The sequence below is a fragment of the Lancefieldella sp. genome (assembly GCF_057237245.1).
This window is the reverse complement of record NZ_DBHHJM010000006.1, coordinates 1-95795: the sequence shown is the minus strand read 5'-3', so window position 1 is coordinate 95795 and position 95795 is coordinate 1. Positions and strand designations below refer to the sequence as shown.

The following is a 95795-nucleotide window of genomic DNA, read 5'->3' as shown; positions in this document are numbered from 1 at the left end:
GCGTGGTGCGCGGCGCGGGGAATAACTATACGCACTTACGACTCGTTTGTGAAGATGATTTTGTATCTTCTTAATTCCTCCATAATTTCTACACAATTCGTAGTCTTTAGTGAACTAATGCGTATATTGGGCACTAAATTCCCTTTGTCGTCTCGTAGTATCACTTTATTTTTCAACTATATATAGTGTTGTCATTTTTACGATGTCTTTATTATCTTTTTACGTTGTCTTGACGCGCGTTATTACGTTGTCTTGCCGCACTTTTACGCGTCTTAATGAGGCTAAATTTCGTCTTTTACAATCTGACAAGCTGCATCAAGAAGTTGATCGCGAAGTGTCTCGTTAGCGGCCTCAGAATACACGCGTACCAGCGCATCCATACGAGAAGGACGAATGAGCACCCAAGAATCGTCTTTAAACTGAAGCTTAAGGCCATCGGCATGGCTTACCGAAACAGGAACTTTACCTGCAACGTTTTCTGGATTGAGACCTGGAAGGATGTTTCTGAACGCCTGAGTAGCTGCAGCATCAAGTCGCACTCCTCGCCTGCTATAACACATGCGACCCAGTTCAGCCTCGTCCTCAGAGACAAGCTGTGCAAGCGATTTATGGGTATACGCTAGCATTTCGACAACAAGCAGGGCCACAAGCAGGCCGTCTCGCTCCAACAGGTGACTTGGAATGCAAATACCGCCGTACTCCTCTGCGGCGAGAAGGACGTCTCCTTGCTCAATCTCTGAATAAAGTCGAGCAAATCCAACAGGCACGCTTGCAGACTCTAGTCCAAGATGAGCTGCCTGCCTGGATACCGTTGCAGAACAGGTCAGTGTAGAAACAACGCGGCCGGTTTGCTTTCTATTTTGTACAAGATGGCGTGTGATAAGCGGAATAAGCTCGTGTGGGCTAAGGAGTCGGCCGGTTTCATCTACGGCAGCAGCGCGGTCTCCGTCACAATCAAGCAAAAGGCCCAGCTGTGCATGGCGGCTTACCACCATCGAAGAGCACTCATCAGCCCAAGGGTCCGCTGGTTGTGGGTGAATGCCACCAAAATCCCTGACAGGACCTTGGTGCATCTGGTGTACAACACATCCAGCTGCGGAAAGTACGTCAGCAAGCAGGTCTGTTGCTGCACCATACATAGGGTCAACTACCACGCTCGGGCGTAGCTCTTTAATAACAGACACATTAATCTGATTAAGCAGCGCACTTTTATAAGGCGTCACAATATCTATTGTGGTAAAAGTTCCACGCTGATCTGTTGGCTCAAGCGGCGTTGCGGATTCCACGCGCTGGAGAAAATCGCGAGAAACAGGGCCTCCATTAGCAGCGCGAATAATCATGCCGCAATATTCGCAGGAAAGCTCAGTTGCAGAAATAATGAGGCCACCAGCTACATCTTTGTGATGTGCACAGGCCCAGCAAACAGATGGAGTTGGGCAAAAAGTCTCGGACACACGCACGTCTAAACCAAAGGAAGCCAATGTTGCAGCGGCTTCAAGAGCAGACGAATCTGCTTCAAAGCGTGTGTCAAAGCCGACAAACACAATACCGCCAGGCAGCTCCTCTGACCAGACGGTACCAAGGGCCTCTGCAAGTCTAACTACATTATCCCTGGTAAAGCCTTTATCATAGCGGGCTTGCCAGCCATCGCTGCCAAAACGGAGTATGTCGGGTCTTTTATCCAATGCGGTTGGCATAGCTGCCGAGCGCCTCTTTAAATGCTGCTGCAGAGCTCTGATCAGAGAGTGCCATACGAGCATTAGTTGCTGCCCAAGCTGCAGGAGTACCGGTATCGCAGCCCTCTTCCGCGTCGATTACCAGCGCATACATCTCTTCCTCAGCAAGCAGGCGCTCCATTGCATCTGTCAGCTGAATCTCGTTGCCGGCGCCAGGACCCTGAGTTGCCAAGAGCTCCATAATCTTTGGAGAAAGCAGGTAACGACCAACAATAAACAGGTGAGAAGGTGCGTCCTCTGGACGGGGCTTCTCGACAAGGCCTGTTACCTTCCAAATAGCACCCTCACCCTCAGAGTTGCCTGAAGGAGAAGAGATGCACTCGCCTGCGATAATACCGTAGCGATTCACCTGATCTGCAGGAACTGGAGCAACTGCAATGACGGATGCGCCGTTGTGCTGCTTGGAAATCTCTGCCATGCGGATGCACATCTGACGATCTGGAACAAAGTAATCGCCGAGAAGTACAAAGAATGGCTGGTCGCCTACGCCGTCTGCAGCGCAAAGTACGGCATGACCAAGGCCACGAGGATTGTCCTGATAGGTAAAGGAAACAGGAAGTGCAGAAGCTGCATGGACCTTCTCGGCAAGGTCTTGCTTTCCACGAGAAGAAAGGTCCGCCTCAAACTTCTGGTCTTCAGCAAAGTAGGTTTCAATCTGTGGCTTCTCGCGAGAATTGATGATGATTACCTCATCAACCTCTTCTGGCTCAAGAGCCTCTTCTACTACGTACTGGATGACGGGCTTATCCAAAACAGGCAACAGCTCTTTAGGGGTTACCTTTGTTGCAGGTAGAAAACGCGTACCTAGACCTGCTGCTGGGATAATTGCCTTCATGTGTTTACCTTTCACCTATGAGCCCTGTTGACTCTGCACACCTAACGTGCGCTTGTAAGAATGACGGTTTTGCCGCCGATAAACTCAAATGACAGGCGCTTTTATACGTACCTAGCTTGCATAAGCGCCAGGTTACGTTACTTGCTTGGAATCTCAATTCCACGCTTCTCAAGGAATTCAATGAGCTTAGCCAGCGTGTCTACAGAAAGTGAGTGCTCCATAAGGCAAGCCTCTGCATCTGCAGTCTCTGTGTCTACACCCAAGTCCTCCTCAAGGAAGGTGCGAAGCGCACGGTGAGCACGCCATGTGGTACGGGCGTTTGCCTCGCCTTCTTTGGTCAGCGTGACACGACCATAACGGCTCTGCTCAACCATGTCCTGCTCTTTAAGCTGAGATAGAGCCTTGTTGACGCTTGCCTTGGAAACATCAAGGCTCTCGGCAATATCAACGGAGCGGACGCTCTTATCGTCATCTGGCTGCTCAAGTGCAATGCGATAAATTGCCTCGAGATAGTCCTCGCCGGCTTTTGTCAGTGTGTGCTCGTTTTGTACGTTATCGTTGGCCATAACTCTCCTCCGACGACTGCTTGACAGTCTTTTTCATGCAAAATCAGTTGCGCTACGCAACGAAAATATTTCTAACACTTGAATGATACCCAAAAACGGCGCTTAGTTTTACTGGCGAGAAGAGCTGTTTGAAGATTCTGAGGACTCTTCTGAGCTTTTCTCGGCAGCCTCAGCATTTGCCTCGGCATCTGTTTGTCCGTTTAAACTAGACGGATCGTCTCCTGCATCAATTACTTTCATCATCTTTGCAAGCGCATCTTCATCTGCGATGACATACGACTGACCGTCAATTTCTGTTCCCTCGGATGGTACGTATGCCGTATAAATATCCTTGTCAGTGTTCATGCCAATCATCTGAGTGCCCAAAGAAATAATGTCTGAGACAGATAGATCGGTAATAACCATGCTTGCCGTTGAATTGACAGTATTTGCAATGGCTACAGGGTCTCCTGTGTTCAGAATCTGAGCAATCATAGCCTTGATGAAGGTTCTCTGATGGCGCATGCGGGTGTAATCGCTGTCTGCAAAAGCGTAGCGAACACGAGTAAAGAAGAGTGCCTGAGCGCCGTTCAGTTTCTGCACACCAGGGTACAGTTCAACAACGTCGCTGAAGTTCTCTGTATCGCGCATGTACTGCTCAACGTTTACGGTTACGCCACCAAGAGCATCGGTAATGCCTGCGAGACCATCAAAGTTGACCTCTGCATAGTGAGCAATATGTACGCCGCACAGTTCATTTACAGCTTGTACCATGCCATTTGCACCGTCATAGTAGTGGACGGCGTTAATCTTCATGTAAGAACCCTTCCACAAAACACGGGTATCTCGTGGAATAGAAAGCATGGTCACACGCTTATGAATAGGGTCAACGCGCGCCAAAATAATGGAATCCGCACGATATTCAGTCTCGCCAGGTCGGCCGTCGGTTCCTAGAAGCAGCATATAATAGGGGTCGCTTGGTGCAGAAGGCTCCTGAAGCGTCTGACGAAGCTCAGCAGTAATGACCTGCGAGTTATTGAGCTGCGCTTGAACGCTTGCATACCAGATACCTGCGCCCACCACAGCGGCAACAAAAACAGCAGCAAAGACGCCCAGAAGCGACCTGACTACCATCTGCTTTCTGAAGACACGCTTACGACGCTTGTGGTAGCCCTCTGCCTGCGTGCGGCTAAAAGGAGAGTTGCTAACTGCAGCGTTCTGCGACGTATTGGTTGCAGCGCTTGGCGCAGTGCCTTGAGTGCTTCCCGTAGCAGTATTTTGTGCAGCGTCAACCGAAGCGTCCTGTGAGGCCCCGTTGTCGAGCAGTTTTGCATGCTTTGGTTTAGTTGACACAAACTATCCTTCGATAAAGTCGTCGTCTGGAATGGTAGTGCGCTGAGCATCTGCTCCCAGCGTGACGAGTTTCTCGACAAATCCCTCGTAACCGCGGTCAATGTGATGGATGGCAGAAACGATTGTTTCTCCCTCGGCCACAAGACCAGCCATAACAAGCGCGGCGCCACCACGAAGATCTGGTGACTTGACCTGCGCGCCTTCAAAGCCGGAGACGCCGCGAACAATAGCGTGATGGCCCTCGATGGTGATGTCTGCTCCCATGCGAGAAAGCTCGGATGCCAACATAAAGCGGTTCTCAAAGACGTTTTCCGTGATGATGCAGGTGCCCTTAGCCAGAGCAAGCAGCGTCATGGTCTGTGCTTGCATGTCTGTTGGAAAACCGGGGAATGGCAGCGTCTGGATATCGATAGCTTTAAGATCTTGCTGGCGAGAAGCCCTTGCCCACCTATCTCCAGTCTCGATGGTAATGCCCATCTGCTCGTACTTTTTAAGTACCAGACCAAGGTGATTTGGCTCAAAACCGTGAACAGTAATAGGCTCACCAGTAAGCGCGCCAATTGCCAGGAACGTACCAGCTTCAATGCGGTCGCCCACAACCGCATGCTCAACAGGATGCAGCTCTGTGACGCCGTGAATCTCAATAACAGGAGATCCAGCACCCTGAATGTTGGCGCCCATTTTGTTGAGCATGTTAGCCAGGTCAACAATTTCTGGCTCACGAGCTGCGTTATCAATGACTGTTACACCCTTGGCAAAAACTGATGCCATCATCAGGTTCTCTGTTGCACCAACGGAAGCAAAGGCCAGAGAAACGGTCTCGCCGGTTATGCCGTGAGGAGCGCTTGCGTGAATATTGCCGTGCTCAACCTTAAATTCAACACCCAAAGCCTCGAGGCCCAGGATGTGCATGTCAATTTTGCGAGCACCGATATTACAACCGCCTGGCATCGCCACAACAGCCTTGCCAAAACGAGAAATAAGGGGACCCAAAACAGCAGTTGATGCACGCATCTGTGCAACAAGACTGTAAGGAGTCTCCCAGCTTGTAATATCTGTGGTATCAATTTTGAGCTCGTGAAGACCAACGACTTCAATGCGAGCGCCTAACGTCTTGAGCACCTTGCCCATGACGTGAACGTCTGCAATATTAGGAACGTTAGTGAGTGTAGTAACACCAGGAGCCATGATGGTTGCAGCCATCAATTTAAGGGCAGAGTTTTTTGCACCCTCTACAGTGACCTCTCCTGTGACAGAACGGCCACCTACTACTTTTATGACGTCCATAAACCTCCGAAAACGACAGTGAGAGAATTTTACTCCTCAACCACTTGCTTCAGAAGTAGATTACACCAGTCTATCTTTTTTTCGTAGTAGGCACGACGATTATCGTCTTCTGGAAGAGAAAGCATCTGGTCAATGACGTCATCTCTTGTCTCGCGCACAACATCTGCATCAATGTCATCAACGCGACGAGCATGATCTGCCAAGATAATGACTCCTGTTGGATCGATTTCTGCGTATCCACCAGAAATCACTATCTTGGTCATAGATTCTTCATTCTCTGGATGAGGCATGTGCAGTCTTACAACACCATCGCCAAGCGCAATGATTTCTGGTGCGTGGCCTGGCCACACACCATACTCTCCATCTGCTGAAGCAAGAATCAGACTTTCAACGGTTCCTTCGTAAAGGAGCTTATCTGGTCTGACAAACTGACAAGTCAACTCAGCCATGAGAAATCCTAGTTCTGTGAGCTATCCGAAGCGGACATCTTTGCAGCGCGCTCGCGAACATCTTCGATGGTGCCTGCAAAACGGAATGCCTGCTCAGGAAGGTCATCGCACTTACCGTCAATAATCTCTGCAAACGAGCGGACAGTCTCCTCAACGGTGCAGTACACACCAGGGTTACCAGTGAACTTCTCGGCAACGTGGAATGACTGAGAGAGGAACTGCTGAATCTTACGGGCGCGAGCAACGGTGCGCTGCTGCTCCTCAGAAAGCTCGTCCATACCCAGAATTGCAATGATGTCCTGAAGGTCGGAGTACTCCTGCAGGGTCTCCTGAACTGCCATAGCAACGCGGTAGTGCTCTGAACCAACAATGGATGGATCAAGAGCAGAACTGGAGCTGGCCAGAGGGTCAACTGCTGGGTAAATACCAAGCTCGGTAATAGCACGAGAAAGAACGGTAGTTGCATCCAAGTGCGTAAAGGTTGTAGCAGGAGCAGGGTCAGTAAGGTCGTCTGCAGGGACGTAAACTGCCTGTACGGAAGTAATAGAACCTTCCTTGGTGGAAGTAATACGCTCCTGAAGCTCGCCCATCTCTGTAGCCAGGGTTGGCTGGTAACCAACTGCGGAAGGCATACGACCAAGAAGTGCGGAAACCTCAGAACCTGCCTGAGAGAAGCGGAAGATGTTGTCGATGAACAACAGAACATCCTGGCCCTGATCACGGAAGTACTCTGCAGTAGTAAGGCCTGCAAGAGCAACACGCATACGAGCTCCTGGTGGCTCGTTCATCTGACCGTAGACTAGGCAGGTCTTGTTAATAACGCCGGACTCAGTCATCTCGAGGAAGAGGTCGGTACCCTCACGAGTACGCTCTCCAACGCCGGTGAATACGGAAGTACCACCATGCTGCTGAGCCAGGTTGTTAATAAGCTCCTGAATCAGAACGGTCTTACCAACGCCAGCGCCACCAAAGAGGCCAGTCTTTCCGCCTCGAACATAAGGCTCGAGAAGATCGATTGCCTTGATGCCCGTCTCGAAAATCTCTGTCTCAGTAGTGAGCTCTTCGAAGAGAGGTGCTGGGTGGTGAATTGGATAAAACTCAACGTCTTCAGGAATATCTCCACCGTCGACTGGCTGACCCATGACGTTCCAGACGCGGCCCAGCGTAGACTCGCCTACTGGCATCATCATTGGCTTGCCGGTGTCCTTAACGCGAAGGTTACGCTGAAGACCATCGGTTGACGACATAGCGACGGTACGAACAACACCACCGGGAAGCTGAGACTCAACCTCAAGAACGGTGCTGACGTGACCAACAGGCGTGTCATCCTCTACCGTCAGTGCGGTATAGATGCTTGGAACAGGTCCGTCGAACTTAACGTCGACAACTGGTCCAACTACGCGAACGATTACGCCATCGTCAACGTGCTGATTGCGCTTGTTGAGAATAGCTTCCTCAAAGGAAGAAGTCTCTACTTGCATATCTGACATTACATATCCTCCAATGCTGCAGCACCACCGATAATCTCATTGAGCTCAGTGGTAATTGCGCCCTGGCGTTCGCGATTGTACGTACGGCTAAGAGCGCCTAAGACGTTCTCAGCATTATCAGTTGCAGACTGCATTGCACGACGGCGTGCACCATGCTCGGCTGCAGCAGAATCAAGAAGTGCGTGGAAGATGACCGTCTTGATATAAGCGGGCATCAACGAATCAAGTACCTGAGAAGCAGATGGCGAGAATTGATATTCACTCTTGTTATACGTCTTCACCTGTGAGAGGGCTTCTTCGGTACGTGGTTTATTAGGAATCGTGAGTTTATCGCGCGAAATAGGAAGAAGTTGCTCTGTAACCTGCTCTTGGTCAACACGGTTCTTTGCATGCCAGTACTTGATTACGACACGATCAATCTTACCCTTGATATAGCCATCCATGATATAGGAGGCAATACGATCAGCCTGGTCTGCTGTAGGCTCAGAGGAAATGCCTACATAGGACATGGTGGGCTTGATATTTCTATACGTAAAGTACTCAGTTGGCTTGCGTCCGCAAGTAATTATCTCGGACGACACACCCTTAGCCTTAAGACGTGCCATCTCATGCTCAACCTCGCGTTGAGGCAGGATGTTAAATCCGCCTGCAAGGCCACGGTCAGATGCGATGACTAAGAACAGCACGTTCTTCTCGACTTTATGTGTAGCAAGAAGAGGCTGTTTCTTAGGATTAAAGCCAGCGCCTGCTACATTTGCAAGCATAAGGGTAATAGCTTCCTTATATGGCGAAGCAGCCTCGGCCCTATCAAGTGCCTTGCGGACACGCGCTGTCGAAATCATCGACATCGTGCGCGTAATCTGCATGGTGCTCCTGATGGAGCTCATACGCCTCGATATTTCGTGAAGGTTCGCCATTGATAATTACTCCTGCAATGAACCCTGGGTTACTGCGTCAAAAGAGCCTGGTGTGTCTGAATTAGCTTCTGCCTCATCCACAACCTTGTTTGGATGCTCTTCCAAGAACTTAGCCTTGAAGTGCTTAATGTGATCACTCAAGCGCTCTGCCTGCTCATCAGAAATCTTTCCGTTGCGCAGAGAGTTGCGGAGCTGTGGGTGATACTCACTCATGTACTGAGCAAGGCCATCACGGAAGAGAGCAACGTTCTCAAGATCAACGTCATCAATGAAGTTCTCTTTTGCAGCGTAAATTGCGCAAATCTGGTCTACTACGTCCAGAGCTGAATAACGTGGCTGCTTGAGAAGCTCCATCATATGAGCACCGTGGTTGAGCTGGTACTGCGTAGTTGCATCCAAGTCGGATCCGAACTGCGAGAATGCCTGCTTCTCACGATAACTTGCAAGGTCCAGACGAAGTGTACCTGCAACCTGCTTCATTGCCTTGACCTGAGCGTCGCCACCAACGCGGGATACAGAAATACCTACGTCGACTGCTGGGCGCTGGCCCTGGAAGAAGAGATTAGACTGCAGATAAATCTGGCCGTCTGTAATGGAAATGACGTTTGTAGGAATGTATGCAGAAACGTCGCCTTCCTGCGTCTCAATAATTGGAAGTGCGGTAAGAGAACCTGCTCCGTTTTCATCGGAGAGCTTACATGCACGCTCCAGCAAGCGTGAGTGCAGGTAGAAAATATCACCAGGATATGCCTCACGTCCTGGTGGACGATGAAGCGTCAGTGACATCTGACGGTATGCAACTGCCTGCTTAGAGAGGTCATCGTAAACAACAAGAACGTGTCCGCCTGGATGGTCTTTGTCAGCAGGCTTGCCGTCCTTATCGTTATACATAAAGAACTCACCAATAGCAGCGCCTGCCATAGGGGCAATGTACTGCATTGGAGCAGAATCGGCTGCGGTAGCTGCAACAATGACGGTCTTGTCAAGAACACCATGGCGGGAAAGAGACTCGCGGATGTTTGCAACTGTAGACGCCTTCTGACCGATGGCGACATAGATACAAACCATATCGGTGTTCTTCTGGTTTACGATTGCGTCAATTGCGATAGCGGTCTTACCGGTCTTACGGTCACCAATGATCAACTCACGCTGACCACGGCCGACAGGAACCATAGCGTCAATTGCCAGAAGTCCAGTCTGAACTGGCTCGCAAACAGGCTGACGCTGCATGATGCCAGGAGCCTTGAACTCAATAGGGCGACGATGTGTAGCGTGGATAGCGCCAAGTCCATCAATAGGCTGGCCCAGTGGGTTAACAACACGACCAAGCATGTCAAAACCAGCTGGAATATCCATGACGCGGCCGGTTGTACGGCACTCGTCGCCTTCCTTAATCTCAGAAACTTCGCCGAACAAAACAGCGCCGACTGAAGTTTCATCAAGGTTCTGAGCAAGACCGAATACGCTGTGGCCCGTAACGGAGCTAGTGAACTCCAGCAACTCGCCTGCCATAGCGCTGCGTAGACCAGCAACACGAGCAATACCGTCTGCTACCTCAATAACAGCAGATACCTCTTGCTGGGATACAGTTGAATTGACCTTAGAAAGGCGCTCTCTAAGCTGTGCCATGACGGCATCTGAGCTCAGCGTTCCTTCCTGTATAGTGGTCTTATCAGTCATTACAATTCACTTTCAACGTGATCTGAAGAGAGCCTACTCTTAATGTGAGTGAGCTGTGTCTTTACCGATGCATCATAACGATGATCACGTGCCTCAACTACAATGCCGCCCAAAATCTTGGGATTAACACGCTCAATAAGATACACCTGAGTATTGAAGTTCTTCTCGAGCTTCTCGGTGACCTTTGCACGTAACTCATCATCAAGAGGCATTGTAGTAGTTACCGTTACTGTAAGTGTCTTGTCTTCTTCTTCAAGAAGCTCCTGGAACGTAGCGGCAACATCATTGATAAGGTTGACATCCTCACTCGCCTGCATAGCACCAAGAGTCTCAAGAACTTCTGGAGAGAACTTCTTTGCGTGCTGCACCTGTACAAGGTCTGCAGTTGCACGACCCTCTGCGCGGCCAGCCTCCAGGAGTGCCCTGGTATAGCCCTCTACTTTTCTGTCTTGATCGTCTTTATTAGTGCTCATCTGGAGTACCTACTTCCGCAAGGTACTTTTCGGCAAGAGCACGCTGCTGCTCTACTGAAAGCTCGTTGCCAATAATCTTTCCGGCAATATCGACGGCAAGATCAACAACGGAATCAGAAAGCTCAGCCATGGCGTGACGACGCTCAGACTCTACAACGCCCTTACCCTTAGTAATAATCTCGACAGCTTCTGCCTTTGCCTGCTCGATAATACGAGCACGCTCTTCTTCGCCCTCACGCTTAGCAGCAGAAACAATCTCGTCTGCTTGCTGCTTAGCTGCGTCGATACCAGCTGCTGCGATTTCACGATCCTTGTTGGCTTCCTCGCGAGCCTTTGCTGCAGCGTCCAGATCGCCTTGGATCTTCTCTTGACGCTTGTCAAGCATACGTAGAACGGAAGGCCATACAAACTTTGCTACAACAGCAAAGATGATCAGAAACGCAATCAGAGCAGGAACAAACTCAGCGGGCTTTGGAAGAAGAATATCGGCACCACTTGCACCCTCTTCAGCAAGTGCGACTGAGGGAGCCATTGCCACAAGTAGAGCAGCAGTTGCGCCTACTGTGCTGGCTTTTTTAACTCCCTTACAAATCGTATTCATGCATTCCTCCAACGTAGCGTTTTCGCTGTTACAAACAGTAATTTACTTAACCATCAAGGTAACAACGAAGCCAATCAGGGTAAGTGCCTCGATGAATGCGCAGCCAAGAATAAAGACTGTGAAGAGACGACCCTGAACCTCTGGCTGACGAGCCATGTTGTTAGCGGCACTCGTTGCTACGACGCTAATACAAATTGCTGCTCCCATAACGCAAAGAGCATATCCGAAAATACCCACGATTCCTCCTTTTTCGCTCGCCCCTCTCAAGGCGACCAATATACATACCTATCATCAACTGAGCGTGGGCTCAGATGACTTCATCTTTTGTGCCGTTTGGCACCACAGTGTGGCAATGCCACCAACTAAGCGTTTTGCTTAGTGTTCAGACTCTACCAGCTGGATGTAGACAGTAGAGAGTAGGGTAAAAACGTATGCCTGAATGAAGGCAACAATAGTTTCTACTAAATAAATGATAATCAACAGCAAAACCCAGAAAATCGAAAATCCTGCCTGAGCAGCTGTTGATGCAGAGAAGTTCTCAATTGCTGGCATAAAGTACATAGATGCAAGAATTGCAAACGTACCCATGACGATGTGACCTGCATACATGTTGCAGAACAGACGGACAGCCAGAGTAACCAGACGAAGGAATGTTGAGAAGACCTCAATAACCCAGATAACTGCTGCAATAACTGGATTAACGCCCTTTGGTGCAAGGCTCAAGATATAGCCGATAACACCCATCTTCTTTGCGCCTACATACATAAAGTATCCAAGGGAGCAAAGACCAAGAGCAGCAGTTACACCAATAGTACCGGTACCTGGGTGTGCGCCAGGAATAAGACCAATGATGTTATTAATCAAGATGAACATAAACATGGTGATCAAGAAGGGGAAGTGTGTGCGCCACGTTTCTCCAAGAGAAGCCTTGCAGACGTCATCTCTAATGTACTCAATCAGATACTCAACGCCGTTAACAAAGCGTCCCTTAGGGACAATGCTCTCTGCCTGCTTCTTCTTAAACCTGAAGCAGACAATCAGAAAAATCACAGCAGCGATTAAGAAATAGAAAATGTAGTTCGTGAAACCAAAGGTGGTGTTACCAACCAATGCATGTGGCAAAAAACTTTCGAGCAGCTCGGCCATCTCTGCTGGCAACTGCGCAAGAACATCCACTCTGTCTCAACCTCCCCATACAATCTGCAACCATTTCAGATTGCCCGTCACTGCTCAGCATACTTGAAACGCAATGTAAGATGCCAAGAATATGCCACTTGGAGTATATTATCTACCACTCGGCGTGCATATTTGCGACGAACGGCGATACTAGCACTAAATGAATGCATAGTCACGATTACAAAATCAAATAATTGACTTATGCTCAAACTCTCACATTACTGACACATTTCGTGTTAGCTGCCGTTATTGTTTCATTCAACTATAACACTAATAAGCTGCTGTTACGTTGCTATTTTCTTGAGAAACACAGTTATGTCCAGGTAAAAATAGTCGTATCAATATCCCCTGGTATTCGCAAAGTTTTTGATATATGCCAACCGTTATTTCTTCTCGTAAAGTGATGATTTGAAAAAATGATCCAGTACACACGTTATGTGAGCGCTGGATCAAGTACTAACGTACGTATTCGCAACTATATTAAATTGCGAGAAGGGCGATGAGCTCCTTACTTGGTACCGTAAATGCGGTCACCTGCGTCGCCGAGACCTGGAAGGATGTAGGCATTTGGGCTCAGCTGACGATCAACGGTGCAGGTGTAGAGGCGTACCTCTGGGTCAAAGTCCAGAGTTGCCTTGACGCCCTCAGGGCAAGAAACAATAGTCAGGCAACGAATGTCCTTGACACCTGCTTCACGCAGGAACTGAATAGCAGCAGTTAGAGAGCCGCCGGTTGCCAGCATTGGATCAACAACCAGGCAGGTGCGGTTCTCGATGTCTGCAGGGAACTTGCAGTAATACTGGTGAGGAAGATGGGTCTCTGGATCGCGATACATACCAACATGACCGACGCGAGCAGATGGAACCAGCTCAAGAATGCCGTCAACCATACCAAGGCCAGCGCGAAGAATTGGAATAATAGCAACCTTCTTACCAGCAATGCGCTTAGCAGTCATGGTCTCAAGAGGAGTCTCTACCTCGACGTCCTCAAGTGGGAAGTCGCGCATGGCCTCATAGCTCTCAAGAATTGCAAGCTCGTTGACAAGCTCACGGAACTGCTTAGTGGTGGTTGTCTTGTCACGAAGAATGTGAAGCTTGTGCTGAACTAGTGGGTGGTCAACAACCGTAAGTCTGGACTCATCGTAATCTGCCATAATGCTCCCTCCAAGAGCTTGACCTGCGCTTTATTTGAATGTCTGCAACTATATCCTAGACGTACATTCCGTGCAGGTTTGTGTATGTATTGCTTAGACAGCACCGTTTATGTGCTGTTTACTTACTCAGCGTCAACACCCTTAAAGTTAGGGTCATCCTCACGCATGATCTTCTCGACACGTCCAGTGTGGCGGCCACCTGCAAACTCGGTGCTCAGGAAGGTGTCCACAATAGCCTCGTTGACAGCAAGATCGGTGAATCGACCAGAAAGGCCAATGACGTTTGCGTTATTGTGCTCACGAGCAAGCTCTGCAAACTGAACAGTCTGAACAGGAGTAGCGCGAATACCAGGGACTTTATCAGCAGTCATAGCAATGCCAATGCCGGTGCCACAAATCAGAACACCGCGATCTGCCTTGCCTGCTGCGACTGCGCGAGCAACCTTATCTGCAAAATCAGGATAATCAACACGATCGTCGTTTGCAGGACCAAAGTCCAAAACCTCGTGACCAAGCGACTTAATGTGCTCAATGATAGGATCTTTCTGGATAAAGCCAGCGTGATCGGAACCAACTGCAATACGCATACGCATCCTCCTCAGAAAATTCACTCCTATAGAGAGTACCGCATGCAGGCAAAAGCTGCAGCCAAAACACATAAAAGGGATAGGATTTTTTATCTATTTTGCAAATCCCGCAGTGGCGAGAATATCCTCGGTTGTAATAGCGCCTTCGCGCAAAATGCGCGGCTCATCACCTGTGCAGTCGACAATGGTAGACGCAATAGCAAGAGGTGCTGGACCTCCATCAAGCGTCAGATCCGCTTGCTCAACAAGGCCTGCCTCAAGACCACATCCATCAACTGCAGAAGGAGCTCCGTGCGTATTTGCGCTGGTAGTTGCCAGAGGAGATCCAAGCTGCTTAGCAATCTGGCACACGAGCGGCGAGTTGGGCATGCGAAGCGCAATGGTCCTGTTATCTGGTAAGACATATTCATCGGGAACGTTCTCTGATGCGGTAACCACCAGCGTAAGAGCTCCTGGCCAATAGGCTTCTACCAGCTTATTTGCCCAGTCATGTGTGATGTGCGCATACTTCTGCAAGTCAGATTTACTGCCCACAAGCCAGGGAAGCGTCTGCGTTGAAGGACGCTGCTTAATCTCAAAGATGCGCTTATGACCTGGGTTTTGAGGAGTAGCAGCGGCACCAATGCCATAGACAGAATCGGTTGGCATGATAAGCACGCCACCACGACGAGCCACCTCAACTGCTAAAGAAACTACAGATGCATCCGGATTCATCTGATCAACTTTGATGTACTCACCCATAAAACCCTCGACTCATTGTTGTGTGCTGCACGGTGTTGTGTACTGTGCGGCGTTGTGTGCTGCGCGGTGATATGCGTTACACAGATCTTCTCGCCAGGCGTTTGAAGTGCTACTTTGCTAGATGCGCCACAAGAATGCGCGGCCTGTGCGTCAGATCTTCTTTGACCTCAACGGACTCCCACACTCCCTGCTGCTCAGCAAGGTGTGCTGCCTTATCCAGGTGCCCCTCGTAGAGCTCAACACAAAGCATTCCTCCAGGTAGAAGCATACGAGGAGCCGCCTCAAGCAACCTCCTGTAGACGTCCAAACCGTCCTCTCCCCCGTCAAGCGCCAGCTCAGGCTCAAAGCCCTTGACCTCGGCAGGAACTTCCTGCTCAAGCACGCTTGTAGGAATGTAAGGCGGATTAGACACCAATACCGAGAAGGACTGTGCAAGCTCTGTGGGCACACCTTCTACCAAGTCGCACTCAATGAGCTCCACACGCTCCTGGAGGTCCAAGGCGTCTCTGTTGCGAGTTGCCAGTGCAATTGCCTTAGGAGAAAGATCTGTGGCGTAGACGCGTGCCTGTGGACGCTCAGTGGCAATGGAGAGCGCTATGCAGCCCGTTCCAACGCCAACCTCAAGTACGCGTACTTCTCCGTTAGCGTTTGGAGTTGCTGCATCAACGCCTTCGAGCGCAACGTCTACCAGCACTTCTGTCTCTGGTCGTGGAATAAGTACGCCCGGTTCGCACGTAAGTACCAGGTGCCTGAAGGGCATCTCGCCCGTCACGTACTGAAGCGGCTCGCCCTCTGCACGGCGCTTAATTGCCTCGCGCATGCGAGTGCGCTCATCCGCAGAAAGTGGCTTGTCAAAGTTGGTGTAGAGCTGAACGCGAGAAAGACCCGTCACTGCGGACAGGAGCCATTCTGCAGAAAGACGTGGATGCTCGTCACCCTTCTTTTCCAGGTGTTGAGTAGTCCACGTCAAAATTTTTTGGATTGTCCAAACTTCATCTGTCATTAAGTTTGCACCTTAAACAGCCTGAGCGAGTTTCTCGGCACGCTCTGCTGCAGCAAGAGCCTCAATAACGGATGGCAGCGTATCGCCAAGAAGAACGCCGTTGTAGGTACCGTTAAAGCCAACGCGGTGGTCGGTTACGCGGTCCTGTGGCTGGTTATAGGTACGGATCTTCTCGGAACGTGCGCCATGACCAATCTGGGAAAGACGCTCTGCGCCCTGCTCAGCTTGCTGACGTTCAAGCTCCATCTCATAAAGACGGGCACGAAGCATCTGCATACAAACCTCGCGGTTCTGAATCTGAGAGCGCTGGTCCTGAGACTGAACAACGGTATTTGTTGGCAGGTGAGTAATACGAACTGCGGAATAGGTGGTGTTAACGCACTGACCACCAGGGCCGGATGCGCAGTACGTATCAATGCGCAGGTCTTCCTGGTTGATCTGAATATCAATCTCGTCAGCCTCTGGGAGAACTGCAACGGTTGCGGTAGAGGTCTGAATGCGGCCCTGAGACTCAGTCTTAGGAACGCGCTGAACACGGTGAACACCGGATTCATACTTCATAACTGAATAGACCTTATCGCCTGTGACCTTGAACTCAATGGTCTTGAAGCCGCCTGCCTCAGAAGGAGAGCTGGACAGAATCTCTGTCTTCCAACCACGAGCCTCAGCAAAGCGCTCATACATTTTGAAGAGGTCGCCTGCAAAGATTGCTGCCTCGTCGCCGCCAACACCAGCGCGAATCTCGACGATAGTGTCCTTCTCGTCATTTGGATCGCCTGGAATCAGCATGACCTTGATCTCATCCTCAAGCTGAGGGAGCATCTCTTCATTAGCAGCAATATCTTCCTGCAGCATCTCTTTTTCTTCTGGATCAGAAGTAGCGTTGAGAAGCTCTTTTGCAGCCTCGATGTCATCAAGGGCAGTGATGTACTTGTTAGCGTGAGCAACAAGATCTGCCTGATTAGAGTGCTCTTTTGCCACACGAGCATACTCTTTTGGATCAGAGACAACAGCTGGGTCTGCAAGCTTTTGCTCAAGTTCAGCATAGGCCTTGACGATTTTTTCTAGCTTGTCACGCATTCTTGCTCCTAAGATAAGTGCCTCGTGCGCGCTTGGCTCATTGACATGCGGCCAAACTGTTGCAAAGCTGCTTGCGAGGTGAGAATTCAACTAAAGAAGTGTACCACCACTAGGCGGTTTTTAAACCGATACCTCCCTATCTGCACAGGATGAGGGTACACAAGTTACATAATTGTGAGAAAATTACAGCAGGTTCATACGGTAATGAGGCGCTATGACTTCTAAGAACAAAACTTCACAACCAGATAACACGCCTGCTGCAAAGGACACCTCTTCTGATCAGAAGACCCTTGATGCCCAGGCTGCTGAGGCAGTTGACACTGCTGGCGAGAAGACCGACGAGCTTGAAGAGGTCACCGACCCTATTGCTGCCGATATGGCCGCTGCTGATGAAGACTACATCATGGAAATTGTCAGCCCCATCTTCCCTGGTCTAGACGAAGACGGCGAAGAGGACGAGGATGACTCAGCTTCAGATGAAGACTCTTCTGAAAACGATGCAGACAGCACAACTGACCTGGAGAAAATCGTAAACGATGCAGCTCTAACGCAAGATCTTTCTGCGGTAGAAGCTCGCCTCAAAGAGCTTGAAGAGAGCGCCCACGAACACTCAGAGGCCAAAACCGCCGAAGTTCCTTCCAAAAGCGCTACTAGCGCGAGTGATGCAGCGTCCGACGATGATGCAACCTCTATAAAAGATGTTGCTGATACGTTCTCAAGCTATCTTCGCAGTAGGCGTCGTGCGCTTTTTAGGTTTGTACGCCGCTACAGCTTGCTTTCTGGCATTCTTGCACTCTTAAGTCTTGCCCTTTTATCTGCGGTTATCGTCTTCTTTATTCGCGTGAGCAACGTTCCTTCAACAGATACTGTTATCGCTGACGCTCGCACACGAGCCGAAGCCCCAGCTTGGACTCCGGGCGAGTATGACGCTGATGAGTCCTTACTCCTTACGGGCATTGAAGTTGTTTCTCGCACCAGAAGTACCACGGCAATCTCCAGCGATGCTGCTCAGTTTGGCGCCACAGGCTACGCCAACTCTGTCGTACGCCTTACCTACACGGGTAACGCAATTGCTGCCACAAAGATTTCCAAGTTAGGATACGCAAATACCCAGGGTTGGAACGCTATTGGTGACGAAGAGACCCAATCTGTCTCCTACCAGGCAACTTCAGGTGTTTCCACAACAAAAGTCCTTGATGCCATCGGCGATGTACTAGCCAAGCTTGATGAAAAAAATCCAAACGAAGCTATTTCTTATAGCTCGCAGTTCTCTGGTGCAACGTTTACTGTTCTTGATGCAGGCTTTGATCGTGAACAGCAGACTTGCTGGGTAAGAATGTCAGGTGTTTCACCAACCTTCTATGGCTCGCTCACCTGCGATATTACGGCTTCATTTACGTTTGATGCCTCTACGGGCACCTGGTCGCTAGACACAGTCAGTCCCTCGGCAGGACTTAAGTACGACTACAACGGACTGGTGGGAACGTGGAAGGGCACCTTTGTTAGCTGTGAAGCCAGTAGCGGCAGTCCTTGTTACGCTGGCAGAACTAATCCTTTAACGCTGACCGTAACGTCTGCAGGTTTTTCTCGTGATCAGCTCGTGCTTACGGCAACCGCAGGGGGTGTTGTGCACAACCATGGAGCACTCAACACCTCGTATCGTTGGTATCCCGGTGATGCTGAGTTCAAAAACGCTTCTGTCTCTCTTGCAACTTCAGGAACAATCGGAGAACAAATCCAGGTTTCTGGAACGGTCGATGTAACCAATGCAAACCTGGATGCCCATTCTGCTTCTAATGCAGCTCTCACTACACCTCAGAAGCCACAATTGAAGGTCACTTTTGATACTGCCAATAGGAGCGTTGTGGCTCAGCTTGTTTCCACTTACACAGAAAATGGTCAGACAGTTACCTTTACTGATACGTATCAGCTCTCCAAAGAGTAAAAATAATCCCGTCAGGCCGAGTCTTTCCTGACGGGATTTCTATCATCAAATTACGAGAAGTACAAAGGCTTGTTACTGCACCTTATCTTCTTCCTTATCTGTGGCTTCTTCGTCGTTCTTCTCGCCCTTATGCATGCGTCCACGAACAATTCCCACAATTGTAGGGATGATCGAGACCGCAACAATTCCCACAATCAGCAGCTCAAAATGCTCCTGAACTACAGGAATGCCGCCAAAGAAATAGCCGAGAAGTACAAACATCGTGGACCAGGTTAGACCACCCAAGATGTTATAGATACCAAAGTTGCGCCAGTGCATACCGCCCATACCAGCAATAAAAGGAACGAACGTGCGGATAAAGGGGAAGAAGCGACCTAAGAAAATTGCAAGATGACCGTGTTTATTCAGAAACTTCTGAGTCTTCTCAAGATGCTCTGGAGTAAGTGCCTTGACCTTTCCAGAAGCAATAATTTTTTGACCAAAGAAATGACCAATCATAAAGTTCATCTGATCGCCAAGAATTGCAGCAGCCCACGTAATAACAAGCAGTACAACAATATTAAAGCCGCCGTTATGGGCAAAAAATCCTGCTGCAAAAAGCAGAGAATCACCTGGTAAAAATGGGAAAAAGACTACGCCGGTCTCAATAAAAACAATCAGAAAAACAAAGCCGTACGCAGCAAGAGGGCCTGTGGCAATCATTGAAGCAATAAATGCGCGAGGATCTCTAAGCAGCTCAATGATGTAGTTTACAAAACCCATCGAAATCCAATCGTCGTGACAAATGTCGCGGCAAGCATAGTCAACGCCTAAGAAAAGCGCATTGAGTGGGAACGGATGCCCGCGAGTGACCCCTTATGGCTGCTGTCTCCCGACCCTGACCAGGTTCGAGGTGTCACGTCATCCGCACCCGCTCAATGCGCTGTAGATACTCTACCCTATTAGAGAAATCTTTGCACAGATCGTATCGCTTCTATACATTTTTTGATGAATTTTTTTCAATTGCTTTGATGATCTTCTCGACGTTCTTTTTTCCTCTTGAGATACCTACATGCAAAATTCCAGCTATAGGAACAGATATGACGAGAAGAACTATGCCGCCCACGAGCACAGCCGTTGCCATAGAACTTGTAGAGAGACTCCCGTACACGCTGAGATATATAAGCCATGCTCCAATTGCGATGCCAGAATAAGCGGCTCTTCTATAAACGCTTAGTGTTCCAAGGGCTTTTGTCTGCAAACGAGCCTCGACAACCAAAGGGTTATCCTCGTGTGAATGAGAAGCTGCTCCTACATAGTTTTTCTTGCTCATAAAAACTCTCAATCAAAAGTGGCATCGCCGTATGACGATGCCACTTTATTACGTTTGTCTTTTCTGCGCCAGACAGGATTTTGCGCAAAAAATTAGTAAGACAGACCTGGGTTGAAGACGCCAATAACAACGCCAACAAGTGCTACAACAACAAGAATCAGCATAACAACAGTTGGGCTGAGCTTCTTCTTAGTCATCAACCACCAGCAAAGGTATACAAACAGAAGGTTCAATACCTTAGGGAAGATGCCATTAAGTGTTGTCTGAATGTCAACACCAGCAATATTCAGAGAAGTTGTGACGTTAATCCATGTAGCAGCAACAGAGCCAATGACCATAGTGCCAATCATAACAATGGAGCTACGGAGAGCCTCGGACTCAGGACCAACAAGTGCCTCAACAGCAGAAGAGCCCAGGCTATAGCCCTGATCGTAAGCAAACTTCATGCCGAAGTACATAATGAGGTTCCAGACCACAACATAGAACAGTGGGCCAAGAACGGAGCCGCCCTTAGAAAGGCCAAGTGCAATTCCAAGAAGAATTGGAATAAAAGTACCAACGATAATGGAGTCACCAAGACCAGCAAGAGGGCCCATAAGACCAGCGCGAAGACCATTGATGGTCTCGTCGTCGATTGCCTCGCCATTTGCGCGAGCCTCTTCAAGAGAAGCGGTCAAGCCAACAACCATAGAACCAATCTGTGGCTCGGTATTAAAGAAGGTTGTATAGGTAGAAAGTGCCTCAACCTTTTGGTCATCAGTATCGTAAAGCTCGTCAACGATTGGAAGCATGGATGCAAGGTAACCAAATGTCTGCATGTGCTCCTGAGAGAAGCAGGTAAGATTGCCGTAAATCCAGCTCAAGAAAGACTTATTACGTGCTTTCTGAGAAATGGTTTTCTTTTCAGCCATGATTAAATATCCTCCTCTTCTTCATCGTCTGCGCTTACATTGCCTGATGCTGCAGCAGCCAAACGAACATTCTTTGCCTGCTGAAGCTGATAGTTAAGAACAGCAAAGAAGACTGCTACGACTGCAGAGACAATGAGGTTCAGGCCAAGTGCGCCAGCAAGGATAAAGCCAAAGGCAAAAGTTACCCAATCAAGAGGCTTGGTAATAACCTGCTTGCACAAAATTGCAACACCAACGGTAGGAAGAAGGGTACCAACGGTGAAGAGGGTCATCATTGGGATACCGTTCATAGGAAGGTATTCCTTCATGATGCCAACCATGCTCTCGCCAGCCATGCAAATGAAGAATGTTGGAATGAACGAGAAAAGAATGTGAGAAACCCAAGGGAATACAAAGTCAACCATTGGAATGGTCTTCTTAATACGACCCCACTCTTTGCTCTCCATTGCACGCCAGCCAATACCCTGCCATACAAGGTTCATGGTAGCGGTGCCGTAGAACAAGACGGTACCAAGAGTACCAACAGCTGCGCCAATAGCAGCTGCCTGAGATGCAGCCTCAACAGAGCTTGGATCAAGACCATAAGCCTTGATTGCAAGAATTGCTAGAGGAATACCAATGTAGGAAACTGCACGAACGTCAGCGGAAACAGTTCCGCCAGGTGTTACGAGTGCAATGTAGACCAACTGGATTGCTGCACCAACAATAATGCCAGTCTGGACGTCGCCAAGAATGACACCAACGACAAGACCTGCAACAAGTGGACGACCGAGGGTATAGTTACCTACGGTAGTACCAGCCATGCCAGGTAGTGACGCAAGGCATGCAAACAAACCCAAAAGGGCAGCTTGAAACGCATTAATTGCCATAAAAATCGCCTTCCGAATACTACTTTACGTCAAACTTCTCGCGGAATTTAGGCCACTCACCAATTGCCTTTTCTTTAAGAAGAGCAAATTGAACGGTATAACCAGCTTTGGTTATATCCTCAAATGCCTGTCCCTCTTCTTGAGTAAAGGACTGGTTGTTGCCCAGCTTTACCGCACCAGGACGGTCATTACCAGGACCGATAATGACCGTGTTAATTCCTGGCTTAAAACCAAAGTCAACAAGAATTTTCTTCATGTCGACTGGGTTTTTAGTAATAAGAAAATAACGAGAATCGCTGTCTAGAACCTTCTGAGCGCTCTCTTTGAAGTGATCAAATGTCCAAACAAATACTTTCTTGTCAGGTGCTGCTGACTTGTAAGCAGACTTAAGGACAGGATTTGATGCAGCCGCATCATTAACTGCAATGATTCCGTCACAAGGAACCTCAAGGGCCCAACGAGTGACTGTCTGACCATGAATCATGCGGTCATCAACACGAACAAATGAAATCATGTTTTCTCCTAACATATTTCTTACGCAAGCAGCTACGCGTACTTGCAGTAATTACTAAAGGTCTTCCTCGTCATCGTCTTCAAGAGCTAAGACGATCTGATTAACGCCATTTTTTCCTTCGTTCAGGATTGATGACACAAGAGCCTCACCACTTAGGCCATCATCGATAGCCATCAAAGCACCAATTACCATGGGAAGATTGGCACCACTAAAAGCCACGGTATGGGAAAGCAGGCCTTTTTTGGCGAGAAGATCAAGTGCATTAGTAAGTGGAGAACCACCGATAATGTCACCAAGAACAACAACCTCGTCGTCAGCAGTAAGTGGCTCAAGAATTTTTGACAAATTCTCTCTATATTCAGCTGCTCCCACGCCATCTTCCATGCTGTAGCTCAAGATGTTTTCTCTGGGTCCCATCAGCATGTCCATTACGCTATGCAGACCTGGTGCAAACGTTCCATGACTTACGAGCAAAAGGTACTTCATTACTGCTCCATTCCAGACATCACCACTGTGGCTGTACTTCGCCTGTATTAACAGCCGTACTACGCCAATACAAAATTTCCAGCCTGTTATGTAAATTGCTATGCATCAAAACTTACATTCCAAGCCAAGTGTCACTTGCCTAGCCGTTATAACACAAAGGTATACATGCGCTATTGGCATTCGCAAATTTTTAATATTCTTGATGTATTATTTTTTTAAATTTTATTTAAAAAATTCAATTGATTCAGTTTCTTTTAGATGAACAGGCGTTCTAACAGGATAAATAAATATGCAGAAATTTTTTGCATATATGAACATAAAAGTAGCAATATTGCATATATTAGATAAAGAAATGTCCGCTCAGCACTCCTCGAAATACATTTCTAAAAGTAAGAAAGAAGGCCATACAAGATGACCTTCTTAACATGAAATAAAAAAATAATTTTATGTTATGTAACGTGTTATGTTCTGTTTCTGCGATAGAAATCAACAAGAGACTGAGTGGAAGCGTCTTGTTTTGCTAGTTCTTCGTCGTTATGAATTGCAGGGAAAATCTGCTTTGCAAGCTGTTTACCAAGCTCTACGCCCCACTGATCAAAGGAATCAATGCCCCACACAACACCTTCAACAAAGGTAATGTGCTCGTAGAGTGCAATAAGCGTACCAATAGCACGAGGATTAAGCTCTTTACCAAAGATAGAAGTAGTTGGCCTATTTCCTTCAAAGACGCGTGCAGAAACCATCCACTCTGGTGTTCCCTCAGCACGGACCTCATCAGCAGTCTTACCAAAAGCAAGCGCTTTAGTCTGCGCAAAGAAATTGGAGAGGAAGAGTTCATGGACGTCTAGGTCTGCATCTTTGGTGGCAAAGGCAGTATTTACAAACGCAATAAAGTCAGCAGGAATAATCTGGGTTCCCTGATGGATAAGCTGGTAGAACGCATGTTGACCATTAGTTCCAGCCTCTCCCCAGAAGATTTCGCCTGTCTTTGAAGTAACCGCCGTACCATCCCAACGAGTAGACTTACCGTTGGATTCCATGGTGAGCTGCTGGAGATATGCAGGGAATCTATGCAGGTGCTGACTATATGGAAGAACGGCGTGAGATGCTGCGCCAAAGAAATTAACGTACCAAACGTTTAAGAGACCCATGAGAGCAACAACATTTTGCCTCAATGGAGTGTTCTTGAAGTATTCATCAACTGTATTAAAGCCACTGAGGAATTCTGCAAAGCGCTGTGGACCAAAAACGATAGCCAGCACCAGACCAACTGCAGAATCAACCGAATAACGGCCGCCAACCCAGTTCCAGAAACCAAAGGCATTCTTTGGGTCAATGCCAAAGTCTTCTACCAGATCAAGTGCAGTGGAGACAGCAACAAAATGCTTGCGAATAGCCTCTGCATTCTGAGAATCAGAGCCATCAATAACGCCCTGCTCAGCAAGCTTTTCCAAAAGCCATGTGCGAGCACAACGGGCATTGGTAAGAGTCTCAAGCGTAGTAAAGGTCTTGGAAACAATAACGAAGAGTGTTGTTTCTGGATCAAGATCCTCGGTTTTCTCGCCAAGGTCAACAGGGTCAATGTTGGAGACAAAGCGAGCAGTAATACCGGCGTCTGCAAAAGGCTTTAGGGCCTCGTAAACCATAACAGGACCAAGGTCAGAACCACCAATACCAATACTTACAACAGTCTTGATAGGCTTGCCAGAAACACCCTTCCACTCTCCCGAGCGAACTCGGTCACAGAAGGCATACATCTTGTTCAAAGTCTGGTGAACATCGGCGACAACATCTTGTCCGTCAACAATAAGCGTGCCGGCCTCAGTTGCGGGACGACGAAGTGCCGTGTGGAGAACTGCTCGGTCTTCAGTAGTGTTGATATGCATGCCGGCATACATAGCGTCTCTACGCTCTTCAAGCTTGACCTCTTTAGCAAGGTCACACAGAAGATCAAGCGTCTCTTGCGTGGCAAGGTTTTTAGAAAGATCGATATGGAACTGGTCTAGCTCGAACGTAAGATTCTTGGCGCGCTGTGGGTCCTCTGCAAACCATTTCTTCAGCGTAGCCTTAGTATCTTTTAAGCTGGTGTAATGCTCTGTAAGTGCCTGCCAAGCTCTAGTCTGTGTTGCGTCAGTAGGCAAAATGCTTGGTGCTGTAGGTGATGCCATACCAGTCTCCTTCTTTTGACTACCTCAAGGATAATCTGAGCAACGCTCATGAAACGCCACAATGTCGTTTTTCGTAAAAAATACGACAAATCATTACTAATAGGGTTCTCCCAAAGGTGGAACCTGTTTAATTGCAGCCCAGCGCATCTGCTTCTGATGAGGGTCATCAAGCGCACCGGCAAAGTTATCAAGATTAACCACGCGCATTCCACATACATGAACAAGAACACGGGGCGAGAAGGTCTTCTCGGCATCAGTTTTAAGCTGGTCAAGCTCTTCTGCGTATGCTTCACGCACTGATGCAACTGCTGCATCATTTGCCATGAGCACCGCGTCAGGACTAAAAGCACTTATCGCCTGCCTAACGAGCTCTGGATTTATGGGATCGCCTGTTTTTGTTGTGGTAAGTAAGATAGCCCATGCCTCAGGTGCATAGCCTAAATGCTCTAAAGAAGCTTTAAGTGCAGAAAGCTCTTCTTCTCCAAAGTCTTCTTGCCCTTTTACTAACAAAACCGATGCAAAAGCATTGCCTGCCATACACACCCCCTGAGCAGCAAAATCTCCAAACTCGTGCGTTGTTTTTGCCATGTAGGCTTCTTTTCGCATAGATCTTTCGCTTGGCATGCGCACCTCTTTCTTATATGCCAACTATGCACGTAATTCACAATTTGAGCAAGTCTATAAAGTTATGTGTATACACTTTTCTAATTTGGGGATAAGTTTGCTAAGTGCTTGAAATTAAATGGCCTAAAGGCCGTGTGTAACTGGAGGTTCGTTATGGCACAGCAGCTTACTACTGCAGAGTTCGATTCTGTTCTTGCAAACGCAGACAAGCCTGTTCTTGTTGATTTCTGGGCATCTTGGTGCGGTCCTTGCCGTGCTCTTGGTCCAGTTGTTGAGGAAGTTGGCAATGAGATGGCAGACAAGCTTGACGTTTACAAGGTAAACGTTGATGACGAGGCAGATCTTGCAACTCGTTTCCGCATTGTCTCTATCCCAACCCTCATCCTCTTCAAGAACGGTGAGCCTGTTCACACCATGGTTGGCAACCTTCCTAAGGCTGACCTCGTTTCTGAGCTCAACGCTAACCTGTAAGTTCTTGTGTGCCACGCGGCTGCGCTGGCTTATCATTGAACTAAGCGGCGGTACGTCTATCGGCGTGCCGCCTTTTTATTACAAGGAGAACTAATGGCCGATAAAAGCCTTGATGCCCAACAGACAGGACTTTTAAAAGGAGTTCGTAAGCGCCTCTTTCTACAGCGTCTACGTTCTAGCCTTTCTACCATCATTCTGCTTGTCTCTTCAGCAATTTTTATTTTTCTGCTGATTGACGTTTCTGAAGGTGACGTCATCGGCATTGATCACTTTGCCTACAGGCTCTTTGTTGTCCACCTGAGAACTCCCCTTCTCACTGAGATAATGGAAGGGTTCTCTGGACTTGCAAGTCCTGTCACCGTTATTGTCATGCTTATTGTGGTTGCCGCGTTTGCGCCAGGACCAAGTGTTGGCAGGCTCGCCTCTATTAACCTTGGCGGTGTTGTTGTTGTAGACCTTATCTTTAAGGCAATTGTCCAACGTCCACGCCCAGATGGCTTTAGACTGGTTGTTGAAACTGGCTACAGCTTCCCGTCGGGCCACTCGATGTTCTCGATGGCTTTTTATGGCCTACTCATTTGGCTTGTCTGGCATTACGAGAAAGACAAGCTACAGCGTTGGATTTGGTGTGGCCTGTTCTCAGGTGTCATCATTATGATTGGCGTCAGTAGAATTTATCTGGGTGTGCACTACGCTACCGACGTCATTGGTGGTTTCTCGCTTGCCCTTGTATGGCTAGTGCTTTTTACCAAGCTGATGATTCCATCGCTTATTTACAAGAAGAAAGTACCTCAAGCGAAGACAGACTAATAATCTCTGCGCTGACCACCTGGGCCGATTCTTCATCAACAATAATGCGTCCCATAGTTGCGCCCTCGCGACCGCGAGGATACGTAGGACTTCCTGGATTCATTACAAGCGTGTTGGTCCACTCGTCGCGCTGTACAAAAGGCTTATGCGTGTGACCACAGATAGCAATGTTGCATTTAACCAGGTCAAGCCTCTCGCGATAATGGCATACCTGCCACTTTAAACCGGCCGCAAAGAAAATAATCTTTTTCTTTACCATGGGGCCATAGTTGTAGCAAAAGTCATTATTGCCCAGGCAGAGCTTTACCGGAGCAATCTTCTGGAGTGTCTGATAATCAGCGTTTGAAGTGATATCTCCCGCATGCACAATGTAGTTGGCGCCCTGCAGAGCTTCAAGCAACTCAGATGACAAATACCCATGCGTATCTGAAATTACATCAAACCTTACCAGTGCCATACCAAACTCCTACGTGCGCTTTTAAGCCTCTGGCGAGAAACCCTTTGAGCTTCTACAGTCCCAGTGCTCGCTTGAGTGCAACCACACGACGGCGAGAAACCGAAATGTGACGCTCCTCAAATCCCTGAATAGTCAACTGTAGGATACCAGCAGAGATAACCTCAACATCGTCAACATACTCAAGATTCACGATAAAGCTACGATGAATGCGGAAGAATCCGTGCGGAGCAAGGCGCTCTTCAAGTTTTTGCAGAGAAATAGTAGACAAGAAGCGATCGTCTTCTGTGTAGATGCAAGAATAATCGTCTTTTGCCTCAATGAAGCGAATCTGATCAATAGGAACAAGAACTTTGCTGCCGCTCTTAATGACAGGAATACGCTCAATAGTTGCCATAGGAGACTGAGGACGCAGACGCTCTTCAACCTTATCAAGGGCCTGCTCAAGGCGCTCGGTCTCAACGGGCTTCATCAGGTAATCAACGGCATTAACGCCAAAGGCGTCTAGTGCGTACTCGCTATATGCAGTGACAAACACAATCTGAGGAGGGTTCTTCAACTTGTGAAGAGCCTCTGCAAGCTGCATTCCATTTGTCTTAGGCATAGAGATATCCAGGAACAAGACCTCAACGCGAGACTCCATGAGTTTCTCGACAGCATCCCTTGCACTTGTGGCCTCAATAATTTCCTCGAGACGTCCGGTCTCCTCAAGCAAGAACTTGAGTTCAGAACGGGCTGGAGCCTCGTCATCAACAATCATGGCACGCATGTCATTCATCTCCCAACGGCCTAACGCAGCGTTAAGCAAAAACCGATACTACTATGCTGTTGCCTGCAGTGCCGCACCTGCAAGCTTGAGTGTCACGCACGTACCCTGCCCTGGTTTAGACATGATTTCCATGCCAGAGCCAACGGCGTAGAAGCGCTCAACTCGCTCAGCTACGTTCTTAATGGCAATACCCGTGCCCCTATTTCTCCCCGAAGAATCCTGCGGGGTAGGACCTTGACCATTAAGTAAGCGAGAAACAGTCTCTTCATCCATTCCAAGACCATCATCAGCAACAGATATAAGAATATCATCATCATCGCGTGTGACGTGGATGTCAATATGGAGGGCGCCTTCATCTTTCATAGCGTGCCTCACGGCATTCTCGACAATAGGCTGAATCAAAAAAGACGGTACCTGAATATCTTCGCATCCCTCATCGACATGCTCAGACTCTTGAATACGTTCTTCTCCAAAACGAGCCTTCTCAATTGTCAAATACCTGCGCGTTTGTGTCAATTCCTGAGAAAGCGGAATAAGCGCACCTTGAGAGCTCTCAAGCGTACGGCGATAAAACACAGAGAACTCGCGAAGCAGGTCTCGCGCCTTATTGGGGTTTGTACGCGTAAGAGATGCAATGGTGTTGAGCGTGTTGAACAAGAAATGTGGATTAATCTGTGCCTGCAAGGCTTTGACCTCGGCCCGAGCAGTTAACTCTGCCTGGCGATCAAGCTCATACGAGGAAAGCTGCGTGGAGAGAAGCTCGCCCAGTCCCTCAGCAATTGCCAACTGCGTACGATCAATTTCAATGCCACGACGATAGTAGAGCTTGATAGTGCCAACTGTGCGATCCTGAACAATCAACGGAACAATGATGCCAAAGGAACTGCCACCATTGCCAAAGCCGCCACGCCTTTGTAGTACCTGCTGACGACTATCTACCGAGACAAACGTCTCCATGCGGCCACTTTCCAGAACCTCAGTTGCAGGGCCAACCACTTTTGAACCAGGCATATGCGAGGTTGCAATGTCTCCCTCAAAGCCCAGCACGTACTCTGTATCCGTGATGGAAATAGCAGCTGCAGAAGTTTCTGGAAGCAATAGTGTGCAGATAGTTGGCGCTGTTTCTTGCGACAAGCCTCCGCGTAAGGTCTTGAGCGTCTTAGAGGCAACCTCAAGGGTGCGCTCTGTTGCTTGAGACCTGGCGTGCTCATTACCAGGCTGGGTAGTGCCACCAAGAACAATGACCGTGGCAAGTCCTCCGCCTGCAACAAGAGCGGCAAATAGGTTGTCTGCCATGACGCTCCAGGAAAGCAAGCCCAGCAATACACAGGCAAGAATAATCAGGACTATCTTGGTTGATCTATGTATGTACTGAGCAAGTCTTTGCATGGTTGTCTAGTTCTCGACTGATTCTGCAGCAGAATCCTCAGAAGCCAGCTGCTGCGGCAAAGGAGAATGCTTAAGCGCACGAGCCAAAGGAGCTCCTAGTACATAGAGAACAACAGCCTCTCCGAGTCCTGTGGTGATAAAACCAAACAAGAACATAAGAGGATACGATCCATCAAGTTCAATGGTGGTAAATGGAATTGTGTAGAATCCCAATCCCTGAAGCAAAATAGGAAGATATGCAGACACAATAACTGCATTTGCAAGCACTGGTCCCAGGAGTGCAAGTGGTACATTTTTCCTGTTCTTCCAGGTAAACCATGCACCAAGAGCAGTTGCCAAGGAGCCGAAGACTACGTCTAACAATCCCAGGGCGCCTGTGCCAGAAATAACCATATTTGCAAGGTTAGCAATAACGCAACCAAGCGTTAGTCCTGGGATTGCGTCAGCGGTAAAGAGTGCAATAACCACAACCGCCTCAGAGATGCGGAACTGCACAGGACCCCAAGCAAGACCGCCCAAGAAAAGAAGAGCTGCAAGCGTAAGTGCTGCATAAAGGGCAGCAATAATACCAATACGTGCAAGGCGCTGAGCGCGCTGTTTTGTTGCATAAGCTGAAGAAACCTGTGGCAAAACAATCCCCTTGTTAACTCTAAAAATTTAGTTCATGATACGACGAAACGCATATATGAGCAAATGAGCAGCGCAGACATACATTTAGTAATGCAGGTGCATTCCTGGATAGACCATCTCACGAGCATGCTTTTGATATGCGGCAATAGCCTCTTCCTCAAAGGCAAGAGGAGTGTTTTCCTCGCCCGCCATATCCAAAATCCAACGCGTGAGATAAGGATTCAAAGGAAGCAGAGGACCAATCAGCCAGGTGGCAATAGCATTCTTACGACGGAAGCCTTCTAGTTTGCTTTCCTTATTGATGCCAAAACCTACCTTATTTTTAAGGAAGTAGCAGTTAGAGTTATCTCCCTCGGTGAGTGTGAACTGCATCTTAAAGCCAACGACAACAAAAGGCTCTTTGCCATTGCCAGGATCAAACTCACCCACCTGAACATCATGGAAGCGCTGGGGCATATAGCGAGTAGTCGTAAACTTGAAGAGGCCCAGAGCCTCAATTTCAGAGCCGTCAGGATTAACGATTTTCTCGCCAAAAAGCTCTGAAGCGTTGCCCGCAAACAGCATAGGAACGCCCTGATCAGCCAGCTCTGCAAGCCTGTCCTTGTAAGGCATAAGGCGAGAAATAATAAGCTCTTGCTGGGCTTCTGTCATGCCACCCATGATGATTGCTGATGGCGTGTTTTCAACAAAGTAAGGCGTTGCGGCGTGAGAGGTGTACACAAAGTTCTCTTTTGGAAGGCAGGCCTCCAGGTAGAGAGCATTTCCGTTGTCTCCACCCTGGTTACCGTACTCTGGGTAAAGAATCTCAATCTTAGTTGCTGGATTACTCATGGGAGGCCTCCATCTGTTTCAAGCGCTCAATGATACGGTTTCTGCTGATATCAGCAATGCCACCGTTATAGAGGCCGTGTGCATAGAAAACGTGCTGGCAAGCGTTAAGGTCAACCAAGTCAGCGGTCTCTTCAGGAGAGCTTGCCACAAAGGTTTTAGCTGGATCAATACCCGCAAGTCTGAGCCTAAGCTGCAGGTCAAGTGAAGTGTCGCCATAAATAATGACCTGTTTAACGCTTGGATCTTGTAAGAACTCAAAGTCTGTCTGGTAGTACCAGCCAATATACTCTGTCTGGTCTTTTGCTTTTGCCATGTACGCATCAGCAATCATGATGATAATTGCCTTATCACCTGGCTGTTTGCGAAGGATATCGATGGTGACTGAGGTTGCCGTGTCATTCTCACCCTTAGAAGCCATGCTAATAAGACGACGACCGTTGTAGTCAATCTCGTTATACCTGGAGGAAGCAATGTTGACGCGTTGCAAAGATGCAGCGATAGTTGCAGGCGCAAGACCCATCTCACGCGCGGTTACAATGGCCACAAACAGGTTATAGAGGTTGACGATAGAGTAGCTGTTGAGCTTGTACTCATATGTTGGTGCACCCTCGTGGCAGTGCTCCTTGACCACAAACTTGCCAGTCTCTGGCTCTACTGAAATGACCTCATAATCAGGAGTTGGGTTGGTATAGCCGCACTCCTCACAGGTTGCGTGGCCAAGATGCCTAAGGTGTGCATAATCCCACTTGAGCTTGCCACCGCATTTGGGGCAGGCGGTAAGATCTGAAACAATGCCCACTGGCTCTGCGGTGTCTTCTGCCAGCCTTGCGATGGAGTAATACGTACGATGAGTGCACTGAGGAGCAAGTCTGCAGCTAATCATGTCATCTGCGTTCAAAATCAGATGAGTTGAAGCAGGAATGCCCTTATCCATAACGTCAAACACGTAGTCTGGTGTTGCGCTACGAGAAAATGTATCGCGGAACAAATTGGTAACAGACAAAATATCAGGCTGCAGGTAAGGGAAAATGCGAGGTCCAGAGAGCTCGTCAAACTCCATAACTGCAAGCTTAGTCTTTGACGTACCCTTCCACGTGGCGTTCTTTGCAAACGAGCTTGCAAAGCCACTGGAAATATTGCCGCCAACGCGGTTGGTAACGGTCTGGTAGCCATTATCGGCGAGAAGATCGTTGAGCAGGTTGTTGGTGGTTGTCTTGCCGTTTGTGCCGGTAATAAAGACAATCTGCTCTGGCTTAGCAATGTCTCCCAAAAATGCAGGATCAATGCCTTCAGCGATAAAGCCTGGCAGTGTTCCGCCTTCATGGTTAGTCAATTTAAGTGCTGCAAGTGTTGCTTTAGCAGCGAGAAAAGCTACAGGAAATAGTCTGCTCTTTTTTTGTGCCACAGTAACTCCCATCGTGAGCAAAGTCTCTCTAGTTTATCACCTCGCGAGAAGGGCTTGAAGAACACAGGGCTTCTCGCCAAAAATGTCGCATAAAAAAGCCGAGCCAGGATGTCCTGGCTCGGCTGAAGCTACGTGAAAGTAAGTTACCTTACTCCTCAGGCTGCTCCTTCTTCTCTGCAGCGTAAAGCTCGGAGAGGCGGACAAGGTGATCGTAGCGAGCCATTGCGGCTTCCTCGTTCTCCTTGAAGAGCTTCTCTGCGTGCTCTGGGAACTCGCGGGTGAGTCGGCTGTAACGAGCCTCGTTCATCAGGAACTCCTGGTAGCCACCCTTAGGTGCCTTGGAGTCAAGCGTGAACTTCTTACCTGCTGGTGCAGATGGGTTGAAGCGATAGAGGTTCCAGTAGCCAGTCTCGACTGCCTTCTTCATCTCCTCCTGTGCGTGAGCCATGCCGCCCTTGATGGAGTGCATCTCACATGGGGAGTAACCGATGATGAGGGATGGTCCTGGATAAGCCTCTGCCTCAGCAATTGCCTTGAGAGTCTGCTGGAGGTTTGCGCCCATGGAAACCTGAGCAACATAGACGTAACCATAGGTCATTGCAATCTCAGCAAGGTTCTTCTGCTTGATGTCCTTACCAGCTGCTGCGAACTGTGCAACCTGGCCAAGACGGGAAGCCTTAGAAGACTGACCACCAGTGTTGGAGTAAACCTCAGTATCGAAGACAAAGACGTTGATATCCTCGCCAGAAGCAAGAACGTGGTCAAGGCCACCGAAGCCGATGTCGTATGCCCAACCGTCGCCACCGAAGATCCAGAAGGACTTCTTGGTGAGGAAGCTCTTGTTAGCAAGGATTTCCTTAGCTGCTGGAAGATCAGACTTAGCAAGCTCAACTACGAAAGTCTTAGAAGCTTCCTTGGAGAGAGCTGCGTCGTTAACGGACTCAATCCATGCCTTAGCAGCATCCTTGAGGTCCTGAGATGCACCGTCCTCATCGACAAGCTGCTGAGCAAGCTCCAGGAGACGCTTCTGCTGTGCCTGGTGACCAAGCATCAGACCCATACCATGCTCTGCATTGTCCTCAAAGAGGGAGTTGTTCCATGCTGGGCCGTGACCATTTGCATCGGTAGTAAATGGTGAGCAGGAAGCTGGGTTACCCCAAATTGAGGAGCAACCAGTTGCGTTGGAGATAAACATACGATCGCCAAAGAGCTGAGTGACCAGGCGGCCGTAGCTGGTCTCAGCGCAGCCTGCGCAGGAACCGGAGAACTCAAGAAGAGGCTTCTTGAACTGAGATGCCTTGACGTTGTTAGCGACAAGCTCGGTCTTCTCGGAGACGTGATTGACTGCGTAGTCAAAGATCTCCTGCTTGGACTCCTGCTCCTCGATTGGCTTCATGGTCAGAGCATCTGCAGGGCAGATGTAGACGCAGTTGGAGCAACCGGTGCAGTCGAGCTGAGAAACTGCAATCTCAAACTTGTAGCCCTTAGCCTTAGGACCAACGGCATCCTTGAACTGAGACTGTGCTGGTGCAGCAGCAACCTCTTCGTCGGTGAGGACGAATGGACGAATGACTGCGTGTGGGCAGACATAAGCGCACTGGTTACACTGGATGCACTTCTCGACGTTCCACTCAGGAACAACAACAGCAATGCCGCGCTTCTCGTAAGCAGCAGCACCAAGCTCAAACTGTCCATCAACGTGGTTCTTAAATGCAGAAACAGGAAGTGCGTCACCCTCCATACGAGAGACTGGAGTCATGATGTCGCGGACCTGCTTGAGCAGAGCCTCACGGCCCTCAAGAGTGATTGTGCTTGGAGCATCCTCTGCGGTAGCCCAATCAGCAGGAATCTCAATCTTAGTAAATGCAGTAGCGCCAGCGTCGATTGCCTTGTGGTTCATATCGACAATGTTCTGGCCCTTCTTCAGGTAAGAGTGAGTTGCAGCATCCTTCATGTACTGAAGTGCGTCTGCCTCTGGGAGAACCTTTGCAAGAGCAAAGAATGCGGACTGAAGAATGGTGTTGGTGCGCTTGCCCATACCAATTTCCTTGGCAAGGTCAATTGCATTGATCAGATAAACGTTGATGTTGTTCTTAGCAATGTAGCGCTTTGCCTCTGCTGGCAGGTGGTGTGCAAACTCCTCTGCATCCCACTGGCAGTTAACCAGGAAGGTACCGCCAGGCTTAACGTCGCGGACCATCTTGTAGCCCTTGATGATGTATGCAGGAACGTGGCATGCAACAAAGTCTGCCTTGGTGACATAGTAAGGAGAACGGATCTTGTGATCACCGAAGCGCAGGTGGCTGATGGTGATACCGCCGGTCTTCTTGGAGTCATACTGGAAGTATGCCTGAACATATTTATCGGTGTGGTCACCAATAATCTTAATGGAGTTCTTGTTAGCACCAACGGTACCGTCGCCGCCAATACCCCAGAACTTGCACTCAATGGTGCCCTCAGCTGCAGTGTTAGGAGCCTCAGGATCCTCTGGGAGAGACAGATTAGTAACGTCATCGACAATACCAACGGTGAACTCACGCTGAGGAGCATCCTTCTTGAGCTCCTCAAAGATTGCGAATGCAGATGATGGTGGGGTGTCCTTAGAACCAAGGCCGTAACGACCACCAACAACCTTAATGCCTGTACGACCAGCCTCATAGAGGGAAGAAACAACGTCTTCGTAGAGAGGCTCACCAACGGAACCTGGCTCCTTGGTGCGGTCGAGAACAGCAATCTTCTTGACGGACTCAGGAAGAACGTCAACAAAGTGCTTTACAGAGAATGGACGATAGAGGCGGACCTTAACCAGACCGACCTTCTCGCCATGAGCGTTCAGATAATCGATAACCTCTTCGAGGGTATCGCAGAAGGAACCCATGCAGATAACAACGCGGTCAGCGTCTTCTGCGCCGTAGTAATTGAACAGACCGTAGTCGGTACCAAGCTTAGCGTTAATCTGGTTCATGTAGTCTTCAACAACTGCAGGCAGCTGGTTGTAAACCTCGTTGCATGCCTCGCGGTGCTGGAAGAAGATATCGCCGTTCTCGTGGGAACCACGGCTTGATGGATGCTCTGGGTTCAGTGCGTGATCGCGGAATGCCTGGACAGCGTCCATATCACACATCTCAGCCAGGTCAGCATAATCCCAAACAGCAACCTTCTGAATCTCGTGAGAAGTACGGAAGCCGTCAAAGAAGTTAACAAATGGAACCTTGCCCTTGATTGCTGCAAGGTGAGCAACAGGAGCCAGATCCATAACCTCCTGGACGTTGCCTTCTGCGAGAAGTGCAAAGCCAGTCTGGCGAGCGGACATAACGTCAGAGTGATCGCCAAAGATATTCAGTGCATGGGTTGCAACGGTACGTGCGCTGACGTGGAAAACACCAGGGAGCTGCTCGCCGGCAATCTTGTACATGTTTGGAAGCATGAGCAAGAGGCCCTGAGAAGCGGTGTAAGTAGTGGTCAGAGCACCTGAACCAAGAGAACCGTGAACAGCACCAGCTGCGCCAGCCTCGGACTGCATCTCGACAACCCTAACGGTTGTACCAAAGATGTTCTTTACACCCTGGGCGGACCACTGGTCAACATAGTCTGCCATTGGACTTGATGGGGTAATTGGGTAAATACCAGCTACCTCGGTAAACGCATACGACACGTAAGCCGCGGCGTTGTTACCGTCCATGGACTTAAACTTTCTTGCCATTTCCTCTCCTTGCCTAATCTGTGATTTCTCACAGTATGCGTCTGTGCGATCCAAAATAAAGCTGTAGACCCTGGGTGACTATGGAAACATGTTTCATAGTTCGGCCGGCAGCGGTCGCATAATGCTTTTATTATTGCGCAAAAAAACAATGAAACAAATCAGAAATACAAGCTGACAAATACCTATTTTCAGGTAGGAATTTCTACCTGCGGAATTACAAAATAAACATAACACTAAAGTGCAAGTTTTTTGTAAATCGACAAAATATTCAAGTACACAAGCAGCCATCTGTCTGAAAAACAGACAGATTTTTACGTAGGCGCTCAACGTGCGACAACTTTATCGTGCGTTGCGTACCCTTTGCTGGACGAGCCTTAAATATCGTACTTATCTGATTACTTAGCAGCTTTGATTTCACAAAGTTTCTTGTAACCAAATAAGAAACGCTCTCCTATCTCGCCTTGAGCGTCAGAAGCACATACGATTCCATGTTCATCTGAAGTAAGGAAAGCTTCATCAAATTCGGCGGTTCCATCAAATACCTGGGCAATAACGTCAGGATTAAACTCTGTTGGCTCATGAAGAGTCTGTGCCAGGTCTAACACTAAACTTGTGACTCCCGATCGAACGCTTTCTTCCGAGACACCCGCAATAAGCTTTCCGTCTTTTACCAGCCAAAGCACCTCTGGTGCACAATGAGTTTGCTGCTCTTCTCGCTGTGAAATTCTTGCACGTCCCGCAAGAGACAGAACAGAATGCTCTTCCAAAGACTGGTAAGGTCCGACAGTCATAGCGGCCTGTCCATTGCTCTCAAGCAAAATCATAAGAACGCCATCTGGAAACTCTTGTGACCCTTCTTTAAGCGTTCCCTCAATATGCTGCTTAGCCCAAGCAATCAAGTGCGGAGAAACCTCTTTTTGCGCAACAACTCGCTTGCTCAGCGCACGTAAGTGCCTGTTATCAAGAGGGAGGACACCTCCAGATAATCTCCAACGACAAACAAGTTCTAGATTATCAAGCTCAAACTTCTGAGCTGCTTCTAACTCTTCCTGGTCCACAGTGTCCTCCCCCAACTTTTTTTAAAATGAACTGCTAATCCCGAATTAGCAGATTAGTGCCTAAAGTGACGCTTGCCTGTAAACACCATTGCAATGCCGTATTCATCACAAGCAGCAATAGACTCATCATCTCTGACTGATCCGCCTGGCTGAATAATGGCTGTTACGCCATGGGCCGCCAAGGTGTCAACGTTATCTCGGAATGGGAAGAAAGCATCAGATGCTGCCACAAGATTCTTTGAATCAATTCCCATGCGCTCACAAGCTGCCTCTGCACGCTCACACGCGAGAAGAGCAGCGTCAACACGGTTTGGCTGACCTGGTCCCATGCCAATTCCAGCCTGATCTTTTGCAACCAAAATTGCATTTGACTTAACGGTCTTGCAAACTTTCCAAGCAAATACCAAATCATTCAGCTCTTCTGGAGTTGGCTGGCGCTTAGTAACAACCTCAAAGCTATCTGCAGCCTCGTCTGCGTGGTCAAGGTCTTGTACTAAAAGACCTCCGTCAACAGTTCTCATCTCAAGCTCGCGGCTTCTATCGATTCCGCCCGTAGCCAATACGCGAAGATTTGTTCTCTTTGACAGGCGTTCAAGAGCCTCTTCTGTAAAGCTTGGTGCAATAAGAACCTCAACAAACTGCTTATTGATGTCTGCAAAGTGCTCAACAAACTCCAGAGGAACCTCTCTATTAACTGCAATAATTCCACCAAACGCAGAGACTGGATCGCAAGCAAATGCTCGATCGTATGCCTCAACAACATTTTCTGCCGTAGCGGATCCACAAGGATTCTGGTGCTTCAAAATGATGACTGATGGGTCATCAAACTCACGAACAGCAGCCCAGGCTGCATCAGTATCAAGCAAATTGTTGTAAGACAAGGGCTTACCCTGAAGTTGCTGAGCGTTTGCCAGAGAGTGTGCGGGAGCTCCAGGCATCTTATAAAACGCTGCGGACTGCTGAGGATTTTCTCCGTAACGAAGATCTTGTTCTTTTGTTGCCTTTACCAGCAAAGTCTCTGGGAATTTACTTTGCTCTGATTCAACAACACCAGAAAGGTATGCGGCAATAGCACCATCGTATGCAGCCGTTGTCTTAAATACCTTCAAAGCCAGCTGCTGGCGAGAAGCCCTTGTTGTTGCACCGTCATGGACACGCATCTCATCAAGAACACGACCATAATCTGCCGGATCAACAACAACCGTAACAAAATCATTATTCTTTGCAGCAGAGCGGAGCATTGAAGGCCCACCGATATCGATATGCTCAATTGCATTTTTAAGAGTTACTGATGGATCAGCTACAGTCTTCTCAAACTCATAGAGATTAACGCAGACCAGGTCAATCATGCCAATACCATTATTCTCTGCGTCTGCAACATGACCGGGATTATCTCTACGGCACAAAAGACCACCATGAACACGAGGATGCAGCGTCTTAACGCGGCCGTCCATCATCTCTGGAAATCCGGTATAAGACTCAATAGGAACTACAGGCACACCAGCCTCTTCGAGGATTTTTGCGGTTCCGCCTGTTGAAATTACCTCAACGCCAAACTCTTTAGTAAGCGTTTGTGCAAATTCAACAATACCTGTTTTGTCTGTTACCGAAATTAGCGCACGTTTGATAGGGGCTTCAGCCATTGCCGCTCCTTTGTGTTCGACACTTGCTATCAGAAACACTTACAGCCTATCAGCTGCGAAACACTACGTACTAGATGTAAACAAACTTGAAACTATTCTATAATCTTCCGCTGTAAAACACCTGAAAGGAACTATTTCATATGTCTGCCGATACTCCAATCATAGTCCCCTTCGAAGATACTGACTTATCAGAACTTATATCAATCGTTGAACGTGTCTGGTACTTGGATGGCGATGAATCAAAAGATGAAAGTCGCTCACTTGCAACTATTGATATCGCCTATTTTCTTGGCGTTTCTACTCATCGCTTTGTAGCAAAGCAAGATGGTCAAATACTTGGTCTTATTTTCTGCTCAAACGGAGAAACTCCAGCAGATTTTGAAAAATGGCAGAAGTTAGAAAACGAAACAACAGCAAAAGCTAAGAAACTATTGAGTGAAGCTCGCTTTAAGGACTACGAGATCTTTGGTGATGTCGAATCTCATCTTGTTCATGATTATTGGAACACAAACACTAACGATGCCAAATGGGAAATTACTCTGTTCTGCGTTAACCCCGCTATAAAGAGCCAAGGTATTGGAGGCATGCTCTTCTCCTACGTTCTGGACTTTATGAAAGAGCAAGGAGCTAAGCATTACTTCCTTGCAACAGATGATGACTGCGACATTAGCTTCTATCAACACAAGGGTCTTGTCTGTAAAGATGAAGCTCCGGTTAAAGCGAACGGACAAGACTTTGGATTTGCCTATATCTATGCAGGAGATCTCTAAGAATGAGTTCTTGCGTTGGAAGATTTGCGCCCACACCTTCTGGAAGGATGCACCTAGGCAACGTTTTCTCAGCGCTTATGGCTTGGGCCAGCGTTCGCTCCCAAAATGGCAGCTTTATTCTTCGCATCGAAGACCTGGATATTCGTGCTCATAATCCTCAATACACCTCCCTCCTCCTTGATGATTTACAGTGGTTGGGACTAACTTGGGACAAAGGTCCGTATTACCAAAGCAAGCGTGCGGAGCTCTATCAGGACGCTCTATTGAAATTGAAACAACAGAAACTTTTGTATCCTTGCTTTTGTTCCCGAGCAGACTTACACGCTGCACAAGCCCCTCATGCCAGCGATGGTGCATATGTCTATGCGGGAACCTGCCGCGACCTGAGCAAATCCGAGCGTGAAGAGCTTTCTAAACATAAAATCCCAGCAACTCGCATACGAGTTCCTAATAAGACCTACGCGTTTGAAGACAAGGTCTATGGTCAAACATCACAAAACCTTGCTGAATCATGTGGAGACTTTATTGTCCAGCGTGCGGACGAAGTCTTTGCATATCAGCTTGCTGTAGTAGTTGACGATGCTGACATGGGCATAACTGAAGTAGTTAGAGGATCAGACCTTCTCTCGTCTACTCCTCGACAGCTTTATTTACAAGACGTGCTTGGTCTTTCTCATCCCATCTATGCTCACCTCCCGCTACTTGTTGCGCCAGATGGCAGGAGACTTTCTAAACGCAATCACGATCTAGACCTTGGTGTTCTGAGAGACCAAGGAAAAACACCAGAAGAAATTCTTGGCTTTCTAGCGTATTGCATAGGTCTTGCAGAAAAAGAAGAGCCTCTTTCTGCAGTACAAGTTGCCAATCGCTTTTCATGGGATGTACTTCGCGCTCACCGAAAAAACGTGGTTGTTGAGCATTTTTCACATGTTTTGTAAAATGTCTTATTGTGAGTGACGCCAGTTCGGGGTATCATTCTCAAGCACCCATTTTGGAGAGCTGACCGAGAGGCCGAAGGTGCTCGCCTGCTAAGCGAGTATGGGCCCCAAGCCCATCTGGGGTTCGAATCCCCAGCTCTCCGCCAGAATTTTCTGCTCGTTGCATCTCTGCAACGAGCTTTTTTCTTACCAAGAAGAACTTTTTCTAAGATTAGTCTTGCATTTTCAACTGGAAAATGGCATTCTATCTACTTGCACGCGGCGTTACCTCAGCTGGATAGAGGACCTGACTACGAATCAGGGCGTCATAGGTTCGAATCCTATACGCCGCACCACTTGAACTTAGGAGCTCCTTCGGGAGCTCTTTTTTATTATCTACCTGGTCTTAAAGCTACTTCACCGGAAGAATTTGCATACAAATACTGATAAGAAATTCCGGCTTCATCAAGCTCATCCATAACCTCAGCCATGCATGTTTCCGCCATGATGACCTCCAGATACTCTTGTGGACTTAAATCTTTTAAACCCACTCTACCTTGGTCTGAAATCCACTTTCTTAAAGTTGCAAGTTGCTCTGATGCAATATGGATCTCTGAATAAAACTCCTTGTGGCCGAATCCAATTTTTGCCGCACTACCCTGAACGAACTGCCTTAATACAATTTCTTTCTGTACCTCTACCAGACCTTTCATAGCCACCTCTTTCTTCCTTTACTGATCTCAGTATAGCAAATTTATAGAACATATGTTCTATAAATCAGTAAAAGAAATGGTCTTCACAATTCACTAGAAGACCATTTCAGAGATTGAATCAATTTTGATTAAAAAGAGAAACTATTCTGGTCGAATAACCTCGATGCCACCCATATAAGGACGGAGCGCCTCGGGTACGGTAACGGAGCCATCTGCGTTCTGATAATTCTCCATAATTGCAGCCATGGTACGGCCAACTGCCAGACCGGAGCCGTTAAGCGTGTGAACTAGACGGGTGCCCTTGAACTCTGCTGGATCCTTATAGCGGATATTTGCACGACGAGCCTGGAAATCCCAGCAGTTAGAGCAAGAAGAAATCTCCTTGTATGCGTTATAGCTTGGGAGCCAAACTTCGATGTCATAGCACTTGCATGCAGAGAAGCCAATGTCACCAGTGCAGAGAGTAACCACGTGATAAGGAAGACCCAGAAGCTGGAGGATCTTCTCGGCTTCCTGAACCATGGACTCAAGCTGATTCATGGAGTCTTCAGGCTTTGCAAACTTGACCATCTCTACCTTGTCAAACTGGTGAACACGGATGATGCCACGGGTGTCTCGACCAGCTGAACCTGCCTCCTCGCGGAAGCATGGGGTGAATGCGGTATAGAGCAGAGGGAGCTGAGATGCGTCCAGAATCTCGTCACGATGGATGTTTGTGAGCTGGACCTCAGCAGTTGGAATGAGGTAGAGGTCAGGCTGTACGTGATAGAGATCCTCTTCAAACTTAGGGAGCTGACCAGTGCCAAACAGAGAGTCCTGATTTGTGATAACTGGTGGCCACCACTCTTTGAAGCCTGCCTGGTTATGTGTATCAATCATGAAGTTGATAAGTGCACGCTCCATGCGAGCGCCCATGCCGCCAAGAAGATAGAAGCGAGTTCCTGCAAGCTTTACGCCACGGTCAAAATCAATCATGCCCAGCTCGGGTCCAAGATCCCAGTGCGCCTTTGGCTCAAAATCAAACTGAGTTGGCTCTCCCCACTTGCGAACCTCAGGGTTATCGGAGTCATCCTTGCCATAAGGAACGGATGCGTCAGGAATGTTTGGAATAGCTGCAACAAGGGCAGTGAGCTCTTCCTCAACCTCTCCGCGGCGCTGATCAAGCTCTGCGATGCGATCTTTGTTAGCTGCTACCTGCTCTTTAGCTGCCTCAGCCTCTTCCTTCTTGCCCTCACGCATAAGAAGGCCAATCTGCTTAGAAACAGCGTTACGCTCTGCCTGAAGAGACTCAACCTCGGCAATTACGCTTCTGCGCTCCTCGTCAAGCTCAAAGAATTTCTCGCGATCCCAATGGGCGTTTTGCCTGGACTCGCAAGACTTATCTACGAGGTCAGGATTCTCGCGCACAAATTTGATATCAAGCATGCAGCTTCTCCTTGAATCAACACTTTTTAGCAGTGCATTTTTTCTTATAGCTTACCAAGTATATACTTGTATTCAGATTCTTAACCCTTCACATGTTCTGGAGCTAGATTATGGACGCAATTAACTCATTTGTCGGCTGGCTTTTTGGCGATAAGACCGGTGTGTTGTTCCTCGTACTTGGTGGAATTCTGCTCTTTTTGGTCATTTCCTTTGTGCTGGAGCGCAAAACTAAAAAGATGTATTTCAACCATAAAAAGACTGAAGACGACTGGGATCTCTTTGGCGACGACCAAGAGGGTTGGTCTGATTTTGAATCAGATAACAAATAGGTAACAAAAAAGCCCCGTGAAGGGGCTTTTTTAAATGTAAATGGTGCGGGCGAAGGGACTTGAACCCCCATGAACTTGCGTTCATACGGACCTGAACCGTACGCGTCTGCCAATTCCGCCACACCCGCGTGCTAGGGAATAATACTACAACATTTTGTTTTCTTCTAATGGAAAAACAATAGATATATAAGAAAATTCTTTTCAGCGGTAGAATATAGACAGTCACGGCCGACAAACACATTTTAAACACAGGAGGTTGCCGTGAGTGACTCGCGGTCACAGACCACGCAGACTGCATATCTACATTCACCTTCTGCTCAGCATGCATCACCTGCGGCTGAGCCAGAAATTTTGCTGGACCGATATCGCGTTCTTGCTCGCAGGGGTAACGGAGGCTTTGGCACCGTTTGTACCTGCTGGGATACTCGTTTGCAGAGACGCGTAGCCATTAAGCGTATGCCACTGTTGGGAGCTTCCGAAACTACCGGAGTGTTTGCTTCAACTGTTGACGAGGCTCTTTCTGAGGCAAGAACTGCCTGCTTATTGGCTCATCCCAACATTGTGACTGTTCATGACTTTGAGATTGAAGGCGATTACGCTTACCTGGTCATGGAGTTTGTTGATGGGCTTAATTTATCGGAGCTCTTGGCTCGTGTTGAAGGCGGTTACCTCACCTATGCCGAAGCTGCTCACATGGTGTCTTCACTTGCAAAAGCGCTTCAATATGCCCATGAAAACGGCGTACTCCATCTGGATATCAAGCCAACAAATATCATGATTGACCGCCAGGGTACGGTAAAACTTGCCGACTTTGGTATGGCAACACTTGCTTCAGCTGCTGGTTATGGCGGCGCTCGCGGAGGTACGGTAGGCTACATGCCTCCTGAACAGGTTGAAGGCATGCTTGTTGATGAGCGCGCTGATATTTTCTCGCTTGCTGTTGTTTTGAGGCAGGCGCTAACGGGCGTCAATGTATTTGCGGGCAGAACGGCTAAAGAGTCTCTTGATCACATCTACAAGGGTCCAAAAATTCCTCTACTCAAACAAGATCCCGAGGTTCCCTTTGCTGTAGATACCGCCTTGACTCAGGCGCTTTCCCCTGAGCCGTCGATGAGACAAGGAAGCGTCTTGGAGTTTGCGCAAGAAATTGTGACTCCTCTTGGCAGCGAAAAGCAGGGCGAGAAAAGCCTCAAATCCCTGGTGGAACAGTCAGAAGAAGAGGAAACCGAGACCTGGGACGTCAAGCATCTTCCGCTCTCAATCCGCTTCCCCTGGCTGCCCTCGGCTGCCGTGCGTGGCGTATCAGCCCTGGTCGCCGGTATTCTTCTCGCCCAGTTGTTCCAGCTTATTGCTCCAGAATCGCTCACGTTTATTGTGGTGGGCTCTCTTGTAGGAGCTGCGGCAGCTGCTCTTTGGACTCCGTTGGGCTCTGCGCTTGTCATTGCATGCGCGGTATATGCTCTGGCAAGCATTAGCCCTACCAGCACTTCATTCCCGTTTGCAACGCTTGTAACCTTGGTAAGCGTTATCTGGTGGGCGTTTGCGGGAAGGGTCTCAAAATTCAGCAGCATCAACTGCTTATTAGGAGCTTTATTACCTACTCCTGTTTCAGCACCAGCACTTGTCTCCGCTACTATGCGTCCACTACCTGCAGTTTTAACAGGAGCCTTTAGCTATCTTTTTGGAACTTTATTTGCTAGAGGCATATCTTTAGGCTTTGCGGCAACTCCTCTTGCGTATGACTACACCTCACTGGCCTCAGGGCTTCCTTTTTGGATTCGCTTTGGGGCATGCGCCCTATCTGCTCTTTTAGGCTCGCTTATAAGCCAGAAAAGACGCCGTGGGTGGATGGTTTTTGGACAAATTATTTGTGCCGCATTGCTTTCAAGTGGCTTTATATGGGCAGCTTGGATGGAGAATCCCAATTTTTGGGTAGTTGAAAGTATAGTTTCGGTACTAATTACGGTATTCTTATGTGTACTTGTATGTATTGCAATTGTCCTGATAGGTCCACTTGACGCGGATCAGGAAGGCGAGGAATTAGATGAGCTTTCTTAGTGACTTTGAAAACCGTATTGGTTCGGTCTTTGGTGCCGCACCTCAGGGATACGCAGAGCCTTTCTCTTTTAAGAAGCTTGCCAAACGCGCAGCTAAAGAGATGGAACGTGAGACGTATGAGATTGATGGCGTAGACACTGCGCCTGCCCTGTATACCGTTTTAGTTGCTCCTCAAGACGATTCACTGATGCGTCCTCTTTATGCTGATCTAACTGCAGAGGTTTCTGACTTCGTGGCTGCTCAGGCTCAGCAAAAAGATTATGTATTTGTTGGTCAGCCGCTTGTTCGTTTTATGGTTGACCCTTCTCTGAAGCCTGGAAAATTTGCTGTCTTTGCAGAAAACGTTGACGGCAATACGCTTGACCAGCTACGCAATGAAGAGCGTGCTTTCTTGGGTGGAAACTCCAGTGTTGGAGGAGCTGCAGCTCAAATGCCTCAGCAGCACAATTCCCACGCTGCTGTTCAGCCAGAACCACAGCCAGAGCCAGATCCTCTGTCTGTAGTTCGCCCCGTTTCTGCAGATAATGCAACGCCAGAGGTTTTGGGAGATCTTGCTGGTACAGACGCCGGTCTTGCAGTAATGCCACCAGACTTTGTTGAGGCTCAAGGCGCAATTCCTGTTGTTTCCGCAGCTGAGTCCACTCCTATGCCTGTTCTTCCTAGCTCAAACGGGCTTCCAGACCTGCCTGTAAACGGAGCAATCCCAACAGCAGCTCCTGTTCCTATGACTCAGCGTCGTATCACGCCTTCCCTTGATGCCCAATTAAACGGCGCGGGTGGTCGTTCTTCTCGCAATCTGCAAGGCACGCCACGCGCAAACATGGACGCTACCTGCATTTTAATTGATCGCCAGAGCGGTCGTTCGTATCGCGTTGAGGCTCCTCGTGCCATTATTGGTCGCGAGCGCTCTCAGGCAGACGTTGTTTTGCGCGATCCTAACGTTTCAAGACGTCACGCCGAGATGACCTATGATGGTCACGATTGGCATATTGCTGATTTGCACTCCACTAACGGAACGCTTGTCAACGATATCGACGTAGATGAGGTAATTCTGCGCGACGGAGACCTCATTACCATTGGTCTTATGGACCTTCAGTTCCGGGAGAACTAATGATTGATCTAATTCTCTTTGCAGGACGCGTTCTGCTTGTTGTCCTGCTGTACATCTTCCTGTTCTCAGTCATGCGCACGGGCATTGGTCTTGTCCGCGGTCAGCGCAAAGACGGAGCTATTTGGTCCGTTGATGTCGAGAAGGGCGTCAAGTCCTTACGTGGTCTGCACGTAGATATCTTGGGACCCGTTGTTATTGGACGTTCTCCTTCGTCTGACATTGTGATTGACGAACCTTACGTTTCCGCTTCACACGCCCGCTTTACCATCCAGGGACCCGCTCTGGTGCTTGAAGACCTTGGTTCCACAAACGGAACTATGGTTAATGGTCACATCATCGAACAGCCTGTTACGCTTCGCGACACAGACGAAGTCCAGGTCGGCGATGTGATTATGCGTGTTGGACGTCGATAAGAGGCTCATGGTTTCTTCTGATACAACACATATTTCTGATACACCTGCACAAGAGCCCGTCAGCGCTCCTGGTCGTTGCGAGCTGCCACTTGATGGTCGAGGCGACGCAGAAGCAGTTTCAGGTTCTAACACCTTTATTTCTTGGGGCGCCCGCTCTGACGTGGGATTAGTTCGCGAGCACAACGAAGACTCGTTCCTTTTGCGCACTCCCCTTTTTGCCATCTGTGATGGTATGGGAGGTCACGCCGCCGGTGAGGTAGCAAGCTCCATTGCTGTTAAGGTTATTGCCGAACAGGCACCAAGTACCGCTGACGATGTCCGTCTTGGCGCTGCAATTGAGGCCGCTAACCAGGAAGTTATTGATGCTCCTGCAAAGGGTATTGGCAAACCTGGCATGGGCTCCACTGCCTCTGCCGTCCTCATTGAGGGCAATCAGATGGCCGTTGCTCATGTTGGTGACTCTCGTATTTACCTGCTCCATCATGGCACGCTGGTCCGCATTACTCATGACCACAGCTACGTTGAGGAACTCATTGATTCTGGTCAGATTACCGCTGATGAGGCTCGCACGCACCCTTCTCGCTCGGTAGTTACACGAGCTCTTGGCTCTGATCCAGACATGTATGCAGATCATTTCTCGCTTGAAGTATCTGATGGCGACCGCATCATCTTATGCTCCGATGGCCTTTCTGGCATGGTGCCCGACGATGAAATTGAAGCCATTGCTGTCTCTAACGTCACGCCACAAAAGGCTGCCGATAACCTTGTTTCCGCAGCTCTTACCTATGGCGGCTCAGACAACATTACCGTTATTGTCATTGACGTCTTAGACGACGGCATAGCCGATCAAACCAGACGTCACCTTACCCGTGGCGTCATTGCAACGTTTATCTCGTTTCTTGCACTCTTTGCTGCCACTGTTGCCGTGTTCTTCCTGTTTGTAAGTAGCGAGTGGTACTTAGGTATTAACGGAACTACCGTTGGCGTTTATCGAGGTATTCCTACAACAATCGCCGGCATAAACATGTCTTCGCTTGTTGAGACTACGTCTATTGAAATAAAAGATTTGCCTGACGCAGTTCAAGACTCACTAGCCGAAGGAATTCGCGTTAAGAACGAGGATGAAGCACATAGCACCGTCGAGAATTACCGCAAACAAATTGACGACGCCAACACTAAAGCGGTCAAAAAGAAAGAAGACGCTCAGTCTGGCGGAACACCCACAACAGAAACAACAACGTCAACAACAAGTTCGGGAGGTGAGTAGGAATGGAAAAAGCAGGTGGACTAAGGCGTAATACAGAACTCTTCTTACTGTTTGCAGGAGCAATTCCCGTATTTCTCCTGTACGCCATGTACATGATTACTGCTCGCTCAACACTCAGCCTCGAGACTATGGCCGTTCCTATTGGTCTCTTTGCAGCATTTACTGTGGCTCACATTGCTATTAGGTTCCTTGCTCCCGCAGCAGACCCCGCCATTCTCCCCATTGTGTTTGTACTTTCGGGAATTGGCATCACCATGGTCACCAGACTTGCGCCAAATCTTGCAGTTAATCAAACCATTTGGCTCTTCATCTCTGTTGTTGTCATGATTGTGGTGCTGGCGGTTATTAGAAACCTTGACGCGTTAGCACGCTACAAATACTCCATTGGTATTCTCGGCGTCATACTACTTCTTCTACCAATTGTTATTGGCCAGGACCGCTACGGCGCAAAACTCTGGATTTCTTTTGGCGCATTCACCTTCCAGCCTGGCGAGCTTGCAAAGATTGCCATTACGCTCTTCCTGGCGTTTTATCTTGCACTGAATCGAGAAGCCCTATCAGTCTCCATGCGCTCTTTTGGACCTTTCCGCATTCCTCGCTTCAAAATGCTGCTGCCCTTGTTTGTCATGTGGGGCATCAGCCTGATCGTTGTTATTTTTGAACGCGACCTTGGTAGCGCTCTGCTCTTCTTCGTGTTCTTTGTTATCATGCTCTATGTAGCAACAGGTCGCGCAAGCTACGTTTTTGTCAGTATTGCGCTCTTGGCTATTGGCGGCGTGGTGCTGTACCACTTCTTTGGTCACGTTCAGACTCGTGTCAACATTTGGCTTGATCCGTTCAAAGATCCCGCTGGAGACGGCTACCAAATTGTCCAGTCCCTCTATTCCATCGCAGATGGAGGTCTTGCTGGCACCGGAATTGATAAGGGAATGCCTACGCTGATCCCTATTGTTGAGTCTGACTTTATTTTCTCGGCCATTGCAGAAGAGATGGGACTCTTTGGCGGAGCGGCAATCATTACCCTGTTCCTGCTGCTTACCGTGCGCGGCCTCGCAACAGCCGCTCGCGCAAAGTCCGATTCATCTGCTTTTGCAGCTGCTGGTCTTACCAGTGTTTTGGCGTTCCAGACCTTCCTTATTGTTGCAGGCGTTACTAAGCTCATGCCTCTTACCGGCGTTACCCTACCCTTTATGAGTCAGGGCGGCAGCTCTCTTCTTTCCAGCTTTATCATTGTTGCCCTGCTGCTCAGAGCAGGTGACGAGGGAACTGGTCGCGAGACAGAACTTGAGCCAAGTAAAAAAGTGCTCGATTCACAAAGACTTGAAATTTCTTCCGGCGGAGCTCACGCCTCATCTGTTCTGCATGGCAGCCACATCCGTGGAGGCTTTGGTCTGCAGTCTGAGGAGTCTGGTGTTCTGGGACGTGTTGCTCTCGGAAAACGTCTAACCAATTTGGTTACCGTATTTACCCTCTTCTTCACCGTTCTTCTCGGCAATTTGACCTTCTTGATGGTGATTGACGCTCCTAGACTTCAGGCGCTTCCTACCAACAACCACACCATTGCTAGGAGTGCATACGTTCAGCGCGGCGCCATCATGACTTCTGACGGCGTCACCCTGGCAGAGAGCGTCAAGCAAGACGACGGTACCTACGTGCGCAACTACCCACACGACGGCATGGCTTCTCACACCGTTGGCTACATCTCTACCCAGTACGGAACTGCAGGTATTGAGTCCTCCATGAACGAGACGCTCACCGGCCACGCAGATCATTCTGACTGGAGAAGTGCTCTGTACTCGATGGCTGGCGTCAATACCGCTGGTTCAAGCGTTGTCCTGACCATCAACTCGCAGATGCAGGCCGTGGCAGAAGCCGCACTTCAGGGCTATTCGGGCTCCATTGTTGTTATGGACCCAGCCACCGGAGCTGTACTTGCAAAAGCTTCTAGCCCTTCGTATACCCATGCTGAACTGGGCACTATTATCGAGTCCGGTACCGGCAGTCAACTGGTCGACAGAACTACCCAGGCGCTCTACTCCCCTGGCTCATCGTTCAAGACCATTACACTTTCTGCTGGTATTGATACGCACACTACCACGCTGGACACCACATATTCCGCTCCAGGAACCATGGAGCTTGGCGGTGGTACTATCCACAACTACGCAAACGAGGACATGGGCACCATTCCTCTGCGCGAAGCGTTTGCCCGCTCTTCCAATACGGCTTTGGCACAGCTTGGCGTCGCGCTCGGCGCGGACAACCTGGTCAGCTATGCACGTGCCTTTGGTTATGGCACCGCACTTGGTCAGGACTTCTCCACAACTCCATCGCTGATGCCAAATCCTGCCGAGATGACCACCTGGGAGCTTGGCTGGGCATCCTGCGGTCTTCCTGTTGGAGAGCATGCAAGCCCTGCAGGTCCTCAGACCACCGTCATGCAAAACGCTGTTGTCGCAGCTGCAATTGCTAACGGCGGCGTGGTCATGAACCCTTACATTGTTGATCGCGTTCTCTCGCCAGAGGGAGCTGTTGTTTCTACAACGTCACCAAAATCGCTTGGACAGGCAGTATCTGCGGATACCGCCGCGCAGGTCCGAGAGGCAATGTTGGGCGTTGTTGAATCCGGCACTGGTATGGGAGCTCGCGTTCCGGGTGTCAAGATTGCAGGTAAAACAGGTACGGCAGACGTTGAGAACGGTAACTTTAACTCGTTCTTCATCGGTTTTGCGCCTTACGACCACCCAACCCTTGTTGTTTCTGTTGTCATCGAAGGCAACGGCGAGAACGTTTTAGGTTACGGTGCTCAAGTTGGCGGACGTGTTCTTGCGCAGTGCCTGAACATCCAGGCTTTGGGAGCTGCTTCGTAGCGCCTAAAACACTGCACGGTCTTCTCCCCAAGTAGTTGGGTGTGTTCTAAGATAGTAAGTGACGTGGCGAGAAAATCGCACGCTTGATAGGAGTTGAGTTATGCCAGGTAGAATGCTCGGTGGGCGTTACCAGGTTCAAGACAAAATTGGTACTGGTGGAATGGCCACCGTTTACCGCGGACAGGACCAGGTTCTTGGTCGTACTGTTGCCATCAAGATGATGCTGCCGCAGTACGCAAACGATCCTTCCTTTGCTGCCCGTTTTAAGCAGGAGGCTCAGGCTGCAGCAGCGCTCTCCAGTCCTTATATTGTCTCGGTCTATGACTGGGGTAAGGACGGCGAGTCCTACTACATTGTCATGGAGTATCTGCGTGGTACAGACCTTAAGAGTGGCATCCGCAAACATGGAGCCCTTGATTCCCGTAAGGTCGCTCAGATTGGCTCTCAGATTGCTCAGGCGCTCTCTGTAGCACATCGTCACGACATCATTCACCGTGACATCAAGCCACAGAACATCATGGTCCAGCCAGATGGCAACATCAAGGTCATGGACTTTGGCATTGCTCGTGCAAAGAACAGCAGTCTAACCACCGATAACTCTGTTCTTGGCACCGCCCATTACGTTTCTCCAGAGCAAAGTACCGGCAAGCCTTTGGGGCCAACCACCGATATCTATTCCCTAGGCATTGTCATGTACGAGGCTGCAACTGGCCGCGTTCCCTTTGTTGGTGACGACGCTATCAGCGTTGCTATGAAGCAGGTCAACGAGGCTCCTCAGCCACCATCGCTGATCAACCCCAACGTTGACCCTGCACTCGAGGCAATCATTCTTCGTTGCATGGAGAAAAACCCGGCTGACCGCTATCAGAGCGCTGACGAGCTTGCTCGTGCGCTGCGCGATTTCATTGCTGGCCGCGCCACTATTCCAAGCAACACCACCGTGAGCCCCCGCATTGTGACACCACCTCAGCCAACTTCCAGGCTGGATCGTCGCGGCATCGACGGCTCCAACACCTACATTACGCGCGGCGGCGACACTGGTCGCTTGAACCGCGTCCATTCTCGCGAAGAGGCTGATGAGCTTGACAGGCGCGAGAATAAACGTCACAAGCGCAACGTTATTCTCGGCGTTTTAGGCGCTTTGGTTGTCCTGGCTCTTGCCGGCTTTGCTATTGCACAGATGCTCGGCAACTCCGCCCAGCAGTATCTGGTTCCACAGTTTGTTGGTCAGACAAAAGATCAGGCTACTCAGGCACTAAATGCTTCTGGTAGCCACTTTAAGCTGGGAACTGTTACAGAAAGCTACAGCGATTCTGCTCCAGAAGGCCAGGTCATCGACCAGACACCAAGCGCTAATAAGCAAGCTCCTGAAGGAACCGCTGTTAACCTTGTTATTTCTAAGGGCGCCAAACCTGCTGCGGCAGTTAAGGTACCCGACCTCACTAATAAGAGTCCATCAGAGGCTGAGTCTGCTCTTGCTGCTGTTGGCCTCAAAGCAAGAAATGGTGACTCGATTGAGTCGGACGACGTAACCGTTGGTTATGTTGCAACACAGGAACCAGCCGCAGGTAGCGATGCTAAAGCTGGCGACACCATCACCTATCACCTGTCTACTGGCAAGGGTAAGGCAGATGTTCCAGACGTCACCGAGATGACTGCCGAGCGTGCGTCCGATGTCCTGAAAGATGCAGGCTTCAAGGTAGATACTCAGCAGCAGCCTTCGTCGAGCGTACCTGAGGGCCGCGTTATCTCCCAGTCTCCAGCTAACGGCAAGGCAGATAAGGGCTCTACCGTAACGATCGTTGTTTCGTCTGGCGCCCAAAGCGGATCTGTTCCAAGCGTTGTTGGCAAGGACTTTGAGACGGCTCAAACCACGCTTGAGAACGCCGGCTTCCAGGTCAACACCGTCTGGGTCTACGACGACAACGTCGCAACCGGTAACGTAGTTGGACAGACGCCATCAAGCGCCGCACCTGGTGCTACGATCACCATCCGCGTCTCCAGCGGACCTCGCCCATCAGCGTAAGCTCTGCGCGCACGGCGCGCTGTCGCGAACGTCGCAGTGCGGCGGGCGTCGCAAAGCGCGCGACACGCGGCTCCAAGCAGCGCAATGAGCACAACCAGTACGTTCAAGCCCTGCAACCACATTCGGTTGCAGGGCTTTTTTGCTGCAGGAAAAATGGTTAAACACACCTATGACAGATAATCTGTCAAAAAGACGTATACATTGCGCTGAAAATACCTTAAACGTGCAGATTATCTTCATTAGGTGTGTAATATGCCCGCAATTGTGCAGAATATCTGACATAGGTGTGTTCCTTAGAAGCGGAATTTACCCATAGTTAAATTCTTTATATATTCATATTCATTATTCAGCATATTAAATAAAGTTTATGCATATAAATGTATATCGGTTAATGAGACCTCTTAGCCGTCAGGCAAGATGCTCTAGTTTCCTGGTTAACTTAGTTAAAAGCTAGTCGATTCCCCAGTAAGACCTACCAAAACCGCACTATTTGCACACCAAGCCTAAAAGCCGAAGCTAACACGCTGCAGAAAGAAAAAACCGACAGCGCTAAGCTGCCGGTTTGAAATCAATGGTGCCCCCGGGCCGATTCGAACGGCCGACACCCGCTTTAGGAGAGCGGTGCTCTATCCCCTGAGCTACGAAGGCATGTGGGATATTCTACTCACGTAGGCTCGCGTACGCAAATCTCGCGAGCGCTTACGGCACAGAAGCCGCCGCTACTTACGACGAGCCTTGCGCTCGGCCCTCTTTCTGTCGTACTCGGCCTGACGCTCAAGGTAGAAATCGTTGAGCTTCTTATCGGTCATGCCAGCAACCTTAGCCTCGATCTTCTTGCGAAGAGGACGCATCTTAAAGAAGCTGTAGACAACCGAACCAAAGATGCAGAAGTAAGCAAAGACCAGCATGATGGCAGAAATCATACCAACGCCGGTGTTCAGGTCCCTTGACTCAGGAACCATATACGAAAGCACCAGTGTAATGATGGTTGCAACAAAGCCAAGACCCAGGAAGACCCACCAAACGCGCTCGGCACGATGATAGTCTGAATCCGCGCGCAGCATAGCCTCGAATCCACGGCTACGAATATCCTCGCGCTCGCGCTGGCGAGCACGTGCAGCACGCTTCTCCTCTTTGCTCTTTGGAGCACTGGAGCCAGAGCCGGAGCCACTCACGCGTACAGAAGCAGCTGCCTCTCGTACTGGTTTAGCAGTAGCAGCAGATTTGCGACCAAAAGCGGAATACGAAGGACGCTCAGTCTCTTCAGAGGTTTCTTTCTTTGAAAGGCTTGCGGTAGCCTCACGCGCTTCTTTGGTTGCGCCTGTAATGGTGTCACGCAGTGACATTGGTCTCCTTCAGTGGTACAAACTCAGTTCCCGTAATAATCTGGAATGCCGTACGATAACGCTCGGACGTGCCCTCAATAACCTCTTCTGGAAGATGAGGTGGCTCTCCTTGCATGTCCCAGTGGGCTTTCAGCCAATCGCGTACATACTGTTTGTCGTAGCTTGGCTGAACGTGTCCCTCAGAATAACCCTCAGCAGGCCAAAAACGACTTGAATCGGGTGTAAGGCACTCATCAATAAGTGTAAGTTTTCCGTCGATAAAACCAAACTCAAATTTGGTATCCGCAATAATAATTCCACGAGTTGCAGCATATTCTGCAGCAGCCTTATAAATTGCAAGCGAGGCTTCCTTCAGCTGAGTAGCAACATCCTCACCAACAATCTCGCAGCAGCGCTCAAACGAGATATTCTCGTCATGATCGCCAAGCTCAGCCTTAGTGGAAGGGGTGAAGATTGGCTCAGGAAGCTTAGATGCCTCAGTCAGGCCATCTGGCAGCTTAATGCCGCAGACGGTACCGTCCTGGTCATAAGTCTTTTTGCCAGAACCAGTAAGGTAACCACGGACAATGCACTCAATTGGCACGGTCTGTGCTTTCTTTACCAGCATTGCGCGACCAGCAAGATACTCAGTGTAATCTGCAAACTGCTCAGGAGTCTGATCTGGCAGAACAGAAATCATGTGGTTAGGCAGAAGGTCCTTGAAGCGATTAAACCAAAATGCGCTGATACGTGTCAGAATTTCTCCCTTAAAAGGAATCTCGTCAGGAAGAATAAAGTCAAAAGCACTAATGCGATCGCTCGCAACCATCAAAAGTTTGTCGCCACAATCGTAGATATCGCGAACCTTACCGTGCGAATCGGGACGAAGCTCAGCTCCAGCCACAATGACCTCACTTCTGCGCAAAGCGCGTTGTATTGCAGGACTTTTGATTGTACGGCAAAATGCCCAAAAATCGGCCTACAACAAAGTATCTGTTACAGAGATATTATTTTGGGCAAGCAGAGGAAGGTGCAGCGAGAAGGTCGTGCCCTTTCCAAGCTCGGATTCTACCGAGATAGTGCCGTTATGACGGTCCATAATCTCTTTTGTGATTGCCAAACCTACACCAAGGCCACCTGAAGCGCGCTCGCGGCTTTCTTCTGCACGCCAGAATCGCGAGAAGGTCTGTGGAATGTCCTCAGGAGCAATTCCCATACCATCATCAGTTACGGAAATAACCGCATCGGTATCATCAATCGATACGGTTATGGCTACATGGCCTCCATCATTGGTATAGCGAATGGCATTGCTCAGCAAGTTGGTCAGAGCTTCTCGGATCATGTCCGAGTCAATATCAACAAAACAATTGCCCTCGGGTGTCTTATCCACAAAGGTCAACGTGCGGTTATTCTCCTTGAAGAGTGTTTCTTGTACCGCAACGAGACTCGCCACCATAGCCACAACATTGACGCTTTCTGGGTTGAACTTTGTCTTTCCGTTCTCAAGCCTTGAGAGGTGGAGCATGGCGTCTACCAGGCGAGAAAGACGTCTACTCTCAGACACAATGTTTTCCAAGCGCTCTTCATCTGCGGGCAAGATACCGTCTTGGATTGCTTCAACGGTGGCCATGATAGCCATAAGTGGAGTTCTGAGCTCATGTGCAACATCACTGGTCAGACGGCGTTCAAGCTTAATGTCTCTTTCGAGTGAAGATGCCATGTCATCAAAGGTTTCTCCCAGGCGCCCTAGTTCATTCTCGCCACGGATGCCTGAACGAGCCGCAAGATTGCCACTTCTGATCTGAACAGCCGTCTCGGTAATACGGCGTACGGGCTTGGTAAGTGAACGTGAGGCCAAAATACCAATTAACCCAGAAAGCGAAATTGCAATGGCTGCAGCAAGACTAATTGCCTGGTAGGAGCCATTACGGAATGCAATGTCTCGCTGGGTCAGGAACGGCTCAGAACCAAACGTCCAAATTCTAATGCTGCCCACAGGCTCACCTTGTAGGTTTTGGACAACTGCATAAACCACGGCGTCACCCGTCTGAGGGCCAGATAATGCACTATTTCCACCAGGTCGGCGAGCATTTGGTGCCGAGTCGTCATACAGAACCACGCCAGAAACATCTAAGACCTGGATACCAATATCGGAATTGGTTGCAGAGGCCTGACGTGCAATAGAGAGCACATCGGCGTTCCAGCCGTCTGCGCGCGCGTACGCCTGAGACATATTGAGCGCGGTAGTATCAACGGTGTTTTGTAGGTTCTCCCTGGTATAAGTAGTAAAACGGTTTTCCCAGACAATACCTAAAACAGAAATGAGCACCAATACCGTCATGACGGCAGTCAGCGCAAAGAACGCCGCCATACGGGTGGTAAAGCTTTGAGTGCCAACGGGAACAGGCTTAATAGTTTTATAAGAACCCTCAGTTTCCGGAGGGTTCTTAAGAGAATTTGGGTGATGTTTCTTGAAGAGCGCCAAAGCTCTAAAGCTTAGGACTCATGGCTAGCGTTGCCAGCCTCAAAGCGATAGCCAACACCGTGAACGGTGAACAGCCAGCGAGGATTACGAGGATCATCGCCGAGCTTTGCGCGCAAGTTCTTGACATGCGAATCAATAGTGCGCTCATAGCCCTCAAAATCATAACCCAGGACCTTCTCGACAAGCTCCATACGTGTGTACACGCGGCCAGGATAGCGAGCAAGGGTGGTGAGCAGCTTAAACTCTGAAGCGGTCAGGTCAACTTCCTCGTTGTTGATGAGAATCTTGTGACCAGAAATATCAATAGTAAGGGTGCCGTAATCAAGCACGTCAACAGCAGTGTCTGGCTCAGAATACGTACGGCGGAACAACGCGCGGACGCGTGCCACCAGCTCACGTGGCGAGAAGGGCTTAACAAGATAGTCATCAGCACCAAGCTCAAGACCAATAATCCTGTCTTCTACCTCGCCTTTTGCAGTAAGCATAATGATAGGCACATTAGAGGTATCTCTAATTGCACGGCAAACGCGCTCTCCAGAAAGTTTTGGGAGCATAAGATCGAGAATTACCAGGTCAAATGCATGCTTTTCAAACTCTTCAACTGCACTTTGACCGTCGCCAACGCCCTTAACAACGTAATTTTCGCGCTCAAGATATGCTGAGACGGCGTCACGGATGACTTTCTCATCTTCGACAATCAGAATTTTCTTCTCGTCGGAAGCCATTGTCTCCCCTTTTCTTTTGCCCTACATGTATGTGCGTATGGCACATTACGATTATTCATTAATTATTTGTATTCATTCTATCTCTATACCTACAAATAATCTACAAAGAAAAAACACGAACTGTCACGGAAGCCGGATATCCGCTGGTAGGATCCTTAACAGTTGAGTAGGTTACAAAAGAATCACAGTTGCCTTCTCGAGCAGGAAACTCTCCGTAATCAACGCTTCTATCCATTGAATAGAGCCAGTTTGCCGTTTGATTTTGCGTATCAACAAGCACGTAAGAGGCGCGGCTCTTAATTATGTAAAGGCTACCTTTACCTGCCGATATTGCATTAGGTTCACGCTCAATGACGTAAGGGTTTTCGCCTGAAGCAGGCAGGATATATGTTCCCATCTTGCCCAACAGACCCCCCGAGTCATAACTTGCTTCAACTGACACAATGAACTTATCGTCTACGCGACTTGCTGCAAAAGGTTTGACGGATTGAGGCATAACAAGCTGGTCAACCTTGGTTTTAAGGTTGTCTCCCAGCAGGTATGCTGTAACGCCATAGTAGGTGCCTTCGGAGGCGCGAACTCGAGGAGTGAGGGTAACTACTCCCTTTGAGATAGACGGTGCAGTAGCAAATCTACCTGGAGATTCAACGGCGTCCGTTCCCTCAGAATCCCCCACACGCCACACGTAGCAGTGCGAAGATTCACGGGTTTTCTCGCCAGAAGAAGCTGGTTGGACGAGCCAAACCACCTTATCGTCTCCGCAGGCAAACGGAGCCGGATCCCAGTTTTTATCGGCCTTGTAGAGGACCTTTGCATCTCCAGTAAGCTTGCCGTCAGAAAATGGTGCGGCAAGAAGCTCCCAGTCAAAGGTTGTGGTGTCCACCTCAACCCATGCATAAACGGAGTCGGAGCAGCGAACGTCGTAAATTACGGCGGTGGTATTGTTCATCTGAGCCGCAGGAACAACGTCAACAACCTGGCCAGACGTCAGCGAAAGAGCAGAGCCCTTTACCATTGGCGTAGCAGACGCTCCGGCCGTGGTGACGGGAATCCAATTTCCATCGGCTGGATGCAACACGCTTCCCAAAGGAAGATTCCAGGTCTGGCTAGGTTGGGCAGAATACTCCGTCGAGCTATAGGAGTCCAGCACATTTGTGCCAGAAGACTCGTCAAGTACCAGCGGTTTTCCTGCATCTCCCGAGCCTTCTTGATGAGAGCAGCCAGCCGCGATGCTAATTGCACCCGCAACTACGACACCAGCCGCTCCCGTCTTAAAGAAGTTTCGACGAGAAATGTTCCCAAACAGTGACACGATTTAGTCCAATTCAAGATGCTCAAGACGGTCAAACAAAACGTTTGAACGGGTAAGGAATGCGCGAGGATCAAAGATTTTCTCAAGCTCCTCATGGCTCAGCGTACAGGCTGGATCTGCCTCAAGAAGCTCCTGGTAGGATGGTCCTTCCTTGCACTGCTGAATATCTGCCCAGACCTTCATAGCGTTGGACTGAACAATCTTGTATGCCTCTTCACGAGTAATACCAGTGTTGACCAGGGCAAGAAGAACCTTTGACGAGAAGAGCATGCCACGGGTCTTATTGAGGTTGGCCATCATCTGCTCTGGATACAGGACCATGCCATCAAGCAGGAACTCAAGCTTTGACAGCATGTGGTCAAGAGCAATAAAGCTATCTGCCTGGGCAACGCGCTCAGCAGAAGAGTGACTGATGTCACGCTCGTGCCAAAGAGCAACATTATCAAAAGCAACCTGTGCGTTTGCCTTAACTACGCGGGACAAACCACAGATCTTCTCGGCAGTAATAGGGTTGCGCTTGTGAGGCATAGCGGAAGAGCCCTTCTGGCCTTTGCGGAATGGCTCCTCAGCCTCGAGGGTATCGGTCTTCTGCAGCGCGCGCATCTCAGTTGCAATACGCTCGCAGGTAGCGGCAACGGTTGCCAGAACACCAGCAAGGTACGCGTGGTGGTCGCGAGAAATTACCTGGGTTGAAAGTGGATCGTGGACAAGACCGAGTTTCTCGCAAACATACTCCTCTACAAAAGGATCAATGGAAGAGTAGGTTCCAACAGCACCAGAAATAGCACCATACGCGACGTTTTTGCGGGCATCCTTCAAGCGGTCAAGGTCGCGCTTAAACTCCCAGGCCCAGCTACCAAACTTCATGCCAAAGGTCATAGGCTCAGCATGAATGCCATGAGTACGACCAACGCACAGAGTATCGCGCTCCTCAAATGCGCGACGCTTGCAGATAGCAGCGCAGCGACGAACCGCAGCAATAAGCAGGTCACATGCCTGGGTGAGCTGATAGCAAAGGGCGGTATCGCCCAGGTCCGTTGAGGTCATGCCGTAGTGAACCCAGCGACTTGGCTTAAGCTCACCCTCTGGAACCTTGGCATCGATGTAGGAGCCCATATTGGTCAGGAAGGCAATGACGTCGTGGTTGGTAACGGCCTCAATCTCGTCTACCTCAGCGCGATTAAACGCAGCGTGCTCACGAATCCAAGCTGCCTCTTCGCGAGAAATGCCAATAACACCAAGCTCAGCCTGTGCTTCGCACGCAAGGACTTCAATCTCCTGCCAAACGGCGTACTTGTTCTCCAAAGAAAAGATGTGGCCCATTTCTTTGCCGGTGTAGCGATCTACCACGATGAGACTCCTTCTGCTCGTAAAAGAAAAGGTCGAGTACCACTATGGTACCCGACCTTTGAATTACCTGGTGGGCCGTTAGGGGTTCGAACCCTAGACCTTGGGATTAAAAGTCCCCTGCTCTACCAACTGAGCTAACGGCCCATTATCGGGCGTGGCAATTTTACCACGCAACTAGGATAGTGTAGCAGTTTACTCCCATGCCCATTGTCCATTTACGAAAATTGGTGTTTCTTTTCCATCGGCAGAAATTCCCCAAATGTTCAAATCGTCTGCACCAATCATAAAATCAACGTGCGTAGTGCTCTGATTAACACCGTGGGCCAAAAGCTCTTCTGGGGTCATCTCAAGGCCGCCCTTCAGGCACTCTGGGAAGCCCATTCCAAGTGCTAAATGGCAGCTAGCATTCTCGTCATACAGGGTATCGTAGAACAAAATGCCGCTCTGGCGAATAGGCGTGTTCTTAGAGATAAGAGCACATTCTCCCAGATACTTGCCGCCCTTCTGAGAAACAATAGAAGTCAGAACGTCTTTGCCCTGCTCAGCGCCGTAGTCAACAACCTCGCCGTCTTTGAAGGTAAACCAGAAGTTTTTGACAATCTGGCCGGCATGAATCAGAGGCAACGCAGAGTGAACAGTGCCGTTTACCTTGCGATAGTTTGGCGTTGTAAAGACTTCCTCGGTAGGAATGTTAGGGAAGAACAACGTTCCATCCTGCGTCTTTCCAGCGCCGCCCTCCCAAAGATGTCCTGGATTCATGCAGATAGTCAGGTTAGTTCCATTTGAAGACTCATAACGAAGCTCTTCAAACTGATGAGAATTCATGAAGCGCTTGGTTTTCTCAAATGTTGCATTGTGGGTCTCCCAAGCACTCTGAGGATCTTCTCCACTTGCATGAGCAACGTCTAAAATTGCAATCCAAAGCCTGTAGATTGCCTCAGCCTCAGAAAGCTCGGGGAAAATTACCTTTGCCCATTCAGCTGCAGGAACACCAGCAATACACCAAACGTTTTTACCAAAGTCCATACCGTTTCTAAAGACGTCGCACTCTAAGTTTCTTGCGCGAGAAACAGCAGCTGGCTTTTCTGGATCAATTCCCTTTAGACCATTTGGATCATCAGACGAGAGGAACAAAAATGCTGAACCCTGCTCTGCAAGGGAGTTAAGCTGCTCAATCTTCCAGCTTGGTGTCTTAGAGAGATGCGCTAGGTCAACGTTTTCGTACATAATTCTTGAGGACTCTTGATCGCCCCAAATAACTGTGACAAATTCTGCGCCAGCCGCATAAGCTGCTCGCTGAACCCTACGGGCAAAATCAGCAATCTCAATCGAAGCATTAATTACCAGCTGACTTCCCTCAGAAATTGCGCATCCCTTCTTTACAAGAAGCTCTGCGTATTTATCAATCTGATCAGACAGCGCATCAAGGGCAATCTTTACCTCTTGATCTGTCATAGGAATTTGTGCCATCTTGTTCCCTTCAACCATCGATCCACTTAATTCAAGAAATTAAGAGCAAACGTTTTGGCGATATCCAAAGTATTTCCGTTCCACTTCTACCCGAACAGCCTTCTTCACAACGCCAAATTTCAATCTTGTCCATAAAAAGAGCCCCGAAGGGCTCTTGTATGTCATTGGAGCGGGCAACGGGATTCGAACCCGCGGATGATGGCTTGGGAAGCCATTGCCTTACCACTTGGCGATGCCCGCAATTGTGTAGATTTTATCACAGTATTTTTTGCCTTTTAATTGCTCGCTTGGCAACTAGATAAAAGTTTGATGCGTTGTTTTCTGCCTAGCTGCTTGTATACAACAAAAATGCACCTACACAAATTTTCTTTGTCAGAAATTGGACAAGCGCTGGTCAGAGTAGGCGCAAAATCACTCTTTAGCATGCTCTCCAACGAAAGGAGCGCTATGCAAAAGTACTTTTGGCGAGAAACCCCCGCACACCACTATCCCACCTCTTATAGGCGCCTGCTCTCCACCCGACAACTCCACCTTCCTCGGGCAAAGCTGCTTGGCGGAGATCCCGTCATGCCAAGCAGCTTCCCTTCTGTAGGACATGCGGGTCTGCGGGCACGTTTAGCAGACAGGTTTTCTCGCAAGCCTGAGGCCCCTCCATAAAGAAAAAGACCGGTGAAGCACCGGCCCTAAAGAAAGCTGTTTTGTTGCAACACATTAGTTAACGCTGTGATTGAGCGCTGGGTTCTTAGCTAGGCACTCGTTACAAATACCCGTAAAGCACAAAGCGTAAGAGTCAATCTCACCGCAAGAATCCTTGGTGAGGCTGGTAAGGTCCCTCAGAACTGGTCCGTCAACATCAAAGACACGGCCGCACTCATGACACTGGAAGTGGGCATGCTCGGTTGTGGTTGGATCAAAACGAGAGATATTATCGCCAGTATTAACAACCTGGAGCTCGCCTGCGTCAACAAGCTGCATAAGGTTACGGTAAACAGTTCCAAGAGAGATGTTTGGTAATTCCTCTCTTACTGCTGCATACACACTATCTGCCGTTGGATGGTCATGGCGACCTTCCATATAAGTACGAATTGCCTCACGTTGCTTGCTGTAACGCACGATAACCTCATTAATTAGTAAGTGTTACTGATTACTGAATACGTTAACACTAATTGTCTATATGTTGCAACAAAAGCTCACATTTATGCATTACCAAATATCTCCATATACGCAATCTACCTCTGATTTTTCAGTTTGGAGGCACGCATGTTTATCACAAAATCCTCAAAACCTAAGAAGGAAACAGCCGCACGAAGACAAACCCCTTCTTCTGTCTTTCACTTCTGGTTTATTCCTCTGTTACTTGGAGCCCTTCTCCTCAGCCATTTTTTCCTAAAGCCTGCTCATAGACTTGCTTTTGCACAAGAGCCCTCTTTTACCGTTGCACAAAGAGAAGATTTTCCTGGTGGACAACAAATTCCTATGTGGACCGCTAGCGACGGTACGTATCTCTACTGTGGAGATGAGTTCAATCACTATGGCGCCTGGCCAGGAGCAACTGGAAGTGTAATTGACCCGCAGTCTTATACAAAACTCACCTCAGCTAACGGCGCTCGTGGTGGAACGTATACCGCCGAGCAGCTTCGAGCTATTGACTACATCATTTATCACGGAGCAACTGCGTCCCAAGAAAAAGACGTGTATGGCTATACAGGCTGGAAGGCGCGAGCCATCACTCAGTTTGCGCTGTGGGCTGTTATGCGTGGAGAAGCTCATGCTCTTGCGGTAAGCGTTCCTCAGGCAGAGCTTCATCAACCTATTGAGCAGTTCTATTCCGATGCTATGAACTATGCTCAAAACAACGGCGGCGGTCCTGAAAACGGAGTTGCAAAGCTCTTTGTGCCCACAGGAGACAAACAAGTTCTGTTTTTCTTTGGACAACATTCTGGCTCTCTCAAAATCACCAAAGGCTCGTTATTACCCGATATCACCTCAAACAACGAGCACTACACCCTAGAAGGCGCTGTTTACGGAGTGTATTCCGATGAGGGTTGCACCAATCTTCTTGGCAGCCTCACTCTTGACGAATCTGGGTCCGCAACGCTCAATGAGCTTCCTGTTGAAACGGTATACGTAAAAGAAACCACTGCACCAAAGGGCTTTCTTCTTGATCAGACAATTCATGCTGTAGAGATAAAAAACCAGGAAGAGAACGCTCTCACAGTTACCGACACTCCTGTCGGAGACTTTAATCTACGCATTTCAAAACAAGACTTTGATCACAGTACGAACCTCAGCGAAAACAATCATTCCGAGCAACAAAGTGCTTCTCCCCAAGGTAACGCAACGCTGCAAGGCGCGCTTTTTAAGGTGACCTACAGCGGCTCCTCTGAAACAACGCTTAGAACATGGGTTTTCTCAACCGACAAACAGGGTTTTGCCTCGTTTGACGTAGAGCATAAAGTTTCTGGAGATGACCTTTTTACTCTTGGCGAGAAACCCTGGCTTCCTCTGGGGTATTACCAAATCGAAGAAATTCAAGCACCTGAAGGCTATAAACTTCCAGAACATTCACTTCAAACCTGGAAGCTATCAAACCAAGACGGAAATCTATTCTGGACAAATATCTCTAGCGGAAAAATAAATCCTTCCTCTGAACACCTCTTCACCTTTAAAGACGAGGTAATAAAGGGAAGTCTTAAGATCAAGAAAATTGGACACACTTCTCTGAATTCATCTGATGGTTATTCTGAAGCAGAAGAAATGCCAAGTTTAAAGGGCGCAAAAATTGAACTCACCAATAACTCCACTCAGCCCATTTTCTACCAAGGCAACTGGATTGCTCCGCACGAAGTTGTCACCACAGTAGAAACAGACGATTCTGGAGAGGCGGCGGTTAAAGACCTTCCCTTTGGCTCCTACTCGCTTAAAGAGGTGCTGGCCCCAGCAGGTTACTCTCTCAACAAAGAATGGAACCCTACGGTTACCCTTACTTCTGAAAAGACTATAGAGGCTCCCGAGCTTATTGATGAAAGAATTTCTTTACAAACGATGCTTGTGGATGCTGCTGGATCAAAAAATCCTGAGTATGCCGAGAAACTCAATCTAGTTGACCACATTAAATACGAGGGTCTTACCCCAGGAGAAGAGTACGAAATTACCGGAGAGCTCTATGAAACAAAGCAGCTCCAAGAAGGTACAGCAGAGCCCATCGCTCGCGGAACTGTCCGCTTCAAAGCTCCTACCTCATCAGGAGAAGCTGCGGTTCCTTTTTCTGTAAGGACTGCTTCACTTGAAGGTAAAGAAGTTACTGCCTACGAAACAATCTCAAAAGATGGTGAGAAAGTTGCTTCGCACACCGACAGTCACTCTAAAGCACAAACTATTCGTGTAACCCCTAAGCCTCATCTTCCTGGAACAGCAGATAATGCCTATGCAGTTCCCCTTTTACTCGCCCTAGCAGGATCGGTACTCATTGGATGTGTCCACTTATTTGCAGCAAAAATAAGGCGCTCTTTTTAGTTGAGAAACCTTGCCTTACCGCTAAAAAAGAAAGGGCAGAAATCTCTGCCCTTTCTTGAAAACTTACTCTAGCTAGTGGCTTGTTCGTTTATGAGCGTCTAATGAGCTCGGTGACGAGAGCTGCGGCATCGGCACACTGACCAGCGTTAACATTCTCGCGAACATCAGCGGCGGTACGGCTGAGTGCAGGAAGTCCGTCCTCATTTAAGCCCATTAAGGTAACGGAACGAACTGAATTCTGCATTGCAGGAGTTGCGTCAGTAGTGCCCCAGTCAAATGCGCTCTGCTCAACATCGATATGAAGATCAGTTGCAATAGTAGAAAGGAGTCGAGTCATTCTACGGTCAGCGCGGCGAACGTTGCCAATTCCCTCGTTCTTAAGAATGGAGAGTGAACCAGCACCAACGCAGTCAAGGTTGATCAGGAAAGCGCCGCGAATATCAGTTCTGTGCTTTGAGAGGAACTCCCTCATGCCTGCGTGATCAAAGTCAGATGCTCCAAGCGCAACAAACCAAATGTCATGTGCAATGAGTTCGTCATCAGAGAGAGACAGAACGGCATTACGAAGATCATCCTCAGAAATAGCGGCTGCATCTTCAGAGTCGGTCTCTTCACGATTCTCAGCAGATGGTGCTGCACCGCCCTTCCAGTCATCCGATGGACCGTCGTTGCGACCGAAGAGTCTAAAGGAACGACGCTTTGCCTCAGGAGTCTTTGCGTCTTGTGCCTCTGTTAAACCCTCATCGGCTGAAATGGTATCGAATGGACTCTCTGCATCTTCTGCCTCTGGAGTTGGCGCAGGTGCCTGAGTTGGGACATAGTGAGGAGCTGGCTCGGAAGATGGAGCCAGTGGATCGACGGCATCGCCAGAAGGATCAGGAAGATCAAAGAGGGACGCACGACGAGCAAAATCGTTCTTAGTATGGAGCTCATGTGTTGCTTCAGGCTGTACCTGCGTTGCATCTGCATCAGCAGACTCATGAACCTGCTTCATGGTTGCATTAAGCTCATCGTCAACAGAATCATAAGCAACGGTGTTGTCAGCAGCGTCCTCAGCCTGATTATCTTCTGTTGTTGCATTTACAGCCTCTGCAACATCCTCAAGAGATGCAGTCTGGCTTGCACCAGTAGTGTCATAAGCAACGTAGCTTACTTCGCAATCTTCAGGAAGAATGCCCAGTGAATTAAGAACTTCCTCGCCGTGGCGGACGCCTTCCACCTCATCAGGCTCTGGGATAAGTGCGGCTGCATCTCCTGCAAAGTGATGAACAACCTCAGGGCGATGTCCGGTAGGACGGACATTCTCGAGAATACCAAGAAGTGCCGCAACTGAAGACTTGTTGTTGTTTGCGCCAATAGTACAAGGTGCAAAACGCTCTGCAATAGTTGCAACAGAAAGAGCAACAAGTGGAAGAGCTGCAAGAATACCAACAATCCAAAAAAGGACACGAACTGGATCAGGGAGGAAACGAAGAATCTGAACAAACGTAGCAACAAACACGGCAACTACACACCAGCGCGCATACCTCTGTGCAAGTGGTGCGTACTTTGCTACAGGAGACTCAACAAGGAAGTTTGTATGTGGGGAGTCATAATGAGCAACGATGACAATTGGACGGTTGCCCTTTGCAACAAGCTCACCAGTGGCCTCGTGCTTAGCAACGACGTTCTGGCTTCTGATGGAAGATCCAAATGAACCAAGAATGTCATTACCAAAGTACTTGAGGCACGTAAGTGCGCCAAAGCCAGCAACAAGCAAAACACCAAAAGCAATAAGTGCTGCATTGCCAGTGCCTGCAAAAATAACGCCAATGAAGAGGAGGATTAAATAGATTGAATAACCAAGACTCTTAATAGACTTAGCATCAAATTCTTCAATGGTTGCCTCAAGCCCGTGAAGTTTCATTTCTTCAGCAATGGTTTGAGCAGCCTGAAGCTCCTCTTGGCTACCGGCAGGAGCAATATCAATCTGCTCGTCTAGATAGTCAACATAGTCATGTGTAATGGCCATACTACGTCCTTCGTTGGCATGTCTTCTGACAGGTTTCATACATACGTCATTAGTATACGTCTTATATCGAAATATAGCGGTTAAAGTGTATTTTTACGCCCAAATTTAGAAATTCTGCACTAAATATCAAAAACTTTCGTATATGTTTAGAGAGATTTGAGTTCAGGTAGTAAAAAGCGGGAGGTGGATATGGCTCCAAACGATCAATCTCTAGGCAACAACGAGCTAGGTGCCTGGAGGATTTTCTCGCTATTTATGCTGCTACTTCAAAAAGGGCCTTTGCCTTCGGCAGAGATTTATACGACGATTTACTCGGATTTGTCTACTGATTCAGCTTCAAGAACGTTTTCAAGAGACCGAGCTGTTCTAAAATCACTCGGATTTGCAATTACTGAGGTAAAAACAGGAAAAGAAAAGTCGTTCTATCTTTCGGACTCAAATTTCTTTGATTCCTCGTACGACTTAAGCCCTGAAGATGCCAATCAACTGCTTGTTATCTGCAGCGCAGTTCTCACTGATACAACTTTTGTGTACCAGGAGGAACTAAGAAACGCGCTATCTAAAATTGTGGGTAATTTTTATTCCTCAGATTCAGACAAGCCAGGGAGCCAAAAACTCAGTGCTTCTTCTCAAAGCAAAGTCTTTCCTGTTCTCTATGAGTCCCTCAGCTCTAAACAACGGGTAAAGATCACGTATACAAACTCGCAAGAACAGGTCAAACAAAGGCATCTTGGTATTCTGGACTTCTTTGTTTCACAGGGACTTCTGTACTTTGTGGCTCAAGATTTTTCGTCCAACAGTAAGACTGCTTCTATCAAAACTTTTCGCATTGACCGTGTCTTAGATGCTGCAATTCTTAAAGATGAGCACTTCTCCATTCCGGAAGATTTTGATTCAAACGACTACAACCTGCTTGATTTCCAGCTCGGATCGCAGGCTGGCACTCTTGTTGCGTTTGTCCCCAAAAACATACTCGCTGCTTTTGAGCATTTCTCGCAAGGTCAGGGCGATATTGAGTCTCTCCCTAATGGAGCTTTATGGACTGTTGCCTACGCTCATGAAGACGCTGCTTTATCTTGGATTCTTGCTCATGGGTTGATTCCAAGATCTCCAGAGTCTCTTCTCGCAAAATGGAAAGAGTCTTTAAGCGAGGTGGCCGATGGCTGTTAAGAACACCTCTTTTGGAAGAAAAAATTTATCGTCGGCCATCTACAAACTCGTGTTGCTTGCCGCTGCATTGAGAGATTCTTTTGACGCGGTTGAGTTAAGTGCGGTCCAGTCGCGCTTTGGCATCTCCTCAGAAGAAGCCGCTATTCTGATGGAGCTCTTGCAGCTCACGGACGAGAATGGCTATCTTCCCCTCCCGCTTACTGGCGACCAAGATACTTTGACGCTCGTTGGAGAGTCTCCCTTTAAAACCCGTAGGTTTGTCTTAACGGACGAAGAAACATTAGCGCTTAAAGAGGCGTTTACAACACTCGCTTTGCCCCAAGAAAGTGTATTTTGGAGTCTCTTAAAGCCTCCATATACAAAAAGCTCTTCACCGGACGGGTCTTCAGCTTCGCTTGTCTCTAAAAGTCATACTAAAGAAGTAGACGCATTCCTTACCTGCTCAAATGCAATCGCAGAATCGCAAGTTATTTCATTTGAGTATCGTTCTGAGATGGCGTTTGTGGAAACTCAAAGCAATAAAGAAGCTGTAGTCAGCCAAAGAGATGTACTTCCCTATCAATTGTCATACGGGGAGAACGGCTGGCTTATCGAGGGAATAGATTTAGACCTCGAGCAGCAAAGAGTCTTTAGAGTCAATCGCATGAGCCGTATTGAAGCGCAATCCGCTTCGTTTGATCAGTTAAAGCTCGCAGAACACGTGAGAGATTCTGCTGAAGAAAAAAGATCACAGTTAGTAGAGCTTGTCTTTCTTGATAAAAACGCTCTTACGCACTATTCGTGGCCGGGACTTAAAACAGCTGGAAGCCAGCGCAATGCTGCAGAAATTAAAGCAACTATCCCCTATTACGGCGGAACGTGGCTTTTACAACGCTTACTTGCCCTTAAGGGAAAAGTAACAACCAAAGACCAGGCCGTGACGCAGGCAATGCGCGCCTATGCTGCATCTCTACTTGATGCAGAAGAACAACTTTAAGCCAATTAGGCAGCTGTTAATGCCGCTACGCGTCGTGTTCTTCTCGCCACTTGGCAATTTGGGCGGAGATATCTTTTGTCGAGACGCGCTGGTAGTTCTTGTTGGGTAATGACTTCAAGAACGAGCTGCCATATCGCTTGGATACTAGTCTGGAATCGGCAAGGACCAAAACGCCCTTATCATCAGCGCTTCTAATAAGGCGACCAGCAGCCTGCTTTGTTGCAATTACCGCCTCTGGCAAAGAATAACGCCACCACGCACGATCTTCTCGTGATTCACGCTCTTTGACCAGCGGTTCATTAGGGCTTGCAAACGGAAGCTTAGGAATTACTACGCACCTAAGCGTGTCTCCCGCAGCATCAAAACCTTCCCAGAACGATTTAAGAGCAAACAGCGAGAGGTTCTTTTCGGCTAGGAACTTTTCACGAACACGTCGAGCAGAAGAAGAGCGCTCCTGGCAGGCAAGATTAAGGCCCTGCTCACTCAAGCGTGGCTCCAACGCTTCATAGAGGCGCTCCATATCGCGTCTGTTGGTAAAGAGCGTCAGCACTGAGCCGCCCATCTGAACATGAACGTCGTATAACAGCTTTTCCAGAGCGTCTAGGTAACCTGGATCAGTTGGTGCAGGCATGTCTTCGGCCACAAAGACAGCCATATGATTCTCGTAGTCAAAGCTTGACTCTAAGTGCAGACTCTTGTGTTCAAAGGCGCCTCTATCCAGGCCAACAGCGTGCTCAAAATGCGAGAAATCATCTCCAACAGCAATGGTCGCCGAGGTAAACACAACGGAGTGCGTCTCAGGAAGCCACTTCTCTGCCAGCTCTGCACCAATATCAAGCTTCTCAGCCACAAGAGCCTCAGAGCCAATATCACGCTTCAGTCGAGTCAACTTTGCTGAATAGACATAACTCTTGTCCGTTCCCTCGCAAATGAGCTTCAGAGACTCCAAAAGGGTGCTCAAGAACACCCCCGCCTCGCTCAAGTTGCTTGCAAGGTTTGGAGCTGATGCAATGAGCGCCTCGGTGGTTTTTCCTATACGAAGCGTTGCTTCTTCAAGAGCAGAAAGAGCAACGGAAGCAGTCTCCAAGACCTCTTTCCATTCCTCTGTCTCTCTTACCTCATCGTTAATCCAAAGCTGAAGGGAGTTATAGCCGCCGTCGCTTTTGGCCAACGGAGCCAACTCATGCACGGTAGCCATAAGGTTACCCATTGCTGCCATGGCTCGCTGAACTGCGGCGGCAGAGCGCGTGAGAAGACCGGTGAGCAGCGTAGAGTCCTCAAGATTAGCGGCGCCTACCATAGCAGCATGAATAGCTCCGGACTTAATTCCGCCAAGCAGCTCAAAGCCGTTTCTCATCTCTTTGGCAGAAATTTCTACTGCCCACTGATGGCGAGCCTCAGCCTCAAAGCCATGAGCCTCGTCAATCACCCAATGTCTGATAGGTGGCAGAATTTTTCCGTCAGCAGCAACGTTTCTAAGCAACAGAGAGTGATTGGTTACCACAACATCTGAAGATCCTGCACGTTTACGAGCTCCATGAACAAAGCACTCATGAGGGTAATACGGGCACTTAGAGCGCAGGCACTCCGCTGCTTTGATAGTGACCATCTCTCGTGGAACCGAGCGCCAGCGAATCCCCAACGCATCCAAATCGCCATCAGCCGACTGGCACGCGTAGGCATAAATAACCGCAATTGCGGTCAGCATATCTGAGGTAACGCTGTTGCTCGAGCGGCCTTCCTGGTCAAGCAGCGTCAGTGGAAGTTCCTCAAGAGCAGCCCTGTCAACGCGATGCAGACATGGATAGTGCTCATATCCTTTTAAGCTGCAGAAACTCAATCCATTTGGCAGCGCTCGTGCAAGAGCCGGAAGGTCATGAGCAACTAGCTGGTCAGTCAAGGCGTTTGTCTTTGTAGCAATGCCTACGGTAACGTCATTTTTCTGCGCAAACAATACTTCAGGCAACAGATATGCAATTGACTTGCCAATACCGGTTCCAGCCTCAAGCTCTCTGTGCGAAGAAGTTACCAGCGCGTTTCTGACCTCAACGGACATGCTAACCTGCTCGCTACGTGTCTCAAATTTGTCATACATCTGCGAGACAATGCCCGGTTTAGCAAACGCTCTGTGAATCTCGTCTTTAGAAATCGGCAGCATAGCAGGCGTCTCAGGGTCATCCGCATCCCTTCTCGCCTTTGCTTTTATGTCAGCAACAAGCTGGCTACGAATGTCCTTGAGCGAGAAAAACGTGCCCGAAATCTCCGCGTCTGCAAGCTCGGCTCCCGTTGCGTCTTCTTTTGCAACACCGCGCTGAACAGCCTCTTCTTCTTTCATCTTTGACAAATACGAGAAGATCGGCCTAAATGTCCACTCCACTCCATCGTGCATTGACGCCAATTTGGCGAGAAGCCCGCGGGGCAGATTCATAAGTCCCAAAAGCAAGATGCGCCACATACCGCATAAAGCATCTACGTCGTCACTTGCGCGGTGCGTAACCTTCATGGTGCCAAACGCTTCGGCCATGCTGGAAAGCTTGTGCGAAGAGAGTCGAGGTAGCGCTATGCGCGAGAGTGACAGCGTATCAATCCAGGTATCGGAGACTGAAGTTCCACCAGGTACCCGCTCAATAAACGTACGGTCAAAGGTGGCGTTATGCGCCAGAACTGGAAGCCCGCCAACAAACTCTGCAAGGGCAGCAACAGCTTCTTTTGCGCTTGGCGCGCCTTTAACGTCTTCGTCGGTAATTGAGGTCAGAGCTGTAATTTCTTCGGGAATTGAGCACCCTGGGTCAACAAACGTCTGAAAGCGCTCCAAAATCTCTCTGCCACTCAATTTAGCAGCAGAAATCTCAATAAGAGAGCATTTCTTAAAGGACAGTCCTGTTGTCTCGGTATCCAAAACAACAATGTCGTCCTCTAAGACGTCAAACGACTCATGCTCCGCCCTCTCTGCAAGCTCCAAATATTTTTTGCGAACTGCAGAGGGAGTACCGGGAAGAATGAGTTCTTCTAGCTTTTGCGTAGCGCTTTTAGTGCTGGTCATAACCTACAAATCTACTGGCGATCCTCAAGTGCAAACTCAATAAAGCGAGTACAGAGCTCAGGGAAATCAATGCCGCCGGTACGTGCAGAATCAGGCAGCAAAGAACGGGCAGTCATACCAGGAATGGTATTTGTCTCCAGTACCACAGGGACGCCGTCATCTGTAACAATAAAGTCACTACGAGAAACGCCGCGGCAACCAAGTGCATTGTGAGCCTTAATTGCCAGCTCCTGAGCGCGTGCGTACACTGCAGGCTCAAGACGAGCAGGAATTACATGATGCAGGGATGCGGGTTCATATTTTGTCTTAATGCTGTAGAACTCATCACCCGTAACAATCTCAACGATTGGCAGAGCTGTTGGATTCTCATTGCCAATAACAGGAACGGTAATCTCCGTTCCCTCAATGCTCTCCTCGATTAGGATACGCTCGCCTTGCTCACCTGCAAGTTCTAGTGCAGCGGGAAGCTCTTCTCGCGAAGTGACGCGTGTGACGCCATAACTTGAACCGTTGCCAGAAGGCTTTACAAACATAGGGAGGCCGAGGTCCTCGATAAGCTTGTCTACCTGCTCATCTGTAAAGACGGTACCTGCAGGAACGTCAATTCCCTTAGGCGTTGGAACTCCTGCCTGCCTATACATAAGCTTTGACAGCTCTTTTTCAGTTCCCATAGCAGACGCGAGAACGCCAGAAAACGTGTAAGGAATGTGCAGAATCTCGAGAAGACCCTGGATGCAGCCATCCTCGCCAAAACGACCGTGCATAGCAACGTATACGACATCATAACCACCCTGAGCAAGGGTAACTACAAAGTCTTTTTCTGCAACATCAAGCAGGTCAACGCTGGTAAAGCCAGCCTCTTTAAGTGCTGCTGCACACTGCTTGCCAGACTCCATGGCAATCTCGTGCTCGTCTGACCAACCGCCTGAAACAACTGCTACATGAAGCTTTTTGAGCTCTTCACGTGTCATTTCCGCTCCTTCAGATAAGTCTCCCATAGGGTAAACTCTAGTAAACGTATTTCTTCTAAGATACCGCAGATAGCTTAGAAGAGTTGGAGAAGGACAAAAATGCAATCAAATAATACTCTTGGCGGCACAAACACCACGGTTGACGGCGCAAACACTTCCGCGTCCGATGCTCGTCCACAGAAAGCTGCCGCTAAATCTGACCTCAGAAGCCTTTCGTCAGAACAAATTCTTGACCTGGTTACCTCACTTGGCCAGCCAAAATTCCGCGCAAAGCAGATTGAAGAGTGGATCTGGTCTAAAGGTGCCACCTCTTTTGATCAGATGAGCAATCTTCCAAAAACATTGCGAGAAGAACTGTCTAAGCAGGTAACTCTTGCTGGTGCTGAGCAGATTGTTCGTCAGGTTTCTGAAGATGGAAGCCGTAAATACCTGCTTCGCTACCCTGATGGCACTTCTGTTGAGTGTGTTGGCATGCCAACTGGCAATAAGCTCTCGGTCTGTGCTTCTACACAGGCTGGCTGCGCCATGGGCTGTGCTTTCTGTGCAACAGGCGCTGCTGGTCTCACGCGCTCTCTTTCTGCGAGCGAGATTTACGAGCAGGTTATGCACGTCCGCGACGATTTTGACGCACGCGTTACCAGCGTTGTTCTTATGGGTCAGGGCGAGCCCTTCATGAACTACGACGCCACTCTTGCGGCTATGAGACGCCTCAACTCCCCTGACGGAGCTGGCATTGGTGCGCGCCATATTACAGTATCTACCTGCGGCGTTATCCCTATGATTAAGCGTTTTGCTTCTGAACCAGAGCAATTTACACTTGCCGTTTCGCTTCACTCTGCAGTGCAAAAGACGCGAGACGCCCTCATGCCAGGAGTTCGTAAATACTCACTAATTCACCTGTATGACATTATGGGTGAGTATGTCGATAAGACCGGTCGTCGTCCAACGTATGAATATGCGCTGATCAAAGGCGTTAACGATTCTGACAATGAGCTTGGAGCTTTGAGAGACTTCTGTCGAGGAACGCTCTGCCACGTTAACATCATTCAGCTTAACGAGATTGAGGGTTCTAAGTTCCATCCAACATCCCCTGCCCGCGCACAGGAGTTTGTAAACAGCCTCAACTCTGTTGGCGTTGAAGCAACCATCCGTCTTTCTCGTGGATCTGACATTGATGCGGCTTGTGGACAACTCTTCCAAAAGAGAAATGCACGCTAAAGTGCTTATAGAGACAGCTCTTATATAAGAATTATTCATGCTTTTAATGCAAAGAAGGGGTCCTCATGGGCCCCTTCTTTTTAGTTCATGTATAGAACGTATGTTCTATTGAATTGCGTTTAACCATTCTCTTTCCACCCTAGCCTGGTGAGAGAGAATGTTTCTCGCACTTTTCCTATTACCGCTACCTGAATAGTCATCAAGAATAGCATCGAGAGCTCTTCTCGATCTTCTCATCGCGTGAAGAAAACTTCTTTGTGCCTCTTTAGTCAACAGAGCATGTTTAGCGAGAAAAGCTATTCCTAGTAATGAGACACTGGATATAATCGCAAACTTTATCTTCATTATGCTTCTTTAACGTTTGAGAGTTTTTCCACTAGAGCAGCAAGTTCTTCCTCATCATTGAATTCGATTTCAATCTTATTCTTGCCGCGGATATTTCGTACTTTTACTGGAGTATCCAAAGCAATTCTTAGCTGCCTTGCTGCACGCTTATATGCCTGTGGAGTTGGCTGCCTTTTTGGTTTCTCAACATTTGTGACAGAAAATAGTGGAGCAAGATTTTCTGTCTGACGAACCGACAAGTTCTCTTCAACTACTTTCTGGGCAAGCTTAATTCTTCCTTCTTTTCCGCTTACAGAAAGAATTGCACGAGCATGTCCAGCACTAATGCGTCCCTCCGCCATCAAAGTTTGAACTTCTGTTGGAAGGTCCAGAAGACGAAGGGTATTTGTAATTGCTGACCTAGACTTTGACAAAACCTTGGCTAAGTCGTCTTGGGTTAAGTTCTCTTGTTTGATTAGCTGCTTATAACCTTGAGCTTCTTCGATTGGGCTTAAGTCAGATCTTTGTAGATTCTCAATCAGAGCAAGCTTGAATACTTCCTCGTCAGAAATTGCTTTGATTACAACAGGTACTTCCTCTAATTTTGCAAGTTTTGCAGCCTGGAAACGTCTCTCACCAGCAACAATTTCGTAGTGGTCGCCCTTCTCGCGAACAAGAAGTGGCTGAAGAATACCGTTTTGCTTAATAGAATCACTGAGTTCAGTGAGCTCAGCTTCGTCAAAACGCTTGCGAGGCTGGTCTTTATTTGGCTTAATCTTCTTCAAAGGCAGCGTGGTAGTTTCTTTTTTATTACCAACCTCAGCATCTACCTCGCTAAAGAGCGAATTAAGGCCTTTACCAAGTCCTGATTTTTTAACCACGACGATTCACTTCCTTTGCAAGTTTGTTATATGCAAGTGCGCCCATACTTATTCGTGCATACATGGTTACTGGCAAACCATGACTTGGTGCCTCAGCAATTTTGACGTTTCTTGGAATAAGTGTCTTGAATACCTTGTTACCAAAGTAATTAGATACTTCATTGACTACCTGCTTAGATAGGGAAGTTCTACTATCAAACATGGTCATTACTACGCCAAAGATTTCAAGATCTGGATTAAGCTGTTTTTGCACCATCTTCATTGATTCAACAATCTTGGTAACGCCTTCTAGTGCATAATACTCGCACTGAATTGGGATAAGAATGCTGTTTGCAGCAACTAAAGCGTTAATTGTTAGAAGACCTAGTGATGGTGGGCAATCAATCAAAATGTAGTCAAAATAGTCTTTAACCTGTTCAATCGCCTGCTTTAATATATTTTCTCTTGAGTCAACAGAGACAAGTTCAATTTCAGCACCGGCAAGTTGAATGGTTGCTGGTGCAATAGTTACGTATTTCTGAACTGTTTGCTGCAATACCTCTTCAATTGGCGTTTCATTGAGAATTACGTCATAAATATCAGCTTCAAGTTCCTCTTTATCAATTCCAAAACCACTTGTCGCATTTCCTTGTGGATCAAAATCGATAATGAGAACTTTCTTCTTTGTTTCACCTAATGCAGCAGCAAGATTAATTACGGTAGTTGATTTTCCAACTCCGCCTTTTTGATTAATTACTGCCAGAACTTTAGGATCTCTATCCTGAAATCCCCTTGAAAGGTCTTTGTAGCTCATTTATCCTCCGTTTGACCAAGTTTATTTAATAATACAGAATGTTTCACGTGAAACATTCCACAATTACCCTCTTCTTGCAACAAACGGATTTGATTTAGCCATTCCAGTTTTCCTTGGTAATTTGATTTTGCTCTTTGCAACTTTTTTGTATAAAAGAATTTCACGATGGCCAAGATTGTTTGGTAACTCAATTGTTTCACGTGAAACATTTTTGTATCCAAAAATTTTGGCTGCCTGAGAGGCGTCCTGAAGCTCTATCTCATCAACATTGGCCTTCATTACTATAAGAGTGGCTTGGGGGGCTAAGAAAGGCTCTGCATACTCCATAAGAATATTTGTCTTCGCAACAGCTCTAAAAGTCACAAAATCAAACTTTTGTTTATATGCATTTGGAATTTCTTCTGCACGAAGCTTCTCAGTCCTAACTCTCTCATTTAGACCAATTTCATCAATCATTGACTGAACCGCATTGATCTTTTTTCCAATAGAGTCAACCAATAATGTTTTATTATCACTCATGATTGCAAGAGGAAGTCCAGGAAAGCCTCCACCGGTACCAATATCAATATAGTTGTGAGTACCAGTTATAAACTCATTACACACTTTGAGTGGTAACAAAGAATCAAGAATATGGAGCACGAGCGCGTCATCAACTGAAGTGATTCTTGTGAGGTTCAGATTCTTATTTATCTCAATGAGTAATTCAATATGTTTTAGAAGCTGTCTTCTCTGGAGTTCTGTTGAATCGATTTCATAGTTAAGGAGAAGTTCCTTCAGTACATTCTCTTTTGAATTATATAAAGACTTTACTGATTCAGACATTGCTTCTCCTGTGACAAAACTTCTTGTTACAAGAAGAATTGTCACAAAAAAAGAGGAAGGCGTAAACCTTCCTCATCAAATTACTAAAGCTTGTGAGAAGTTCTTAGCTATTGATAGCAGTTACCACAACACGACGATATGGATCATCACCCTCAGAGTGTGTAGTAACCTCAAGGTTGTCTCTCAGTGCGATGTGAATGATGCGACGCTCATAGCCACTCATTGGAGCAAGAGAAACCTTACCGGTCTTCTTAGCACGAGCAGCAGCAGAGAGGGCCATCTCCTGAAGCTTATTACGGCGGCGGCTCTTGTAGCTTTCAACATCAACAGATACTGGATAGTGGAAGTGAAGCTTAGCGCTCATAAGAGAAGAGAGAACCATCTGAAGAGCCTCAAGCGTATTACCATGACGACCAATGAGAATTGCAAGATCGCCGCCGGTTACGTCAAGAATAAGTTCTCCATCTTCACCATCATACTCATCAATTGCACAGCTATTCTCGCCAAAGAAGGAGAGAAGCTCTCTTAGATAAAAGACAGCGGTATCAGCAATCTTATTCATCTCAGCATCAGTAAGCTGAATTCCAGCTTCAAAATGCTCTCGAATTGAAACAAACTCGTCTTGTGAATCAACGACAGGAGACTCATTAAGAGCGTTTGGCTCAGAAACGAAAGTCTCATCCTCCATGTCGTCCTCCAGTCAATATAAAAAGTTTAACTATTAATCTACTCTAACAAGTTCTGTAAACAAAAGTTATTTTGTTCAAGCCCAGCTACTAAGCCTTTTTGTGAGGGCGTGGCTTCTTTTCTTTTCTCACCACGTCAACCTCGATGGGCTTATTAGCCATCTGAGCCTCAGCCTTAAGCTTCTCTTTTTCCATAATGCGCTTGGTAATAAGCTGCTGCTGAGCAAGCTGCCAAATACCAGAAGTGACGTAGTAGAGAAGAACAGCTGCTGGCACAGTCCAACCAAACCAGAGCATCATGAGGGTCATCATGCCACCCATCATGTACTGCTGGGTTCGCTGCTCACCAGAGCTTGTACGAGCATTTACTGCCATAGAAAGGAAGGTTGTAAGACCAAATAGAAGAACAAAAATTATGTAAGGGATAGCAGCAACAAGGCCATCAACAGCAAAAATGTCTGACGTTGCTCGTGCGATAGAAGGAAGAATGTTGTAGAAACGAGAGTCTACCGGAACCATCTTTGCAACGGTAAAGAGTGCAATAAAGATAGGGGACTGCAGAAGCAGAGGAAGACAACCACCGAGTGGATTGAAGTTAATCTCTGCGTAAAGCTTGCGCATTTCTTCGTTCTGTCTTACTGGATCATCAGCATAGCGCTCCTGGATTTCTTTGAGCTTTGGCTGAACAACGCTCATACGAGCCATAGAGGCCGTCTGCTTGTTGGTCATTGGAACCAGGATAATACGGATGATGATGGTAAGCAGGATAACTGCCATACCCCAGTCTCCCGAGAATGATTGAAGTCCCGCTAAGACTGTGTATAGAAAGTTAACAATCCAATCCCACATATTTCCTCCGGTGCGTTCCTTTACGGAACGGGATCGTATCCTCCCTTATGAAAAGGGTGACAGCGAGCAATACGCTTAAGAGCAAGCCAACTTCCCTTTTTAACACCATACTTTTGTATGGCCTGAACTGCATATTCGGAGCAAGTGGGCCGATAAATACAGTGAGGCTTAAAAAGGGGAGAAATGTTTCTTTGATAGAAACGAATAGCACCTAGGAACAAGTTTGCGAAAAAAGAATCATGTCTTTTCTCGCTCATTTGACCCCTGTCTTTCTTAACAAAGCATCCAAAGAAACGCTTATATCAGCAGGATTAGTGCTGTGTGTATCTTTAGTCGCAAAGAGAATAATGCCGTATCCCTCAACAGGTAAACCGCTCTTTCGAGCTGCTTCGCGCAGAACGCGTTTACACCTGTTTCTAAATACGGCGTTACCTAATCTTTTTGGAGCTACAAAGGCTACCTCGGAAGGATGTGCCTCAGTGGATGGTGCTACTCGTATACGAAGAACAGAACTTTGAGCCCTCTTCCCCGCAGAGAAGACCCTTTCAAACTCTGAACGAGATTTAATGGTCTTCACAGAAACATTCCTTAGACGGTGAGGCGCTTACGGCCCTTAAGGCGGCGACGAGCGAGAACGGCACGACCATTCTTAGTTGCCATACGTGCACGGAAACCGTGGGTAGTTGCGCGCTTGCGCTTATTTGGCTGGTAGGTACGCTTCATAGCTATTTCCTCCCGAACGGGTACAGTATCGATTAAAAAGCCTACAGATTGTACTCGCGTTTATGGGTACCTGTCAAATTTTCTACGCAAATACCTCAACTTTTTCTCTTTTTTATTCAAAAATCTAGCGAGAAAACCTTTCATTTTGAAAATTTCACTTGTGATAAGTGAAGAAATTTGTTGAAAGGAATATTTCTGCAAGCTGAAATATGTCCGTTAAATGCTACTATCATTCAGTACGTCTTTCACAAAGATATAAAGTTATCTACAGATGTTTAACACTTGTTGAAAACTTTCATTCATCGTGAAAGAAAACGAAAAGTTTTCTTCATTTGTTTAACAATTGTTGAAAAGGAGGTGTCATGGCAAGAGATTTCTTTCCTTTTGTTGAGGAAAACACAAACCAGAATGAAAAAGACGCTGGTTCTGATAATTCTCTCACCGTCCGTTATGCTGCACGTATTGCAGTGTATGACGATAAAGCCGCAGCACCTCGTGTTGTTCTCGTAGAACCAAAAGACGTTCGATCTTATCTTGATGAAATTGCAGCTACCGTTAACCAGCTTGCTCACGAGCAGGGTGGAAAAATTCCTTTTATGGTTATGCGTGAGATTGTGGAAAATTTCATTCACGCCCGTTTTGTAGCGCCTACAATTTCAATCATGGATAATGGAAATACCATTAGGTTTTCAGACCAGGGACCTGGTATTAAAGAGAAAAATCGAGCTCTTGAGTTTGGTACTTCTTCTGCAACAGAAGAGATGAAATCGTTTATTAGAGGCGTTGGTTTTGGCCTTCCTTATGCTCAACAATACATGGTTGAGAAGGGTGGAAGTCTTACCCTCGAAGACAATATCTCTGGCGGAACCATTGTTACTTTGTCAACACGCCGCTCTAAAGATGCACACATTCAGACGCTTCCAACTCAAGAAGAAGCTGAAGAATTACCTGTAAATCAGAACCAACAGGCAGTTTTGCATGCTCAGCAGGCCGTATCTCAACAGCCAGCTGCACAGCTTCCTAATCTGGTACTTACAGATCGAGCAAAACAAGTTCTTCAATATCTCTCTGAACATGAATGGGTTGGAGCAACGGAGTTAACAAGTACCTATGGACTTTCAACACCAACGTGGTCAAGAGAATTAAAATCGCTGGTAAATATAGGAATAATCGGAAAAGTTGGGCAGAAATATAAGCTCACTACTATTGGAGAAACTCTCCTTTCATAGAGTTTCTCAACATTATTCGCTGAAAGTTATCAACATTCCTCTATACTAGGTGTCCCAATTTTCAACATTTTGATTGGACACGTATGGATGCATCAATTGATTCAGACGCAATAGCTCTGTGGCAAGACGCAATTGACCTCTTGGTTGAAGAGAATCAGCCAGAGGCTTTTATCGCTATGTTGAGAACCTGCACTCCAATTAAAGTTGAAGATAACGCACTGTGCGCTGAAACATCAATGCGTTTGGCATATAACCGTATCCTTAAGAATCTACCGATTGTTGAGAGATGCCTTTCGGCAGCAGCCTTTGAAGACATTATTTTGAGCCTTACTCTTACAAAGTCTTCTACTCCTGTTACCACTACTTCCACAATGACTCCTCAAGAGTTCAATGCTTGGAAGCAAAAAACCGCTCCTATACAAGCAGTTGTTCCAGAACAGATTCAAGATTTTGAATCCAAGGAACAAAGTCTTGAAGAATTAAAACAACAGACCTTAAAGCGCCGTAAGAGTAATCCTCTTTATGAGGAGACATCTTTCAATTCAAACCTCACGTTTGATCGCTTTGTTGTTGGTGACGAGAATGAGCTTGCACATCAACATGCATTAAATGTTGCAAACGACGCAAAAGGTAAGGCAAACCCACTGTTTATTTACGGTGCAAGTGGTCTTGGAAAAACTCATCTTCTACGTGCGGTCCAAAACTACATCAACTCTGAAGATATCGAACGTGTTTGTGTTTACAAAGATGCAGATGCTTTTGTTGATGACTACGTAAATGCAGTTCGTAAAAATGCATCAGGAAACGCCGCAACAGAGCTTAATAATAACTATCAAAATATTGATGTTCTTATCATCGACGACGTCCAAAAACTTGCTGGTAAAGCAGGTACTATTAACTTCTTCTTCAATATTTTTAACTCTCTTATTGATAGAGGTAAGCAGATTATTCTTGCCGCAGATAGAACACCTGCTCAGCTTGGTATGGGATCTGACGGCTTTGATGATCGTATTACTTCTCGCATGAGTGGTGGCATTGTTATTGGTATTGAGTCTCCAAGCTACGAGATGAAACTTAATCTTATTCATGTCTTCTGCGACCGAGCTTTTAAAGAGAGAAATTCTTCTCTTACTGCAGACGATTTGCCAGAGGACATCCGTCGTTACATGGCTGACAAGGCTGGTCAAAGTATTAGAACGCTTGAGGGCTTCTGTAATCGCTGTGTAACTGGTCAGATTAAAGCAAAAGAATCTGGCACAAATATCAAACAAGAAGAAATCGATAAGATTGCAGACACGCTCTGGCGTCGCATTTCAAAGACCGTAAATATCGAGAAGGTCCAAGAAGTCGTAGAAAATATTTATGGTATTAGTCATCGCGATATTGTTGGCAACAAGAGAAATAAAGAGATTGCAGAACCTCGTCACGTTGCAATTTATCTTGCTCACGACCTTTGCCAATACACGCTGGTAAATATTGGTAAGCATTTTGGTGGAAGAAAACACGCAACTATTTTGCACAGCATTGAGGTAATAGAAGAAAGAATCAAAGAAGACAAAAGTTTCTATGATCAAATTTCTCAACTCAAGAAGACTATTCTTGAACAAAGTTAGTGTTTAAAACCTGTTAGTAAGATGTTAATTGGTGAAGAGAAGTAGTGATTTGTTGTTGAGAGTTTAAGAGGGGGAGTTTTACTTTGTTTATGAATGTCAAAAATAAGCAAACAAATCTGACCTCTAGAAACATATTTCTACCTCTAGAAATGTAAAGCTTTCTTCTTTTCAACATAGCTTATTATTACTACGATATTTTTATTCTTATCTAAGAAATAATAGAAAGGGTCGTCATGAAATTTACCGTAAGTCAATCCGCTCTCCAGACGGCACTTGATATTGTTTCTAAAGGCATTGGTTCTAATACAACACTTCCTATTCTCTCTGGCATTTACCTCAAAGCATTTAATGGCATGCTTGAGCTACAATCCAGCGACTTAACTATTTCTATTAAGCATCAAATTGCAGCAAACGTAGAGGAAGAAGGAGAGACAGTTGTTTCTGGAAAGGTTATCCAGAACATTGTTAAAAATCTTCCTGATGCGGCAATTACTTTTGAAGGTGGAGAGCGCACACTTTCTGTAACATGTCAGCGTTCTTCTTTTAGACTTAATACTCTTTCTGCTCACGATTGGGCTCAATTCCCAGAGTTTGATCTTGAGAAAACCTGTGAGCTCCCAAGCCAGCTTCTATCAACTATGGTCGATAAGGTGTATCGAGTAACTTCTAAGGAAGCTTCTCGTCCTATTCTTCAGGGAATTTCTCTTACTGTTGAGGACAACACTATTCGTCTTGTTGCTACTGACTCATTCCGTCTTGCCGTTTGTGATTCCAACACAGATACTCCAGCAGGTGAGTCTTTTACTGCAATTATCTCTGGTGAAGTGTTCCATGACGTTCTTTCCATGCGTAGCATGACTGAGAAGGTTTTGATTGGTACTACAGATAACCAGGTAGTCTTCCAGTTTGGAAATACCACTCACATCTCTCGTAAGATTGAAGGTCACTTCCCAGACTATAAGCAGCTACTTCCTACGTCTTGCACTGCATCAGTTGATATTAACGTTGAAGATTTCTCTGCAGCGCTGAAGCGTGTTTCTGTTATTGCCCTAGCAAATCCTTCAGTTCGCTTTGATGTTGATGCCGACGGTAAAGAAGTTAAACTTTCTGCATCTTCACCAGATCAGGGAGAATCCTCTGAACATATTGAGGCTCAAATTGAGGGAGATTCTCTTTCAATTGCTTTGAACTATCACTATGTCTTTGATTGTGTAAATGCTGCTCCTTCTAAGGATCTTCTGCGCCTTGAGCTACAAGGTCCTTCTCAGCCAGCTATTTTCAAATCAAACGGCAAGGTTAACTACTTGTATCTTCTGATGCCTGTTCGCCTCTAATTTGATAGGGGTTGTGTGGGACTTAAAGTTGAACATGTTTTGCTGTATAACTTTCGTTGCTTTTCTTCGAAAGAGATAGATTTGTCTGCACAAACTACTATTTTTGTAGGAAAGAACGCTGCAGGTAAGACAAATACTGTTGAAGCATTACAACTCCTTACTGCTGGGTATTCATTTAGAAAACCCACACCTTCACAACTCCTTCTTACAGGTACTTCTGAGGCAAAGATAGAGATTTCTCTTACAGGAGATGGAAGAAAACTAGAAAATACCTGCACCATTACAGAACGCCGTCGTCAATTTTCAAAGAATGGCAAGAAATGTCAGGCTGCAGATATTTCTGGAACACTGATGTCGGTACTTTTTAATCCCGATGACCTTTCAATGATTAAAGGTGGCGCATCGTATCGCCGAGAAGAATTTGATGACTTTGGCCGCCAGGCAAATAAAAGCTACTTCAAGGTTTTCTCGGCATATACCAAGACAGTTGAGCAAAGAAATAAGCTGCTTAAATCTGATTGGCCAGATGAAAATTTGCTTGATGCGTGGGATCTTTCACTTGCAAGAGGAGGGGCTACGCTTCTTCATGCAAGAATTCATTTGTTTGAGCGTCTGGCAAAGAAAACGTGTGAGATCTACCAGGAACTCTCTGGTGGAGAACACCTGGAAATGAACTATATTTCTTCAATTGGAGAGGTTTCTCTTGAAGCTTCTAGAGAAGAAATTACTGATCAATTCTTGAAGGCTTTACATGAAGCTCGCACGGATGATATTCGTCGTCAGCAAAGTACAAAAGGACCTCATCGAGACGACGTTGAGTTTTTAATTGAGGGTAAAGATGCTAGAAATTTTGGTTCTCAAGGTCAAATTAGAACTGTCGTTTTAGCACTTAAGATGGCAGAAGTTCTTCTTTCAGAAGAAATACTTGGTGAGAAACCCTTACTGCTTTTAGATGATGTTATGAGTGAGCTTGATGAAGACCGCAGAAAAGCCATCATGGAATTTGCATTTCATGACATTCAAACGGTAATTACCACGACAAACCTTGGGTATTTCTCTGAAGAGGTTTTAGAAAAAGCGCAGATAGTTAGGTTTAGCGATGAATAATCAACAAGAAACACCTGCGCGCGGTGGCAATGAAAATGCAAAAGATTTAATGAGTTCTCTGCTTGGAACCTTCAGAGATTCTAAAAGCATGTCAAAAAATCGTCGTGCCTATCTTGCGTGGGTTGAAGCAAATGGTGAAAGAGAGACAGAACACACAACCGGCGTATTTGTCAGAGAAGTAGCTGGTAGAGAGTACCCTGTACTTACCGTCTATGTAGATAATCGTATGTGCATGATTGATTTTCTTGCACAAAGAGAAATTTATAGAGCCAGGCTCTCAGAGCAAGGCCTGGAGTTCTCAGACCTTGAATTTAAGCTGGACAAATACAATAGACATGCTGGTAAAGAAGATACCTCTTCAGAAAAGCAAGCACAGGGCCAAAAAGAAGAGAAAAAAGATCTTCCAGAACTCACACCAGAAGAGAAATTACAAATTTCTGAGTTAGTTTCTGGACTTTCTGAGCCACTTAAGTCAACGGCTTATAAAGCGATTGAAGCAAGTTTTAGACAAAAAAAGAGTCTTTAGTCAAATCTGTCACTAATCTGTCCTTAAATCTCTTTACAGAGCCTCTCAGATACCAAATATTACTGTTTAAACAATGAAATTTCTCTGTGCCGAGTTGATTTTGGCGATTTCATAGTAAAATACCTATATCATTCCGCTCACAATTGAAGAGAGGACTTACGTGGCAAAAGAAAATAAGTATGACGGTACAGAGATTAAGATCCTTGAAGGCCTTGAGGCTGTTCGTAAGCGTCCAGGTATGTATATTGGTACAACTTCAGCTTCTGGTCTGCATCACCTTGTTTGGGAGATTGTAGATAACTCAGTCGATGAGGCAATGGCTGGTTATTGCTCCAAAATTAAGGTAACCGTTCATCCAGATAACTCTATTTCTGTTGAAGATAATGGTCGTGGTATTCCTGTAGACCTTCATCCCCAGAAAAAGATTCCAACTCTTGAGGTTGTTCTTACTATCCTTCACGCAGGTGGTAAGTTTGATAACAACGCTTATAAAGTCTCCGGCGGTCTTCACGGCGTTGGCGTTTCTGTTGTAAACGCTCTCTCAAAGAAACTTGTTGCACAGGTTAAGCGTGATGGCAAAATTTATGAGATGGTCTTTGAGCGCGGTAAAACCGTTCAGAAGATGAAGGAAATTGGTACTTCAAAATCTAACGGTACTACCATTACTTTCTGGCCAGACGACATGATCTTTGAGACCACTACGTATAACTTTGACACACTTCGTGATCGCCTGCAGGAGACAGCATTTCTTAATAAGAACCTTAAGATTACCCTCGTTGATGAGCGTGAGCTTACTCCTCGTCAGGTTGACTTCCAGTATGCTGGCGGCATCATTGACTTTGTTAAGTACCTTAATGAAGGAAAAGAAGTATTACCAGGATTTTCTCGACCTGTATATATTGAAGGCAAATCAGAACCTGATGCTCCGCTGTCAAAAACAGGAGAAGTTGAAGTTGCTCTACAGTGGAATACTGAATTCAGCGACAGAACTCTTTCTTTTGCTAACGATATTTTTACTGAGGAAGGCGGAATGCACCTTGAGGGCTTCCGTACTGCTCTCACTAGGGTAATAAATGATTACGGCACTAGGCAGGGAATTCTTAAAGATAAAGATCCTAAGCTTGAGGGTGGCGATATTCGTTCAGGTTTAACCGCGGTCATTTCAGTCAAGCTACCAGATCCTCAGTTTGAGGGACAGACTAAATCAAAACTTGGTAGCTCTTACATGAGGACGCTTACCAACAAAATTGTTACTCAGGGTCTCTCAGAGTACCTTGAAGAGCATCCAAATCAAGCAAAAGAGATTTTAAGGAAAGCAGTACAAGAAGCTAGAGGACGTGTAGCAGCTCATAAACTTCGTGAGGCAACACGTCGTAAAGGACTTCTTGAGTCTGCAGCTCTTCCTGGCAAGCTTGCAGACTGCTCCGTTCGTGATGCAGAGATGACTGAGCTCTTCATCGTCGAGGGTGACTCCGCAGGTGGTTCTGCAAAGATGGCACGTGATCGTTCTATCCAGGCAGTTCTTCCACTTCGCGGAAAGATTTTGAACGTTGAGCGCGTACAGGCTCACCGTGCGCTTTCTTCTGACACCATCACTTCCTTGATTACTGCTATTGGTACTGGTGTTGGTGATGAATTTAATATTGAGAAAGCTCGTTATCACAAGATTGTCATCATGACCGATGCTGATGTTGACGGCTCTCACATTAGAATTCTTCTGCTTACCTTCTTCTATCGTTATATGAAGCCAATGATTGACGCAGGTTATATCTACGTTGCTCAGCCTCCTCTGTATCAGATCAAGCCAAAGGGTAAGAAGAACGGCAAATACATCTATACCGATGAAGAGCTTGCTCTTGAGACAAAGAAGTTTGAGGACAACACCAAGTTCACTATTCAGCGTTATAAGGGTCTTGGTGAGATGGATCCAGAGCAGCTGTGGGCAACCACTATGGAGCCAAAGAACCGCATTCTTCTGAAGGTAACCATTGATGATGCTCTTGCCGCTGATCGCGCGGTCTCTGACCTTATGGGCAACCAGGTTGAGAAGCGTAAAGACTTCATCCAAACACACGCAAAAGACGTCCGCTTCCTGGACATTTAATGGTTTCTCGCTAAATCATTAGACAGAAAATGAAAGGGTAACTTGTGGCAGACGATAAAAATATGAATGACGATCTTTTTGGTGCAGATGAGGACCAAGACCTTGATGCACAAAACGATATGGATGAAGAATACGAAGATGACGAGGTAGAAGAAGACTCTGACGAGTTTGACCCAGAGACTGGAGTAAATCTAGTAACGGGAGAGACTTCACACATCATCTCTGATGAGGCTGGTACTCGTCTTGACCTCTCAGACATTCACGGTGGCACGCTTAAGCCAACCGATTTGTCCTCAGAGATGAAGACTTCCTTCCTTGAGTATTCCATGTCCGTTATTGTTGCTCGTGCACTTCCAGATGTTCGAGACGGCTTAAAGCCTGTTCACCGCCGTATTTTGTACGCAATGAGTGAAGCTGGAATTACGCCAAACCGCCCACATAAGAAGTCTGCATGGGCAGTTGGTGAAGTCATGGGTAAGTACCACCCACACGGTGACTCCGCTATTTATGACTCCATGGTCCGCATGTCTCAGGACTTCTCGATGAGACTTCCTCTGATTGATGGCCACGGAAACTTTGGTTCTATCGACGGCGATCCACCAGCAGCAATGCGTTATACCGAGGCACGTCTTACCAGAAGTGCTATGGAAATGCTGGCAGAGCTTAACAAGAACACCGTTGACCTCCAGTCAAACTATGATGAGTCACTGACAGAGCCAGCGGTTCTTCCTGCTCGTTTCCCAAATCTTTTGGTTAACGGTTCTTCAGGTATTGCAGTTGGTATGGCTACCAACATTCCTCCTCACAACCTTGGTGAGGTTACTAACGCTGTTTGCATGATGATTGAGAATCCTGATGTAACCACTGAGGAGCTCATGACCGTTCTTCCTGGTCCTGACTTCCCAACAGGTGGCATCATCATGGGCACTCAAGGCATCAAGGATGCCTACGAGACTGGTCGCGGTTCTATTACGGTCCGCGCAAAAGTCCATGTTGAGCAGGTTAAGAGTGGTCGTCAGCGCCTTGTTGTTACCGAGATTCCTTACCAGGTTAACAAGGGTCTTCTTCAGGAGAAGATTGCTCAGGCAGTCAACGAGAAGAAAATTGAAGGCATCTCCGACATGCGCGATGAGTCCAACCGTAAGGGCATGCGCATTGTTTTGGACCTTAAGCGTGATGCGGTACCACAGGTTGTTCTGAATAACCTGTATAAGAAGACTCAACTCCAGTCCAACTTTGGCATCATTGACCTGGCCTTGGTTGACGGTGTTCCTCGTACGCTTTCTCTCCGCGAGATTCTGCGTCACTACATTGATCACCAGATTGATGTCGTACGCCGTCGTACTGAGTTTGACCTGGATAAGGCTCAGAAGCGCGTCCATATTTTGGAAGGCCTTCTGACCGCAGTTGATAACATCGACGAGATTGTTCACATCATTCGCAGCTCGCAAGATGATACCGAGGCAAAGAAGCGCATGAACGAGCGCTTTGGCCTGGATGAGATTCAGGGCGAAGCAATCCTTCAGATGCGTCTGCGTCGCCTTACCGGCCTGGCACGTCAAGATCTTGTTGATGAGATTTCCCAACTCAGGCTTGATATTGCCTACTACGAGGATCTTCTCGCCCACGAGGAAAAGATTCTGGCTGTTATTGCCGATGAGCTCCGTGAGATCTCTAACCGCTACGCTGACAAGCGTCGTACACAAATCTCTGACCAGGATATTCAGAACCTGGACGTCGAGGATCTTATCGCCGAAGAGGATATGGTTGTCACCGTTACTCACGCAGGTTACGTAAAGCGCGTTCCTGTTGAGATTTATCGCTCTCAGAAGCGCGGCGGCAAGGGTGTTCAGGGCGTCTCTCTCAAAGAGAACGACTTTGTCGAGAATCTCTTTGTTGCATCTACCCACGATTACGTGCTGTTCTTTACCAACTTTGGTAAGGTGTACCGCCTCAAGGTCCACGAGCTTCCTGTTGGTAACAGAACTACTAAGGGTAGCGCCATCATCAACGTTATCGAGACGCTTGCAGAGGGCGAGAAGGTCAAGGCAGTTATTACAACCCGAGACTTCCCAGAAGACAACTACCTGATGTTTGCTACTAAGCAGGGAATGGTCAAGAAGACAGCAATGTCTGAGTACGACCGTACCCGTAAGGACGGCCTCATTGCAATCAACCTTAAGGATGGCGACGAGCTTGTTAACGTCCGCCGTGTCCACCCAGGTGACAAGGTTGTTCTGTGCTCCTCCGACGGCAAGGCAATTCTGTTTGACGAGGCAGAGGCAAGAAGCATGGGCCGCGGTACCTCTGGCGTTCGTGGTATTACGCTCAAGGGCGATGCGACTATGCTTGGCATGGAAATTACCAACGGTAACGGTGACCTTTTCGTTATTACCGAGAAGGGCTATGGAAAGCGCACGGCAATTTCTGAGTATCCAGTTCACAAGCGTGGTGGCCAGGGCGTCTTTACCATCACAATGACGGAGAAGAAGGGTAACCTGGTTGCCTGCCGCGTTGTTGGTCCTCAGCACGAGATTATGATCATGTCCGAGGAGGGCGTTGTAATCCGCGTCAAGGCTGGCGATATCTCCAAGCTTGGCCGCTCTACTCAGGGCGTCAAGGTTATGAACCTCTCTGGTACTGACGTCGTTTCTGCAGTTGCCCGTATGGTTGCCAACAAAAAGAAGGCTCCTAAGCACGCAGAGAACCAAGGCATGCTTGATCTGATGGCAGCAGGCGCTCGCGATGCTGACGAGGCAGAGTCTGTTGACCTCGGAGATGAAGAGGAAGTACTGGACGATTCACTGCTGGATGATGACGAATAAGCATTTCAGCTATACGTAATTTGAAGAGCTCAGGAGGCAATTCTCCTGAGCTCTTTTCGCTTACCGAGAAAAACGACACGCTAATAGCAACGATTTTTATATAAAAGATGCGTCAGTTGTTTAAAAGTAAACCATAGAGCAGGACTTATGAGAAATCCTCAGGAGAGACATCCTCAATAAACTGGTGGAACTCCTCAAGCTCTTGGGCCTGAACGTCCTTCTCGACATCAGTAAAGTCTGGAGCAGCAGCAATTTCCAGAACGCTCTCGTCAGCAAAGATCGGAGCGTTTGTTCTTACTGCCAGCGCAATTGCGTCTGACGGACGAGCATCCACGTAAATATGCTCTCCCTCTTTAGAGATGAGCTCAATTTGCGAGAAGAACGTGGTGCCGCGAACGCCTACAATGCGCACACTTTTAATATCTGCGTCCAGAGAATCAAGAACGGAGCGAAGAAGATCATGTGTGAGTGGTCTCTGGGTAGACTCTTGGTCTATACCAAGGCTGATAGCAGATGCCTCAATGTTGCCAATCTTAATAGGTAGGCTGAGCGTGGAGACCCCGCGTGGGTCATGAAGACGCAGAACAATTACGGAAGAGATAGGTCCTCCTCCGACAACGACTGTCTGTATGTCCATACGCTTCAGCGACACAAATACTCCAAATAGCACGTCTTTTATCAATCTTTGGGCAGATAGTCTACGACTCTCTGTTCTGCTTTCATACCCAGTTTCAAGAAACTTTAAAACAAAACAAAAAAAGTGTTGACCTATGAGAATTATGGAGGTATTATTTTTCCCTGCGTTGGGCCTGTAGCTCAGTTGGTCAGAGCGTCCGGCTGATAACCGGGAGGTCACAAGTTCAAACCTTGTCAGGCCCACCACTTTATGTGACAATAGTCACCCCAACGTTAGCCGAGTCGCCGTTGGGGTGATTATTAAAGCCTTCTGGGCCCAACCAGAAGTCAGTACGGGGAATTAGCTCAGCTGGGAGAGCGCGGGCTTTGCAAGCCTGAGGTCAGGGGTTCGATCCCCCTATTCTCCACCAAATGTTCAAGGCCAGGGATTTAGTCCCTGGCCTTTTTGCTTAGATATGCAAAAACATACCGATAGCCGCCAATATCAGCCACTTATCGAATAGTTGAAATATTTTCGAAAAAGTTTGAGTACGATTTACACAGGAGTATGTTCTTTTCATTGGAGCTGTGGGTGACCACAAGGAGAGAAAAGAGTTCTTATGTCAAACCTTACTCGTCGTAACTTTTTTGGAGTCAGCGCAGTTGTAGCAGGTCTGGGTATCACTGCCTGCAAAAAGTCCGATTCTGATGCTGGAGAGAAAAAAGAATCTGACACCAACTCTACAGACGCGGTTGGAGCACCAGAAGAGCTGGTAAAGGCAGCAAAAGAAGAGGGTAAGCTGATTGTTTACGGCTCTTGTGAGGAAGAGTATCTAAACGCAGTTTGCGCTAATTTCAAGAGTCTGTATGGCATTGATGTTCAGGCTCAGCGTCTCTCAACCGGAGAAGTTGCTGCAAAGATTGAGGAAGAGAACGGCCATCCATCAGCAGATGTATGGTTTGGCGGAACAACCGATCCTTACAATGTCTCCTCCTCAAAGGGTCTTCTTGAGCAGTACGAGCCAAAGAATGCGTCTCACCTTATTTCTGATAAGTTCAAGAGCACAAATAAGGACTGGTACGGAATTTATAAGGGCATCCTGGGCATTCTGTACGATAAGGAAGAGCTTGGGCGCCTTAAGCTTGATGTTCCTCAGGATTACAAAGATCTTATCGATCCTAAATATAAGGGTCTTATTTGGTCTTCTAACTACAACACTGCCGGTACTGCAAAGCTGATCATCAACACCGTTATTCAGAAGTACGGTCACGATCAGGGCATTCAGTATCTTGTTGACCTTGATAAGAACATTGCGCAGTACACCAAGAGTGGTTCTGGTCCTTCCAAGGCTATCGGAACAGGCGAGTGCACCATCGGAATTGGTATGCTCCACGACGGCATTTATCAGATTGTTGACCAAGAGCATGAGAATGTTGGTCTTCAGATTCCAAGCTCTGGCGCATCATACGAGGTTGGCGCAACCGCAATCTTCAAGGGTGCTGCACATCCAAACGCAGCTAAACTCTGGATTGAGTATGCACTTTCACCAGCATGCGTTGACCTTGCTCAGAAGAATGGCTCTTATCAGTTCCTGGTAATTGACGACGCAAAGCAGCCTGAGATTGCCACTGAATACGGCCTTGATCCAAACAACGTTATGGACTACAACTTCGAAGATGCCAAGAAGCACACCGAGCAGTATGTCAAGGACGTTATGGAAGCTCTTGGTGGCGGAGATAGCCGCTTTAAGACAGAGTAAAACCAACGCAGATAAGCAAACAATGCTGTTGCTCAAGATCTGAGTGGCAGATTATACTGGGTAGGCAGAGATCTGCCTACCCAGTTCCACATAGAGCTTTGCGTATAGGTTTAGTGTTTCAGAGTTAGGACCAGCATGGCAAAATCCCAGAGCGCTCGACTTGAGCGAAAAAAGCTCCTTGGCGATCCAATTTTGATAACGACCATTGTCGTTCTTATCGCCTTCTTAACCCTTTTTATTTTGTATCCACTTGCCATTCTTATGGTTGACTCTGTAGTCTCCGATAATGGGATTAGCTTTGATGTATTTACGCGCATCTTGGCTTTGCCTTCGTTTGATCGCGCAATTACCAATACGCTCAGAGTTGGTTTTGCGGTAGGCATTTTATCAGCGCTTATTGGTCTTCTTTTTGCATACGTCGAAGTGTACGTAAAGCTTCGTACAAAGTTTATGACAGGACTTTTCCGCGTGGTTTCCATGCTTCCTGTTGTTTCTCCGCCATTTGTTCTCTCGCTTTCTATGATTATGATGTTTGGCAAGAAAGGCCTGATTACTCGAGGTCTTTTGGGAATTTTTGACAACAACATCTATGGTTTCTGGGGCATTTTTATTGTTCAGACCATGTCGTTCTTCCCTGTGTGCTACATGATGCTTAAGGGTCTGCTCAAAAACATTGACCCATCTCTTGAAGAAGCAGCCCGTGATATGGGAGCAAGCCGCTGGAAGGTATTTACCAGCGTTACCCTTCCTCTTATTTTGCCTGGCTTGGGCAATGCTTTTCTCGTCTCATTTATTGAGTCAATTGCAGACTTTGCTAACCCAATGATTATTGGTGGTTCGTACGATACCCTGGCAACAACCATCTACCTGCAAATTACAGGCGCGTACGACAAGCAGGGCGCTGCTGCTATGGCTGTTGTTCTTCTTTCCATCACGCTGCTCATGTTTGTTGTTCAGAAGTTTGTCTTGGAAGCAAAGAGCACGTCCACGCTCTCGGGCAAAGCAACGCGTGCCAGGATGCTTATTACAGACAACTCTGTTCGCATCCCGCTCACTATCCTTTGCGCGCTGGTAGCACTCTTTGTTATTGGCATGTATCTCTGCGTTCCTTATGGTTCGTTTGTCCGTTCCTGGGGCTCTAATTACGAACTAACTACAAAATGGTTTGAGCAGGTATTTTCCAAGTATCACGGCTTGCAAGCATTTAGCGATTCGTTCATGCTCTCGCTTATTGCAGCGCCAATTACCGCCCTGCTTTCGATGATTATTTCTTACCTGGTAGTAAAACGTCGCTTCCGTGGTCGCGGCTTTATCGAGGCTGTATCCATGCTGGCTATGGCAGTTCCTGGTACGGTTTTGGGCGTTGGATACATTCGCGGTTTCTCAAGTGGTGTTATGCACACAGGATTTTTGCAAGGTCTGTATGGCACAGGACTCATCTTGATTATTGTCTTTGTCGTACGTTCGCTTCCTACAGGAACGCGCTCCGGAATCTCGGCGCTTCGACAGATTGACAAATCAATCGAGGAGTCCGCATATGACATGGGTGCCGATAGCTTTACGGTGTTTATGACCGTTACGCTACCGCTGATTAAAGATTCGTTCTTGTCGGGCCTGGTAACGGCGTTTGTCCGTTCCATCACCGCAATTTCTGCAGTTATTCTCTTGGTCACACCAGAGTTCCTGCTCATTACTGTTCAGATCAATGAGTTTGCGGGCAAGGGTTCATATGGTATGGCCTGCGCCTTTGCAACAATTCTGATTGTTATTACCTATGGCTCGGTATTGCTTATGAATTGGGCCATCAAACACTTTGGCACCAGCCGAGCACTCAAGGAGGAGTAACACATGGCTACAGAGAAAAAAGGCGTTCGCCTTGAGCACATTTCCAAGATTTATCAGGATCAGAAGACTGGCAAAGACTTCTACGCAGTTCAAGACGCTAACATCACTATTGCTCCTGGCGAGTTTGTAACACTGCTTGGCCCTTCTGGCTGCGGAAAGACCACTATCTTGCGCATGATTGCTGGTTTTGAAAGCCCTGATGAGGGAAAGATTTTCCTCGGCGACGAGCAGATTGATGAGCTCACTCCAAACAAGCGCGATACGGCAATGGTGTTCCAGAGCTATGCGTTGCTTCCTCACTACAACATCTTTGACAATGTTGCCTATGGCCTCAAGCTCCGCAAAATGGACAAGGCAGTAATTCGCGAGAAGGTCCTTCATATCCTGGGTCTTGTTGGACTTGAGGGCATGGAAGAACGTATGACCAACCAGCTTTCTGGTGGTCAGCAGCAGCGTGTTGCTTTGGCACGCGCTCTGGTTATTGAGCCAAGCGTTCTTCTCTTTGACGAACCTCTTTCAAACCTTGACGCTAAGCTCCGCGTTGACATGCGTAACGAGATCCGTCGCATTCAGCAGGAGGCTGGCATTACTGCTATCTACGTTACACATGACCAGTCAGAGGCAATGGCGCTTTCTGACAACATCATCATTATGAAAAAGGGCGTTGTGGATCAGGTTGGCGATCCACAGACGGTTTACTATCACCCAGCGGATGAGTTTGTTGCAGACTTCATCGGTGAGTCCAACTTCCTGCACGCAACCATTGCAGACAAGCTTGATCCTGAGACGGCACTTTGCCGCTTTGAGGGCCATGAGTTTGAAGCCAGCGGATGTTCTCACCTGGATAAGGGTAAAGAGTGCTGCATTGTTCTTCGCCCAGAGTCTGCACGCCTTGCTGATGAGGGAACGCTTGCCTGCGAGGTAGTGCTTTCTCGCTTCATGGGCCACTATCAGAACTACCACGTTATGGTTGGAGACACGCTCATTAAGATCACGGACTTCAACCCTCGTACCCACAAGATTTACAACGTCGGTGACCACGCCTTTGTTGACTTCACCAAAGACGAGGTCCACGTTCTGTAAATGTTTTAGTTAAAGCAGTAACGTATGGCGAGAAGATCCGTTGGTCTTCTCGCCATTTTTTTCGAGGCTTTAGCCTGTTGAGCGCGAGAAGCGCGCGAAACACAAAACCA

General features: G+C 47.7%; 84 protein-coding genes, 8 tRNA genes and 1 other RNA gene. 31 read left to right on the top strand and 62 right to left on the bottom strand.

All coding sequences use genetic code 11. The annotated features are described in order from the left end of the window. Positions 1–281 precede the first annotated feature (281 nt). The 18 genes from ACO5GU_RS05845 to prfA form a co-directional block, all read right to left on the bottom strand. Positions 282–1697, bottom strand: a complete 1416-nt coding sequence (locus ACO5GU_RS05845) for a phosphohexomutase domain-containing protein (protein WP_484930404.1) — start codon at positions 1695–1697, stop codon at positions 282–284. Continuing rightward, positions 1678–2571 carry a UTP--glucose-1-phosphate uridylyltransferase gene (locus ACO5GU_RS05840; protein WP_484884743.1) on the bottom strand — a complete coding sequence of 298 codons (894 nt, stop codon included), beginning with the start codon at positions 2569–2571 and terminating at the stop codon, positions 1678–1680. The genes ACO5GU_RS05845 and ACO5GU_RS05840 overlap by 20 nt, the downstream gene beginning before the upstream one ends. A gap of 137 nt (positions 2572–2708) precedes the next feature. Then, complete coding sequence (locus ACO5GU_RS05835) at positions 2709–3137, bottom strand: metal-dependent transcriptional regulator (RefSeq protein ID WP_313996260.1); 429 nt, start codon at positions 3135–3137, stop codon at positions 2709–2711. 108 nt (positions 3138–3245) lie between these two features. Further along, the gene (locus ACO5GU_RS05830) at positions 3246–4469 is read right to left on the bottom strand and encodes an LCP family protein (RefSeq protein ID WP_484808352.1); all 1224 of its coding nucleotides are present in this window, start codon (positions 4467–4469) and stop codon (positions 3246–3248) included. Positions 4470–4472: 3 nt separating this feature from the next. Then, positions 4473–5756: a UDP-N-acetylglucosamine 1-carboxyvinyltransferase gene (gene murA, locus ACO5GU_RS05825; protein WP_484930403.1), complete on the bottom strand. Its 1284-nt coding sequence runs from the start codon at positions 5754–5756 to the stop codon at positions 4473–4475. Positions 5757–5785: 29 nt separating this feature from the next. Continuing rightward, positions 5786–6205, bottom strand: a complete 420-nt coding sequence (gene atpC / locus ACO5GU_RS05820; protein WP_035427227.1) for an ATP synthase F1 subunit epsilon — start codon at positions 6203–6205, stop codon at positions 5786–5788. Between the two features lie 8 nt (positions 6206–6213). After that, entirely contained in the window at positions 6214–7695 is a 1482-nt protein-coding gene (atpD, locus tag ACO5GU_RS05815) for a F0F1 ATP synthase subunit beta (protein WP_187468904.1), read from the bottom strand. Further along, a complete protein-coding gene (atpG, locus tag ACO5GU_RS05810; RefSeq protein WP_035427225.1) occupies positions 7695–8612 on the bottom strand; it encodes an ATP synthase F1 subunit gamma in 918 nt (305 codons plus the stop codon). The genes atpD and atpG overlap by 1 nt, the downstream gene beginning before the upstream one ends. 6 nt (positions 8613–8618) lie before the next feature. After that, positions 8619–10292, bottom strand: a complete 1674-nt coding sequence (gene atpA / locus ACO5GU_RS05805) for a F0F1 ATP synthase subunit alpha (protein WP_035427223.1) — start codon at positions 10290–10292, stop codon at positions 8619–8621. After that, on the bottom strand, positions 10292–10765 hold the full coding sequence (atpH, locus tag ACO5GU_RS05800) for an ATP synthase F1 subunit delta (RefSeq protein ID WP_035427221.1): 474 nt from the start codon (positions 10763–10765) through the stop codon (positions 10292–10294). Before atpH ends, atpA begins: the two co-directional genes overlap by 1 nt. Then, a complete protein-coding gene (gene atpF, locus ACO5GU_RS05795) occupies positions 10755–11366 on the bottom strand; it encodes a F0F1 ATP synthase subunit B (RefSeq protein WP_035427219.1) in 612 nt (203 codons plus the stop codon). Before atpF ends, atpH begins: the two co-directional genes overlap by 11 nt. 42 nt (positions 11367–11408) lie before the next feature. Continuing rightward, on the bottom strand, positions 11409–11603 hold the full coding sequence (locus ACO5GU_RS05790) for an ATP synthase subunit c family protein (protein WP_035427217.1): 195 nt from the start codon (positions 11601–11603) through the stop codon (positions 11409–11411). A 138-nt stretch (positions 11604–11741) separates the two neighbouring features. Further along, positions 11742–12542, bottom strand: coding sequence for a F0F1 ATP synthase subunit A (gene atpB / locus ACO5GU_RS05785; protein ID WP_484820388.1), 801 nt, complete (start codon positions 12540–12542; stop codon positions 11742–11744). 508 nt (positions 12543–13050) lie between these two features. Further along, entirely contained in the window at positions 13051–13695 is a 645-nt protein-coding gene (gene upp, locus ACO5GU_RS05780; protein WP_035427213.1) for a uracil phosphoribosyltransferase, read from the bottom strand. Between the two features lie 122 nt (positions 13696–13817). Then, the gene (gene rpiB, locus ACO5GU_RS05775; protein ID WP_012809387.1) at positions 13818–14282 is read right to left on the bottom strand and encodes a ribose 5-phosphate isomerase B; all 465 of its coding nucleotides are present in this window, start codon (positions 14280–14282) and stop codon (positions 13818–13820) included. Between the two features lie 93 nt (positions 14283–14375). Next, positions 14376–15023, bottom strand: a complete 648-nt coding sequence (locus ACO5GU_RS05770) for an L-threonylcarbamoyladenylate synthase (protein ID WP_484868803.1) — start codon at positions 15021–15023, stop codon at positions 14376–14378. A 109-nt stretch (positions 15024–15132) separates the two neighbouring features. Then, on the bottom strand, positions 15133–16026 hold the full coding sequence (prmC, locus tag ACO5GU_RS05765; protein WP_484930402.1) for a peptide chain release factor N(5)-glutamine methyltransferase: 894 nt from the start codon (positions 16024–16026) through the stop codon (positions 15133–15135). 12 nt (positions 16027–16038) lie between these two features. Further along, complete coding sequence (gene prfA, locus ACO5GU_RS05760; RefSeq protein ID WP_484930401.1) at positions 16039–17106, bottom strand: peptide chain release factor 1; 1068 nt, start codon at positions 17104–17106, stop codon at positions 16039–16041. Between the two features lie 214 nt (positions 17107–17320). On the opposite strand from prfA, the gene ACO5GU_RS05755 reads away from it, so the two are divergent. Continuing rightward, on the top strand, positions 17321–19051 hold the full coding sequence (locus ACO5GU_RS05755) for a hypothetical protein (RefSeq protein ID WP_484930400.1): 1731 nt from the start codon (positions 17321–17323) through the stop codon (positions 19049–19051). 72 nt (positions 19052–19123) lie between these two features. Here ACO5GU_RS05755 and ACO5GU_RS05750 read toward each other — a convergent pair whose 3' ends face one another. The 9 genes from ACO5GU_RS05750 to ACO5GU_RS05710 all read right to left on the bottom strand — a co-directional run bounded on the left by ACO5GU_RS05750 (position 19124) and on the right by ACO5GU_RS05710 (position 25899). Further along, positions 19124–19813 carry a VTT domain-containing protein gene (locus ACO5GU_RS05750; RefSeq protein ID WP_484810087.1) on the bottom strand — a complete coding sequence of 230 codons (690 nt, stop codon included), beginning with the start codon at positions 19811–19813 and terminating at the stop codon, positions 19124–19126. A 59-nt stretch (positions 19814–19872) separates the two neighbouring features. Continuing rightward, positions 19873–19968: signal recognition particle sRNA small type (ffs, locus tag ACO5GU_RS05745), an RNA gene on the bottom strand. Positions 19969–20024: 56 nt separating this feature from the next. After that, positions 20025–20363: a hypothetical protein gene (locus ACO5GU_RS05740; protein WP_484930399.1), complete on the bottom strand. Its 339-nt coding sequence runs from the start codon at positions 20361–20363 to the stop codon at positions 20025–20027. A 92-nt stretch (positions 20364–20455) separates the two neighbouring features. Continuing rightward, positions 20456–21274, bottom strand: a complete 819-nt coding sequence (locus tag ACO5GU_RS05735; protein WP_035427204.1) for a PTS system mannose/fructose/sorbose family transporter subunit IID — start codon at positions 21272–21274, stop codon at positions 20456–20458. A 2-nt stretch (positions 21275–21276) separates the two neighbouring features. After that, entirely contained in the window at positions 21277–22143 is an 867-nt protein-coding gene (locus ACO5GU_RS05730; RefSeq protein WP_484814973.1) for a PTS mannose/fructose/sorbose/N-acetylgalactosamine transporter subunit IIC, read from the bottom strand. Between the two features lie 19 nt (positions 22144–22162). Next, positions 22163–22657, bottom strand: coding sequence for a PTS sugar transporter subunit IIB (locus tag ACO5GU_RS05725; RefSeq protein WP_035427201.1), 495 nt, complete (start codon positions 22655–22657; stop codon positions 22163–22165). A gap of 54 nt (positions 22658–22711) precedes the next feature. Continuing rightward, on the bottom strand, positions 22712–23143 hold the full coding sequence (locus ACO5GU_RS05720; RefSeq protein ID WP_035427200.1) for a PTS sugar transporter subunit IIA: 432 nt from the start codon (positions 23141–23143) through the stop codon (positions 22712–22714). 461 nt (positions 23144–23604) lie between these two features. Continuing rightward, the gene (pgi, locus tag ACO5GU_RS05715; protein ID WP_484930398.1) at positions 23605–25311 is read right to left on the bottom strand and encodes a glucose-6-phosphate isomerase; all 1707 of its coding nucleotides are present in this window, start codon (positions 25309–25311) and stop codon (positions 23605–23607) included. A gap of 96 nt (positions 25312–25407) precedes the next feature. Next, the gene (locus tag ACO5GU_RS05710; protein ID WP_484930397.1) at positions 25408–25899 is read right to left on the bottom strand and encodes a hypothetical protein; all 492 of its coding nucleotides are present in this window, start codon (positions 25897–25899) and stop codon (positions 25408–25410) included. Between the two features lie 189 nt (positions 25900–26088). Between ACO5GU_RS05710 and trxA the strand changes: the two genes are divergently transcribed. Next, a complete protein-coding gene (trxA, locus tag ACO5GU_RS05705; RefSeq protein ID WP_012809400.1) occupies positions 26089–26406 on the top strand; it encodes a thioredoxin in 318 nt (105 codons plus the stop codon). Between the two features lie 93 nt (positions 26407–26499). After that, on the top strand, positions 26500–27216 hold the full coding sequence (locus ACO5GU_RS05700; RefSeq protein WP_484930396.1) for a phosphatase PAP2 family protein: 717 nt from the start codon (positions 26500–26502) through the stop codon (positions 27214–27216). Here the strand turns inward: ACO5GU_RS05700 and ACO5GU_RS05695 are convergent. From ACO5GU_RS05695 to purH, 9 genes are all read right to left on the bottom strand, one after another. Continuing rightward, positions 27176–27673, bottom strand: a complete 498-nt coding sequence (locus ACO5GU_RS05695) for a metallophosphoesterase family protein (protein ID WP_313994529.1) — start codon at positions 27671–27673, stop codon at positions 27176–27178. The two genes, ACO5GU_RS05700 and ACO5GU_RS05695, sit on opposite strands and share 41 nt — an antisense overlap. A 52-nt stretch (positions 27674–27725) precedes the next feature. Further along, positions 27726–28439 (bottom strand): LytR/AlgR family response regulator transcription factor, encoded by a 714-nt coding sequence (locus ACO5GU_RS05690; RefSeq protein ID WP_035431453.1) that lies wholly within the window; start codon positions 28437–28439, stop codon positions 27726–27728. 51 nt (positions 28440–28490) lie between these two features. Further along, entirely contained in the window at positions 28491–29828 is a 1338-nt protein-coding gene (locus ACO5GU_RS05685) for a GAF domain-containing sensor histidine kinase (RefSeq protein WP_475003443.1), read from the bottom strand. Positions 29829–29834: 6 nt separating this feature from the next. Next, on the bottom strand, positions 29835–30458 hold the full coding sequence (locus ACO5GU_RS05680) for a QueT transporter family protein (RefSeq protein ID WP_484805071.1): 624 nt from the start codon (positions 30456–30458) through the stop codon (positions 29835–29837). 84 nt (positions 30459–30542) lie between these two features. Beyond that, positions 30543–31289 (bottom strand): glutamine amidotransferase, encoded by a 747-nt coding sequence (locus ACO5GU_RS05675; protein ID WP_484930395.1) that lies wholly within the window; start codon positions 31287–31289, stop codon positions 30543–30545. Continuing rightward, entirely contained in the window at positions 31282–32694 is a 1413-nt protein-coding gene (locus ACO5GU_RS05670; RefSeq protein WP_084054987.1) for a MurT ligase domain-containing protein, read from the bottom strand. The genes ACO5GU_RS05675 and ACO5GU_RS05670 overlap by 8 nt, the downstream gene beginning before the upstream one ends. Before the next feature lie 148 nt (positions 32695–32842). Further along, the gene (gene nifJ, locus ACO5GU_RS05665; protein ID WP_484930394.1) at positions 32843–36397 is read right to left on the bottom strand and encodes a pyruvate:ferredoxin (flavodoxin) oxidoreductase; all 3555 of its coding nucleotides are present in this window, start codon (positions 36395–36397) and stop codon (positions 32843–32845) included. A 395-nt stretch (positions 36398–36792) separates the two neighbouring features. Continuing rightward, complete coding sequence (locus ACO5GU_RS05660) at positions 36793–37455, bottom strand: hypothetical protein (protein WP_484930393.1); 663 nt, start codon at positions 37453–37455, stop codon at positions 36793–36795. Between the two features lie 53 nt (positions 37456–37508). Further along, entirely contained in the window at positions 37509–39098 is a 1590-nt protein-coding gene (gene purH, locus ACO5GU_RS05655; RefSeq protein WP_484930392.1) for a bifunctional phosphoribosylaminoimidazolecarboxamide formyltransferase/IMP cyclohydrolase, read from the bottom strand. 140 nt (positions 39099–39238) lie between these two features. Between purH and ACO5GU_RS05650 the strand changes: the two genes are divergently transcribed. The 4 genes from ACO5GU_RS05650 to ACO5GU_RS05635 all read left to right on the top strand — a co-directional run bounded on the left by ACO5GU_RS05650 (position 39239) and on the right by ACO5GU_RS05635 (position 41141). Next, a complete protein-coding gene (locus tag ACO5GU_RS05650; protein ID WP_484930391.1) occupies positions 39239–39868 on the top strand; it encodes a GNAT family N-acetyltransferase in 630 nt (209 codons plus the stop codon). Between the two features lie 2 nt (positions 39869–39870). After that, a complete protein-coding gene (gene gluQRS / locus ACO5GU_RS05645) occupies positions 39871–40806 on the top strand; it encodes a tRNA glutamyl-Q(34) synthetase GluQRS (protein WP_484880960.1) in 936 nt (311 codons plus the stop codon). A gap of 55 nt (positions 40807–40861) precedes the next feature. After that, positions 40862–40952: transfer RNA gene (locus tag ACO5GU_RS05640), tRNA-Ser, on the top strand. A 112-nt stretch (positions 40953–41064) separates the two neighbouring features. Next, positions 41065–41141, top strand: a tRNA-Arg gene (locus tag ACO5GU_RS05635). A 36-nt stretch (positions 41142–41177) separates the two neighbouring features. Here ACO5GU_RS05635 and ACO5GU_RS05630 read toward each other — a convergent pair. Together ACO5GU_RS05630 and serS are read right to left on the bottom strand one after the other, a co-directional pair. Further along, positions 41178–41498 carry a hypothetical protein gene (locus tag ACO5GU_RS05630; protein ID WP_314006671.1) on the bottom strand — a complete coding sequence of 107 codons (321 nt, stop codon included), beginning with the start codon at positions 41496–41498 and terminating at the stop codon, positions 41178–41180. A 141-nt stretch (positions 41499–41639) separates the two neighbouring features. Next, the gene (gene serS, locus ACO5GU_RS05625) at positions 41640–42923 is read right to left on the bottom strand and encodes a serine--tRNA ligase (RefSeq protein ID WP_035427179.1); all 1284 of its coding nucleotides are present in this window, start codon (positions 42921–42923) and stop codon (positions 41640–41642) included. A gap of 110 nt (positions 42924–43033) precedes the next feature. Here serS and ACO5GU_RS05620 point away from each other — a divergent pair, with 110 nt between their 5' ends. Beyond that, positions 43034–43252 carry a DUF6724 family protein gene (locus tag ACO5GU_RS05620; RefSeq protein WP_035436565.1) on the top strand — a complete coding sequence of 73 codons (219 nt, stop codon included), beginning with the start codon at positions 43034–43036 and terminating at the stop codon, positions 43250–43252. A gap of 41 nt (positions 43253–43293) precedes the next feature. Here ACO5GU_RS05620 and ACO5GU_RS05615 read toward each other — a convergent pair. After that, positions 43294–43380: transfer RNA gene (locus tag ACO5GU_RS05615), tRNA-Leu, on the bottom strand. Between the two features lie 133 nt (positions 43381–43513). Between ACO5GU_RS05615 and ACO5GU_RS05610 the strand changes: the two genes are divergently transcribed. The 6 genes from ACO5GU_RS05610 to pknB all read left to right on the top strand — a co-directional run bounded on the left by ACO5GU_RS05610 (position 43514) and on the right by pknB (position 52994). Next, complete coding sequence (locus ACO5GU_RS05610) at positions 43514–45310, top strand: bifunctional serine/threonine protein kinase/MFS transporter (RefSeq protein WP_484930390.1); 1797 nt, start codon at positions 43514–43516, stop codon at positions 45308–45310. Beyond that, the gene (locus ACO5GU_RS05605; RefSeq protein WP_484896511.1) at positions 45297–46421 is read left to right on the top strand and encodes an FHA domain-containing protein; all 1125 of its coding nucleotides are present in this window, start codon (positions 45297–45299) and stop codon (positions 46419–46421) included. Before ACO5GU_RS05610 ends, ACO5GU_RS05605 begins: the two co-directional genes overlap by 14 nt. Beyond that, positions 46421–46834 carry an FHA domain-containing protein gene (locus tag ACO5GU_RS05600; RefSeq protein WP_012809422.1) on the top strand — a complete coding sequence of 138 codons (414 nt, stop codon included), beginning with the start codon at positions 46421–46423 and terminating at the stop codon, positions 46832–46834. Before ACO5GU_RS05605 ends, ACO5GU_RS05600 begins: the two co-directional genes overlap by 1 nt. Positions 46835–46841: 7 nt before the next feature. Next, positions 46842–48101: a Stp1/IreP family PP2C-type Ser/Thr phosphatase gene (locus ACO5GU_RS05595; RefSeq protein ID WP_484930389.1), complete on the top strand. Its 1260-nt coding sequence runs from the start codon at positions 46842–46844 to the stop codon at positions 48099–48101. A gap of 2 nt (positions 48102–48103) precedes the next feature. Continuing rightward, the gene (locus ACO5GU_RS05590) at positions 48104–50968 is read left to right on the top strand and encodes an FtsW/RodA/SpoVE family cell cycle protein (protein WP_484930388.1); all 2865 of its coding nucleotides are present in this window, start codon (positions 48104–48106) and stop codon (positions 50966–50968) included. Positions 50969–51068: 100 nt separating this feature from the next. Next, complete coding sequence (gene pknB / locus ACO5GU_RS05585; protein WP_484930387.1) at positions 51069–52994, top strand: Stk1 family PASTA domain-containing Ser/Thr kinase; 1926 nt, start codon at positions 51069–51071, stop codon at positions 52992–52994. Between the two features lie 572 nt (positions 52995–53566). Here pknB and ACO5GU_RS05580 read toward each other — a convergent pair. The 10 genes from ACO5GU_RS05580 to ACO5GU_RS05535 all read right to left on the bottom strand — a co-directional run bounded on the left by ACO5GU_RS05580 (position 53567) and on the right by ACO5GU_RS05535 (position 61901). Further along, positions 53567–53642: transfer RNA gene (locus ACO5GU_RS05580), tRNA-Arg, on the bottom strand. 71 nt (positions 53643–53713) lie between these two features. After that, complete coding sequence (locus ACO5GU_RS05575) at positions 53714–54340, bottom strand: APC family permease (RefSeq protein ID WP_484930386.1); 627 nt, start codon at positions 54338–54340, stop codon at positions 53714–53716. Continuing rightward, positions 54327–55223: a phosphoribosylaminoimidazolesuccinocarboxamide synthase gene (locus tag ACO5GU_RS05570; protein ID WP_035427165.1), complete on the bottom strand. Its 897-nt coding sequence runs from the start codon at positions 55221–55223 to the stop codon at positions 54327–54329. The genes ACO5GU_RS05575 and ACO5GU_RS05570 overlap by 14 nt, the downstream gene beginning before the upstream one ends. Before the next feature lie 75 nt (positions 55224–55298). Further along, a complete protein-coding gene (locus ACO5GU_RS05565) occupies positions 55299–56804 on the bottom strand; it encodes a sensor histidine kinase (protein WP_484930385.1) in 1506 nt (501 codons plus the stop codon). An 11-nt stretch (positions 56805–56815) separates the two neighbouring features. Continuing rightward, positions 56816–57529, bottom strand: a complete 714-nt coding sequence (locus tag ACO5GU_RS05560; RefSeq protein WP_035427161.1) for a response regulator transcription factor — start codon at positions 57527–57529, stop codon at positions 56816–56818. A gap of 100 nt (positions 57530–57629) precedes the next feature. Further along, positions 57630–58841, bottom strand: a complete 1212-nt coding sequence (locus ACO5GU_RS05555; RefSeq protein ID WP_484930384.1) for a Tat pathway signal protein — start codon at positions 58839–58841, stop codon at positions 57630–57632. Positions 58842–58844: 3 nt separating this feature from the next. Beyond that, on the bottom strand, positions 58845–60191 hold the full coding sequence (gene purB / locus ACO5GU_RS05550; protein WP_314006687.1) for an adenylosuccinate lyase: 1347 nt from the start codon (positions 60189–60191) through the stop codon (positions 58845–58847). 68 nt (positions 60192–60259) lie between these two features. Continuing rightward, positions 60260–60335: transfer RNA gene (locus ACO5GU_RS05545), tRNA-Lys, on the bottom strand. A 48-nt stretch (positions 60336–60383) separates the two neighbouring features. After that, positions 60384–61661 (bottom strand): aminopeptidase, encoded by a 1278-nt coding sequence (locus tag ACO5GU_RS05540; RefSeq protein WP_484930383.1) that lies wholly within the window; start codon positions 61659–61661, stop codon positions 60384–60386. A gap of 165 nt (positions 61662–61826) precedes the next feature. After that, positions 61827–61901: transfer RNA gene (locus ACO5GU_RS05535), tRNA-Gly, on the bottom strand. A gap of 207 nt (positions 61902–62108) precedes the next feature. Here ACO5GU_RS05535 and ACO5GU_RS05530 point away from each other — a divergent pair. After that, complete coding sequence (locus tag ACO5GU_RS05530) at positions 62109–62318, top strand: hypothetical protein (RefSeq protein ID WP_484806987.1); 210 nt, start codon at positions 62109–62111, stop codon at positions 62316–62318. Between the two features lie 54 nt (positions 62319–62372). Here the strand turns inward: ACO5GU_RS05530 and ACO5GU_RS05525 are convergent, their stop codons facing one another. After that, positions 62373–62774: a Fur family transcriptional regulator gene (locus tag ACO5GU_RS05525; protein WP_081933298.1), complete on the bottom strand. Its 402-nt coding sequence runs from the start codon at positions 62772–62774 to the stop codon at positions 62373–62375. A gap of 363 nt (positions 62775–63137) precedes the next feature. Between ACO5GU_RS05525 and ACO5GU_RS05520 the strand changes: the two genes are divergently transcribed. Continuing rightward, positions 63138–65177: a SpaA isopeptide-forming pilin-related protein gene (locus tag ACO5GU_RS05520; RefSeq protein WP_484930382.1), complete on the top strand. Its 2040-nt coding sequence runs from the start codon at positions 63138–63140 to the stop codon at positions 65175–65177. An 88-nt stretch (positions 65178–65265) separates the two neighbouring features. On the opposite strand, the gene ACO5GU_RS05515 is transcribed toward ACO5GU_RS05520, so the two are convergent. Next, positions 65266–67188 carry a prolipoprotein diacylglyceryl transferase gene (locus ACO5GU_RS05515; RefSeq protein WP_484930381.1) on the bottom strand — a complete coding sequence of 641 codons (1923 nt, stop codon included), beginning with the start codon at positions 67186–67188 and terminating at the stop codon, positions 65266–65268. Positions 67189–67377: 189 nt separating this feature from the next. Between ACO5GU_RS05515 and ACO5GU_RS05510 the strand changes: the two genes are divergently transcribed. Together ACO5GU_RS05510 and ACO5GU_RS05505 are read left to right on the top strand one after the other, a co-directional pair. Next, positions 67378–68358, top strand: coding sequence for a helix-turn-helix transcriptional regulator (locus ACO5GU_RS05510; protein ID WP_484930380.1), 981 nt, complete (start codon positions 67378–67380; stop codon positions 68356–68358). Beyond that, complete coding sequence (locus ACO5GU_RS05505; protein WP_484930379.1) at positions 68348–69334, top strand: helix-turn-helix transcriptional regulator; 987 nt, start codon at positions 68348–68350, stop codon at positions 69332–69334. Before ACO5GU_RS05510 ends, ACO5GU_RS05505 begins: the two co-directional genes overlap by 11 nt. Before the next feature lie 25 nt (positions 69335–69359). On the opposite strand, the gene ACO5GU_RS05500 is transcribed toward ACO5GU_RS05505, so the two are convergent. Together ACO5GU_RS05500 and ACO5GU_RS05495 are read right to left on the bottom strand one after the other, a co-directional pair. Next, on the bottom strand, positions 69360–72377 hold the full coding sequence (locus ACO5GU_RS05500; protein WP_484930378.1) for a helicase C-terminal domain-containing protein: 3018 nt from the start codon (positions 72375–72377) through the stop codon (positions 69360–69362). Between the two features lie 11 nt (positions 72378–72388). Next, a complete protein-coding gene (locus tag ACO5GU_RS05495; protein ID WP_484930377.1) occupies positions 72389–73348 on the bottom strand; it encodes a D-alanine--D-alanine ligase family protein in 960 nt (319 codons plus the stop codon). A 99-nt stretch (positions 73349–73447) separates the two neighbouring features. Between ACO5GU_RS05495 and rlmN the strand changes: the two genes are divergently transcribed. Further along, positions 73448–74566, top strand: coding sequence for a dual-specificity RNA methyltransferase RlmN (gene rlmN, locus ACO5GU_RS05490; RefSeq protein ID WP_484930376.1), 1119 nt, complete (start codon positions 73448–73450; stop codon positions 74564–74566). A 344-nt stretch (positions 74567–74910) separates the two neighbouring features. On the opposite strand, the gene ACO5GU_RS05485 is transcribed toward rlmN, so the two are convergent. From ACO5GU_RS05485 to rpmH, 8 genes are all read right to left on the bottom strand, one after another. Then, positions 74911–75771, bottom strand: coding sequence for a ParB/RepB/Spo0J family partition protein (locus ACO5GU_RS05485; protein WP_484930375.1), 861 nt, complete (start codon positions 75769–75771; stop codon positions 74911–74913). Beyond that, positions 75764–76564, bottom strand: a complete 801-nt coding sequence (locus ACO5GU_RS05480) for a ParA family protein (RefSeq protein WP_484817436.1) — start codon at positions 76562–76564, stop codon at positions 75764–75766. The genes ACO5GU_RS05485 and ACO5GU_RS05480 overlap by 8 nt, the downstream gene beginning before the upstream one ends. 63 nt (positions 76565–76627) lie before the next feature. Then, positions 76628–77386 (bottom strand): 16S rRNA (guanine(527)-N(7))-methyltransferase RsmG, encoded by a 759-nt coding sequence (gene rsmG, locus ACO5GU_RS05475; protein ID WP_484930374.1) that lies wholly within the window; start codon positions 77384–77386, stop codon positions 76628–76630. A gap of 103 nt (positions 77387–77489) precedes the next feature. Next, positions 77490–78074: a Jag family protein gene (locus tag ACO5GU_RS05470; RefSeq protein ID WP_035427134.1), complete on the bottom strand. Its 585-nt coding sequence runs from the start codon at positions 78072–78074 to the stop codon at positions 77490–77492. A gap of 88 nt (positions 78075–78162) precedes the next feature. Beyond that, positions 78163–78921, bottom strand: a complete 759-nt coding sequence (locus tag ACO5GU_RS05465; protein WP_035427133.1) for a YidC/Oxa1 family membrane protein insertase — start codon at positions 78919–78921, stop codon at positions 78163–78165. A gap of 20 nt (positions 78922–78941) precedes the next feature. Beyond that, on the bottom strand, positions 78942–79178 hold the full coding sequence (gene yidD, locus ACO5GU_RS05460; protein ID WP_084054989.1) for a membrane protein insertion efficiency factor YidD: 237 nt from the start codon (positions 79176–79178) through the stop codon (positions 78942–78944). Next, positions 79175–79498 (bottom strand): ribonuclease P protein component, encoded by a 324-nt coding sequence (gene rnpA, locus ACO5GU_RS05455; RefSeq protein WP_035431391.1) that lies wholly within the window; start codon positions 79496–79498, stop codon positions 79175–79177. Before rnpA ends, yidD begins: the two co-directional genes overlap by 4 nt. Positions 79499–79509: 11 nt before the next feature. Continuing rightward, positions 79510–79644 carry a 50S ribosomal protein L34 gene (gene rpmH / locus ACO5GU_RS05450; protein ID WP_003148884.1) on the bottom strand — a complete coding sequence of 45 codons (135 nt, stop codon included), beginning with the start codon at positions 79642–79644 and terminating at the stop codon, positions 79510–79512. Positions 79645–80006: 362 nt separating this feature from the next. Between rpmH and ACO5GU_RS05445 the strand changes: the two genes are divergently transcribed. The 7 genes from ACO5GU_RS05445 to gyrA all read left to right on the top strand — a co-directional run bounded on the left by ACO5GU_RS05445 (position 80007) and on the right by gyrA (position 90382). Beyond that, positions 80007–80873 carry an ATP-binding protein gene (locus ACO5GU_RS05445; protein WP_484930373.1) on the top strand — a complete coding sequence of 289 codons (867 nt, stop codon included), beginning with the start codon at positions 80007–80009 and terminating at the stop codon, positions 80871–80873. Between the two features lie 83 nt (positions 80874–80956). Beyond that, positions 80957–82486 carry a chromosomal replication initiator protein DnaA gene (gene dnaA, locus ACO5GU_RS05440; RefSeq protein ID WP_484930372.1) on the top strand — a complete coding sequence of 510 codons (1530 nt, stop codon included), beginning with the start codon at positions 80957–80959 and terminating at the stop codon, positions 82484–82486. A 233-nt stretch (positions 82487–82719) separates the two neighbouring features. After that, positions 82720–83820, top strand: coding sequence for a DNA polymerase III subunit beta (gene dnaN / locus ACO5GU_RS05435; protein WP_475003417.1), 1101 nt, complete (start codon positions 82720–82722; stop codon positions 83818–83820). 15 nt (positions 83821–83835) lie between these two features. Then, complete coding sequence (recF, locus tag ACO5GU_RS05430; RefSeq protein WP_484930371.1) at positions 83836–84927, top strand: DNA replication/repair protein RecF; 1092 nt, start codon at positions 83836–83838, stop codon at positions 84925–84927. Continuing rightward, on the top strand, positions 84920–85453 hold the full coding sequence (locus ACO5GU_RS05425) for a hypothetical protein (protein ID WP_484930370.1): 534 nt from the start codon (positions 84920–84922) through the stop codon (positions 85451–85453). Before recF ends, ACO5GU_RS05425 begins: the two co-directional genes overlap by 8 nt. A 160-nt stretch (positions 85454–85613) precedes the next feature. Further along, positions 85614–87557 carry a DNA topoisomerase (ATP-hydrolyzing) subunit B gene (gene gyrB, locus ACO5GU_RS05420; protein ID WP_484855748.1) on the top strand — a complete coding sequence of 648 codons (1944 nt, stop codon included), beginning with the start codon at positions 85614–85616 and terminating at the stop codon, positions 87555–87557. Between the two features lie 62 nt (positions 87558–87619). Next, entirely contained in the window at positions 87620–90382 is a 2763-nt protein-coding gene (gyrA, locus tag ACO5GU_RS05415; protein ID WP_484812764.1) for a DNA gyrase subunit A, read from the top strand. Between the two features lie 145 nt (positions 90383–90527). On the opposite strand, the gene ACO5GU_RS05410 is transcribed toward gyrA, so the two are convergent. Next, positions 90528–91034, bottom strand: a complete 507-nt coding sequence (locus ACO5GU_RS05410; protein WP_484930369.1) for a bifunctional nuclease family protein — start codon at positions 91032–91034, stop codon at positions 90528–90530. A 153-nt stretch (positions 91035–91187) separates the two neighbouring features. Between ACO5GU_RS05410 and ACO5GU_RS05405 the strand changes: the two genes are divergently transcribed. From ACO5GU_RS05405 to ACO5GU_RS05385, 5 genes are all read left to right on the top strand, one after another. Continuing rightward, a tRNA-Ile gene (locus tag ACO5GU_RS05405) sits at positions 91188–91264 on the top strand. Positions 91265–91352: 88 nt separating this feature from the next. Then, a tRNA-Ala gene (locus tag ACO5GU_RS05400) sits at positions 91353–91428 on the top strand. Between the two features lie 189 nt (positions 91429–91617). Beyond that, on the top strand, positions 91618–92757 hold the full coding sequence (locus tag ACO5GU_RS05395) for an ABC transporter substrate-binding protein (protein WP_484930368.1): 1140 nt from the start codon (positions 91618–91620) through the stop codon (positions 92755–92757). Positions 92758–92892: 135 nt separating this feature from the next. Next, positions 92893–94602 (top strand): ABC transporter permease, encoded by a 1710-nt coding sequence (locus ACO5GU_RS05390; protein WP_484800966.1) that lies wholly within the window; start codon positions 92893–92895, stop codon positions 94600–94602. Between the two features lie 3 nt (positions 94603–94605). Beyond that, positions 94606–95685, top strand: a complete 1080-nt coding sequence (locus ACO5GU_RS05385) for an ABC transporter ATP-binding protein (RefSeq protein ID WP_314006790.1) — start codon at positions 94606–94608, stop codon at positions 95683–95685. The last annotated feature ends 110 nt before the right edge of the window (positions 95686–95795 follow it).

Coding starts and splice junctions, on each gene's coding strand:
- ACO5GU_RS05845 (WP_484930404.1), bottom strand. CDS start 1,697: ATGCCAACCGCATTGGATAAAAGACCCGACATACTCCGTTTTGGCAGC.
- ACO5GU_RS05840 (WP_484884743.1), bottom strand. CDS start 2,571: ATGAAGGCAATTATCCCAGCAGCAGGTCTAGGTACGCGTTTTCTACCT.
- ACO5GU_RS05835 (WP_313996260.1), bottom strand. CDS start 3,137: ATGGCCAACGATAACGTACAAAACGAGCACACACTGACAAAAGCCGGC.
- murA (WP_484930403.1), bottom strand. CDS start 5,756: ATGGACGTCATAAAAGTAGTAGGTGGCCGTTCTGTCACAGGAGAGGTC.
- atpC (WP_035427227.1), bottom strand. CDS start 6,205: ATGGCTGAGTTGACTTGTCAGTTTGTCAGACCAGATAAGCTCCTTTAC.
- atpD (WP_187468904.1), bottom strand. CDS start 7,695: ATGTCAGATATGCAAGTAGAGACTTCTTCCTTTGAGGAAGCTATTCTC.
- atpG (WP_035427225.1), bottom strand. CDS start 8,612: ATGGCGAACCTTCACGAAATATCGAGGCGTATGAGCTCCATCAGGAGC.
- atpA (WP_035427223.1), bottom strand. CDS start 10,292: ATGACTGATAAGACCACTATACAGGAAGGAACGCTGAGCTCAGATGCC.
- atpH (WP_035427221.1), bottom strand. CDS start 10,765: ATGAGCACTAATAAAGACGATCAAGACAGAAAAGTAGAGGGCTATACC.
- atpF (WP_035427219.1), bottom strand. CDS start 11,366: ATGAATACGATTTGTAAGGGAGTTAAAAAAGCCAGCACAGTAGGCGCA.
- upp (WP_035427213.1), bottom strand. CDS start 13,695: ATGGCAGATTACGATGAGTCCAGACTTACGGTTGTTGACCACCCACTA.
- rpiB (WP_012809387.1), bottom strand. CDS start 14,282: ATGCGTATTGCAGTTGGTTCCGATCACGCTGGCTTTATCCAGAAAGAT.
- ACO5GU_RS05770 (WP_484868803.1), bottom strand. CDS start 15,023: ATGGGTGAGTACATCAAAGTTGATCAGATGAATCCGGATGCATCTGTA.
- prmC (WP_484930402.1), bottom strand. CDS start 16,026: ATGACAGATGAAGTTTGGACAATCCAAAAAATTTTGACGTGGACTACT.
- prfA (WP_484930401.1), bottom strand. CDS start 17,106: ATGCGTGACAAGCTAGAAAAAATCGTCAAGGCCTATGCTGAACTTGAG.
- ACO5GU_RS05755 (WP_484930400.1), top strand. CDS start 17,321: ATGACTTCTAAGAACAAAACTTCACAACCAGATAACACGCCTGCTGCA.
- ACO5GU_RS05750 (WP_484810087.1), bottom strand. CDS start 19,813: ATGGGTTTTGTAAACTACATCATTGAGCTGCTTAGAGATCCTCGCGCA.
- ACO5GU_RS05740 (WP_484930399.1), bottom strand. CDS start 20,363: ATGAGCAAGAAAAACTATGTAGGAGCAGCTTCTCATTCACACGAGGAT.
- ACO5GU_RS05735 (WP_035427204.1), bottom strand. CDS start 21,274: ATGGCTGAAAAGAAAACCATTTCTCAGAAAGCACGTAATAAGTCTTTC.
- ACO5GU_RS05730 (WP_484814973.1), bottom strand. CDS start 22,143: ATGGCAATTAATGCGTTTCAAGCTGCCCTTTTGGGTTTGTTTGCATGC.
- ACO5GU_RS05725 (WP_035427201.1), bottom strand. CDS start 22,657: ATGATTTCATTTGTTCGTGTTGATGACCGCATGATTCATGGTCAGACA.
- ACO5GU_RS05720 (WP_035427200.1), bottom strand. CDS start 23,143: ATGAAGTACCTTTTGCTCGTAAGTCATGGAACGTTTGCACCAGGTCTG.
- pgi (WP_484930398.1), bottom strand. CDS start 25,311: ATGGCATCACCTACAGCACCAAGCATTTTGCCTACTGACGCAACACAG.
- ACO5GU_RS05710 (WP_484930397.1), bottom strand. CDS start 25,899: ATGGCAAAAACAACGCACGAGTTTGGAGATTTTGCTGCTCAGGGGGTG.
- trxA (WP_012809400.1), top strand. CDS start 26,089: ATGGCACAGCAGCTTACTACTGCAGAGTTCGATTCTGTTCTTGCAAAC.
- ACO5GU_RS05700 (WP_484930396.1), top strand. CDS start 26,500: ATGGCCGATAAAAGCCTTGATGCCCAACAGACAGGACTTTTAAAAGGA.
- ACO5GU_RS05695 (WP_313994529.1), bottom strand. CDS start 27,673: ATGGCACTGGTAAGGTTTGATGTAATTTCAGATACGCATGGGTATTTG.
- ACO5GU_RS05690 (WP_035431453.1), bottom strand. CDS start 28,439: ATGCGTGCCATGATTGTTGATGACGAGGCTCCAGCCCGTTCTGAACTC.
- ACO5GU_RS05685 (WP_475003443.1), bottom strand. CDS start 29,828: ATGCAAAGACTTGCTCAGTACATACATAGATCAACCAAGATAGTCCTG.
- ACO5GU_RS05675 (WP_484930395.1), bottom strand. CDS start 31,289: ATGAGTAATCCAGCAACTAAGATTGAGATTCTTTACCCAGAGTACGGT.
- nifJ (WP_484930394.1), bottom strand. CDS start 36,397: ATGGCAAGAAAGTTTAAGTCCATGGACGGTAACAACGCCGCGGCTTAC.
- purH (WP_484930392.1), bottom strand. CDS start 39,098: ATGGCTGAAGCCCCTATCAAACGTGCGCTAATTTCGGTAACAGACAAA.
- ACO5GU_RS05650 (WP_484930391.1), top strand. CDS start 39,239: ATGTCTGCCGATACTCCAATCATAGTCCCCTTCGAAGATACTGACTTA.
- gluQRS (WP_484880960.1), top strand. CDS start 39,871: ATGAGTTCTTGCGTTGGAAGATTTGCGCCCACACCTTCTGGAAGGATG.
- ACO5GU_RS05630 (WP_314006671.1), bottom strand. CDS start 41,498: ATGAAAGGTCTGGTAGAGGTACAGAAAGAAATTGTATTAAGGCAGTTC.
- serS (WP_035427179.1), bottom strand. CDS start 42,923: ATGCTTGATATCAAATTTGTGCGCGAGAATCCTGACCTCGTAGATAAG.
- ACO5GU_RS05620 (WP_035436565.1), top strand. CDS start 43,034: ATGGACGCAATTAACTCATTTGTCGGCTGGCTTTTTGGCGATAAGACC.
- ACO5GU_RS05605 (WP_484896511.1), top strand. CDS start 45,297: ATGAGCTTTCTTAGTGACTTTGAAAACCGTATTGGTTCGGTCTTTGGT.
- ACO5GU_RS05600 (WP_012809422.1), top strand. CDS start 46,421: ATGATTGATCTAATTCTCTTTGCAGGACGCGTTCTGCTTGTTGTCCTG.
- ACO5GU_RS05595 (WP_484930389.1), top strand. CDS start 46,842: ATGGTTTCTTCTGATACAACACATATTTCTGATACACCTGCACAAGAG.
- ACO5GU_RS05590 (WP_484930388.1), top strand. CDS start 48,104: ATGGAAAAAGCAGGTGGACTAAGGCGTAATACAGAACTCTTCTTACTG.
- pknB (WP_484930387.1), top strand. CDS start 51,069: ATGCCAGGTAGAATGCTCGGTGGGCGTTACCAGGTTCAAGACAAAATT.
- ACO5GU_RS05575 (WP_484930386.1), bottom strand. CDS start 54,340: ATGTCACTGCGTGACACCATTACAGGCGCAACCAAAGAAGCGCGTGAG.
- ACO5GU_RS05560 (WP_035427161.1), bottom strand. CDS start 57,529: ATGGCTTCCGACGAGAAGAAAATTCTGATTGTCGAAGATGAGAAAGTC.
- ACO5GU_RS05540 (WP_484930383.1), bottom strand. CDS start 61,661: ATGGCACAAATTCCTATGACAGATCAAGAGGTAAAGATTGCCCTTGAT.
- ACO5GU_RS05530 (WP_484806987.1), top strand. CDS start 62,109: ATGCAAAAGTACTTTTGGCGAGAAACCCCCGCACACCACTATCCCACC.
- ACO5GU_RS05520 (WP_484930382.1), top strand. CDS start 63,138: ATGTGGACCGCTAGCGACGGTACGTATCTCTACTGTGGAGATGAGTTC.
- ACO5GU_RS05515 (WP_484930381.1), bottom strand. CDS start 67,188: ATGGCCATTACACATGACTATGTTGACTATCTAGACGAGCAGATTGAT.
- ACO5GU_RS05510 (WP_484930380.1), top strand. CDS start 67,378: ATGGCTCCAAACGATCAATCTCTAGGCAACAACGAGCTAGGTGCCTGG.
- ACO5GU_RS05505 (WP_484930379.1), top strand. CDS start 68,348: ATGGCTGTTAAGAACACCTCTTTTGGAAGAAAAAATTTATCGTCGGCC.
- ACO5GU_RS05500 (WP_484930378.1), bottom strand. CDS start 72,377: ATGACCAGCACTAAAAGCGCTACGCAAAAGCTAGAAGAACTCATTCTT.
- ACO5GU_RS05495 (WP_484930377.1), bottom strand. CDS start 73,348: ATGACACGTGAAGAGCTCAAAAAGCTTCATGTAGCAGTTGTTTCAGGC.
- rlmN (WP_484930376.1), top strand. CDS start 73,448: ATGCAATCAAATAATACTCTTGGCGGCACAAACACCACGGTTGACGGC.
- ACO5GU_RS05480 (WP_484817436.1), bottom strand. CDS start 76,564: ATGAGCTACAAAGACCTTTCAAGGGGATTTCAGGATAGAGATCCTAAA.
- rsmG (WP_484930374.1), bottom strand. CDS start 77,386: ATGTCTGAATCAGTAAAGTCTTTATATAATTCAAAAGAGAATGTACTG.
- ACO5GU_RS05470 (WP_035427134.1), bottom strand. CDS start 78,074: ATGGAGGATGAGACTTTCGTTTCTGAGCCAAACGCTCTTAATGAGTCT.
- ACO5GU_RS05465 (WP_035427133.1), bottom strand. CDS start 78,921: ATGTGGGATTGGATTGTTAACTTTCTATACACAGTCTTAGCGGGACTT.
- yidD (WP_084054989.1), bottom strand. CDS start 79,178: ATGAGCGAGAAAAGACATGATTCTTTTTTCGCAAACTTGTTCCTAGGT.
- rpmH (WP_003148884.1), bottom strand. CDS start 79,644: ATGAAGCGTACCTACCAGCCAAATAAGCGCAAGCGCGCAACTACCCAC.
- ACO5GU_RS05445 (WP_484930373.1), top strand. CDS start 80,007: ATGGCAAGAGATTTCTTTCCTTTTGTTGAGGAAAACACAAACCAGAAT.
- dnaA (WP_484930372.1), top strand. CDS start 80,957: ATGGATGCATCAATTGATTCAGACGCAATAGCTCTGTGGCAAGACGCA.
- dnaN (WP_475003417.1), top strand. CDS start 82,720: ATGAAATTTACCGTAAGTCAATCCGCTCTCCAGACGGCACTTGATATT.
- ACO5GU_RS05425 (WP_484930370.1), top strand. CDS start 84,920: ATGAATAATCAACAAGAAACACCTGCGCGCGGTGGCAATGAAAATGCA.
- gyrA (WP_484812764.1), top strand. CDS start 87,620: ATGAATGACGATCTTTTTGGTGCAGATGAGGACCAAGACCTTGATGCA.
- ACO5GU_RS05395 (WP_484930368.1), top strand. CDS start 91,618: ATGTCAAACCTTACTCGTCGTAACTTTTTTGGAGTCAGCGCAGTTGTA.
- ACO5GU_RS05390 (WP_484800966.1), top strand. CDS start 92,893: ATGGCAAAATCCCAGAGCGCTCGACTTGAGCGAAAAAAGCTCCTTGGC.
- ACO5GU_RS05385 (WP_314006790.1), top strand. CDS start 94,606: ATGGCTACAGAGAAAAAAGGCGTTCGCCTTGAGCACATTTCCAAGATT.